The sequence below is a fragment of the Anaerostipes amylophilus genome, from assembly GCF_025567365.1.
Taxonomy (GTDB): domain Bacteria; phylum Bacillota; class Clostridia; order Lachnospirales; family Lachnospiraceae; genus Anaerostipes; species Anaerostipes amylophilus.
Map to the genome: position 1 here is coordinate 115344 of NZ_JAOQJG010000001.1, position 115343 is coordinate 230686.

The window sequence follows — 115343 nt, forward strand, 5'->3', positions numbered from 1 at the left end:
AGATACGATCTAAATATGGAAGAATTTCTTTGATCACTTCCTGCTCTGCATAAAGAGATGTCTCAATCGCAGTGTGGATTCCTTCTTTTTTACATGCTTTTAACAGCTCTTTTGTAAACTTCCACTGTAAAAGTGGTTCCCCACCTGAGATCGTAACCCCGCCGTTTCCGTGGCGGTAAAATGGATTATCTTTGCGGATTTCTTCCATAACCATCTCCACAGTCATCTCTCTGGAATCCATAGCGATCGCTCCCGTTGGACACCACTCAATGATCGTATTCCAGTCTTCATTTTTGTCAGGATGAAGATGAATCTGGTCTTCTTCCAGTGTAACTCCGTGTTCTTTTGATTTAGCAATACAAGTTTTACAATGTATGCATCGATTTTCAAAATAGATTGGTCTTTTGCGAATGGAAATTCCTTCTGGATTCTGACACCACACACATTTTAAAGGACATCCCTTTAAAAAGACTGTAGTACGGATCCCATCTCCGTCGTGCGTTGAAAATCTACGAATATCAAATACTTTTCCTGTCATCTTAAATATCTCCATAACTTGTTCTTGCGATGATCTCATTTTGCAGTTCATCGGCAAGTTCTGTAAAGTAGGCTGTGTAACCTGCAACTCTGACAGTCAATCCACGATATTGTTCTGGATTCTTCTTTGCTGCAAGCAGGTCTTCTTTTCTTACTACATTAAACTGGATATGTGGAATCTCAAGATCAACAAAAGTTCTTAAGAAATTCGCAAACTTATCAATTCCTGTCTCTGTCTTAAAAAATTCTGGAAGGAATTTCATATTCAACAATCCACCATTCGTTGTCAATGTCTTATCTAATTTGGATACAGATTTTAATACGGCTGTTGGTCCTTTGATATCTCTTCCATATACTGGAGACATTCCTCCATCTGCCAGTGGCTCCCCTGCGTATCTTCCATCTGGAGTTGCCCCGACATTTTCACCCATTGGTACATGAGCTGATACGGTATACATACCTGTGTGATATGGACCATTTCGATAATTCTTAAATGTTCTTAATCGATTCTTGAAATAATCTGCCCATTTTGTTCCCTGTTTATCAACTTCATCAATATCATTTCCGTATTTTGGAACTTTATTAACGCACATGGCTCTTAAGATTTCATATCCTTCAAAATTGTTCTTTAATGCATCAAGCATTTCTTTTTGTGTGCATCTTTTTTCATCATACACCAGCTGCTTAATCGCAGCAAGGCTGTCTGCCAGATTGGCAATCTGGATCATCTGAATTCCAGATAAATTATACTTTGCTCCCCCTGCTGTGACATCCATTCCATTTTCCATGCAGTTCTCAATAGAAGCTGATAAGAATGGAGATGGAAGAAGATCAATATGTGCCTTCTCTACTTCTTCACATGCAAGGATCATCTTATCCATAAAATAATTAATCTGTTTCTTGAATGCTGCTTCCAAGTCTTCAAATGTCTCGTATGTTTCAAGATTTCCATAATCTGGTGCGATCTTTTCTCCGGTTAAGAGACATGTTCCACCAGTTAATGTGACTTCCAATGCTTTGTTCAAGTTAAACATTGCAGAGTCACTCCATCCAAGGTTATTTCCCTGTGTTGTTAATTCTACACATCCTACGATCGCGTAGTCTCTGGCATCTTTTTCTTCGATTCCTAATTCTTGAATAGATGGGATCACTGCCTTATCATTAAAGAATTGTGGCATTCCGCTTCCTTTGGCTACGACTCTGACTGCTTCTTTTAATAACTCATCCGATGTTCCTTCGTGAAGTCTGACAGAAAGATTTGGTTGTGGAAGTCCTAAGTGCTTCTGTGATTCTAAGAATAAGAAAGAAAGATCATTATATGTATCATTTCCATTTTCATCCTGCCCACCGATCGCAATATTAAATCCGATTGGGAATCCAGCGAAATATTTAGCTCCGTGAGAATTTCTCATGTATACGATCTCATTAAATTTCAGCCATAAGCATTCAATGATCTCTAATGCCTGCTGTTTATCTAAGATTCCATCTTTGATATCTTTTTCATAATAAGGTGCTAAATGTCTGTCTAATCTTCCTGGTGAAAATGAAGATGCATTGGATTCCATCTGTAAGATAACAAATAAAAACCATGTAGACTGCACTGCTTCGTGGAATGTCTGTACTGGTCTTTCAGAAATATTCTTACAGTTTCTGGCTACTTTGATCATTGTTTGTTTTCTTGTTTCATCTGATTCATTTTCTGCCATATCCATGATCAGATCGTGATAACGGACCATAAAATGTTTGGCACCTTCCATAACGATCTTAACACTCTCATAGAAGTCTTTCTGCCCTTCTTTACATGTCTTTAATTTTTCTTCTGCCTGATCAAGTAGTCCCTGTGGTCCCATCTTTAACCATTTTACACAGTTTGGACAGATATGTCCTTGTGCATGGTCTTTCTGATTGATCTTTACAACTTTAGCGATCTCGTTGATCTCTTTTCCATATCTCTGGTTCAGGACATCTTCTAAGGATTTTCCTTCCCAATATGGTTTGATGTCTTTGCGGAATGTTTCAATATCTTCTTGATGCACATTGAAACGATCCTGCGGTCTTGTTGGAAGTGTTTCAAATTCTTTATCGACCCATGTACTTCCACTCTCCGGAAATACAACTCCATAACGGACTCCGGCTGTACGATTTCCAACGATCAGCTCATCCGGTTCTACACGAATCTCCATCTGTTCTAATGCTGCCTTTAAAGATTTGGCTCTCTGGATGATTCTTGGATCATCTTCATTTTCCTGATATGTTTTTGTGATGATCAGTGCCTGCTCAATTGATGCATATCTTGGCTCTGACAACATTTTATCTTTTAAATCTTTGATTCGTTGTGTCTGATATAATCCATCCATAGTCTTTGTCCTTTCTATTTTTCTATATGATCTTTGTCTGATATTCTTCTAATTTCTTCTTAATTTCCTCTGAAAGTTCCTTCTCACAGATAACTCCTTCTATGTCATTAAAGGTAGCATATACATAGTTCGCTTTAAAATCAAACTTATTACTTTCCATAACAAGATAGCACTGACTGCTTTTTTGTACTGCATCACGTTTCATAATGCCGTCTTCCGGAACATACGTCGTGATCACATTATTGAAAAGATCCGCACCTACAACGCCCATAAAACAAATATCAAATCGGAAATTTTCCATCATCTGTCTCGTTAATTCACCTAAAAATCCATTCTGACTGCGATTAAACTGTCCACCAAGCAAAATAAAATTTACATTTTTTGTTGTTGTAAATAATTCTGCTATATCAAGCATGCAGCTTACCACTGTAATCTGAAGTTCTCTTTTTATAATTTCTTTTGCCAATTCAATATTCGTCGTTGATGTATCAAGAAATATCATATCTCCATTACGAATCAACTCAACTGCTTTTTTTGCAATCTGTTGTTTTTCTTTTATATTCTTATCTTTTCTTGTCGATACAATATTATTATGTCCTGGATGCAATGTATCAGGGCGAACCGCTCCACCATATGTTCTTTTTAAAAGGTTCTTTACCTCCATACTTGCCAGATCTTTACGAATACAATCCTCTGTTACTTCAAAGCGTTTGCTTAGATCCTTTACTTTCACTTTTTCATTTTCTTCTAGCAAACGTAATATTTCCTGATGTCGTTCTTCTACAAACATTCTTTTTTGTTCCTCCTGTTATAAGATCATGTCATTTTTGAAGCATATTTTGACAACATATATAAATTTCCGTTTCTTTATTGATTTTTATTGCTATTTATTATTTTATATTATTTTCATCAATTGTCAAGTCACTACTTTCTCGACTATTTTAAATGACAAATTTTTTATACATAAAATACGGAATTTTACAAATACTAAATTAGAATTTTATTCATTGTTCTAAGGAGGTTTGATTTTATTATGGGAAATAAAGTTCTTGATTGCACAGCTTTGACTCTTACGATCATTGGTGCTATTAACTGGGGACTGATCGGATTCTTTCGGTTTGATCTGGTGGCATTTTTGTTTGGTGATATGAGTTGGTTGTCACGTGTGGTTTATGCACTTGTGGGATTGTGTGGATTGTATATGCTGGCGTTTTACCAACATTGTGGGGATGATGCATAAATAAAGGTTATGATAGAAGATTATCCATATGATTCATATGGATAATCTTCATAACTTTAGTTTATTGGCATCTTGAATTGAAAATTTATCTCCTTGTCAAGAAACATCTTTTGACATAGAATATTGTTTGTAACTGGATTCTTTACTTTTAGAAAGGACGAGATAAATGAAAGTTTTATTATTAAATGGAAGTCCTCGCAAAGCTGGTTGCACTTTTACTGCTTTGACTGAGGTTGCAAATACTTTAAATGCACAGGGAATTGAGACTGAGATTTTTCAGGCTGGAGATCCTTCGATTGAAAATGTGAAGGTTGCAGCTAAGATCATGGAAAAATCTGACGCTTTAGTTATTGGGTCCCCTGTTTACTGGGCTTCTCCTAGTGGTCAGATCATTGAATTTATGGATAAATTCTGTTCTCAGGCTGGTAACTTTATGCTACATAAACCTGCAGCTGCTGTAACTTCCGCACGTCGTGCTGGTACAACTGCAACTTTGGATGTTCTCTTAAAATATCTTGAATATCATCAGATGCCTGTTGTTTCCTCAAACTACTGGAATATGGTTCATGGAAATACTCCTGAAGAAGTAAAACAGGATGAAGAAGGGCTCCAGATCATGCGTACATTAGGAAATAACATGGCTTGGCTGCTTCGCTGTATTGAGGCTGGGGCTGCTGCCGGAGTTGAAGTTCCTGCTACTGAAGAGAAAATTAAAACAAACTTTATTCGATAAAATTTTGAGTTTCTTCTTATTATATAATATCTAAATATAAAAACGGAAAGAAAGGTCAGGCTGCCTTTAAGGCAATCTGACCTTTTATAAATGGTGAATATACATTAAGTATAGAAACAAGCTATTTTATAAAAATAGATTTTTATTTACTGTGCATCCTTGATCTTTTTGATCTCCTCGATCATAACAGGAAGCACTTTCATAACATCTCCAACGATTCCAACATTTGCTACATCAAAGATTGGTGCGTCTTCATCTTTGTTGATCGCTACGATGTATCCTGAATTCATGATTCCTGATACATGCTGTGTTGCTCCGGAAATTCCGCAGGCAATGTATAGTTTTGGTGCAACGATCTTTCCAGACTGTCCTACCTGATGGATCTTTGATACCCATCCATCTTCAATGGCTGGTCTTGTTGCTCCGACAACACCGCCTAAAATGTTTGCAAGTTCTTCAACTAATGCGAAGTTTTCCTTGCTTCCCATTCCACGTCCACCAGAAACGATGACTTCTGCTTCTTCTAGGTTGATCGTTTCTGCGATTTCTTTGACGCTTTCTGTGATCTTAGCTTTGATCACATCTTCTGGTACTTTGACTTCTTTTGCAACGACTTCCCCTTCTGATGGGTTCTCAACTTTCTGGAATGCTCCAGAACGAAGAGTCGCTACCTGTGGAATACTTGTAATCTTTACATCTTCTAACACAGTTCCGCCATATAGTGGGCATGTGTATACAATTTCTCCATCTTCTGCTTTGACAGCTAAGACATCAGATGCACATCCTACACCTAATTTCGCTGCGACTGCTGGTGCGATGTCTTTTCCATCTTGTGTTCCACCGATAAATACTGCTTCTGGATTTTCGTCTTTTACTAACTGTGTTAAAACTGCTGCATATGCATCCAGATTATATTCTTTATAATCTTCGCTATCGACACAGATGACCTGATCGGCACCTGCCTCTGCTACTTTTTTCGCTGCATCTGCTACACCGCTTCCGATAACAACCGCTGTGACTTTCTCAGCATGTTCTTTGGCTGGTGAGAGCATTTCTAATCCAACTTTCACTGGATTTTCTTCTGCAGTTTCTACATATACCATGATATTCTTATATTCTGCCATGTCCTTTGTTCTCCCTTCCTAGAATACTTTGGCATCTGCCATCATAGCGACTGCTTTTAATGCTGAATCTTCTTCTGTTTCTTCCTGAATCTTGATTCCGGCTTCTTTCTTTGCTGGCTCATATAATTTGATCACCTGAACTTTTGCATTGTCTGCACCGACTTTTTCTTTTTCAAGATCCGCAAGATCAGCTTCTTTGATGTCACCGATTGGTTTCTTTCTGGCTGCCATTTTATTCTTGATCGTTGGGTAACGTGGATCATATTCTGGTTTTGTAACAGTAACAACACATGGTGCAGAAGCTTCTACTGTACGATATCCTTCTTCTGTTTCCTGTTTAGCTGTTACTTTGTCACCGTCTAAGGCAATTTCTGTGATATTTGTGATCACTCCGACTCCAAGTTCATCGGCTAACATGATTCCACCTTGTCCAAGTGCGGCATCTGTTGCTTCTTTTCCTGTGAAGATCAAGTCGAATTTCTGACCATTATCTGCTTCTAATTTTGCTACTACATTTTTTAAGATATTTGCGATTCCTGTTGTGTCAGAATCTTTGAAAGCATCATCACTTACTAAAAACGCGTGATCTGCTCCAACTGCAAGGCAGTTCTTTAAGGAGTTTTTCGCTCCTTCTTCTCCAACACATACAATGGTTATTTCTCCTTCTGAGGATTCTTTTAATCGTGCTGCCATTTCAAGAGCATAGGTGTCAAATGCATTTACAACAGGTGTAACATTGGCTAAATCCGGTGCTCCATCTGCATTTAAATGGATTTCTACAGAATCATCCGGAACCTGTTTCATACAAACTAAAATGTTCATTGTCTTACTCCTTCTTATTTTTATCTTCCAATTGTATTGTTAGCGATTACGATTCTCTGGATTTCGTTACTTCCTTCGAAGATCTGGAAGATCTTAGCATCTCTTAATAATTTTTCTACTGGATATTCTCTGCTGTATCCATATCCACCAAACATCTGGATTGCTTCAGAAGCTACTTCCATTGCGATATCTGATGCATAGCATTTTGCGATCGCTGCTTCTTTGGAATGTGGTAATCCCATATCCATCTTTGTTAAGGCATGTGCAACCATCTGACGAGCAGTCTCTGTCTTGATTTCCATATCAGCTACTTTAAACTGCATTGCCTGATTTTTGATAACTGGTTTACCAAACTGTACTCTTTCCTTGGCATATGCGATACCTTCGTTGATACCACGCTGTGCGATACCTGTTGCAACGCATCCCATCCATGCTCTTGCCTGGTCTAATGTCTTCATAGCGATTGGGAATCCTCTTCCTTCTTCTCCGATCAGATTTTCTGCTGGAATACGGCAGTCTTCTAATACAACATCACATGTGTTAGATGTACGGATACCCATTTTATTTTCTTCATTTCCTGTGCTTAATCCTGGAGTTCCAGCATCAACTAAGAACATAGAAATTCCTTTTGTACCTTTTGTTTTATCTGTCATTGCTGTGATGCAATAGAAAGATGCGATACCACCATTTGTGATGAAGCATTTTCTTCCATTTAATACCCATTCATCACCATCTTTGACAGCTGTTGTTGTACCTGCACTTGCATCAGATCCTGCTCCTGGTTCTGTTAAACAGAAAGCTCCAAATCCACCATCAATAATCTTCTGGCATACATGTTTTTTCTGTTCTTCATTTCCTGCGATCAGTACTGGTTTTGTTCCTAATCCACTGGCTGAGATTGTTGTTGCAAATCCTGCATCCGCGATAGCCATTTCTTCGATCAGTGCTGCAACGTCAACTCTTGATAATCCTGGTCCACCATATTCTTCTGGTACTTCTAATGAATGTAACTGCATTTCAATGGCTTTGTCATAAATTTCTTTTGGCCATTCTCCACTAACGTCATATGCTTTACACTGTTCTTTTACTTCGTTTTCACAAAATTCGTGTACATCCTGTAATAAGTCTTTTGCTTCCTCTGAAATTAAATATGCCATCTTGATATCCTCCTAAAATTACCTTAAAAAGCTTTGTCTATGTTTTTTGTTTATGTTTGTCTTATTATTTTTATATAACTTATAATTTGTAACAGATCTTACCTGGATTTAAGATCATATTTGGATCAAATACTTCTTTGACACCTTCCATGATCCTCATCTGAACTGGTCCGAGAGATTCTGCTAGATAATCCATCTTTCCATGTCCGATTCCATGTTCTCCAGAAATCATTCCACCAAATTCTGTTGCTTTTGCATATACTTTATCCATAAAGACTGCAACCTGTTTCTTAAATTCTGCTTCTTCCATGTCATTGCTGCATGCATAGATATGTAAGTTACCATCTCCAGCATGACCAAAGCTCTTAACTCTGAAATCAGCTTCTGCTTCCAATGATTTTGTATATGTTAAGAATTCTGCGATCTTATTTGTTGGAACTACAACGTCGCATTCATCTAACAGTACAGTATCTGCTTCAATCGCCTCAAGTAATGCTCCACGGACAGCCCATGCATCTTTCTTTAAGGCTGGTGTATCAGCAACTAATACATCGATCGCTCCTGCTTCCACTACAACTTCTGCTGCCTGTTCTACGATATCTTCTAACTGTTCTTCAGAATTTCCATCAAATGTTGCCAGTAAATAAGCTCCAACTTCCGTACCTTCCATTTCCTTTGGATAAACCTGTTTTCCAAGGAATTTTTCTGTATCCATTACAACTTCTTTTTCCATGAATTCCAGTGCCTGTGGTGCTAAATGATTCATAAAGAATTTTGGTACTGTTGCGATACAATCTTCCAGATTCTCATAAGGAATGATCAGACTGATCACTGATTTTGGTGCTGGGATCACTTTTAATGTAAGTTCTGTGATAATACCTAATGTACCTTCAGAACCGATCATTAAGTTTAATAAGCTGTATCCTGAACTTGTCTTTGATACAGTAGCTCCAAGTTTCACAATCTCACCTGTTGGAAGTACAACTGTCATAGCTCGTACATAATCTCTTGTACAACCATATTTAACAGCTCTCATACCACCAGCATTTGTTGCTACATTTCCACCAACGGTTGCAAATTTCTCACCTGGATCTGGTGGATATAATAATCCTTGTTTTTCTGCATCCTGAGCAAGATCATTTAAAAGGACTCCTGACTGAATCTTAACTACAAAGTTTTCTTTGTCATATCCAAGAATCTTGTTCATCTTTGTAAGAGAGATCATAACACCGCCACCGATACTTACGGCTCCTCCTACTAATCCTGTTCTTGCACCACTTGGGGTTACAGGAACCTTGTTTTCATTACAAAGTTTTACAACGGCTGCAACTTCTTCTGTCGATGTTGCTTCTACCAAAACTTCTGGTTTTGCTTTTCCGTAGATTGCCATTTCATCATGGGTAAAATCTTCATTGATCTCATCACCCACTAAGACACGTTTCGGAGCGATCTCTTTGAATTTCTCGATCATCTCTGGTGTCACCTTGTTATACTGATACTCACTCATCTATCTTCCTCCTTAAAAGTTAATACCTTTTTTATCTCTTGGAAATGGTGTTCCATTTTCCTAGATCAGTCTTAATCCGAAATAGCAGACAAGACCATAGATTACTGCAAATAGTACGAAATATTTAATAACCTTTGTTAAGATCTCACTTTCTTTTCCAACCGTTGCTGTTGCCGCTGTCGCTACTGCGATACTCTGTGGGGAAATGATCTTTCCTGCGGTACTACCAACTGTATTTGCTGCTACCAGCCAGATCTGGTTGATATTTAATTCTGCTCCTGTACTTGCCTGTAATTTAGAGAACAGAACACTGCTTGATGTAGAACTTCCTGTAACAAATGTTCCAATAGATCCGATCAGTGGTGCAACAAGTGGATAGAAACTTCCTGTTACTCGAACGATAAAATCTGCAATAGACTGTGTCATTCCGCTGTATCCCATGATCTTTGCAGTTGCAAGTACTGCCATAATCGTAATAATTGTTTTTAACATCTGTACGATAGTTTTTCCTAATACACCAAAGATTTCTCCGATCGGACATTTCTGAATGATTCCTCCGATAAATGCTGCTATAAGGATCAAGACTCCTGGTGTTGCAACCCATGTAAATGTATATGGTGCTGCGCCTTCTCCTGTGTAGATCGGTACATTTGATTTGATCGCTGATAATGGATCATGAATCGCTGGTACCAATGTGGATGTCAGTAATAGGAATACCAAGACTAAAATAAATGGACTCCATGCAACCAATGCATCTTTGACTGTCAATGATCTTTCGTCTTCTTTTTCTTCGATCTCAACATCAAATTTACTTGATTTACCCTTAAGCATGACTTTCGCTAAGATAATCGTGACTGCCATACTACATACAGATCCAATGACTGCTGGAAGTTCTGCTCCGATAAATTTTGCTGTCAGATACTGTGGAATCAAAAATGAAACTCCAGACATCAATGTAATAAATAAAATTTCTTTATAATCGCCAAGTCCTTTGGCTCCCTCGTGTTTTCCTGTGATAAAAACAAGGAAGAAAGGAACTAAAATTACCATAATTGCTAATTGAAGTACAACGTAAGATGCTGTCATATGAGGACTGAATCCTGTAACATTTGCTGCGGTAACAGTTGGAATTCCGATGGATCCAAATGCAACTGGTGTGGTATTCGCTACCAGACAGATCATCGCTGCAAAGATTGGATCAAATCCGAGTCCGCAAAGGATTCCTGCTGGAATTGCTACGGCTGTTCCGAATCCTGCCATACCTTCCATAAATCCTCCAAATCCCCATGAGATGATAAGAACAAGGATTCTTTTATCCTTTGATACGGAAGTTAACATCTTTTTGATAAGTTCCATGTTTTTCGTATGTACGACCAAGTTGTAAGTAAACACTGCTGCCACGATAACCAGACAGATTGGCCAGATTGCCATTGCAAATCCTTCTAACCCTCCTGTCAGGACATCAATAATCTTCTGCTTCCACAAAAAAAGTGCTTCAACGGCTGTGATGATCAAAGCGATCGGACATGCTACATGACCTGCCATCTTTAATCCGCTTAATGCAATGATCAGCCAGATGATTGGAAGCATCGCTAATAAAAAGTGAATGAACATTCTAGGTTCTCTCCTTTCTTTTCAAATATGAACGGTTCCCGATATCCTATTTTTAGCGTATACGCGACATAGTAAGATTGGTCCTACCAGTTACTGTACTTATATGGTAGGACTAATTTGATAAAAAGTCAAGTTATTTATTTTACAAACATGTTTATTTTCTTTGAAAATTGGTATTATTTTTAGCTAAATTGCACAAAAAACAGCATTCTTCTCTTTGATGGTCCGACCAATTTAAGCCATTTGTAAGAATGCTGTTTTTTACTTCTTTATTAAATTTTCATCATTTTTTACAAAATTCGATTTTATTCTTATTTTTTGATTTTTCTTAAACTTATATCCTTTTTCTGCACTTGATACATAAAACAATCGATAACAGAATGGAAATCATATCCCTTATATCCGCTTTGTATTGATTGTAAACCGAAAGGTAATTTTTTTGTATAACAACCGACGCGCATAAATAATAAAAGGAATGTTGCTTTAATGCAACATTCCTTGAAATTAACGGGAAAAGTTCTCAAATTTTCCAATCTTACAGTTTGCCAATTATAAAATTAAAATTTCTTCTCTAATTCATTCATCTCAGCTAATATCTGCTCCTGCTGTTCATCAAACAAAAGCCCCTTATTATACTGATAATATTTATCGCATCCATTTTCCTTAATAAACCAAACGCTGTAATAATTCACATTCAGTTCAGTTACAAACACAACCATCTCCTGGCTCTGTCCAAAGGCCTCTTCCATAAAATCAAATGCATTGTCTAATGCCTTAGATGTATCTTCAATCTGCTGTTCTAACCTTTCTGGTTCTTTCTTGAATTCTTCGCGGACACGTTCAAATTCTGCATCAGCTTCTAAGTGTTCTGCCTTGCTGATCTGTTCGTACCTTTCTAGAGTCTTGATCACATCAAGCAGCATATGTTCCTGAGCTTTTCCGAGTTTCTCTGTCTTTTTCTTTTCATTAAAATCTTCGTGGATCTCTTTTACCACCTGACTTAATGTTTTTCCTGTTTTTAACTGTTTTAACCAGCCAAATAATTCTGTGACATAGGCATCCTGACGATAAGATTGGGCAAACATTTCGGATAATTTTCCGTTTAATAAACCTACAACACTTAGTTTTTCATCGAATGCTGCAAATTTCAGTCTTCCGATCGTTTCCTGATTCCATTGTCCTTGCAAGATGCGTTCAATACCATAATCTTCTTTGTATTTCTTGTAAAGTTCGTAGTAGTTAGCAAAATCTTTGGCAATCTTTAAATGCTGCAAATACTGGAAAACAACTTCTCTGTCGATGTCTTTTCCTAATTCTTCGTAGACTTTTAACAGCTGAGAAAGATCTTCCCATCCCCTAGCTGTAACAAACGCTTTCCCGTCTACGGTTGTTTCCATACGATAGAAGTATTCTTTGCGGATTTCAAGATACGCAAGGATTGCTGGATGGATTCCTGCCTGATATGCGTATTCTTTCCATACTTCATAGTCAGCTTCCACATCGATCTTCTTCATACGGTCCAGTGTTACAACGTCAAAATCACGAACAGATTTGTTGTACTCTGGTGGGTTTCCTGCTGCCACGATGATCCATCCATCTGGTACTTTCTGGTTACCAAACATCTTGCACTGTAAAAACTGAAGCATCGTTGGTGCTAATGTTTCGGATACGCAGTTGATCTCATCGATGAACAAAATTCCCTCTTTATTTTCTGTCTGTTCAATTTTTTCATAAACAGATGCGATGATCTCACTCATCGTATATTCTGTAACAGAATATGTCTGTCCGCCATATTCTTTTTCTCTGATAAAAGGCAATCCGATCGCACTTTGTCTTGTATGATGTGTGATCGTGTAAGCTACCAGACCAATCTCACATTCTCTTGCAATCTGTTCCATGATCTGTGTTTTTCCAATTCCCGGAGGTCCCATCAGAAGAATTGGACGCTGTCTTATGGATGGGATTTTGTATTCCCCGTAGTTATCTTTTGTTAAATATGCTTCAATGGAATCTTTAATTTCCTGTTTTGCTCTTTTAATGTTCATGTTCTTCTTCTCCTTCATCAAGATCTTCCGCATCAACGATCAGTTTGACCGCCCATGGCGGTACATCTATATCTTCGTATTCTTCCTGCATAAAGATAAATGCAGTCTCATATGATGGTTTCTTCTTTGGATAGGTTCCTTTTCCATCTGTAAAATAGATAAGTCCTTTCAAATGATAAAATTCACCTTGCTCGATCAGCTGATTGACATACTCAAATGCTGGGCGGAAATCTGTTCCACCTTCTCCGATCAATTCCAAATGTTCCATGTATTCTTTTAATTCTTTTTCATCTGTGATCTTCTGATCATTTTGCACCATCTCATCACACTGAATAATATGAATATTTACTTTATGGAAAAAGCTTTCTGCTTCTGTTAATACATCATAAGTTTCCTCCAGAAATTTCTTTACAAGGTCTCCAGAACACGACATTGACGTATCAATAACAATCGCAAAATCTTCTACCTTTTTTACTTCTTTCCATTCTTGTGGTTCGATCAGCGGCATGTTTCCGTACATCGAAAGTCCATAACTGTAAAATATATAATCAAAAGAATCTGGATCAACACTGACTTCTTCTCTTAAAACAGAAAATTTCCTTAAAAATTCTCGGTAATCATAGCGATCTCTGTTTTCAACCTGTACTTGTCCGATCAAATCTCCCGCCTGCTGTGACTCCTCACTTGAAAATGTTTCCATATCTGTTTCTGTTTTTTCACTGATATTTTTCCATTTATTTTCTACTTCCTGATGCAGATCCTGTTTTGGATCTTCCGGCCAGTATTGATGATCATCTACATGAAATTCCATCTGCAGTTCTTTCTGCTTCTTTTCATCCAGCCCTAAAGAGACAAGGTATTTGTAAATTCCCTCTGCCGTAAATACTTTTAACTTCTTTTCAATCTGCCTGTATGTATCTTTTCTAAGCCTTGTCTGTACCATATGGATACATTTTAAATGCCAATGATCAATAATGGATTCCACTGCAATATCGCAGGAAATATTCCACAATGTTTTGTTCCTTCCTTTTCTTCTTGTTATATGATGAAGAATACAGTGCAAGACCATATGCAGATAAGCTCTGTTCATTCTCACTCTGCTGCTTTTATACATTCCTCCAAGAGCTCCTGGATGATAAAACATACACATTCCATCCGTTCCCACGCCATTTACAGAAGGATCGATCACATAGGCAAAACTGCTCAATGCAACATCTAAAAAACGCATATGGATATATAATTCATTTCTTGTTGTCCCAAGAATCTTTGTCCCAAGTTCACTGAGACGTTCATTGATATTTTCTTCCATTCTCGTCATATCCTTTTATTTTTTATTCTTTTCCTACCTGTTACAATTCAAAAGTTTTCTTTTTCTTTGGAAATCTTTTATGTTGTTCATTCATCAAAAAACTTAAAAGTTCCGTTTTATGTTTTTTTGATACCCAATCAATCGCTGCCTCAATCCCATCTTTTGTAAAATAATTTTTTTCTGCCATAAACTGTACAAATGGCATCTGGTTCTCTTCCGTCAGATAATTCATCATTTCACACTGATGTTGCTTTATATAGCCTTCATATTGCATCCATGCAAAATCAGACATTCCATATGGCATCAACATACGGCCAGATAAGATTTTCCAGATAATATCTGGATCTTCCTGTACTGCGGCCACTGGAAATATGTCATCATATTTTCGATAATCAATTTCTCCTCTCAAAAAGCTCTGACGATACTGATATCCTGTTCCATGAAAATGTGTTTCTATAATTCTTGCTGGTGTATTCTCTACCGCTTCTTCATAATATTCTGGGTAAAACAAACAGCTTTTTGTACCTTCATTCTTATAATTTATATGCACTTGCAATGGGAAACGGGTATCCCTTACAACATCACGCAATGCACTTTTTTTATTTTCATAGACATCATAACATATCTTTTGTAATTTGCATCCTGTAAAAATTCCCGCCCCGGTTCTTAAAAGAGAATCTGAAAATCCAAGAGTTGTTAAATTTACACATCCGTAAAACGCATATTTTCCAATCTCAACTGCTGTATGCGGAAGATAAACTTCTTTGACGTTTTCTCCACAAAACATCGGTTCTTCTTCATTTTCAAAAAAATCTTCTCCGATTTTAATTTCCTTTGCTTCATCTTCTTTTCTTTTGTGCGAAGAAAATGCATAATCACCAATCTTTGTAACTGCCTTTCCTTCAATCTGTGCTGGAATCGTTACCTGTTGCTCCTGGCTGAAACATCGAAGTACTTCAATTCCACCATCTTTTGCATTTCTGTATTGTATCTTGAGCATCGTCTTTTCCTCTGCCTTTCTTTACCTCTGTATACACTATCCTTATTATAGCTGACTGACAAGAAATAGCAAGAATAGCAAAAAGTAATTTTCATAATATAAATAAAACAGTGGAGAAGGGATGAAAACTTTCGCCTTCATCCCTTCTCCGGAAAATTATATGAGTGTAAATGTTTTAGATTGGCATCTTCCCCTGTCAATCTTCACCAGACGGAAAATGCCAAGAATGTTTGATTTTGATCATCTCCTAGTCAGAACCCTTCAGAAGATATTCTCCTGGATATAATAGTCCAAACTTCTCTGTTGCAGTCTTCTCAATAAATTCTTTTGTCTTAATATATTCTTTCTTCTTCTTTAGTTCATCTTTCTTTTCTTTCTCTTTCTTGATCTGAGCTTCTACCTGTTGCTGCTCTTTCTCAAGTTTCTTTGACTTCTGATGAAGATTCATATAAGCAAATGCCAAGATGACCACAAATACAACCACAATAACCAGAATGACCTTCGTTCTCTGGTCCATATTATTTTGTTTTCTCCTTCGTGCCACTTTGACCACCTCTTTTAGTTTGTTTCTTTAGTGCCATTGTAACGTTTTTTTTCTCTTTTTTCAATCTCCATTTTATATTTCTTTGAATAGAAATCATAGGTTTTGTAATTATCTCATATATAATTTTAAAAATGTTGGTTATCCTTGAAAAAAAATATATAAGCCATGATATGACATATGAACTTATTTTTATATAATATAGAAACATTCCTATAAATATCCCTATAAAAAAAAATCCTCTTAATTCCCCATGATTATATGTACAAAGGAACCAGAAACTTATGACTGCCACAAACATAAAATACAAAATGTCCTCAACTGCTGTAAAAAATAATCCATGTTGAATTACTGCTCGAAATGCCCGCAAAATATCATAGATACCAAGAAGTCCTATCCCAAACAAAATGGAAGATAAAAAGAACATAAGCGGTGCCGTCACAACCTCTTGCATTATTTTAACAACCTTCCTAAAAATCCTTCTTTCTTTCCATGTTCTTCATCCATATTAGAATATAAAAAGCTGTCGATCTTACCTGTAATCTCCACTTCGCCTTTCTCCACCAACAATTTCTTTACATGAAGATTGATCCCTTTGATCATCAATAATCCCTGATCCGTATCAAGAATGATCTCGTTAAGGTCAAATGAAACAACATCCTTTACTCCTGTGATCACTCCAAGATTTCGGTTTAACAAACTGATCTTATGTGCTCTTACAGGTTGTCTTTCCTCTATCATAAATTAGCTCCTTTCCAAAATGTTTTATACATCTTATGAAAGGAGCCAAAAAAACATACCTATAAAAATTTGTACAGATCTGCCGCTTCATCCTTCTTTACAGTTTCTGCAACAGAAACAACTTCTACGGCTGTCTCTCGATTTCCAAACTGGATATCAATACGATCTCCAGGTTTTACATTCGTTCCGGCTTTGGCCGCTTTGCCATTTACTAACACTCTCCCTGCACTGCAGGCTTCATTCGCGACAGTTCTTCTCTTGATCAATCTTGATACTTTTAAAAATTTGTCCAAACGCATAATATTCTCCTCCCAACTCATCATAGAAAATCATATAGAAAAAACTGCCGGATCTATGAGAACCGGCAGTTTATAATATTAAATGAACATTCTATTCGTTTACAATATCTTTTAAAGCTTTTCCTGCTTTGAATTTAGGTGCTTTAGAAGCAGCAATACTCATCATCTCTCCTGTACGAGGGTTTCTTCCTTCTCGTGCAGCTCTTTCTGTTACTTCAAAAGTTCCAAATCCTACTAACTGGATTTTCTCACCTTTCTTTAATTCTTCAGCTACTACATCTGTGAAAGCTTTTAATGCCTTTTCTGCATCTTTTTTAGACAATTCTGTTTTCTTTGCAATTGCTGCAACTAATTCTGTCTTGTTCATTAAATTTTCCTCCTAATCTCAAATCAAACATATTCGTTTATGTCTGTGAATTTGCATAAGATAATTCTATAGTCTTTCCTCATCTAAGTCAAGTAAAAACTTCAAATAAAGCACGATTTTATGCTGTCTTCTGGCTTTTTCTTTCGCTTTTTTATAGAACTGTGTTATAATGTGTGAAAACGACAAAAATCAATGATTAAGTGTCTGACAAATCTAAAAATTAAGAAAGAGGATAACTATGATTCAATTAGGTAAATTTCAAGATTTATACATTGTAAAAAGAAAGGATTTTGGCGTATACGTTAATGACCAAAAAGATGTGACAGAAGGAAGTATTCTTCTTCCTGCCAAACAGGTTCCAGAACATGCAAAAATCGGAGATAAAATTTCTTGTTTTGTATACAAAGATTCTGAAGACCGTCCGATTGCAACCGTTCATATTCCAAAGATCACTTTAGGTGCGATCCGTCCACTCCGCGTCAAAGAAGTCAGCAAGATCGGTGCCTTTCTGGACTGGGGTTTAGAAAAAGATCTGTTTCTTCCTTTTAAAGAACAGTTAGGTCATATCCGTCCAAACAAAGAATATCTTGTATCTCTTTATATCGATAAAAGTGATCGTCTTTGTGCAACAATGAAGATTGGTAAATTACTATCTACTGAGCATAATTTTAAAGTGAATGACTGGGTACACGCTACAGTGTATAATATCAATCCTGACCATGGCGCTTTTGTTGCTGTTGAAGATCAGTTCCTTGGTCGTATTCCAAAACGTGAGATTCACAATAAGATTTCTATTGGTGAGCAGCTACGCCTTCGTGTCACAAAAGTTGCTGATGACGGTAAATTATCTTTAAGCCCTCATGAGAAAGCTTATCTGCAGATTGACCGTGATGCAAAATTAGTCATGGAAACGATTGAAAGCTATGATGGACGTCTTCCATTTAATGATAAAGCAAGACCTGCTACGATCGAACGTGAACTTGGTCTTAGCAAAGCCGCCTTCAAGCGTGCTGTTGGCCGCCTGTTAAAAGATGGTATGATCACGATCACTGATAATGGCATTTTAAAAAAATAATGAGGTAACTCTATGAACTATATAAAATCAGCTGGTTTTTTCAGCATTTTTTATGTAATCCTGTATTTCGGTCTTTCCATAGGATTGAGATTTTTTATTACAGACAGTGATCTGTTTACTGGATTATTTTATGTTGTTTTACTGGCTGCTACCTTGATCTATCTTAAGATCTGTGGCGATGATATTAAAACAACTTTACGGATTCATCCGATTCATATTGGATCGTTTTTTCTTATCATACTTCTAGCATTTACGATCCGTCCGGTTGCCGGATTCATTACACTGATCGCAAATTTATTTTTTAAAGATATGACAACAACAACGATGACTCAAAAGGTAATGCAAAATCTTTCATTATCTATCCTTACGACAGCATTTCTTCCAGGACTTGTAGAAGAGACGATCTTTCGTGGCGTTGTTTATTCCAGAGTCCGCAAGGCTAATCCGATCAAAGGAATTTTGCTAAGTGCTTTGTTCTTTGGAATTGCCCATATGAACTTTCAACAGTTTTGTTATGCTTTTTTTCTTGGAATCGTCTTTGGCTTCCTGATCGAAGCCTCTGATTCCATCCTATCTTCTATGACTGCTCATATGGTTTTTAATGGATCATCACTATTATTGACTTATCTGCTATCAAAAACCGATATCTTTAATACAGCTGCCAACACGGCTTCTGGCAATGTCTCAAGCACAGATCTTACAACGATCATTGCCTCCATTCCAATGGCTCTGATCGGACTTGTATTAAGTATTCTGCTGATCATTGCAATCGCTTATTTAAATGGCCGCCTTGGATATATGAAAACATGGTTTTATAAACAATACCGTGCTTCATGGCCAAAAGAGAAATCCGCTGGTTTTTCTTTTTTTGCCGCAGTTGGTGTTTGTTTTCTATTTTCTATTTTAATGGAAATTTCTGCTCATATTATATGACATCAAAAAAGAACTCCTTTAGCTAAAAGGGGTTCTTTATTTTTTTACATTCTTAACCAGATAATAATTAAGATCACAATATCCAGCACTCGTATTTGCTCCTGAAACAGAGGCTTTACTTGTATACTGCCACATATCATATCGGAAAGGTACAGACGGTCTGTTTGCCTTTGTATAATGTGCTACCCATATTTTATACGACTTGATCTTATGATATTCAAAAAATCTTTTTAACGCTGAGGCTCCTGAATATACCATTGGTTCATATCCTGCATCTTTCAGTGCATCACAAAATGTTGTTGTGATTGCCGTGACATTACTTCTACCTGTCTGAAATGTTGCCTCTTCTTCAATATCGAATGCAACTGGAAGATCCAGATCTTCTGGAGTAATTCCCTGCTCTTTTAAAAGGCTTAGACAATGCTTTGCTTCTTTCTTCGCATCCTGTGTTGTCTTCGCATAAGAATAATAATAAATACCTCTGTGGATTGATGCATACCCTGCATTGCGAAAATTAGTACTGAATCTACTGTCCTTGCTTCCTTTTTTATTCTGATCGATTCCAGATCCAATCTTTAACATTGCATGATTGATCTTCTGATCCTTTACTTTCTTCCAATTTACTGTTCCGTTATAAGATGAGACATCGATCACCTTGATCTTTCCACGATCTATATATGTTTCTATTGGTAATCCGATCGTCTGAACAATCCATAGGAACACAATTGCAAATAATATCAGAACAGCTGAAATAGCTTTTAATTCTCTTTTATTCTTCTTGGTTAGTTTCATTTTCTTCATCTTATGCCTGACACTTTCTAAATATATTTACTATTCTTCTGCAGCATGTACATAAGTCCTGTTGTCTTCCCCCTCATAGCTGCATGTCACAAATGTATAAATATGGCTGTCATTGATCCTGAATGTCTTGATCGTTTGTTCGCTCATACTTTCAATCTTCTTTATATATGCTTTCTTTTGTTTGTCATTTGCAAATGTAACCGGAATCTTATTCTGGGCTTTCTGTGCATACGCACTGATTACCTTCAAATGTATTGTCCTGTCTGGCGTAAATATCATGATCTCATTATGTTTTTTCAAAAAAGATTTCTCTCTGAATTTGAGAAGCTGTGCAAACATCGTCCCATTCTTCATATGATGTCCATAGATAATATTATTGTCTGAAGTAAAATCTTTCTTGCAGTTGTTATCTAAAAAAATAGTTCCTGAACTGCTTTTCTTCTTATTAAAATCCTGATGTAGATATTCCTCATTATCCTTTCCCTGAACGATCGGATAATCAATCGTCGTGCCCCTGATATAAATCCAGCCTGCAATATCCTGATTTTGTGATTTCAGCTTCTTAAAATCAATCTTTCGCTCATTCTTTGATATCTTAACATTTTCCTTTGCAATCTTGCTGTATGTATCTTTTGCTTTCTTATACGATCTGTAATATCCATACAGTTTCCATGCACTGATGCAAAATATAAAAATACATATGATAAGAAGTATATTATTTATCATTCTTTTCATAATACTTTTCTCCTCTTTGTTTTTTCATACTCTTACTATAACAGAAAAAGTATTTGATTTCATTGAATGAAACCAAATACTTTCTTAATTTTTCTATAAATTATTAAATTTTAATTAAAGCTCTATTTCATCTTTAACACGAAATACACATCTTCTCTCGATGACTCCAATCTCTTCTAATGTTGTCATCATGCGGTATACGGTTGCCATTCCAATGGAGGGATCTCGTTTGACTGCTTCGTAATAAATCTCTTTACAGCACTCCCAGTCTCCATTCAGGATGACATCTAAAAGAATCTTTCGCTGTTGTGTGATTCTCTTACCACTTTGTTGTAGTGCTCTTTCTACTTGCTCTTGACACATCCTGTTTTCCACCTTGTCTTACTATTGTATGCATAAATGCGGGATAAAGTCTATGGCATGACACTTTATCTCGCATTCATACTACATAAATGATTATACTATATAAAGGTCGTCTTGATGAGTTAGTCTCATCTAATTACATATATAAGGTTAGCATTGTCTAACTATTTTGTCAATACTTTTTATCAACTTTTCTTGTTTTTTTGCGGTATTTTTTTCTCATGTGCTTCCATTGAAAAGCCATCTTGTTTATGTTAGAATAATAACTAAAATAAACATATCTTCTTAATCAGAGATATAATATTAGTAAGGAGGAATCTTTTTGAAAATACAAGAATCCGCTGAAAATTATTTGGAAGCAATTTTAATTTTGAAACAAAACAAAGGGTCTGTAAGATCCATTGATATTGCTCATTATTTAAACTTCTCTAAACCGAGTGTCAGCATTGCCATGAAGAATCTTCGTAATTCTGAACTGATCACTGTTGATTCTGATGGATTTATTTCTTTGACTGATGCCGGACATGAGATCGCTGAAACTATTTTTGAGCGTCATACCGTTTTATCTAACATGCTTATAAACCTTGGGGTTCCTGCTGATATTGCAGCAGAAGATGCCTGTCGTATGGAACATGTGATCAGTCCTGAAAGTTTTCGTGCAATTAAAGATCATCTAAATTCTCAGGCCCACATTGATGCACTAAGCAGTCAGGATAAATAATTTAAAATGAAAGCACTTTTTATTTCTTCACAGATTTCAAAAGTGCTTTTTTACTGTCTATGAAAGTGATACGACTTTATATCCAGCTTCTTCTACTGCATTTCTAAGCTCAATATTACTTAATTCACGATCGTATGAAATGATTGCTTCGTTATCTTTTAAAGATACTTTTGCAGAAGCTCCAGGAACTTTATTGATCGCATTTGTCACATTGTTAACACAATGCTCACAAGTCATGCCTTTGATCTTCATGATCTTTGTTCCCATCACAGGACCATCTAAATGTTTCTCTTTTGCTTTCTTTATACTGCCTGATCCACCGCCACAGCAAGGACTTTCTCCCTGCATATGTTTCTTTGTCTGTTTGAGTGCAAAAACTGCAATGACAATAAGGATCAGTACAATAATAATATCTGCCATTTTATGTTATCCCCTTTTTATTATTTATTCAGTAACTTTCGGATCAGTTTATAAAGCTGATATCCGATCACTCCGATAAGATATAATCCAATGAAAATTGCAAATACATAAAACATAGAACCTGTTGAATTTCCCATTGTTAACTACCTTCCCTTTTTCTTGGCTGATGGATCATTTACCTGAAAACTGCTGCATCCAGAGCAGCCTGCACAGTTGCCTCCACATCCACCTTGTTTCTTCTTCTGCACCTGTTTATAAATAATAAATACACAATATGCGATAATGAGTAACAATAAGATAATACTTACTGGATTCATAACTATCCCTCCTTTATATCATATCTTTTTTATATGAAATTCTATAAGCAAGAAGCCGGATGCTTATACATCCAGCCCCTTTTATTATATACCATCCAGACTATGCCTGAACAGATCTCTTTGAATATACTTTCTGATCTTTGTATGGATCTGGTCTAAATAACAGGAATAACATGATCAGTAAAAATACGATACCAACTGCTGTTCCTACTGTAAATGCACCACCCATTGCGAATGATCCGATCTGATATACGATCAGTGTAACCACGTAAGCAAATACATTCTGGAAAAGGATTGCAAACCAGAACCATTTTCTAGACTGCAGTTCTTTTGCCATTGTTGCGATCGCTGCTAAACATGGAGAGTCTAACAAGTTGAACAGTAAGAATGAGAATGCTGCTGCTGCTGTAGGGAACCATGTTCTTACTGCCTGTGCTACTGTAACAGCATCTTCAGATGCATCTCCAGATACATTTGCAAGGACACCCATTGTTGTAACGATAGATTCTTTTGCTGAGAATCCAGATAAAGAAGCTGCTACTGCTTTCCAGTTACCAAATCCAAGTGGTTTAAAGATTGGTGCGATTGCTCCACCGATCACTGCTAATAAGCTGTTTGCTGGGTCTTCAACTGCTCCAAAGGAACCTTTCACAAATCCATATCCACTTAAGAACCACATAACAACACAAGCTAAGAATAAGATTGTTCCAGCTTTGATGATAAATCCTTTTAATCTTTCCCATACATGAAGTAATACTGTCTTAACAGATGGGATATGATACTGTGGAAGTTCCATTACGAATGGAGCTGGTTTTCCTGAAAATGGTTTTGTCTTCTTTAAGATGATCGCTGCAATCAATACAGCTACGATACCAACAAAGTACATACATGGTGCAACTAATCCACCAGCTTCATAGCTTCCTGTTGCATAACTTGTCATAACACCACCCATCATAGCGATAACTGGAAGTTTTGCTCCACATGGGATGAATGTTGCAGTCATGATCGTCAGTCGTCTGTCATTATCCTGTTCAATTGTCTTAGATGCCATGATACCAGGAATTCCACATCCTGAAGAAATTAATAATGGAATGAAAGATTTACCTGATAATCCAAAGTGTCTAAATACACGGTCCATTACGAATGCAATACGTACCATATATCCACAATCTTCTAGGATAGATAAACATAAGAATAATACAGCCATCTGTGGTACGAATCCAAGGACAGCTCCTAAACCACCAATAATACCATTAACGATCAGATCCTGAATTACCGCACTAGCACCAACTCCTGCCAATAAGTTCTCTGCACCTTTCTGAAGCATTTCAGGTACAAATACATCATTTACCCAGTCAGTCATCATAGTACCAATTGTTGATATAGATAAATAATATACTGCAAACATAATTGCAACGAAGATTGGAATACCTAAGATACGGTTTGTAACGATCTGGTCAATCTTATCAGAGATTGTTAATTTCTCTCCGCTCTTCTTCACTGTTGTAGATACGATCTTCTGAATGAACTGGTAACGTCCATCTGTTACGATACTTTCCATATCGTCATCTTCCGCTTTTTCGATCTTTGTTCTGTTGTCTTCTACAACTTTTGCATCATTTCCTGAAAGTGCTACGCTCTCTGCGACTTTGCTGTCATTTTCCAGGAATTTTACTGCATACCATCTTCTCTTGTCTTCAGAGATAGAATATGGAAGTACATTCTTAACTTCAGCAATTGCTGCTTCTAAGTCTTTTGAGAAAATCTCTTTTGGAAGATCTACTGTATTCTTCTTAGCAACTTTGATTGCTTCATCTACAACTTCATCAAGACCATTTCCTTTTAATGCGGATGTCTCAACGATCGGACAGTTTAATAACATAGAAAGACGTTCTGTATCAATTTTGATTCCACGTTTCTCTAATAAGTCTGCCATATTTAAAGCGATGACAACTGGTACGCCAGTTTCGATCAGCTGTGTTGTCAGATATAAGTTTCTCTCGATGTTTGTTGCATCCACTAAGTCGATGATAACATCTGGATTTTCATTTAATAAGAAGTCTCGACTGACTACTTCTTCTAGTGTGTATGGTGAAAGAGAATAGATACCTGGAAGGTCAGTGATCGTAACGTCTTCCCCTTTTCTCTTTCCTTTTAATTTACCTTCTTTTTTTTCTACGGTAACACCTGGCCAGTTACCAACATACTGGTTAGCTCCTGTCAGGGCATTGAACATGGTAGTTTTACCACAGTTCGGGTTACCCGCGAGTGCGATATTAATAGCCATTTCTTTTTACCTCCCTGGGGAATTACTTTCCTCTTAAATAATAGCTTTTCTAGATATTAGATATTACTAACTTTTATTAGATGCTACTAACTCTTATGTATTAGGCTTCTCTAACCAATACACACTGAGCATCGTTCTTTCTTACAGATAATTCGTATCCTCTGACTGTAATTTCAACAGGATCTCCAAGTGGTGCTACTTTACGAATAAAGATTTCGCTTCCTTTTGTGATTCCCATATCCATAATACGACGTTTGTAAGCACTGTCTCCGTCAATCTTAGCAACTACAACTGTGCTTCCAACTGTTGCGTCTCCTAAAGTCATGGTCATATCTCCTTTCTTCTCATTATCATTGTTTAAAAATCTATTCTGCATTTATGACTATTTGTAACTCATAAACACAATATAACAGGCATATTAAACCATAATATGTCTAGCCATATCCTTATTAATTGCAACTCTGGAGTCTTTGATGTTCACAATCACATTTCCTCCGATTGCTGATAAAACAGTTACTTCTGCTCCCTGTACAAAACCAAGATTTGCAAGAAATCTTCTTGTTTCCTCATTTCCACCGATTCTCTGAATCGTACATGTTTCTCCAATTCCAACCATAATTAAAGGCATGATATTATCCCCTTTTCTATGTTTTATCTTATTACCGTTAGTTCTAACTATCTTTTGTTAGTTCAGACTAATTATCTTTTACAGTTTGTTAGTATATGCTAACTTTCATGTGCTGTCAAGGGGTTTTTGCATTTTTTTCTCATTTATGCAATTTCACAATGCTGTTCTAAGATTTCTGTAAGTGCTGCCTGACTGCTTGAGTGGCTTCTGACAACTTCGATATTTTTGTTCTTTGCTTCACTGACTGCACAACGTACCATTTTGTGTGATACCGTATTTGTAAATAATACAACAAGATCTGGATTTCCAATTTTTTTATTTAAGCATGATGGCATCTGAGTAAATATTTTTGCCTTGCAGTTATGTTCTTTACAAATTGTACGATACTGACGTACCATACGATCATGTCCTCCAATGATCACAATACTCATTTTTATATTCCCTCCTTCTAAATAATCTGCTGTTTTTAATACAGCCGGACATATACTCCATACGTCCGGCCGTGTATTTTTATTCTTTATTTGTAAAATTAAATTGCTGCCAGCTGTTTACCCATGGCTTTTAATTCGTCCTGAGCATCAGCATCTGGAGCTTCCTGGCAGATCGTATCTTCTCCACCGACAACTGTTGCTCCGGCTCCTTCCATCTGCTCTACCCAGTTTCTCATCCATTCTCCGTCTCCCCATCCGTAAGATCCGAATAATCCGATTGTTTTTCCTGAAGCGAATCCACAAACTTCTTCAACAAATGGTTCCATTGTTGATTCTTCTAACTGTTCAACTCCCATAGATGGGCATCCAAGTGCAAATGCGGCTGCATCTTTTAAATCTGCTGCACTAATATCGTCTACAGAAACAACTTTTGCTTCAGCTCCACCTTCTCTGATTCCTTCTGCAACATATTCTGCCATCTCTGCTGTATTTCCTGTTCCTGTCCAAAATGCAACGATTACTTCGCTCATGACTTATCCTCCTAATGATCATCTTTCTTTTTGTTCTTGTTTGAGTGTTTTGGTTTTTATTTTAGTTAAGCATACTTCGGTGTCCGATAATCTGTGTACATGTCAACAAGTTCTTTGAAACTTTTTCCGTATTCCACAAGTTTTACCATTTGGAAACGAACTTTATCATAAACCTCAAAGACCCTCTTTGTCTGGGAAAGGTTATCATAGACTTTCCAGTAACTACAATATAAACAATTTTGTCCGTGATTTTTGATAAATCCGATCACATCACATAATGGATATCCGAGAATCAAGCCAAGCTCATGTGGAAAATCCGCCTGCCCTGCTTTATAAAGCCTGTAACGATTCTTAAGTGTATAAAGGATATTTTGAATCTGAAAGGATGAATAGCCGCAGTGTTTTAAAAATCTTTGATTTTCTGGATCCATCAGATACTGGTTGACCTGCTGTTCACGATACAGCAGCCAGAGACATTTTCCATTCCCTGAATAGATCAGTCCACATTTGATCTCACTTCCCGCAAGTGACTGAATCAATTCTTTTGAATCAATATAGTCGAGAGTTACTGCATTGGATGGCTTTAATCCCGCAAGCACAGGTGCACAGTGCATCGCCATCTGCATCTGCATACATTTTTTCCATTTTACCTGACTTAATTCTACTTGATATCTCATCGGTTCCTCCTTGGGTTAGTCTTAACTAACTATCTGCATCATACACCCTTATGATGCATTTGTCTATAGTAAAAAATGAGAAGATTTATCACTACATTCCTTTGTAGTAATTAATCTTCCCATCTTTATATTTTTTATTCTGTTTATTTTTTATTCTGTTTTGAATTATCCGATCAGTTGATCTAAACGATCATATGCTTCTTTGATCGCTCTTCCTTGTTCTTCTGTAATATTCTGTGGTTTGATCCGCTTCATAGAATGTTTCAAGTCGCTGATCGCTGATTTTAATTCTGATTTCTGTTCTCTTGATAATTCTTTTTTATGCTGGGCTAAATATGCTTCTCCTTTGTACAACATATTTTGCCCTTCATTATAACTTTCGATCGCGTCACGTTTTTCCTGGTCTTCTGATTCATACGCTTTTGCATCTTCCATAGCTCGTTCAATATCTTTATTAGACATATTAGAACTTGCTGTGATCGTGATCGATTGTTCTTTACCTGTTGCAAGATCTTTCGCTGATACATTCAGAATTCCGTTTACGTCAATATCAAATGTTACTTCAATCTGTGGAACTCCTCGCATGGCTCTCTTGATTCCTTTTAATTTAAAGGTTCCAAGTACCTGATTATCTCTTGCCATGGCACGTTCTCCCTGCAAAACCTTAATTTCTACAGTTGTCTGAAAGTTCATTGCTGTTGTAAATATCTGGCTGTATCTTGTCGGGATCGTAGAATTTCGCTCGATCAGTCTTGTAGCAACTCCACCTGCTGTCTCTATGGATAAAGAAAGTGGTGTGACATCCATTAATAAGATTTCATTTAATCCAGCTTCTCCTGCGATCTTTCCACCCTGGATCGCTGCTCCTAAGGCTACGCACTCATCTGGATTCATGTTCTTGCTCGGCTCTTTTCCAGTTAGCTGTCTGACTTTCTCAGATACTGCTGGCATTCTTGTTGAGCCACCAACTAAAAGCACCATATGCAGCTCATTTGTACTGATTCCTGCATCCGATAATGCCTGATGAACTGGCCCTGCTGTCTGTTCGATCAGATCTGCTGTCAACTCTTCAAATTTAGCACGTGTTAACGTAATATCCATATGTTTTGGGCCATCATTGCCTACAGCGATAAATGGAAGGTTTACCTGTACTGTCATAGAAGATGAAAGTTCTTTTTTGGCCTTCTCTGCTTCTTCTTTGACTCTTTGCATTGCTGTCTGATCTTTGGACAGATCGATTCCTTCTGTTTTCTTAAATTCCCCGATCAGATAATTCATCACTCTCTGGTCAAAATCATCTCCACCCAGATGATTATTTCCTGCGGTTGCCAATACTTCAACTACACCGTCTCCGATTTCGATCACTGATACGTCAAACGTTCCTCCACCCAGGTCATAAACCATGATCTTTTGGGATACAGATTTATCAAGGCCATAGGCTAATGCTGCAGATGTTGGTTCATTAATAATACGTTCTACCTGAAGTCCCGCGATCTTTCCAGCATTCTTAGTTGCCTGTCTTTGTGCATCACTAAAATAAGCCGGAACTGTGATCACAGCTTTTGTTACTTCTTCCCCTAAATAGCTTTCTGCATCTTTCTTAAGCTTTGTTAATATCATTGCTGAAATCTCTTCTGGCGTATATTTCTTTCCATCGATCTTCACCTTTCGGTCAGTTCCCATCTGACGTTTTACAGATGCTACCGTGCGGCTTACATTGGTTACTGCCTGGCGTTTAGCTGGATCTCCGACTAAACGTTCTCCATTCTTTGAAAATGCAACGATCGATGGAGTTGTTCTTCCACCTTCTGCATTCGGAATAACAACTGGTACGCCGCCTTCCATTACGGCAACACAGGAGTTTGTTGTTCCTAAATCTATTCCGATAATCTTACTCATTGTTTCTTTCCTCCTAATTTATGCTGATCTATTTATCGGTCTATAAGGATCAGCACCAGTATCTGCCACCAAAACAACAGTTACACATCAGATTCAGCATACAGATCTTCATACACCAGTCTCCACCTGTAGAGTATGGATTCTGATAGGTGCTTTGTCGCTGCTGATACCAGGAACCATTTCCTTCTAACTGATTTAATAACATCTGATATTCATAGTTGTTTGGTTCCATGGAGACTGCCTGTCTGGCATGTTCCATGGCAGTCACGTTATTTCCAAGCCCTTGGTTTGCTGCTGCACTGTAATAATACCATCTGGCATTTCTTCTTGCTGGTTCCATTCCATCTAAGACATTTCTTGCCTCTTGATAATATCCATTCCTTACATAGTTACCTGCTGCTCTTAAATGAGTATCTTTTTCATATCCGGTTGTTGACTGTTGCTGCTGCCCACCGCCATTTGTATAATATCCACCAAAATTGCCAAAAATATCTTCAAATGGGTTCCATTCTCCATAAGGATTTCCCTGTTGGTTTCCATATGGATTTCCCTGACTTTGATAGCCACCACTCTGACCTTGATAACCTCCATAAGAACTCTGGCTGTATCCGCTTGTTTTTTCTTTCATTACCTGCTGATACGCCTGCTGGATCTGTTTAAATTTCTCTTCTGCCGCTTTGGGATTATCAAGATTTGCATCTGGATGATATTTCCTACTCAGCCTTTTATATGCTTTTTTTATTTCTTCTTCCGAAGCACCTCTTTGCACTCCTAGAATTTCATATGGATCAGACATTGTTTTCTTCCTTTTCTTTTTCTCTTTTCTCTCGCACCTGTTCGTATCGGTACCATACTCCGGAATATAAGACATTTCTTAAAATATCAATATCATCGATCAATGGTAGTTGTTCAAATGTCTTAGAACATTCTGCCATCATCATTGTCAGAATCTTATGGATGATATCTTCAAATTCCGGTTTCTTATATAATTGTTTCAGTGGATTGTAATTGTGATTCTTAAGATCATCTTCAATATCTTCGTATGCATCCATCAGATAAATAAATTTGCCAAGGAAAAATCCAAATCTTGACAATAATTCTTTCCATTCATCATCTTGATACAGCATGATCTCTGCCATGATCTGTCCAAACATTCCAGACATCTGATCGATATCCTGATTATCTTTTTGTTCCTCTTTTGAAAGTTCATCTAACAAATGACTGATCTTTTTCCACTTTTCTCTATAAAAATTTCTGGAAAATCCACTCTTGTGATATAAGATCTTCTCTAGTACAAGTTGTTTTAACTTACGGTCATCATTCCAATCATCTTTACATTTGTAATAAGTCAGAAGAATATTCATATGTGCAACATAATCAGTAATATCATTGACTCTTGTATCATGTTTCTGAAATGGATGTGTGATGCAACGTTCCTTGCTTCTTGTCGTTTCTGGTTCATAAAGACTTGTTAATACCATCAAAACAAAAGTCATATCATAAGATAATGTGATCTGGCCAAACTTTCCATAATGTTGTTTTAGTTTCTTGCACAAACCACAGTAATATCCGTGATAAACATCAAATTCACGAAATTTCATCTCTGGTTTATTGACAATGATATAGCCAAACATCTTAACTCCTCTTTATAAATGTTGTACGACACTTTGGACAACGCACTTCAATCTTTCCTTTTCCTCTAGGAATCCTGATCTTCTGTCCACATCCTGGGCACTTGTAGATATGATAATTCTTCATCTGCTGTGCATTATATTTTCTGTTACTCCAGAAACCACGCATATTAGATGTCTTGTTTAAAAACCATCGATTTTCTTCAGATCGCTTATAAATATTTCTGGAAAACATTCTGATATAGCAATAGATCAATAATGCTAATGCGATCCAATAAAAAATACGGCTTAATGAAACAACGCCGCCAAATACGATTCTTCCTGTAAATAGTGATAGTACGAATGCTGCTAAAATGATCTTCATCAAAAAGCGGTTCAGATCGTCATTTCCGTATCTTCCCTGCATAAACTGATTTAATTTATCTCTCATAGACGTTCTCCTTCTTTGATATCTGTTCTATTATAGATATCACATTTAAGTATAATGGTAATTATACGCAAACCACGTGAGAATAGCAATGAAATAGTTGTAAAGAAATTATAAAATAAAATTTATAATTGGAGTGAATGCCTGCAGTGATCTCACTGCAGGTATTCTTCTAGGATCTTCTTTGTTTTATTGACCACATATCCACTTCCGCCTCGTTTTTTTACATCTTCTGTCATGGATACCAGTTCCAGGGATTCTTTATATTCTGTCTTTGGCATGATCGTTACAAACCATCCAAGTTCTGTTCCCTTCGTGTCTGTCTGCGACTGCTTGATCTCTGCAGTTCCGGTCTTACCTTTTAGATCAATACCATCGATCTGTGCAGCATGTCCCGTTCCATTTGGATTGCTGATCACTTGTTTCATTGCATCATTGACTGTTTTTACTGCATCATTTGAAAATACATGTTCTCTTAATACTTGCTTTTTACTGCCTTTTTGTTTGATCAGATATGGATTTAGCATATTTCCTTTATTTGAAAATGCTGTATAGATCGTTGCCATATGTACTGGATTGACCATCATCTCTCCCTGCCCATATCCACTGTCTGCCAGCTGGATCTCTGACGTAAATCCTTCACTTCCATAAGATGATGCTGTTAGTCCGAATGTAAAATCCAAGTTTTTTCCAAACAAAAGATTATCAAACTGGTCTTTTAAAGTGTCTTTTCCAATCTTTAATGCTGCTTTCGCAAAATAAATATTGTCTGAATAGATCAACGCATTCCTTACATTGTGCCCACTATAGTCGTGCAAAGTCGTCACATAATATCCACCCCAGCTTTTATTCTTCTGCCAGCGTTTTCCACTATTGCCAAAGTCATCGGATGCACTGAATTTATTCTGGCTTAATCCTATCGCTGCAATGATCGGTTTTAAAGATGACCCTGGGGCAAAGATTCCTTTGAAACGATTCTGCATAGGGTGTCTTGGATCATTATTGATCTTATTCCATTTCTCCGGTGTCATTCCAAGGATAAATGCCTGCGCATCATAAGAAGGCGTGCTTACCAATGCTTTCACTTCTCCCGTTGTCGGATTCATTGCTACATGTGCACTCTTATCCTTTTTATATTGTTCATAAATGGATTTCTGAAGCTTACTGTCGATCGTTGTATTTAAACTTTGTCCATCAATCTGAGCTTTCACTGCCAGTAACTGCTTTTTCTGTCCATTGGCATCTACTATATATATCTCTAAACCATCTGTTCCACTGAGCTGCTTATTATAAAGCTTTTCAAGTCCTGCTTTTCCTTCCCCATTCTGCAGATATCCTACCAGATGGGCTGCGGATTCACCTAATGGATAGATTCTTCCTGTCTCTGTCGATATAATGATTCCTTTGACATCTAACAGATCACTGGAATATTCTTTTAATTTTACCAATGGAACAAAAGAATCTTTTGTTACCCATTTTTGTTCCAGCTTTTTTTGAATTTCTTCTTTGGAAATTCCAAGTTTCTTCGAAGCAAGTTTTACAGAATCAGAATCCATTTTTTTTGGCACAAACCCTACTGAATAGATCTTTCCCTGTATAGCAAGTGCATTCCCACTAGCATCTTTTATCGTTCCTCGTTTCGCATGTAGCGTCTTGACCCTTACTTTATCTTCCGCACCAAGTTGTGGAAAGATGACAGAATCATCCCATTCCATACGGTATCTTCTTCTTTCTTTTACAAAGATTGTTTTGTTATTATAAGATATAACTCCCGCATTTGTCCTCATTTTGACACGATAAGTAACGGTTGTTTCTCTCTTCTTGGACGTTACCACTGCTTCAAGTGTTTTCATTCCAATACCCTGATATATATTTTTATTCCTTTTTATAAATTCTTTCTTTGAAATTCCTTTTTGACTGTCTTTATCCAGAAGATCATACATCTTATCATATTCTCCATCTTCTGCATACGACATATATTTTAATAAAGTTTCTCCTGGATTCATTGCGATATTATTCTTATAAAATAATACAGCCCCCGCCCCAGCGAGCACTAGTGCAAATCCAATTGCTATATTTTTTACTATATTTTTACCATTCATATAGGTCCCGTCTCCTGTTTTCAAATACAGGATTTGCCTTTCTTACTATCTTGATCTGTTCTAGATCAATTGCAGCAAAAAGAAGTTCTTCTCGTTCCACTCCTTGATACAACCGATCACCATCTGGCCCAAATCCGGTGCTTCTTCCCATATAATGTTTTTCACTGTAATGGCAGCATCCAAGTACATACATTTCATTTTCAATAGCTCTTGCACGAAGAAGACTTTCCCATTGTATAAATTTATTCTCTCCCTTTACCCATGCTGATGGATAGATCATGACCTGTGTTCCTTTTAGTGCTTCATATCTTGCTGCTTCTGGAAATCTAAGATCATAACAGATTCCAAGTCCGAGCATGCCAATTGGTGTCTGTACTGGTTCAAAGAATCGATCTCCTTCTATTGTATCTCTCGATTCTTGCCACTTATATGCATTAAACAAATGTGTCTTATGATAATGTGCGATCAATTGTCCATTCTCATTGATCACTGCCATCGTATTATAATTCTTTGTTTCATCCACAGTTTTTTCATTCATTCCAAAAATGATCCACATCTTATATTCTTTCGCGAAAACTTTCATCTGTGATACAAAATCTCCGTGGAGTGTCTGTGCCTTTTCTATATATTTATGGTCCGCATCCGGATAATAATTCATAAAATATTCTGGAAATACGATCATTTTTGCTTTTTCTGCTTTGGCTCTCTTTATAAATTGTTCTGCTTTTCGAAGATTTTCACTCCAGTTTCCTGAAGATGTTGTCTGTGCGATTGCAATTTTCTCCATAATGATCGATCCCCTTTCCAGTCTTTAGGATACCATATTTCGTGCTTTTTTTGTACTTTTAATCACTTTGTTTAAATTACTTTAAAGATTTTATAAAATTTTTTTAAAAAAAATGAAAATAATGCTTGCATTTCTTAAAACATTCGTATATAATAAATCTTGCGTTAAGGAAGCGCAGTAAAAACTTCATAAGATATGCGTGATTAGCTCAGTTGGTAGAGCACCTGACTCTTAATCAGGGTGTCGAGGGTTCGAACCCCTCATCGCGTACTAAAGCACTGTTTTTGGTTGATATAGGTAGCCGGGGATGGTGTTTTTCTTTATGTAAATCTTTTCTTGTAACTATTCTAAGAAACGTCTATAATAAATACTACTACCCTATAAATATTACAACGCACATTTTGAATATATTGTATTTTACAATCTTAAGGAGCAGCTAATGGCAAATAATCACAAATTTGAATCAAATAAAAAATATTTTACAATTTCCATTTATACGACTGTCGTAATTCTGATCGGATGTATCATCTTCCGTTTTGTGACACAATGGTCTACAACTAGTAAACTTATTTCCCAACTATGGGGAATCTTATTTCCATTTTTTATGGGGTTTCTGATCGCCTATATTCTAAACCCAGTTGTTTCATTCTTTCAGAGAAATGTATCTGCAAGAATTTTAAAAAGCAAACCTGACAAACAACGTGGACTTGCTATTTTGATCAGTTATCTTGTTATGGTCGGTTGTATCATTATCTGCCTTCGATTTATCATTCCACAGTTATATGACAGTATCCGTGAATTATCTTTGATGATCCCTGATATTTATAACTCCATCATGTCGATGTTTGAGCAATATCGTGAAAACAGTACCGATATATTTCCTGACCAGATTGCTGATATGATCGAGACGAAAACTTTACCAAAGCTGTTTGAACTGACGAATAATCTTTTAACAAATATTGTTCCTATGCTTTATGAAGCTTCCATGTCATTTGCAAAGGGATTATTTAATTTATTTATTGCATTTATTGTTTCTATTTATATGACCATTGATAAATTTATTTTAAAATATGCTGGTAAAAGAATTGTTCTTGCAATCTTTAATGAAAACTTCTCTTATCGTGTATTACGCACTTTAAAAGATTGTCACAAAATTTTTTCTGGATTTATTATTGGAAAATCCATTGATTCTCTGATCATTGGTTTGCTTGCTTTTGTTGCAATGACAATATTAAAACTCCCATATACAGTGCTGATCAGTGTTATTATCGGAATTACAAATATGATTCCTTATTTTGGTCCGATCATTGGTGCTGTTCCAGGGGCATTTATTTTATTTATCGTAAGTCCGATGAAATGTCTGATCTTTATCATTATGGTCTTTGTTTTACAGCAGTTTGACGGATTGATCCTTGGACCTAAGATTCTTGGAGAATCCACGGGCGTACGTCCATTGTTGATCTTATTTTCTATTACAGTTGGCGGTGCTTATTTTGGTCCTTTGGGAATGTTCCTTGGAGTTCCGTTCTTTGCGACGGTTCAATTCTTGATCAAGAACTGGGTAGATTATCGATTGTATAAAAAGAAGATCAAAATAAAAAAAGAAGAGTAAAAGAAGAGGATTGCCTTATCTGATATTTTGTAAGTCAATCCTCTTTTATTTGTCATTGATTTGCTATCTGTTCTGCCAGATCATTTAAATATACCCAACGATCCATTTTCTCATCTAATTCCGCTTGTGCAGATTCTTTCTGCTCCGTCAGTTCTGCTAACTTTCCAGAATTCGTTGCATTTTCCATGATCTCTTCGTCTAACTGCTCTAACTTCTCTTCCAGTTTGGCGATATCATCATCGATCGTTTCAAATTCTTTTTGTTCTTTGTATGTAAATTTAAGCTTCTTTTGATGTTCTTTCTGGAATTTCTTTCCGTTGTTTTCTTTTTTCGCTGGTTTGCTTTTTTCTGGTTTGGCTGCAGGTTTTACTTTTTCAAGATAATCTGTATATCCACCTTCGTATTGTTTTAAATGTCCGCCTTCTTCAAATGCAAAGATACGGTTTACAATACGATCAAGGAAATAGCGGTCATGGGATACCGTGATCACGATTCCTGCGAAGGTATCCAGATAATCCTCAAGGATCGTTAATGTCTGGATATCAAGATCATTGGTCGGCTCATCAAGGATCAGAACATTCGGTGCTTCCATCAGTACTTTTAACAAGTAGAGTCGTCTCTGTTCTCCACCTGAAAGTTTATCCAGCGGTGTGTACTGAAGTTCTGGTGGAAACAGGAAGCGATCTAACATCTGGGATGCACTTGCCTGCCCTTTTGTTGTCTGGATGTATTCTGCAACATTTTTAATATAATCAATGACACGGATATCTCCAGTCATATCTTCATTCTCCTGTGCAAAATATCCAATCTTTACAGTGTCTCCGATCGTGATATTTCCTTCATCTGGCTTTAAAATCCCCATGATCATCTTCATTAACGTTGATTTTCCACATCCATTTGGTCCGATAAATCCGATTCGATCATCTCTTAGGAAAATATAAGAGAAATCGTTGATCAGATGTTTATCACCGAATCCTTTGGAAATGTGTTCTAACTCGATCGTTGTCTTTCCAAGACGGCTGCTTATGGAATCCATTTCGACATTTTGCTGCATAGATGGACCTTTGGCATTCTTAAGTTCCTCAAAACGTTCGGTTCTTGCTCTCTGTCTTGTTCCTCTTGCCTTGATTCCCTGCTTCATCCATTCCATTTCCACACGGAGTAAACTCTGACGTTTGCGTTCTGTCGCTAATTCCATCTCTTCACGCTGGACTTTTAATTCTACAAATCCTGAATAGTTTGTGTCATATTCGTAAAGCTTTCCTTTATCAATCTCTACAATCTTATTTGTGACGCGGTCTAAGAAATAGCGGTCATGAGTTACCATGATCAATACGCCGCGGAAGCTGTTTAAGAATTCTTCCAACCACAAAACCATATCGTTATCCAAGTGGTTGGTCGGCTCATCAAGGATCAGGACTTCTGTCGGATCTACTAAAGTTCTTGCAAGTGCAACTCTCTTCTTCTGACCTCCGGATAAATGATCGCATCCTTCGTCAAAATCATAGATTCCCAGCTTTGTAAGAATTGTCTTTGCTTCACTCTCTGTCTTCCAGTCCTGATGTTCTTTTCCATCCATCACATATTCCAAAATACTTTGTTTCTTCGGGAATTCTGGATTCTGCGGAAGATAGGATACACGGATTCCATTTCCACAGATGATCTGGCCTTTGTCTGGCTCATTGATCTTGGCGATAATTTTTAATAATGTAGTCTTTCCTGTACCATTGACCCCGATCACACCAATCTTATCACCGCTGTGGATTCCAAGAGATACGTCATCAAAAATAACTTTCTCTCCATAAATTTTGCTGATATGTTCAATATTTAATATATTCATCGTACTACTTTGCCTGACCGATCGCTTCAACTAATTCTTCTTTAGATACTGCACCGATCAGTTTTTTAACTACCTCTCCATCTTTGATCACTAAAAATGTTGGAACTGACATGATCTTGTACTGTGCCACGATATCCACATTCTGATCGATATCAAGCTTTCCAACCTTTACAGATCCTTTATATTCTTCGGCAAGCTGTGCAACGACTGGAGCCATCATCTTGCAAGGTCCACACCATGTTGCAAACATATCAACTAAGACTGGTACATCACTTTTTAATACTTCTTCTTCGAAATTTTCACTTGTAAATGTATATTCCATAATCATTCACCTATCCTTTGCTATTTATTTAAACATCGTTTTGCTTCTTCTAATGATTCATAAAATCTGCAGATCCATCGGTTTATACATGGATGCAAATATAAAAATAACTGGATCTTGCATCGAAACTTTCCTTGTTTCATGATTATATTACCACTTTTTGTTTATTTTATGCAATCCTTTTACTTTGCATGACGATATGCTACTAAACGGCAGATTGGATTTCCTTTGGCGGAGAATTTCTCTTCATATTCTGTCATGACATTTCCTTCATTATATTCACTATGATGAAGATCATATGTGTGATTTTCTAAGATCCATCCTGCTTCTTCTACCTGTTCTAAGGAGAAGTCAAACAAATCTTTATTGTCTGTCTTAAACATGACTCTTCCTTCTGGTGTCAAAATGTTATTGTATCGTTCTAAAAATCTTGTGGATGTCAGTCTTCTCTTTGCATGTCGGTCTTTTGGCCATGGATCGGAGAAGTTTAAGTAGATTCTGTCTACTTCATCTTTATCAAAAACTTCTTCAATATTCTCTGCATCCATACGGATCAGGCGAAGATTGTTCTGTTCAAAGTCTTCTAATTTCTCTACGGCTCTTACTAGCACGCTAGAATATTTCTCAATTCCGATATAGTTGATCTCTGGATTTCTTTTTGCCATTTCTATGATAAACTGTCCTTTTCCCATTCCTACTTCGATGTGGATCGGATGATCATTTCCAAATACCTCTGCCCATTTTCCTTTCTTCTGTTCTGGCTCTTGGATGGAAAACTGGTTTTCAATAATTGTTTCTCTCGCTCCTGGTACATTTCTTAAACGCATTTATATTCATCTCCTTTGTCTTTTTTCTCGAATCTTTGTTGATTATATCATAGACGATGGGTATAATAAAGAAAAAGTATGAGGCCTTAAGAGGCTTAGGATCTGCACTTCAAGGAGGAAATGCTCATGGAAATCGAAAGAAAATTTATCGTCCACAACTTACCTGATAATCTGGATTCTTATCCACACTCTGAGATTGAGCAGGGCTATCTTTGCATGGAACCTGTCATTCGTATCCGCAGGATGAATAAGCAGTATTTCTTAACTTTTAAGAGTAAGGGATTGATGGCTAGAACCGAACATGAATTTCCACTTGATAAGGCAGCTTATGAACACCTGCTTCCAAAGGTGGATGGGATTTTAATTTCCAAGACTCGTTATAAGATTCCGGATGAACATGGATTTATTATTGAACTGGATGTCTTTCATGGAGAGTATGAGGGACTTGTAATGGCCGAGGTGGAATTCCCTAGTGAGGAAGTTGCTGTGGAATATGAGGGGCCTGAATGGTTTGATGATGAGGTTACGTTTGATTCTCGGTATCAGAATAATAATTTGGCGAATAAATAATTGTTAGCCATAGGCTGTCGATGTATGTAGATAAACAATAAAATAACACCTTCCGTGAAACACGAATTTTATGACGGATTTTTTACAAGCCGCTGATTCGCCGGCTTTCCTTGCAAAACTCGCTTCGCTCAAACATTGCACCAAGCACGGCTGCGAGCTTGTAAAAAATCCTATAAAATTCTATCGTTTCACGGAAGGTGTTATTTTATTGTTTATCTACATACACTGAAGGGTATTGGTGGAAACTGTGTATTATTCACTATATTTGTTATTATAATATTTATTGTCATGTAAAATTCATGATAAAATTTACTTACAAAATTTTTCGAAAAATGATAAAATAGTCATATAAACCGAGTACGATTTACATGAAAAAAAGACTGTTTCATTCGAATGTTACCGAGTGAAGCAGTCTTTTTTCTGTCAGATTTACTTTAGTTTCTTTAGAATTATAAATTGGAGGTAAAGTGATATGAAACGAATTCAGAAAGCATGTCTTACACAAACGGTTATTTTCTCTAATCATAATGGGGAGACTACTGCTTATGCGCGTAAATTGATCGAGGAGGAATATAAGGCCGTAATATTAAGCGGTGATAATGAAAAGATTGCAAGTATTCTAAAATTAATATATAGCCGCAAGCAGGAACGTGCCGAACAGGGTAAAAAGCTTTCTTCTACTGATGAGAGGTATTTTAAATTAGCTGAATATATGCTTTTTTCCGAACTTTCGTTTGTGCTGAATGTTCCGAGAGAACATATAGAGCAGTACATTGCGGATATGATTGAGGCATAAATAATTTTATTATAAAAAGGACACTTTTGATTAAATTTCAAAAGTGTCCTTTTTTATCATTTATCTACCATGACTTTACATCGTTTCTTATAGCAGGCAATTCCGTAGTTTAATATTGTTTCATATCCTTCTTCTTCTAATTTCTGATCGTAGTGTTTTTCTTTGATCTGTTTTAGTGCCTTTTTGCATGCTTTGCAGAAATCTTTTAAGCGGTTTTCGTCTTTTCTTGTGGTTTTCCCTGTTTGGTAAGGTAGCCTGTTGCGAAAAGTACACTCCAGAGATTTTCGATCGTGCTGTCTAGTTCGTTGTATGTTAGTTCTAATCTGATTTCTTTCTGGATTGCTTTTCCTTCGATCAATTGCTCGATTTCTCTTCTTGTTTGTTGGTTTGCTTTTTCTATAAATCGTTTTACGATATAGTTTCCGCTTGTATTGATCCAGTATGGCTGTGGTGTTGCATCTGGTTCTATTTTTAATGCTCGGCAGTGATTGATCACATCCCATGGGCAGTAGATATCTGTATTTCCGAAGCGGTAACCGTCATACCATTTCTTTGTTTGTTCGAAAATTTCAAAGAAATATTTTAACATACTCATATTTAAGGATTTTCCGAATCTTCTTGTTCTTGTGAATAGATTGACTAAACCATGTTCATTTAGTAATTGTTTTATCAATCCTGTTTTATCTACATAGTAATAGTTTTCTTTTATCATATCTTCGAAGTTTTCAATTCCGATTGGAAGTTTCTTTTGCATGAGGTTCCTTCCTTTCCGCATTTAATCTTACCTTTTGTTCATATTTTACTATCTGGTTATTTTATATGCAACGCAAAATAACACTTATCTTTAGAAATCAAATAAGAAGATATACCCATATTCCCATGACTATATCTTCTCAAAATTTTCTTTTATTCCATTGTATCTACAATTTCTCTTCGTCATGGCGAATGTGCTTGCCTACTTCATTTACAAATAGTTGGACGGAGACGAGTAAAAGACAATCAGCCTAAGGAATAAGCTACCTTTGCCAAAACGGAATAGAAAAGCACCAGAGGGCCTAATCTCTGGTGCTTTTCGTTTGCCCTTACGGACTATTCATTTCATTCTGCCTACTGGCATTATAGCATACGCATTATGTAATACATTTGGAATATGTTTCCAAATGTATTACATAACACACTTGTTAATTTCTTGTTAATAAATACAAAATACAATTGACAAGAAATTAAATATTTCATACGATATAGTTAGTTATAAATAACTAATACTTAAGTGGAGGTAGGAATTAATGAAACAAATAATTAAAAAAGTGTTATATATATATATATGATATCTACATTGGTTTTATCTATGTTATTATCATCACTACAACGTGTATCTGCAGACGAATCAGAAAACATACCTAATTCACCTATTAAAGTTTTAGAAGAAAATATTTCTGATCAATCACTATATATAAAATATTATATGACGATTGATAATCAAAAATTTTTATACATTGAAAATTCAAAAATAGTCAATGGAGATTGGGTTACTAATACTTTAAAAACAAAAGTAGATGAAAATAATAATTTGATCAAATCTACTAAAGAAGAATATCAAACAAACTATCATATTTCTGATGAATCCATAGACAATATAGATAATAAAACTTTAACTTGGTCAAAACGTTGGGGGCATTAGTAATGAAAAATTTATTTCACAATAAAAGAATAAGGCATTTTTTTATTGTTGATGGAAGTTACTTATTATTTAATTTAATATATTGTTTAGTATTCAAATATAACTTTATCACTACACACACAATTATAATGTTTATTTTTATGAATATTTGTTTGTTTATTGGAACTCAAGATGAAGAATAATAAAAAGATTCTAAGCAACCAATCTGCCTAGAATCTTTTTACACATATTCAAATTTACTTTATGCTTTCAATCCCTTACGAACTAACGCTCTCTTAAGTGCCAACTCTGCCCTTGCAATATCAATATCTGCGCTCTTAGCTTCGAGTCTCTTTCTTGCTCTCTCTTCCGCTTTCTTTGCACGTTCAACATTGATATCTTCCGGCCATTCTGCGACTTCTGCCAGGATACTCATGGTTGTTTCTGTGACTTCCACGAATCCTTTTAGTAATGCCGCTTTCTTCTTGGTTCCGTCTTCTTCTGTGATCGTTAAGACTCCAGGTGCGATGATCATCGTCATCGGAATGTGTCTTGCGTAGATTCCGACTTCTCCTTCGGTTGTATTTAACTCAACGAATGTGACATCTCCTGTATAAAATGAGCGTTCTGGTGTAATGACTTCTAATTTCATTGTGTTTTCAGCCATAGGATCACCTACTTATTTCTTGCTGCAAAACGTTCTACAACTTCTTCGATGGTTCCTGCATTTAAGAACATTCCTTCTGGAATCTCATCGTGTTTTCCTTCTAAGATTTCCTTAAATCCCTGGATCGTATCGCTTAAGGATACATACTGCCCTGGTTTTCCTGTAAACTGTTCGGCTACGAAGAATGGCTGAGACAGGAATCTTTGTACCTTTCTTGCGCGGTCTACGACCAGTTTCTCGTCTTCAGAAAGTTCATCCATTCCTAAGATTGCGATGATATCCTGTAATTCTTTATATTTTTGCAGAATCTCCTGTACGCCTCGTGCGACTTTGTAGTGTTCTTCTCCAACAACTTTTGGATCTAGGATTCTTGATGTGGATTCCAATGGATCTACTGCTGGATAGATTCCCATTTCTGAGATTGCACGGGATAGTACGGTTGTCGCATCCAGATGGGCAAATGTTGTTGCTGGTGCCGGGTCGGTTAAGTCATCGGCTGGCACATAGACTGCCTGTACGGATGTGATCGATCCATTCTTTGTGGATGTGATACGTTCCTGTAAAGCACCCATCTCTGTCTGCAGTGTTGGCTGGTAACCTACCGCACTTGGCACTCGTCCAAGTAAGGCGGATACCTCGGATCCTGCCTGTGTGAAACGGAAAATGTTGTCGATAAATAATAAGACGTCTTTTCCTCCACGGTCACGGAAATCTTCTGCGATCGTAAGTCCAGTAAGCCCTACTCTCATACGGGCTCCAGGTGGTTCGTTCATCTGTCCGAAGACCATGGCGGTCTTGTCGATAACACCTGATTCACTCATCTCTGTGTAAAGGTCATTTCCTTCACGAGTACGTTCTCCTACTCCAGTAAATACGGAATATCCTCCATGCTCTGTGGCGATATTTCGGATCAGTTCCTGGATCAGTACAGTTTTTCCTACTCCCGCACCACCAAACAGACCGATCTTTCCACCCTTCTGGTATGGGCAGAGAAGGTCAACGACCTTGATCCCTGTTTCCAGAACTTCTGTCTCTGTAGATTGTTCTGAAAATTCCGGTGCTTTTCTGTGGATTGGTAAACGGTCGGCTCCTTCTGGTGCCGGTTTATTATCAATAGGATCTCCCAGCACGTTAAAGATTCGTCCTAAGGTTGCTTCTCCTACAGGAACGGAGATCGGTCCGCCTGTAGCCTGTGCTTCCATTCCACGGACTAATCCGTCGGTTGGTCCCATTGCGATACATCTTACGGTGTCATCACCCAGGTGCTGTGCAACTTCAACGACAAGTTTTCCGCCGTCTCTTGTCTGGATATCGATCGCATCGTTGATCTCTGGCAGGTTATCACTGCTAAACTTGATATCCAGAACCGCACCGATGACCTGTGTAATCTTTCCTGTACGATTATCTGCCATGTTATTTCCTCCTGCTTCTTATATCGAGTCCATCACTTCAGGGCCTCGGCTCCTGAAATGATCTCTGTTAATTCTTGTGTGATCGCTCCCTGTCTTGCTCGGTTGTATGCAAGTTCTAAGCTTGAGATCATCTCTTCTGCATTACTTGTTGCTGAATCCATTGCCTGCATTCTGGCTCCATTCTCACTCGCTACGGATGTGACTAAGGCTCCATAGATCATGCTGCAGATATACTTTGGAATCAGTAAGGATAAAGCTTCTTCCGGCTCCGGCTCAAAATTCATTGGAGCCTTGCTTTCTTTTTCTTCTTCCTTACTTTCTATATTGCTCTCAATCGGAAGTAATTTTACAAGTTTTGGTTCATGAACCACGGTATTTTTAAAATCTGTGTATGCCAGATAGATCTCACCGATCTCTCCATCTTCAAAAGCTTTTAGAAGTTTCTCTCCTAAGATTCTGGCATCATCATAGACTGGCTCGTTGATCATCTCTGAATCATCGGAAACGATCTCATACCCACGATGTTTTAACGTATCCATCGCTTTGTGTCCTACCGCATAGATCATGATATCTTCTTTGTTCATACCGCTGTCCCGGATCAGTTTCACGATATTGTTATTATATCCTCCTGCTAATCCACGGTTGGATGAAATGGTAATGATCCCTTTCTTTGTGGAACCATTTTCCTGTAAATACGGATGATTGATATTACCTGCCTTGGCAAGGATCGAGCTTACTGTCTCATACATCTTATTAAAGTATGCTTTGGACTCGTCTGCTCTCTGCTTTGCTCTCTGCAGTTTTACCGTGGATACCAGTTTCATCGCTTTTGTGATCTGTCCGGTACTTTCGACGCTGGCTTTTCGTCTTTTAATATCAATTATTGATGCCATGACAGATCACCTTACTTTCTAAATGATTCTTTTGCTTCATTGATCGCTTTGATCAGTTTCTCTTCGGTCGCATCATCCATGACTTTCGTCTCGGCAATGCTTGTAAAGATCTCTGGATATTTCGTATCGATCAAGTCAAATAATTCTTTCTGGAAATCAAGGATCTGATCTACTGCCAAGTCTAAGAGATATTTCTTGACTGCTGCGTAGATGATCACAACCTGCTTCTCAACCGCTAATGGCTGATACTGTGGCTGTTTTAAAACTTCCCTGATTCTCTCACCCTGATCTAATCGCTCTTTTGTATCATCATCAAGTTCTGATCCAAACTGAGCAAATGCTGCCAGCTCACGATACTGTGCAAGGTCTGTACGGATTGGTCCTGCGATCTTCTTCATCGCTTTGATCTGTGCAGATCCTCCAACTCGTGATACTGAAAGTCCGGCATTGATCGCTGGTCTGAAACCTGCGTTAAACATCTCTGTTTCCAGATAGATCTGTCCATCTGTGATGGAAATAACGTTCGTTGGGATGTATGCAGATACATCACCTGCCTGTGTCTCGATGATCGGAAGGGCTGTTAGAGATCCTCCACCTAATTCATCGGATAATCTGGCTGCACGCTCTAATAATCTGGAATGTAAATAGAAGACATCTCCAGGATAAGCTTCACGTCCAGGTGGTCTACGAAGAAGTAAGGAAAGTGTACGGTATGCAGTTGCATGTTTGCTTAAGTCATCATATACAACTAATACATCTTCTCCTCTCTCCATCCATTCTTCACCGATCGCACATCCTGCATATGGTGCGATATACTGAAGTGGTGCTAATTCACTGGCTGTAGACGCTACAACCGTTGTATAATCCATTGCGCCAAATTCTTCTAAAGTCTTTACAATATTGGCAACTGTGGATGCTTTCTGGCCGATCGCTACATAAATACAGTGAACACCCTGTCCTTTCTGATTAATGATCGTATCGATCGCGATCGCTGTCTTACCGGTCTGTCTGTCACCGATGATCAACTCACGCTGTCCTCTTCCGATCGGTACCATCGCATCGATCGCTTTGATTCCTGTCTGAATCGGAGTATCTACGGATTTTCTTGAGATAACTCCTGACGCAACTCTTTCAATTGGACGATATTTATCTGTCTCGATCGGACCTTTATTGTCAATTGGCTGTCCTAAGGAGTTTACGACACGTCCTGTCAGTTGATCTCCAACCGGCACTTCTACCACGCGGCCCGTTGTCTTGACAATATCGCCTTCGTTAATATTTCTACGGTCACCTAAGAGAACTGCACCTACGTTGTCCTCTTCTAAGTTTAATACCATTCCATAGACTTCTCCCGGAAATTCGAGCAGTTCTCCCTGCATCGCTTTCTCAAGTCCATGGATTCTGGCGATTCCGTCAGCAACCTGTATTACCGTTCCAATATCAGAGGTTTCAAGCTTTGTTGAATATTGTTTGATCTGTTCTTTGATAACTGAACTGATCTCTTCTGGTCTTAAATTCATGGGGCTTATCTTCCTCCTGTTCTATAGTTGTATTTGTGACAGATATCTTCCCATCGAATCAAGCTTTGTACGGATAGAATTATCCACAATCCGATCATCCATACAAAGGATCAATCCACCAATGATATCTTTATCTGTCTCATAAGTCACCTCTAACTTCTTGTATTCTGAAGAATTGATGACTTTCTTTAAGATCTTGTCTTTTTGTTCTTGTGACAGCGGCGTCGCTGACGTTACATGTAAGGCTCCGATTCCTAACTGACGTTTGATATTAGAAATGATGTAAGTAAAAATTCCATCAAATTCTTTAAAACGCCCTTTCTTGATGATGATCATTAAAAATCCTGTCATATCATCAGAAACCCGGCCGTTAAAAACGTTCTTTGCTGCCTCCATCTTCTCTTCCTTTGTGATCTGGGGATGATTTAAGAAGTTTACGAAATCTGTGTTGGAATCTAAGATTTCTTTCACTGCTTTCGCTTCTTCTAAAGCTTCGATAAGAGCGTCCTCATCTGTTTTCACAGAAATATAGGCATCCCCGTAAATTTTATCTACTCTTGAAGCCATGTCTTATCACCCATTTCCTGTAAGGTCTGATCAACTAAAGCATTCTGGTCTGCTTCGTCCATCTGATTCTGGATGAATTTGCCAGCCATTAAAACTGCCATCTTAACCATCTCTTGCTTCATCTGATCTCTTGCACCTATCTTAGCAAGCTCTGCCTCATGATTCGCACTTTCTATGATCCTTGCGGCCTCTTCTTTGGCTCCTGCAACAATCTCTTCCTCTCTCTTCAGTGCTTTCTTTCTGGCCTGTGCCATCAAGGCATCTGCTTCTTTTTCAACATTTTTTAGTTTATGATCGTATTCGGCTTTTAACTTTGCAGCTTCTGCCTGATCGGCTGCTGCCTGATCGATCTCATTTGCAATTCTGTTCTTACGGTCTTCTAAGATCTTACGAACCGGTTCAAACAAAATATAGGAAAGCAGTGCAAACATGATGAACACTGCGATTCCCTGCATAATCACATCAAAGCCAAGCTGAATATCTAATCCAAATATTCTTCCGTCCACGCCTTGGCCTCCCTTCGGCTTGTTTTATTAAAGTTTTGCAAACAGTGGATTTGCATATAATAAGATCAAACCAATAACCAGACCATAAAGACCTGTTGTCTCTGCTACCGCCTGTCCAAGAAGCATGGTAGATGTGATATCACCTTTGGCTCCTGGATTACGTCCTACTGCTGCTGCACCCTGTCCTGCTGCGTATCCCTGTCCAATACCAGGTCCGATACCTGCGATCAGTGCCAGTCCTGCTCCGATTGCAGAACACCCTAATACAAATGCTTCACTTGAAATATTCATAGTTTTTTCCTCCTGAACTACATATTAAAGTTTCCTATCTTGATCGTTGATAGATTGTCTTAAGCTTCCCGCTTATCTGTAATAAATGTCATCGTAAGCATCGCAAATACAAATGTCTGGATCGCTCCGGAGAACAGATCAAAGTACATATGCAAGAATGCCGGAATACCTAGCTGCGCAAGCCATGGCAGCAATCCGTACCACAATGCCATCATGATCGTACCCGCCATAATATTTCCAAACAAACGAAGAGACATAGAAAGCGGTGTCGCAAACTCTCCGATCAGGTTAATTGGAAATAAGATTGGGATTGGTTTGAAAAGATCGGTAAATACATGTAATTTACTCGTCTTAAATGCACTGTACTGGATCAGTACAAATGTGATCAACGCTAATGCAAGCGTCGTTCCATAGTCCGCTGTCGGTGGTCTTAAGCCAAATAATCCCGATGTATTGGAGAAAAAGATAAAGACCATGATCGTTCCAATGTAATTTACAAATGGACGCCAATGTCTTCCCATATTTCCCTTGACCAGATTATCAAGCATCTCTACGACCATCTCCACAAAATTCTGAAGTCCTGATGGCTTCTCATCTCCGTGAAGAACTGCATGTCTTGCGATCAGTGCTAATACAATGATAAATACCATAACGATCAGCGTCGTCACATGCGTTGTCGTGATCCAGACTTTATGCCCGAAAAATTTCAGCGGAATCAGCCCGTGCACCATAAAGTCAACGTCATCACCGGATGATGCTGCCAACATCATGGGGGCATTCATAATTCCCATCGCACAACCTCCTTTTCTGCTTATTATCATCACTTTATTCCTGCAAGATCTTCTTCGTGATATGCTCGTGAACCGGCTTTTGTAAAAATGCTGCAAACTTGCTGCTTAAGAAACCAACAAGTGCTGCGATAAATGCACTCATACTAAGCTTGATCATCACATACAAAACAACCAGTGTCACCACATAACGGATCAATGCACTTACGATCATATGTCTGCTTGCCTGATGTGTATCCATCTGTACAGACTTCTGAATACTTACCATCATCGTCGTGATCATGATCCACGCTGCGATCAGACCAACAACTGCTCCGATCAGATACCTTAGATCACCTCTGGTTATTATCATACCCAAAATTGCAGATAACACTCCGCCTAGAAGAATTCCGATCATCAGATCCAGGTATGTCTCGTCTAGCTGTCTTAATTTATCTCTCATCTTTCTCCTCCATATCTTCCTGTTCTAGTATATTGTGGATCAGAGAATATACTCCTCTGATTCCTCCCATAATACCAAGAATCAGAAAAAGAAGAAACAGATTTGTGGAAAAATGTTTATCAATCCACAGTCCGATCGCCATGCATAAAAAAACAGAAGTCAACATCGTGATCCCAATCTGTGTTACCAGCGACAACATCTTGATCACTGGTCCATACTTATGCATAGACATTTCCTCCTTTTAGCGAAATCTTTATAAAGTTTATTATAACATTTTTCCCAAACACAAGCCACCTTATTTTTTATTCTTTATCTATTTTTACCAAAAGTAACCAGAAAAATAAGATTTTTCGTCATTTTTACCCTGGTTTCTTCTTATTAAAAAGATGTTTAATTTTTTAGATAAATTTTTTCAATTTTCTCTGATTATTTTTGCTTTTATTTCTCTAATAATTCTTTGATCACAGATTCATAAATATCAAATCCAGCTTCTAACTGTTCATCTGTCATAACGAGTGGTGCAAGGAATCGGATAACATTTCCATATGTACCTGCTCCCTCGATCATCAATCCTTTCTGAGCACATCCTTTGATGACTGCTGCAGAAAATTCTGGATATGGTTCTTTTGTTTTCTGATCTTTGACAAACTCAAGACCGATCATTCCTCCAAGTCCACGAACATCTCCGATCACTGGATATTTTTCTTTCCACTCATTGAATCTCTTAGATACCTTTTCACCAATCTCACAAGAACGTCCTGCAATGTCATCTCGTTCCATGATCTCGATCGTCTTTAAGGCTGCTGCACATGCTAATGCGTTGCCACAGAATGTACCACCGATCGTTCCTGGTGCTGAAGCTTCCATGATCTCTTCTCTTGCAACGATCGCTGATAATGGAACACCGGCTGCAATAGATTTGGCTGTTGCTAAGATATCAGGCTGTACCCCTGATTCTTCCCAATAGTTTGTAGCAAACATTCTACCTGTACGGCAGAATCCTGTCTGAACTTCGTCCGCTACTAATAAAATTCCATTTTCATCACAGATCTTTCTGACCGCTTTGACCCATTCAATTGGTGCTGGGATAAATCCACCTTCACCCTGTAATGGTTCTACAACGATCGCTGCGATCGTATCTGCTGGTCCGCACTGTTCAAAGACTGCTTTGATAGAATCTAAATAGTAATCTAGGGCTGCTTCCTGAGGCATTCCTGCTGGATTTCTATAGTAGTATGGGAACTGTGCACGATAAACACCATCCGGGAAAGGTCCCATTCCAACGGCATATGCTTTCTTAGATGTCATGGACATTGTCATTAAAGTTCTTCCATGGAACGCTCCGGAAAATACGATGATATTTGGTCGTTTTGTAAATGCTTTCGCGATCTTGACTGCATTTTCATCTGCTTCAGCACCACTATTTGCGAAGAATACTTTTTTCTTATTACCTTTGACCGGTGCGATCTGTGTTAATTTTTCAGATAATGCAACATAGCCTTCATGAGTCACTACATTGTACATTCCGTGAAAATATTTCTCTGCCTGTACTTTGACTGCTTCTACAACTTCCGGCTGTGAAAAACCGATATTTAAAACTCCAACTCCACCGATCCAGTCTAAAAATTTATTTCCATCAACATCCTGAATCATAGCTCCTTCACCCTTTTCGATCACAACGGGATAAACGCATTTGATCGCGGATGGATTGACTGCTTCTCTTCGGTCGATGATTGCCTGTGCTTTTGGTCCTGGTAATGTTTCAGTGATGATCTCTGGTAAATCTGTTCTTAGCATATTCATATCCTCCTCTATTTTAAAAACTTATCTTCTGATTTGTCTTTGTTTTTGTAGTGATGATTATTTGTACATTCATTTGCAAATAAAAAAAGTACAACAAGGATGCTTTGTTCAACACCTTTGTTGTACCTTTTGATTGTATTTTTACATATTTTTCTGAAGTTTCCTATATTCTTTTATCACAATTTTCCTTTGATTCTTTGTGTTCGTTGCACAAATGGTATCAAATGTGTTAGACTATTTTTACATGACTTCAAATGAATAGGACACAAATAAAGGAGGGCAAATCTTATGCCTCTTACATTAAATGAATTATATACACAAACAAAACATCAATATCACCTTTCCATGATTGCAGGTAAAACTGGGATCGATCATATCATGAACTGGGTTTATGTCTCCGAAGACAGCTCAACTCATGATTTTTTGAAGGGCGGAGAACTTATTATCACAACCGGGATCAACTATCAGGATGAGACTTCTCTTTATGAGTTTATTGAAACAATGATCCAAAGCCATACTTGCGGAATGATCTTAAATACAGGGAAATATATTCTTTCAGATCATATCACAGATTCGATCAAAGAATTGTGCGACAAACACAACTATCCATTGATCAACATGCCTTGGGAAGTTCATATTTATGATATTACAAGAGATTATTATAATCGGATCTTTATGGATACACAGAAAGATACTTCGATCACAGATGCATTTTTGTCTTTTATTGAAAATGATTCTCTGCATCATTATGATGCTTTGCGGATTCTGGAAGATAATCATTTTGAGAAGGACAATTGCTATGAGATTGCTTTAATGAAGTGTAATAAGAAAGTGATTTCTGATGACCTGAAATTGCGTCTGCTTTTTTTGATGGAAAGTTTTGTGAAGTTAAATGATCTGGATATCCATATTGCTTTTTATAAAAATCATTTTTTATTTGTTTTTCATGATATGGATGAAATACAGATTTATGATGAAATGTCTTCTTTGGTTTCTTCGCTTAAAAATTCTTTTAAAAAGCTTCATATTTATGTAGGGATCGGAAGTTCTGTCCACATGCTTCGTGAGATTGGTGCAAGTTATCAACGTTCTCTGGCTGCTCTTGTTTATGCTGTGAATAAAGGTCAGGAAATTGCCCGATTTGAGGAAATGGGATTTTTTAAAATTCTTCATTCTGTAAATGATCGGAATCTTTTGGTTGCTTATCATGATGAGTATTTGAAAGATATTGAGGAGTATGATCAGATTCATGATACGAATTATCTGGAAACTTTGCATCAGTACCTGCTTTGTAACGGGAGTATTCAGCATGTGGCTTCGAATATGTTCTGTCATCGAAATACCATTACTTATCGGATGCGAGTGATCGAGGATCATTGGGAGTTGAAGTTGGATGATACGGTGGAGAAGTTTCATTTGATGGTGGCGTTTTTTATTCGGGATTATCTGGAGGTAAGTAAATTCTGATTTGTAGTTTGAAGGCGGAAATTATTGGTGGAATATTATAAAAAAGGAACCATATACACTGGTGTACAAAAAATATCCTGATCTTTACTTACATCTTTTGTATTTGACATACTTAGTTTAAGCTACATAGATCAAATTTAAAGATTCATGGCACAGTTTCTGATTTAGATACTGTTTCTTGAATAATGCAATTAAAATAAGGTTTTATAAATCCCATAAATCGTATCCCGATCCAATTTCACATAATTATTCGCCATTAATCTTCCCTGTTTCGTCATAACAACTTCTGTGAATTCTTCCAACTCTTCTTCTTTCACACCATACTCATGTAACGCTTTCTTAGGAATCAGATGATTTAACAGCACTTCTATCTCTTCATAAACTTCCTCAGGTTTACATTCAAGAATTCCTGCCAGATATTCATTTAATTCCTTAATGCTTCCATCTGGATCGATCTCCTGATATTTCTTATTTTATTATAGTCTTTCTCAGAAAATATAAAAGAGCAATGAAAATCTTGGTCTTCATTGCCCTTCTTGTGTTATTTTAGCATATTTATTGTTTGATCACCTTGGGTTGTCAGCACAAATAATTTTATAATTTTTGTGATTCTTCTCGTTTTTGTTGCAATAATATTTTATTTTCATTGGTAGAAATCATTTCTTTCTTCGGTTATAATTATATAAGCAAAACAGAAAAGGAGATTTTTATGGAACAGCTAATTGTTTTAGGAACTGGAAATGCACAAGCAATTCATTGTTATAACACTTGCTATGCTATGAAAAAAGGCGAAGAATATTTTCTTGTTGATGCTGGAGGTGGAAATGGTATTTTATCTCAACTTGATAAAGCTTCAATTCCACTTGAAAAGATTCATCATATTTTTGTGACACATGCCCACAATGATCATATCTTAGGAATGGTATGGATGATCCGTATGATCGCTACTTCTATGAACAAAGGTACTTACGATGGAACATTAACTATCTATTGTCATGAAGAACTGGTTGATACGATCAAAACGCTTACAAAACTTACGGTTGGGAAGAAATTTTACAAACACTTTGATGAGCGTATTCTATTCCATGTTGTTGCACATAGCGATACTGTCACGATTCTTGAAGATTCTTTTACCTTCTTTGATATTGGTTCTACAAAGGAAAAACAGTTTGGTTTTACTTGCCTTATGGACCATGGAACAAAAGTATCTTTTCCTGGAGATGAGCCATATCGTGAATCATTATACGAGTTTGTAAAAGGATCTGACTGGTTACTTCATGAAGCATTTTGTGTATATGATGAAAGGGATATTTTTAAACCTTATGAAAAACATCACAGTACTGTCAAAGATGCCTGTGAATTAGCGCAAACGCTTCATATCCCGAATCTTGTTTTGTGGCATACAGAAGATAAAGATATGAAACACCGTCAGGGAAAATATCTGGCAGAGGGTAAACAATATTATGATGGGAAGCTTTATATTCCTGAGGATTTCGATGTTTTAAAATTTTAATTTTCATGAATCAATTCATCTCCATTGTATGGCTGATCTTAGAACTTAAGATTGCAAAGAATAATGTTGTGGCATTGTGTATGATTTTGTTTTCATTATAACATAACATTAAAAAAAGTCAGTCATTTGGACTCGATTTTTACAAACTTTGTCCAAATGACTGACTTGAGTTTTATTAGCTATATTTGTAGATTATTTCTTTACATACTTTGATGTAACTTTCAGTCGTGCCATCGCACGAGACAATGCAGCCTGCGTATGATAATACTGCAAACGACTCTGTTTCTGTTTCATTCGTTCTTCGGCTCTTGTTTTGGCTTCTCTTGCACGGATGATGTCGATATCTTCTGGACGTTCCACGGTATCAACCACGATAACCACGAAATCTCTGGTAACATCTGCGAATCCTTCTCCGACAACACAGACTCTCCATTCTCCATCAACTTTAAAACGAAGTTCTCCTGCGACTACAGCTGTTACTGTGTCTTCATGGTTTGCTAATACTCCGTAAAGTCCATCGACTGCTGGGAAAATGACATGTTCACAGGCTCCACTGTAGAACTTTTTGTCACTGGCAATGATCTCAAAATAAAAGGTTTCTGCCATTTACATCACCTCTTTTGCCTTTTCCTTTACATCATCAATTGTTCCGACCATTAAGAAGGCCTGTTCTGGATATTCATCCATTTCTCCATCAAGGATTGCCTTAAATCCTCGGATCGTTTCTTTGACAGGAACGTATTTACCAGGAATTCCTGTAAATGTTTCTGCTACACTAAATGGCTGTGATAAGAATTTCTGAATCTTTCTTGCACGATATACTGTAATCTTGTCTTCTTCGTCTAATTCTTCCATACCAAGGATTGCAATGATATCCTGTAATTCTTTGTATCTCTGAAGTGCTTCTTCTACACGTCTTGCTACTTCGTAATGTTCTTCTCCAACAACATCTGGCTCTAGAATACGTGAGCTTGATTCCAGTGGATCTACAGCTGGATAGATACCCTGTTCAGAAATTGATCTTGATAATACAGTTGTTGCATCCAGATGGGCAAATGTTGTTGCTGGTGCTGGGTCTGTTAAGTCATCGGCTGGCACATAAACTGCCTGTACGGATGTAATAGATCCGTTCTTTGTGGATGTGATACGTTCCTGTAAAGCACCGACTTCATTTGCCAGTGTTGGCTGATAACCTACAGCAGATGGCATACGTCCTAACAGAGCAGATACCTCTGATCCTGCCTGTACATAACGGAAAATGTTATCGATGAATAATAACACGTTCTGTTTTTCCTGATCACGGAAATATTCTGCCATGGTAAGTCCTGTCTGGGCAACTCTCATACGAGATCCAGGTGGCTCGTTCATCTGTCCAAACACTAAGGCTGTATTTTTGATAACTCCAGATTCTGTCATTTCATTCCAGAGGTCATTTCCTTCTCTTGAACGTTCTCCTACACCTGTGAAGATGGAGTATCCTCCATGTTCTGTTGCAATATTATGAATCAGTTCCTGAATTAAGACTGTCTTACCGACTCCGGCACCTCCGAACAGACCGATCTTACCACCTTTCGCATATGGTGCTAAAAGGTCGATGACTTTGATACCTGTTTCAAACATTTCTACAACAGGACTCTGGTCTTCAAATTTTGGTGGTTCACGATGGATCGCCCATTTTTCTTCTGTCTCAACAGGCTCTCCTTTATCGATAGCTTCTCCAAGTACGTTAAACATACGTCCTAATGTCTGTTTTCCGACTGGAACTTTGATTGGTCCACCAGTTGCTGTGACTTCCATTCCTTTGTGAAGTCCTTCACTGGCTGCTAATAAGATACAGCGTACAGTACGATTACCCATATGCTGTTCTACTTCCATAACAACTTCTTTTCCTTTATTAACAACGGTCAAGGCGTCATGAATCAAAGGGAGCTGTTCAGTTTCAAATTCTACGTCGATTACTGGACCAAGAATCTGTACGATTTTTCCTTTTTCCATTTTATTTCCCTTCCTTCACTGTTACTCTTTCTTTAATGATTTAGCTCCGGCACACACCTCAGTGATCTCCTGAGTGATCGATGCCTGACGAGCACGGTTATACATAAGTCCCAGTGATCTTATCATTTCTCTCGCACTCTTGCTTGCACCTTCCATCGCCATCATTCTGGCGTTTAATTCACTGGAAAATGATTCTACCATCGCACCATAGACAAGTCCTTTGATATAGTTTGGTGCCAGGCGGTCAAGTACCGCCTTTACAGATGGCTGAAATTCTGTCATATGTGATCTCTTTCCTTTGCCTGCAAACTCATACTGATCTGGGTTTAACGGTAACACACGGATCATCGTTGGTTCTGAGGTAATGGATGTGATCATCTTTGTGTAAATAATATAGACTTCATCAAGTTCTCCTGATACATATTCCTCGATCAGTTTCTCGGCAATTCTTCTTGCTCTATAAATCGTAGGATCCTGTGTTGTATAGAAGAAATCTTCGTCCATCTGGGCTGCATTTCTTCGTCCGAAATAGTTACGTCCCATATATCCAATCACGAACAGTTTATCATCTTCATTAATATTCTCTTCTGCCATTTTTGTAATGTTATGATTATAGGCCCCGGCAAGTCCACGGTCTGCAGTCATCACAAGATATCCTTTTTTTGGATGTTCTTTCTTTCTTTTGTTTAAGAAAATGTGCTGAAGATCTGGCGTATGTGCCATGATATCAAGCAGAGATGCCTGAAGCATTTCAAAGTATGGAGTTGTGGCATCTAACTGCTTTCTTGCTTTCTTTAATTTGGAAGATGAGATCAGATACATCGCATTTGTGATCTTTAATGTATCTTCGATACTGTTCATCCTTGTTTTAATTTCTCTGATATTTGCCATAGTGATCACCTACTTTAAATAGGCTTCTATCGCCTCTTGGATCTCTTTTGCAATGTCATCTGTTAAGACTTTGCCTTCGTCGATCTTCTTCACTGTCTCTGGATATTTCTGTTCAAAGAATGCTGTCATTTCTTCTGTCTCTGCCTTTAATTCTTTGACTGGAACATCATTTAACATCTTATGACCTGCTGCAAACAGAAGTAAAATCTGTTTATGTAATGCCATTGGATGGTACAATGGCTGTTTTAACAGTTCGATCAGATGAGATCCATAATTTAATGTTGCTTTTGTTCCATCGTCAAGGTCTGAACTAAACTGTGTAAATACCTCAAGTTCTCGATACTGAGCTAAGTCAATACGAAGGTTTCCGGCTACTTTCTTCATGATCTTTGTCTGTGCTGCTCCACCTACACGAGATACAGAAAGTCCAACATTGACCGCTGGTCTTACACCGGAGAAGAATAACTCACTTTCAAGGAAGATCTGTCCGTCTGTGATAGAGATTACGTTTGTAGGAATGTACGCGGATACGTCTCCTGCCTGTGTCTCGATGATCGGTAATGCTGTGATAGATCCACCACCAAGTTCATCGCTTAATCGGCAAGAACGTTCTAGTAATCTTGAATGTAAGTAGAATACATCTCCAGGGTAAGCTTCACGTCCAGGTGGACGATCCAGCAGTAAGGAAATTGCACGATAAGCAACGGCGTGCTTAGACAGATCATCATATACGATCAAAACGTCTTTTCCCTGATGCATAAAGTGCTCTGCGATTGCTGTTCCTGCATATGGTGCAATGTACTGTAAAGATGCAAGGTCACTTGCAGATGCGGATACTACAATAGAGTAATCCATAGCACCATGTTTACTTAATGTTGTTACGATCTGTGATACTGTTGATGCTTTCTGTCCGATCGCTACATAAATACAGATAACATCCTGTCCTTTTTGATTTAAGATCGTATCAACTGCGATCGATGTTTTACCTGTCTGACGGTCACCGATGATCAGCTCACGCTGTCCACGTCCGATCGGGAACATAGAGTCGATCGCTAAGATACCTGTCTGTAATGGCTGGTCAACAGATTTTCTGTCGATAACTCCTGCTGCCTCATGTTCGATTGGTCTTCTCTCGTCAGTTTTAATTTCACCTTTTCCATCGATTGGTTCTCCGATCGCATTAACGACACGTCCGATCATAGCATCTCCAACCGGGATATCTGCCTGTACTCCGGTTCTTGCTACTTTAGATCCTTCCATTAATCCATGATCGGAACCAAGTAAAACACAACCGATACAGTTTCTTTCAACATTCAATACAAGTCCATGGACACCTGTTTCAAATACAACAAGCTCTCCATACATTGCCTGGTCCATTCCATAGACTGTTGCAATACCATCTGCGATCTGAATGATTCTTCCTTCTTCTTTGACCTCAGTTTTCTGGTCATAATTTTCAATTTGATCTTTTAATACAGAAACGACTGTTTCTGGATTGATACTGCTCACCTGATTCTCACCTCCATGTAAGTTTCTGCTGTAATTTTCTCATTTTACCACTCAGGCTGTTATCATAAACATGGTCTCCAACTTTCAGCATGAAACCACCGATTAAATCTTTGTCTTCTTTTAAAGTAAGATCTACTTCATCTGCCTGATACTGTTTCATAAGATACTGTTTGATTCTCTCTAACTGTTCGTCTTTTGGCATTGTCACATAGTCAAACTCTGCCTTGATGATCTTGTCTGTCTTACGTTTTAATTCATCGTAATACTCAACTGCCTCGTCAAAACAATCAATATCATCATTGTCACATACTATTTTCAAGGAACTCCTAAGATCATCGGAAAATAACTTATCAACCACATTTTCTTTTTCTTTTTTTGTGATCATTGGATTTTCCAGTGCCCTTAAAAGTTCCTTATTTTCATGAAGCATGTCCTGTGCTTTTTGTAAGCTTTCCTTTTTCATTCCAAGTTCAAACAATACCTGTCCATACGTCATGGAAATTCTCTTCATATGCTAGACACCTGCCTCTTTCAGGAAATCATCTAAAAGCTTTTCATTGCCTTTGTCATCTGCTTCTTTTTCCACAACTTTGGAAGCTGCCATAAGTGCGATCCCTGCGATTTCTGTCTGAAGACCTGCGATCGTCTTTTGTTTCTCAGCTTCAATATCTTTACGGGCATTTTCTTTCATAAGAGCAATCTCTTCTTTTGTCTGATCCATCTTATTCTGGTATTCATTCTTGGCTCTTGCTCTTGCGTCGGAAACGATCTGTCCTGCCTCATCCTTTGCCTGTGCAAGGTTTTTCTCATATTCCTGCTTGATCTCTTCTGCTTCAGCTTTCGTCTGTGCTGCATCATCTAAGTCACTTGAGATCATTTTTTTTCTTTTCTCCATGACCTCACTGACTGGACCAAATAAGAATTTTCTAAGCAAGAGATAAAATACGACAATGTTGACGATCGGCCAGATAATGCCCCAATCTAATTTCAGAAACATATCTTCCGCCTCCTACTTCTATTTCATTACAATTAACAGAATCGCAACAACTAATCCATAAATTGATGTAGCTTCGGCTAATGCACAACCAAGTAATAATGTCTTATTGATATTTCCAGCTTCTTCTGGCTGTCTTGCGATTGCTCCAAGTGCTCCGTTTGTTGCAACACCGATACCAATACCTGCTCCTAAACCTGTTAATACTGCAATTCCTGCTCCAATAGCTGCTAATCCCATGATTCTAATCTCCTTTTAAATAAAAATTAAATTTGTAATTTGTGTATCTGTCCAGATACCTTTTACTCAATTGATTCACTGATAAACAGTGATGTTAATAATACAAATACATATGCCTGTAATAATCCATCGAAAAAGTCAAAGTAACAACTAAATGGCAATGGCACGATCGCTGGTGCGATATGTGTGATCAGTTCCATTAAAACGAATGCTCCTAAGACATTTCCGAAAAGTCGCATACACAGTGATAACGGTCTTGTAAATAATTCAAGGATGTTAATGGCCGCCATCATTGGCATAGGTTCCACATAACTGTGGATATATCCTTTCAATCCTTTCTCGTGGATTCCAGAATATATGATCAAAAACAAACTGATGATCGCTAATCCTGCGGTAACGTTCAGATCTTTCGTTGGCGGCTTCGCTCTGAAAAATCCCGAAATATTTGCACACGCAAGATAAATCAGAATTGTTCCAAGAAACGGTATGTAACGTTTCCCTTTTTTGCCGACCAGACCACCGATGAAGTTATAGATGAAACCGACTAAGGCTTCCACATAAACTTGCGGTCCTTCTGGTATGACTTTCAGGTTCCGTACGAATATGATGCAGAGCAACACTACGATCGCCATGATCACCCACGTCGTTACGGCTGACTGTGGTACTGGAATACCTCCGCCGATGGGGATCGTAAAGCTTGTCTTAAGTGAGAGCTCTTCCATCAGATAATCTCCCAATGAACCCATTTTCTCCTCACCTTCTTTAATTTTATTCTTTTGAAGAAATCCAAGGGGTAATTTCTTCAAAAGTAAAAGAGTGCCTACACAATACATCGTAAACACCCTTGTTCTGCATGCTATTTTATGCCTCTAATTTTTATTTGTCAATTCTTTTTGCGTTAAGATTGTGTTTGTTTTTTGTTTAATACTTACAAATAAGTACGTTAAATTTTAGTAAAAAACACCAAAACACAAGGATTTGCGGTATTTATAAATGACAGTTAGTCATTTTTAGTTGTGTTAAGATATGATAAATTTTTCCTGTTATTTTTGCTTACTCTTAATTAAAATTGTATGCAAAAAAAGACATTCAGGTAACAAATTTTATCATTTGCTTTCCTGAATGTCTTCTATATTTATATATCGTCTATATGATCTTTGTATGACTCTTAGTCTTCAATCTGGTTGATTCGACGAATATGTCTTTCATCATTTGAGAATTCTGTCTCAAGGAATGTATCAACAATATCAAGTGCTAATCCTTCTCCAACAACACGTGCTCCCATTGCAAGGATATTTGCATCATTGTGTTCTCTTGTTGCATGAGCGCTGAATGTGTCACTGCAAAGTGCTGCACGGATTCCTTTGATCTTATTTGCTGTGATAGAAATTCCGATTCCTGTTCCACAAATTAAAATTCCTTTTTCTACTTTTCCGTCTTTAACTGCATTTGCAACTGCTTTTGCATACACAGGATAATCACAAGATTCTTCAGAATAGCATCCATAATCCTTTACTGCATATCCTTTGTCTTCCAGATGCTTGATGACTGCCTGTTTTAATGCATATCCACCGTGATCACTACCAATACCTATCATTTCGTTTCCTCCTAATCTTTCTTCCCATATTTTCTTAACTAAACGAGCAATCTGTTCAAAACAGCGCTCGTAGTCGTCATCTTCCATACCATATGGATCAATGATCGCACCTTCCACACTGGCATATTCATTCAATGTCGCAATCTCTTTATAACCATGATATTCTTCTAAGATCTTCTCTTTCTGTTCTTCCGTCATGGTTAAGATCAGATCGCTTTGTTCTACTTCTTCCTGTGTAAGCTGTGCCGATTGAAAATCAAGACTTTCAATTCCACACTTCTGTATTACCATGTCCGCTGCCTTAACATGGACCGGTTCTGGAAATAATACGACTAAGCCTCTTGAGATTACTTCAATATTCTTCTGGTGTGCATCCAGAAGAAGCTGTCGAAGAAGCGACTCAGCAATGAAACTTCGGCACGTATTATTCGTACTTACCATTATTATTTTCTTCAAAATATTCTCCTTCTTTAAATACGGAGGATTTCATGTCCTGCTGCTTTCACCATACGATTCATGATCGCTTCACTTAAAGGTTCTCCCTCAAAACCTTCGGAATAGATCATATCTACATCCTTATGGTCAAATTCTCTTAATACATCATATAAATGTGCTGTCACTGTCTCAAGATGTGCTCTCTGTCCTACAGAAACAACTTCATCTGCCTCATAGAGATCTTTTGTCTCATCCGATGCAATGATTCCTATCTTTTTTCCCTTTTCCTTTTGTTCTCTGGCTAGTTTGTTGATATAATTTACAACCTTCTCCTGGTCCTCACCTAGTACAAGCACCATTTCTGCCTTTGGCGCATAATGTTTGTACTTCATTCCTGGAGCTCTTGGCACTCCGTGGTCACTTGCTTTTAGGGATGTATTCATCAGTACTTCACATCCAAGAAAATCTTCCATGGTCTCCTTCGTGATCCATCCTGGTCTTAAAATTACTGGCACTGTATCTGTAAAATCAATGATCGTTGATTCTACTCCTACTAAAACAGCTCCCCCATCTAAGATCATCGGAATCTTTCCATGAAGATCTTCCATCACATGTTCTGCTTTTGTCGGACTTGGACGACCAGATGTATTCGCACTTGGTGCTGCAATTGGCACTCCTGATTTCTTGATCAGTTCAAGAGCTATGGGATGATCCGGCATACGGATCGCTACGGTATCAAGTCCACCTGTGACACAATCTGGTACCTGGTCTGCTTTCGGTAAAATTACCGTCATAGGTCCCGGCCAGAAATGTTCCATCGCACGTCTTGCATTATCTGGAATCTCCTTAACCAGAGATTCTACCATCTGCATATCACATACATGAAGGATCAATGGATTATCGGAAGGTCTTCCTTTTGCTGCATAAATCTTTCTTGCCGCATCAGGAAACAATCCATTACCTCCAAGGCCATAGACAGTCTCTGTTGGAAATGCTACAAGTTCGCCTTCTTTAATCAGTCTTCCGGCTTCTTCCATGTCCTTTTTGCAATCTTCCATATTATTAATTTTTACAAGTTTTGTTTCCATTTTTTTATCTCCTGACTTTGATTCAATGTTATGGATGAAACATAGCCATTTGGATTTATTATATCATTAAATGGTAAAAAAAGAAAGGGCTGTATTATATGGCTCACTATCAGAATATAATAAGAAGAAAAGGAATGATTTCTCATGAGCAAAGAACATCGTTTTGTTTTTTGGGGTGTTTTGCTGATCGTTGTTTTATTATCTGTTTCTTCTATTACATTTCCTATTTTTGTTGCTCAAACTATCAAAAATCAAAATATCATATGCATTGATGCAGGTCATGGTGGTTCGGATCCTGGGAAAGTCGGAAATCCCAATATTTTAGAAAAGGACATCAATCTTTCCATTTCACTTAAACTGCAAAAACTTCTGGAAAAGAAAAATTTTAAAGTATATATGACTAGAAATGGGGATTATAATCTTTCAGATTCAAAAGAAAATCAAAAAAGAAGTGATCTTGCAAATCGAAAACGAATTATTTTTGAAAATGATCCTTTGGCTGTGATCAGTATTCATCAGAATAGTTATCCAAGCAGTGATGTCCATGGGGCACAGGTTTTCTATCCGCAAGGGTCTGAGAAATCAAAACAGTTAGCAGATTCCATCCAGTCAGCTTTGATCAAGGGACTTGATCCTACCAATCACCGGGAAGTAAAAGCAAATGACCAGTATTATCTGTTTCAGGATAATCCTTATCCGATCGTTATTGTAGAATGTGGCTTTTTATCAAATCCAGAGGAATTAAAAGCACTTCAAAATAATAAATATCAACAAAAGGCTGTGAAATGTATCGTTGATGGAATTATAACTTATATAAATAACAAATAAATATATTTTTATAATTAGTAATCATATACTATTATCAGAATATAATAAGAATGAGCTGGGAAATTAATCTCCCAGCTCGCTATACTCTTTGCATATTATTCTTTGATTTTCTGATATTCTATGGCGTAGATCTCTCCTTCCTGATCGTTGACATACTCTTTCATGTAAGAATCATCTTCATTGAGTATTAGATTTAGATGTTCCAGATTTGCATCACTTATTGTAATGCCGTCTACACGGATTGCCAGTCCCTGTGACAGGTAATAAGATAATTCATCATGACTTGTCATTCCTGCCCTCCAATCATCATAAACAGATGTTAATTGTTACTTGCATATTAGATCATCTTCCTGAATTCTAAAAAAGTGATCTCTTACATCGTTCAGTGTTACTTGTGGTATATAAAAATTCCGCACTGTTTCCAAATGTAAGTCTTGTCGCGACATAATGTAATTATATACATAATTGGAAATTATTTCAAGGCATTTATGGATAAAATTGTAAATTTCTTGAAAAAGCTTTACACGTCGCAAAAGTAATACTATAATAACATCAAAGTAGTAAAGGAGTGATGATTATGAAAATAGAACGTATCAGTGATAATCAAATCCGATGTACTTTAAATAAAGAAGACTTAGAAGGAAAGGAAACTCTGTTAAGTGAACTTGCCTTTGGCTCTGAAAAGGCGAAAGGATTGTTCCGGGAATTAATGAACAAAGCTGCTACTGAACTTGGTTTTGAGACGAATGAAGATAATCCTTTGATGGTAGAAGCAATTCCTGTATCCAAAGAATGTCTGATCCTTGTGATCACAAGAGTGGATAACCCAGAAGATTTCCGTGAACATTATAAAAAGTTACCAAAAGGTCTGCTTGGCGGATCAATAACAGATTCTGACGATGATGTCTTAGCTGATCTTCCAGATTTTCTTTCTGGACTCGGCAAAACTGCAATGTCATCAAATATCAATAATGATATGAAACATGCTCTTGCTGATACAGGAGTTGGTATTTTTGCCTTTACCTCTCTTGATGACGTTGCTTTTGCAGCAAAACTGTTAAGTGATTATAATGTTGCAAGTACTTTATATAAAGATCCTGACAATCAATGTTATTATCTTTCATTAACGGCACTTGATGATTCACCAAACAATGACAGTATGGATGAGATTCATCTCGTTCTTTCTGAATATTGCAAACGTCTGCCAAATACTTATGCAACGAAGGCTTTATTTAATGAACATCTGATAACGATTATCGAAAAACAAGCTATCGAAGAGATGGCTGCATATTAAAACAACAAAAGGAATTCCCGATTACAAGAGAAAGTAATCAGGAATTCCTTTTTCGTAATACATATATAATTTTTGTAAATTATATATGCGTTTCTATAGATACATGGTTTTCTTTTGTTTGGTACATGATTTTATTTTGCTGCTGTATAAATTTCTACCAGATCTTTTGCTGATAATTTCTTAAATGCTCCCAGCTGCTGTGTATCATTGTTAGTTGCTTTCATTGCCATATCTTTGATCTGCTCGTCGGTTGGATCAATTCCTAGTTCTTTTAAATTTGTTGGCATCTCAATCTCTCTATAGAAATCTTCCACAGCTTCGATTCCTTTGATTGCTGTAGCCTTGATATCTTCACATTCTTCAACGCCCATAACATTGACTGCAAACTGTGCAAATCGTTCTGGTTTCTCATCCATGACATATCTTGCCCAGCTTCCCCAGACTGCTGCAAGTCCTGCTCCATGAGCTACATCAAACATTCCACCTAATTCATGTTCGATCAGATGTGTTGCCCAGTCTCCTCCACAGGTTCCACATCCTGTCAGTCCATTATGTGACAGAGAACCACACCACATGATCTCAGCTCTCGCTTCATAATTCTTCGGATCTTTTTTAAGAATCTTTGCATATTTCATAACATTTTTCATAACGTCCTGTGCAATCTTGTCTGTGATCTCCATTGTATCTTCTAATACAAAATAACGTTCCATTGTATGCATCATAATATCAGCACATCCACATTGTGTCTGGTAATCTGGTAATGTATATGTGATCTCTGGATTCATGATCGCAAATTTAGGTCTTGCAAGATCTGTATCCAGTGCCTTCTTGTACCAGCCTTCTTCATTTGTGATAACGCAAGAATTACTCATCTCGCTTCCTGCTGCTGCGATCGTTAAGACACTTCCTAATGGATAACATGTCTTAGGTGTTGCCTTTCCCGTAAACAGATCCCATACATCAACATCTGGATTTCCAAGTCCATAGGCAATTGCTTTACAAGAGTCAATAACACTTCCTCCACCTACCGCGAGAATGAAGTCTACACCTTCTTTTTTACACAATTCGATTCCTTCATATACTTTTGATAAATGTGGATTCGGCACAACACCACCAAGTGTTACATAATCAATATCAAAATCCTTTAATGCTTCACAGACTCTGTCTAAAAGCCCAGATCTTTTTGCGCTCTGTCCTCCGTAATGGACAAGGACTTTCTTACATTCCTCTGCCTTCACTAATGGTCCAACTTTAAGTTCTGCATCTTTCCCAAAGACTACTTTTGTTGGTGTGTAATACTGAAAATTTAACATGCTATATCCTCCTGTATCAGCTTTTATTTTTGTATTTATACAATAAAACATTGTAAAAATTCAGCACATCATAATATTTCTATTACAATGTGCTGTTTTTCTTACTTATATATTTTATAAGTGATTATAAACTTTTTGCAAATGCCTGCATGATCAGAGATGCTACTTTAGCTCCTGGATCTTCCAGACTTCTGGATGCTTCTCCTCTTGTTGCAGCACGTCCGTGAACTGCTAACATAGTTGTAGTAGCTTTGAATCCTTCTTCTGCTGCATCAGCGGCTTTCCCTGCCATATCTGCCAAAGATTCTCCTGCTGCTAAAGAAGCCTGTAAGCTTTCTACTGCTGGATGAAGGCCATCAAGGAATGTCTTATCTCCAACCTTTGCTCCACCTAATTTCGCAACTCCCGCTTCGTAAGAAGCAAAGATCTGTACTACATCAGCATCTTCTAATGTTTCTTTTCCTTTCAAATCTTTTCCAGCCTGTTTTAAACCAGTTGCCATTAAAGATCCCATTGTTGAAGGAACTTTATTCGCCATTGCTTTTCCTGCTGCAAATAACAGTTTTCCTGCATCAGCGATTGCTCCGTCAGATACTGCATCGTATGCTGCTTTAAATCCATCGGACATTGTAAGACCTAAGTCTCCATCACCAACGATTCCGTCCATCTCGATCAGCTTATCTTTATTCTCAGCCATAATGTTACTGATCTCTTTTAATAATTTGATTAAGTAAGATGTTTCCATACTAAAACGCCTCCTAAACCTGTTTGAAGAATGGTGTATCAACTGGATGGTCGATATATTCTTTTAATTCATCATCAAGTTTTAATAATGAGATTGAGAATCCAGCCATTTCAATCGCTGTTGCATATTCTCCCACATAGTATTTGTATACGCTGATTCCTTTTTCTTCAAGAACCTGATTGATGCGACGTGTTACAATATACTGTTCATCTAATGGAGTAGCTCCAAGACCATTTACAAGTACTGCAACTTCATCACCTTTTTCATATGGAAGGTCTGCTACGATCTTCTCTAACATTTCATCAACGATCTGATCAGCTGGCTCTAATTTACCACGGCGGATTCCTGGTTCTCCATGGATTCCCATTCCAATTTCCATTTCGTCATCTTCGATTTCGAAACTTGGTTTACCAACTCTTGGCACTGTACATGGTGTTAAAGCTACACCCATTGTACGAACGTTGTTGTTTGCTTTATCTGCAACACGTTTTACTTCTTCTAAAGAAAGCATCTTGTCTGCTGCAGCTCCTGCACATTTGTATACGAAGAAGATTCCTGCAACACCACGACGTGTACTCTTTTCTCCTGGTGCAGATGGTCCTGCTGAAGCAACATCGTCTGCTCCTAAAACTTCTGCTGTTTCGATATCGTCTTCCATCTCAACTTCATCAGCTGCTGGACGGAATGTGAAGATATCTCCATTATAATTACCGTAGATATATAATACTCCGGCACCCTGGTCTGCATCTCTTGTTAAAGCGATTGCCTGATCTACACTTGGAGACTGGAATACATCACCAACTGCACATCCATCGATCATACCTTTTCCTACATATCCCAAGAATAATGGAAGATGTCCTGATCCACCACCTGTGACGATACCTACTTTTCCTTCTTTTTTATGTTTAGATACAAGAACCTGTAAGTCACCATCTACACATGTAAGATCATCTTTATGTGCGATGTAGATTCCTTCTAACATTTCTTTGATATAATTATCTGGCTGGTTGATAATTTTCTTCATTGCATACTCTCCTTCTTCTATGTAAGCGATTATTTGTTAGGGAATTTGATCTGAGATGGATATTCCCATTTCTGTAATTCTTCTGGTGGGAAGAAGTATGGTTCTTCACCCTGTCCTGCACAAAGTGCATTGTAGTATAACTGAGCTAATTCTTCGATATAAGCAGCTCTTAAGTATGCATCATAGATATTACCCTGAGATACAGCTACTGCTCCATGTCCCTGTAATAAGAATACGTCTGCTTCCTGAACTGGTTCGATAACACTGTCAGACAGATCTGTTGTTCCTGGACGTCCATAAGGAGCAACTGGAATTCTTGATTTTGTTACACCTAAGTTAGCGATTTCATATACAACAGCTGGAATTGGTTTATTTAATACAGCGAATGTTGTTGCATACATAGAATGTGTATGACATACAGCATTTACGTCTGGTCTTGTTTTATAGATCTGAAGATGCATTAAAGATTCACTTGTTGGGCGAAGTCCTGATTCGTTTTCGATAACGTTTGCATCAAGATCAAGAACAACCATATCTCTTGCTGTTAATAATTCTCTATCTACCTGTGTTGGTGTGATTACTACATATCCTGTTTCTGGATCTCTTGCACTTAAGTTTCCAGATAAATGTTTACATAATCCTTCTTTCTGAGCACGTTTTGCCATAGCTACAACGTCTTTTTTTAATGATTCTAACATCTCTACTTCTCCTTTTCCTGTTTTTGAATTAATTTAATGATATCTTTTGGCTCTTTTGCCTTCTTTAAAAGCTGCAAGCTTTTTTTATCTTCTATTATGTGATTTAACTGCTCTAACATCTCCAGATGTTTTGTAGGATCTGGTGTCCCGATCATAATGACAACATCTGCCTGCATATATCCACACACGTCTGTTCTCTCTGGCATGGTAAGTAATGATAAACATACTCTGTTTGCTCCATCATCGACTCCAGCGTGTGCAATGATCACTCCGTCTGCGATCATAATAAATGGTTTATCTGCCTTGATATTATCAATTGCTTTCTGTACATACCCTTCTGTGACATCACCGCGTGTTACAAGTGGTCTGCCCACTGTACGGATCGCATCTTCCCAAAGAAGTGTATGATCTAATACCTGAATCGTTTCTTCTACTAAAACATCTTTTAATCCAATTTGAAATCTTGTCCTTACATTGTTTAATTTCTCATCTTCAATCTCCGGATTCAATGCTGCTGCAAATTCTCTCTTTAATGCTTCCTCATCTATAATATCTGCATATTTGCGAACAATATTTAACAAGGTAGAAACATCTAATTTGTGAGGTACGATTCCGACTAATTCTCCCATGACTTTTTCTCTGAATTTAGTCTTAGATACTTCATCCAGAAATGGCTTCACAACAAACTGTGTCTTTGTCGTCTCAAGTCTTACCATCGTAAATACGAGGTCAAACTTTGTTTCATCATAGGATGCAAAATCTCTCATTGACAGACATGCAATGAACTCAATCTCTGGAAATAATTCCTTCAATGTAAAATATAAGAAATTAGATACTGAGATCCCATTCGCACATACTACAACTGCTCGTTTCCTTTGGTCCGGTGTAATTTCAAGAATACCTTCTCTTCGAAGCCATGCTCCAAATAATGCCGTAATATATACAAGCTCTTCGTCTGGAACTTCAACTCCTAATAATCTTTCTACCGGTCCGATGGATTTCCGCACGACTGCATGAAGTGATGCATATTGTGGGAGGACCATATCCAAAATACTTTGTTCGATATGATAATGATACTTCATGCGATAAAATGCTGGCTTGATGTGCTGAAACAATGCTTCTAGCAAGGTTTCTCTTTCATTGATCGTTACACAGATCAGATTCTCAAAATTAACGATCACTTCTTCTGAAGCTCTCATCAATTCTTCTTCCTGTGCAGAATCTCTTGTCTGCAGTGTATGGAAATTAGAAATCTGAATCTGAGCTGTCAAAAATAATTTTTCTGTCTGCCAGGTAATTCCGTATTCTTTTGCAAACTCAAGCATCACAGAATACTCTTTTGTACCGGCAATATGTTGAAATGTCTCTGGAAGCTCCCGAAGAATCCTTCCCTTCTGTGTTCTGATAATGATCAAACACATGATCAAAGGAAGTTCTTTCAGTCTCTCATCTGTAAAACGAACTTGCAGACGTTCCTCAATCATTGAAATCTGTTTTTCCACCTGCTCCATCATCTCTTCACTGATCTGACAGATATCCATGATCGTCTCTTTTCCTCTTGGAATCTTTAAGATTCCACGAATTGATGTGACCATCATCTCACGTTTTGCATATTCACTGCCGACTAAGTGATATCCTTCCTGCCGGCTGTATAATACTTCCAAATGATATTCTTCTAATCTTTGTTCCAGTTTCTTAAGATCTGTTAGAAATGTATTTTTACTGATTTCTAATTTTGATGTGAAATGATAAATTGATAGTTCTTCGCGTACACAAAGAAGCATCAGAAAAATTAAAAGTCCACGTTCTTTATCCGTATAAATATACGTTGTTCCATCTCCAGTGATCTCTTCTGTCTGATATTGTTCAATGACAGCAACTGGTATGATAAATTTTCCAGTCCTTAACCGCTCGATCTTTGGCATTCCATTGTCCTGCAGATAATCATTAATCTTCTCGATCGTATAGCTTAGCTGCTTTCTGGATAGCTGTAAAGACGCTTCCACTTCCTTACCCGTGATCGCGGGATTATTCACAATCGTTTTAAGAACTGTATAACCTCTTTCATCTAAATACAATGGTGCACCTCTTTCATCAAGTCTATTACTTTAATAAGTTTACACTTCAATTCCTGGAGATTTTGCCTCGTAATCAAGCAATTCTTTTAATTCATCATCTAATTTAAGGACAGTCAATGCTGCTCCGTTCATATCAAGAGATGTTACATAATCTCCAATAAATACTTTGTAAACTGATAATCCCTGTTCTTTCAGGTATTCTTCTACTTCATCATATAGAACGTAAAGTTCCATAACTGGAGTAGCTCCTAATCCAGACATTAAGACTGCAACTTCGGAACCTTCTTCTGGTTCCATATCATCAATGACTGCCTTAGCCATCTGTCTTGCAATATCTTTGGCTGGTTTTAAATCCTGTACATTGATACCAGGTTCTCCATGATGTCCGATTCCAAATTCCATCTTTCCATCTTCAATCTGGAAATTTGGATGTCCAACTGCTGGAATTGCACATGGACTTAATCCGACACAAATACTTCTCGTATTATCTACAGTTTTCTGTGCTACGTCAATGACTTCATCCAGTGTTCCACCTAAAGCAGCTTTCGCTCCTCCGATCTTCCACATGAACACACCACCTGCAATACCATGACGTTTCTCTTTTGTCTCTTTTGGAGAAGACGCAACGTCATCAGTTGCTACTACATATTTTACAGTTACACCCTGTTTCTTTGCTTTGCGGATCGCCATCTTTACATTCATATTATCCCCGGCATAGTTACCAAATAAACATGCAACTCCCTGCCCGGAATCTACTGACATAAAAGCGTCATAAAATGCTTGAGCAGAAGGTGAGGAGAAAATCTCACCTACTGCTACTGCATCCATCATATTCTTTCCGACATAGCCAAGAAACGCAGGTTCATGTCCTGATCCACCACCTGTTACAAGACCAACTTTGCCTTCTACAGGAGCGTTTACATACTGGACAACGCGATCATTTGCTTCTGAACGTTTGATCAGATCTTTGTGTGCTTTTACATATCCTTTTACCATATCTTCTACGATATAATCTGGATCATTAACAAATCTCTGCATATTGAAACCTCATTTCTTTTTTGCTGTCTGATTATTATGTATAATTGTGAATCAATCTTAGTTGATTTCTCTTCCTTCTGCTTCTTCTTTTCCAAGGTATTTGTAAAGTGCAATAAAGCATACAACAAAGATTACACATAATACTAATGGGAAGAAGTTTCCATCCATGATCTTAAATACATGAGAGAATGCATATGTCTGGATAGGTCCATCGATAGATGAGCAAGAAATTAATTCTCCAGCTTTTAATGCAACTGCTCCTGTTGAACGAGCAAGATCAGAGATGAATGGTGCCATGATTGTTCCTACCCAAAGGTAAGCTGGTGCAAATAATGTAACTAAGATTAACATACGGATGATGTTACCACCTGTTACAAGGAATGCTGCTACTGCGATCGCATTGTTTACGATACCAGCGAATGGAAGGATTTCATTTCCTGGTAAGAACATTGAGAATACTAATGTTACAGGGATAGCCCAGAATACTGCTAACCAGATTTCGTTTGCACCACCCATGAATGGCCAGTCAAGACCTACAACTAATGTTCTGTCATCGAATTTCTTGTTCATGAAAGCACTGATTGCTGATGAAATTGGCTCTAATGCCATCATGAAGTATTTAGAGATTACAGGGAACAGTGTTAATGCACATGAAGCCTGAATACCTAATGTTAATGTAGCTGCTACACTGTAACGAGCTAAGATACCGAAGATAATACCAAGGATGAATCCTAATACGTGAGATTCAGCGAAGATACCGATCTTATCTTTTAATGCTGCTGCATCGAAACGTTTGTTTAATGCAGGGATTTTCTTTAAAATACAGTCAATTGGGAACATGAAGATTGATGTGAATCCCATTTTATGTGTACATGTTACTCCTGGAATTCCAGAAAGTTTTTCAATACGATACTGATACATATCTGCCATCTTTAACTCGAAGATGATCTGAATACCAGCTACGATAAATGCTAATGCGATAGAAGCTGCTGTTCCAAAGTATGGTTTAGATACGGCTGCTACTGCTACACCAGTAAAGATTTTTCCCCAAACATTCCATAAGTCAGCGTTGAATGTTTTTGTCTTGTTAATGATCAACATAAGAATGTTTAATCCGATCATCAGTGGGAACATTAAAAATGCATATGGCCAAGACCATGCGATTGCTGATAATGTTGTCCAACCACCATCAACGATTGGTAAGTTGATTCCTGTGTGTGTTAACATTGCCTTTGCAGCAGGTCCGATAGCATCAGACATAAATCCGATCAGCATTGACATACCAGTGAAGGCTACACCTAATGTGATACCAGCTGAAATGGCATCTTTAAGTTTCATTCCTACGACTAATCCTGCGATGATAATGATGATAGGTACGAAGATTGCAGCACCTAATCCCAGGATCCAGTTAATTACATTTCCTAAAACACTCATATAATTCTCCTTTTCTCTCTTTCAAAAATCAGTTAAAACTGTTTTGCCTCTTATGCGTTTACAGCGTCAACTAATTTTTTGAATTCAGCATCCTGTCCAACACCTGTTAAAAATGCGATACCATTGATAACTGGGATAGGATATTCTTTTGTTACCTTTGTGATTGCGATGTAAGCACAGCTTCCTGCAATGTAACGGTCTACAGATTTGATATCTACTGCTAATACTTCAGCAGGGATATTGTTCTCTTTTAAAAGACGATTAACTTTACTTGCTACTGTCTGAGAAGTTGCTACTCCACTTCCACATGCTACTACGATCTGTTTCATTTTAAGACCTTCCTTTCTAAAAAACTTTATTAGTTTTGTTTATTAATTTTAAAGACCTTCCATGGAAAGTACTGCTTCCATGTACTCATCTTCAGTTTTGGCGTTTACTAATTTGTCCATAACTTCTGGTTTCTGGAAGTTTGTTACCAGTACCTGAAGTAATTCAACATGTTCATTTCCAGCATTTGGATCATCATGTCCACCAAGGAATCCAAGCATAAAGATGAATTTCACATCATGCTGAACATCGTTGTTTGCCATCTCGCACCATTTGATTGGATTCTTTAATCTTGTACATGCGATAAATGGTTTGATGATATTTTCTGGATCTGCATGAGGGATCGCTACCGGATATGGTTCAACCGGAAGAGCTGTTGGATAATTTGCTTCTCTTGTTTTGATTGCATCTTTAAATGTATCTTTTACATATCCAAGCTCTAAAAGCTTATCTGCCATCTTGTCAAAAAATTCATCCTGATCTTTGACTTCCCAGTCAAGCTGAATCAGTTCTCTGTAAATTGTGTCACGATTTGCCACGACTTATCACTCTCCTTTTATTATTCTGGTCAGGTTGTTTGCCGTCTCTTGTAAGCTTCGTTCCTTACCTGTTGATTTCATTATAGGACAGTATTTCTATCAATACAATTCTCATTGGGTTCAAAAAATGGAGCATTGGTTGCTCATTCCTGTGATGAGCAACCTTTTTGCTCAACGTTGCACAATTATAAAAATTTTATAAACTAATGATAAATATGGCATAAAATCAAGGTTTTTCATGGGTATTTTTTAGGTGTTTTTACAATTGTCTAACAATTCTTTTCTATTTTTTTAAGTTTCATTTGTTACTTTTGCTACTTTGTACATTCTATAAAAAAAAGAGAGCGTTATACTTTTTAGTACTTGTAATATACTGAAAAGTATAACGCTCTCTTGATTTCTGATCTAGCTTTGATCTATAGATTATGCTTCTTTTGTCTGAGCATATTCGTTTAATCTTCCAAGCAGTTCATCTAAATCCATTCCGTGAACATAAGCTGCCTGCTCTAAGCTTTCACCCTGAGATGATGGGCATCCAACACATCCCATTCCAGATGCCATAAGGATTGCTGCATAATTAGGATCTAATGCGATTAAATCTGCGATGATCATATCTTTTGAAATTGCCATTTCGTTTATTCCTCCATAAATATTAATAGTATTTTTAGAAAACGATAGTCTTCTAACAATGTTCTCTAAAATAGTTTAGACTAACATTCATAGTATAATACATTATGTTCAAAGTGTCAAAATAACTTTCCATATTTTTATTACATTATTGTTAAAAATACAACAAAATCACTTGATATTCTTTCCCAAGTATATTAAAATAAACATGGTCAAGCGGGTGATGCCCGCTACTAATGATTATACTATTTATATAAGGAGGATATAACTATGGCATATGTAATTTCAGACGCTTGTATTTCTTGTGGAGCTTGCGAAGGAACTTGCCCAGCAGGAGCTATCAGCGAAGGAGATGGACAGTACGTAATCGATGCAGATACATGCATGGAATGTGGAGCTTGTGCAGACGGATGTCCAGCAGGAGCTATCAGCCAGGAATAATTTCCAGGTAACGTATATTGTTCAAACATCAAAAAAGAGATGCATTTTTATGCATCTCTTTTTTGTTCCATATATTCTCTTACTTTCTTCGATGTCGGAAGTGATTCTATAGCCCCTGGTGTAGAGATCGACAAAGCTGCTGTATAATTGGCTATGGACAATACTTTACCTACTGAATCATCCGTACAGATTCTTGTACAAAATGCTCCGATAAATGCATCCCCTGCTGCTCTTGGATCAATCAGTTCTACATCTTCGACTGCTTTCTTATAATAAAATCTCTCTGGTGTGTTCATGATCACACCTTTCTCCCCCAGTGTCACAAGAACGGTTGGAACTCCTCGTCCTCGGATCACTGCAGATGCAACCCTTGCTTCATCCAGATTAAATCGTGTCCAGTCCCTCTTCCAATCACTGTGAATCTTAACTCCTGTCATCGATTTAGCCGCCTGTTCATTGACGATCAGATATGTAATATGCTGCATAAATTCCTTTGATAGTTTCTTTACCGGTGTTGGATTAAGCACAACATCTACCTGATGTTCATAAGCATATCTCGCAACTTCTTCATTAACTTCCATCGGTACTGCATTCTGTAAAACTACCAGATCATATTTCTCAATCTCGTCTTCCAGATAACAGATCTCATCTACTGTAATTGCCATACATGCTCCTGGTACGATGATGGATCTTTTCTTTACTTTCCGTCCAGGAACCTTCTCTAATAATACGATAGAAGAACCTGTCGGCAATGTATCATCATATAAGATCTGTTCTGTGTGTACACCTGCTTCTTTGCATACCTTGATCAGTTCTTTTCCATCCTGATCTCTTCCGATCTTCCCGATCAGTGTGACATCTGCCCCTAATCTTGCCATCTGAACCGCCTGGTTTGCGCCCTTGCCACCAGGTGATTTCTGGATGTCTTCTCCCATGACAGTCTGTCCTTCTTCTGGTATCACGCTTGTTTCAATCCCATGGTTCATCATAAGACTTCCGACTACCAGAATCTTTGGTCGTTTGTTCATATTTGAATTCCTCACTCTATATATTAACTCTCAATCTGTTGAAATCGGAGCTCACAAATTTATTATAATATTGTCTGAATCCAAATACAATCGCAACTTATTTTTCTTTTCGTTTTCTTTTAAAGAAATGTCTTCTTTCTCTGGATGCTGCAATTTCTTCCCTTGCTTTTTGCTGCTTTCTGATCATTTCATCAAGTTTCTTAAAGCGTTGTTCTTCTTCTGATTCCCGCAGCCGAAACTGATAATCAACTTCTTTTGCCACCCTGTCTGATACTTTGGAGCTGATCTGATCTGCAATGTAATCTTTCTGCTCAAGGATTGCCTGTCCCATGATCTTTACAAGTACTTTCTGAAACTCTTTCATTTTCTCTGACGTATTGATCTGTTTGCCCGCTGGAAATGGAATGATATTTCCAGAAAGTTTCCGCTTGATCTCCTCACTGTCTAATCCTGCATTTTTTAAATCCCTGATCTGCTCAAATGTGCGGATTTCTTTTTCGCCATAATAACGGTATCCTTTTTCATTTCTCGGTATTGTTAGTGAAAATTCTTCCTCCCATGTTCTAAGGTTATATGTTTCAAGACCTAACTGTCTGGCCGCTTCTGATATCATACGTCTTTTTTCTTTCATATTTCCCTTCCTTTCCTCCCCTTCATTATAAGGTTTCAAAAGATTCGGAAACAAGAGAAACCGTCCTCTAAAAGATGACGGTTTCTTACATTATTTTCTTTATTTTTCGTACATTTACAGACCAAATTCATCCATCCCATCTTCATTTGATTCGTTTGCGATCTGATTTAGCCTATATGCAAGTGTTGTGTATCTTCGCTGCTCATTTACATTCTGTATCATTGAAAACAACATATTCCTGTCCCCAACGATCGTTAAGCAGTTCCTTGCCCTTGTAACTCCTGTATACAAGAGATTCCTGTGAAACAATACCCTTGGACCGCTTAAGATTGGCATAACAACGGCCGGATACTCACTTCCCTGTGATTTATGAATCGTTACAGCATATGCAAGTTCTAATTCATCCAGATTTGCATATGCATACTGTACTTCTTTTGTCTCATCAAATAATACTGTGATTTTTTCTGTATAATCATTAATTTCTGTGATGATTCCCATATCACCATTAAAGACTCCAACACCTTTATCTACAGTAAATCCTTTGCTGTTTCGCATCTCCCATTCCAATTGGTAGTTATTCTTGATCTGCATGACCTTGTCGCCTTCTCTAAACAATCCAAAAGCAACATCTTTTTCTTTCTTCTCGTCAGATGGGGGATTTAAATACTGCTGCATTACCTGATTTAATCTTTCTACTCCAAGTTCACCCTTACGCATTGGTGTTAATACCTGAATATCGTAAGGTTTCGCATGGACATATCCCGGCAGTTTATCCCTGACTAAATAGACTAATACTCCAAGGACATCCTGAATATTATTTCTCTGAAGAAAAAAGAAATCTCTGCTCTTATTATCTAATTCCACAGGTCTTCCCTGATGGATCAGATGGGCATTTCTTACAATGTGGCTTCCTTCTTCCTGACGGAAGATCTGATTTAATTCTACAACTTTAAATTGTTCGGATGCAATCATATCTTTTAAAACATTTCCTGCACCAATTGATGGAAGCTGGTTAGAATCTCCCACGATCACAAGCCTTGTTCCAGGTACCATTGCCTGTAACAATGCATTCATTAGATACAGATCTACCATAGACATTTCATCAATGATGATAACATCTGTTTCTAGTGGATTACCTGCGTTACGTTCAAACATCGTGGCTCCTTTTCGCAAATCACGTTCTTTGTCAGCCTCTCCATTGATCTCAAGCAGACGATGAATCGTCATAGCCTGATATCCTGTTGCTTCTGTCATACGCTTCGCTGCTCGTCCTGTTGGCGCAGCAAGCCTGATATCCAGTCCTTCATGTTCAAAATACTGGATCATTCCATTAATCGTTGTTGTTTTACCAGTTCCAGGTCCTCCTGTTAAAATAACAATACTATCCTCTGCGACCGCATGAATCGCTTCTTTTTGTTTCTCCGCAAATGTAATCTGTTCGTTTTCTTCGATCATCGCGATCATCGTCTCCACTTCCGAAACAGAAATATCATAATGAATATTCAGATCAAGAAGCATCCTTGCCGTATTGACTTCCATGTGATACTGGCTTGCTGCATAAACTCTCGTTTCTTTATCTTCCTCAATGACAATCTTACGGTCGATCATCATTTCCAATAAATGTTCTTCGATATCCTCTGGCGTTACTCCTAAAATATGTGCTGCATTTCTGCATAAAATATGCTTTGGAAGAAATACATGACCTTCATTCAAAGCTCTCATTAACGTGTAGAAAATTCCAGAAATAATACGATAATCTGAGTTACTTCCGATTCCAACTTTCTTTGCGATCTCATCTGCGATCTTAAATCCAACTCCTGCGATATCATCGGTCATCTTATAAGGATTTTCCTGTATGATCGTATATAAATGATCTCCATATTCTTTATAGATCTTAACTGCTAGATTATTATTGATCCCATAGCCGGACAAGAACATCATTGCCTGACGCATCTCCTGCTTCTCACTGAATTCTACGGCGATCGCTCTCGCCTTCTTCTCACTGATCCCTTTAACTTCGGCAAGCCGTTCTGGTTCTTCTTCAATGACACGGAATGTATCCATTTTAAACTTCTTAGTAATACGTTTTGCAAGAGCTGGTCCAATCCCCTTGATCGCACCGGAACCTAAATAACGTTCCATGCTGTCAATATCATCTGGTGCTACGATCTCATATGTCCTCATCTGAAACTGCGGTCCATGAACCGGATGATCCACATAATCTCCCTCCATGGAAATGTATTCACCTTCATTTAAGAATGGAAACAACCCAACAACAGTTTCTTCATCGCCATCCACGTCGAGACTCAATACTGTGTATCCATTATCTTCATTTCGAAAACGTATATGATCCACGTATCCTTTCAAATATGTCATTGTTTTTTCTCTCCTTTCTTAAATAACGTGAATTAAGGCCAGGATGTATTGCCATCCTGGCCTTTTGAATCTTTCGTGATTATTTTTTCTTTGTTTTTTTCTTGTCATCTTCTGCAAGATATTCGATATATTTTCCTGTACCGATCGCTACAGCTGTTAAAGGATCCTCTGCTGTCATTGTGTTGATTCCAGTCTTTTCTTCGATCAGTTCTTCTAATCCCTGAATTAAAGATCCACCACCTGTTAAGACGATTCCACGATCAGAAATATCTGCTGCTAATTCTGGTGGAGTTCTCTCCAGTACATTGTGTACTGCGTCTACGATCTGGTACGCAGGTTCTCTTAAGGCTTCTTCTGTTTCTTCAGATGTAACAGTTACTGTCTTAGGAAGTCCTGTTACAAGGTTACGTCCACGAACGTCCATTGTAAGATTTTCTGGACGTTTGTATACTGTACCTACATTAATCTTGATATCTTCTGCTGTACGTTCTCCGATCAATAAGTTATGTTTCTTACGCATAAAACGAACGATAGCTTCATCAAAATCGTCTCCAGCTACTTTGATAGAATTGCTTACTACAACTCCACCTAAAGAAATAACAGCGATATCTGCTGTACCTCCACCGATATCAACGATCATATTTCCACATGGTTTTGCAATGTCGATTCCTGCCCCGATTGCTGCTGCAACTGGTTCTTCAATGATAGAAACGTCTCTTGCTCCTGCCTGATATGTTGCATCTTCTACTGCTTTCTTCTCAACTTCTGTAGCACCACTTGGTACACAGACACTGATGCGAGGCTTTCTTCCAAATAAAGATTTACCAACTGTTCTGTCGATAAAATAGCTTAACATCTTCTCTGTTACTGTATAATCAGAGATAACTCCCTGACGTAATGGACGAACTGCCACGATATTTCCTGGTGTTCTTCCTAACATTAAACGTGCTTCTTCTCCAATTGCTTTGATCTTATTTGTATTTCTGTCAAATGCCACTACGGATGGCTCTTTTAATACAACTCCCTTACCTTTAACGTAAACTAAAACGCTGGCGGTTCCTAAATCAATTCCAATATCTGTTCCTGCTGCCATGGCAAAAAATTCCCCTTTCGCTTTCTCTTATCTATCATTATTATGTTATATCTTCTTCATCAGTATACACATGTACACATACTTCTCTTATTATATACATTTCTGCAGAAAATTCAACGTTTTTTTACATATTCCGCTAAAATTCAGTAAATCTTAAGAACTTACTTTTCCCAGCGTCCAGAAGCCCCGCACGGAAGTACCAATCCGTTTGATGAAACCGGTAATCCGATCTCATCTGAAATGACTTTTCCACCGAATTTTGCTGCTACCTGAGTTTCTAACATATAAGTTAAAACTGCAGGTTGTAAACCTGTTGTATAAGAGTTTACAAGGAAAAATAATGGATCATCTGATAGAATCTTTGTACATAGTTCAATGAATGGATAAATCTTCTCTTCGATCTTCCAGATCTCACCTTTTGGTCCTCTTCCATAAGATGGGGGATCCATGATGATTCCATCGTAGTGATTGCCTCTTCGGATCTCACGTTCTACAAACTTCACACAGTCATCAACTAACCATCGGATTGGTTTTTCTCTTAATCCGGAAAGCTGTGCGTTTTCTTTTGCCCAGTTTACCATACCTTTGGATGCGTCAACGTGTGTGACTGATGCTCCTGCTGCTGCAGCTGCAAGTGTTGCTCCTCCTGTGTAAGCAAATAAGTTTAATACTTTAACAGGTCGTCCTGCTTTTCTGATCTTTTCAGAGAACCAGTCCCAGTTCACTGCCTGTTCTGGGAATAATCCTGTGTGTTTGAAACTGAATGGCTGCAAGTGAAACTTCAATTCCTTGTAGTGAATATCCCATGTCTTAGGGAGATCAAAAAATTCCCACTGTCCACCGCCTTTATGACTTCTGTGATAATGGCCGTTTGGCTTCTTCCACTGTCTTAATTTCTTTGGTGTATTCCATAGTACCTGTGGGTCTGGTCTTACCAGAAAATAGTCTCCCCAGCGTTCTAATTTCTCACCGTTTGATGTATCTAAGACTTCATAGTCTTTCCATTGGTCTGCTAACCACATATTGTATATTCTCACTTTCTGTTTCTTCTATAAAAATATCATCATTGAAATATCTTCTTTCGTATGTATCTACATACTTATGTTTATTATAGCCTAAAGACAATTTCTTTCGCAAGGGTTCTATATAGAAAAAAAGAACTTTCTGCATCTTTACCATACAGAAAGTTCTTAAATTAAGTAATAGCTATAATTTTACGCCTGAAGTCCCATCAAATGATTAATAAACTGCTGTGCTGTACGTCCAGAAATTCCTCCATGGCTTAATTCCCATTTGTTTGCTTCGAGTTTCAGTTCGTCTTCTCCCATTTTAATTCCTGCTTTACGAGCAAGTTCGAATACGATCTCGAAGTATTCTTTCTGGCTTGGTTTTGAGTAGTTGATCGTAACACCAAAACGATTTACCAGAGATAATTTTTCTTCCATTGTATCGGATCTGTGCATTCCATTGCTATTTTCAACATCATTTCTATCGTTCCATGTCTCTTTGATCAGATGACGACGGTTGGATGTTGCATAAATTAAGATATTCTCAGGTTTTGTCTCGACACCACCTTCGATAACTGCTTTTAAGAATTTGTATTCAATCTCAAATTCTTCGAAAGAAAGGTCATCCATGTAAATGATGAATCTGTAGTTTCTGTTCTTGATCTGAGCAATTACATTAGAAAGATCTTTAAACTGATGTTTATAAATCTCGATCATACGCAATCCCTGATCATAGTATTCATTTACAATAGCTTTGATACTTGTAGACTTACCTGTACCGCTATCACCAAATAGCAGAACGTTGTTTGCTTTTCTTCCTTCAACAAATGCTTCTGTATTCTCAACAAGTTTCTGTTTCTGAATCTCATATCCGACAAGATCAGACAATACAACTTTGTCCATGTTATTGATCGCGCGGAAGCGGATGTTATTATCTCCACATTCTTCGATACGGAATGCTTTATTAAGGCCAAACATACCAACTCCATATGCTTTGTAGAAGTCTGTGACCATATCAAAGAACTCGTTCTCGTCTTTGGCTGTCTCTAATCTCTCACTTAATGCCTGAACTTTTTCACTGACATTCTTATTGTACATTAATTCGGGTTTACCGATCGCTTTATAATCAGAGATTCTGCTAAAGCAGTCAACTCCTAATTCATCTTCGATTCTGCTAAAATCAAAATCAAATAATTCTTTGAATGCTTTGAAATCACTCTTTGCAAAGTGGTTAACACTTCCTTCGCTGGCACCAACTTTCTCACATGTGATACTGAATGGATTTTCATTTGTGATCAGTAAGTATGTTAAATAATTGTGCCACAGATTCTTATCAAATGCGTAATCTGTTGCAACTTCTAAGATTCTTTTTACCTGTTTAAATACTCTTGTTCTTAAAACATCTTTTGTTTGTGATCCTTCGTCCATGCAGCGGAAAATATCACTTAACTGCATTAAGATGGATTCTTCGTCCATGTCACCATAGATCAATAATTTTGATACGATATTATACATCTCTTGTCTTCCCCCAAACTTTCTCTTAAAATCATTCTTTTGTAACTGTTAGCAATCGTTACGTTTATTTTGGTCTTAGGTACGATTTTATACCTTTTGATTTGTATTTTTCAATAGTTTTGAAATATTTTCATGTAAAAGTTTATGTTTTTAGAAATCTTTCGTACATCGTTTTACAATATCACATGGCACCTTAAGATTCTGGCCGATTTCTTATTCTGTTTTTCCAATCAGCCAGTCAAGTGCATTAATTCTTCTAATTCCTTCATAATCCGCTTCTGGATCTTCATCCAATGTTAGCAAAATCTTTTGATAATGATCATGAATCTTTTGAAGTGGCAACAATTCTCTCTTTAATGTTTTTTCGTCTCGAACTGTTGCAGCTACCTGATAATAGATGATCCTTTTTTGATCCATACAAACAAAATCGACTTCCAAATCATCAAGCTTTCCTACATATACTTCATATCCTCTTCGGATCAACTCTAAATATATGACATTTTCCAATATATGTCCAACATCTGTTGATCTGCTTCCTAATAACATATATCTTAATCCAATATCAGCAACATAATATTTTTCTAATGTTTTCAGATATTGTTTTCCCTTGATATTATATCTTTTCGCCTGATATATAACATAGCTTTCCATAAATGCTGTCAAATATTTTTCAACTGCTCTTACATCTATTTTCCTTCCAGCTGATGTCATGGTGTCTGCAATCTTCTTTGTAGATAATTGATTCCCAATATTATCAAAAATAAATCTTGTAATACTTTCTAACATCATCGTATCTGTAATCTTATGTCTTTGAGCAATATCTTTTACTATAATTGTATTATAAATTCCATCCAGATAATCTCGGATTTCTTTCGGATGTCCAGCTAATTCCAATGCATATGGAAAAGAGCTGTTTTCCAGATATGTTGTATATTTTCTTTGAAGATTATCCTCATCTCCAGTACTTTCTACATATTCTTTAAAGGACAATGGCAGCATTTTAATTTCTACATATCTTCCAGATAATAATGTTGCAATTTCAGATGATAGCATGTTGGCATTTGAACCTGTCACATATAGGTCAACATTATTTTTTATATATAAACTGTCTACAACTCTTGGAAAATCTTCACATTGCTGAATTTCATCCAAGAATATATAATTCATCTGGTCTGGCAATAGTCGTTCTTTGATATATGCATAAAGTTTTTTAGGATCTCTCATATCATAAAAATCATAATCTTCAAGATTTATTGCTATGATCTGCTCATTTGTTACTTTCATTTCTTTCTGCAAATAATCTTGATAAATTTCCATGATCGTAGATTTTCCGCATCTTCGGATTCCTGTAATAACTTTAATTAACTGTTTATCTTTAAATGCGATTAACTTATTTAAATAGTCGTCACGACTTATTATCTTACTTACCATTTTATTATCCTCCTTTTATAAATTTTATTATATTTTAGCTTTTTATTTCATTATTTTCAATAGTTTTATACAATTGATGTATAAAACTATTGCATTTTGTATATTTTTTGTAATTTTTATACTATTTTTTTATAATCAACAAACTTTTTATAATATATTTTTTGTAAAAGACAATAAATTCATACAAAAATAGTGAGACCGGAATTTCTATTTGTTCTTGTCTCACTATTTTTACTTACAATATTCTTATTTTAATACTTTTACCATTCGAAACACCTGCTCTACTGTATCCATCAGATTCTCATTGGCATTTTTCTTCTTCATTGCATCTTCCAATGATACAGCTGATCTTACAATTGGAAAATATGCATCAATTCCTGCTTCGTTGCATGCAGCTGCACCTTTGGTCACTGCTCCTGAGAATCCTAATACTAATTTTCCATATTTCTTCGCAAGTTTTGCTACTCCGATCGGTGCTTTTCCCATCGCTGTCTGAGCATCTAAGCATCCTTCTCCTGTGATCACGATGTCCGCATCTTTGATCTCTTCTTCTAGTTTTGTTTCATGTAAGATCAAGTCAACACCTGACTTTAGGGTTGCATTTGTAAACGTTAAAAATGCAAATCCTAAACCACCTGCTGCTCCTGTTCCTGGTTTATTAGCATCTGCTTTTGTAAAGCTTTGTTTTGCAATCTTTGCATAATCTGCTAACCACTGATCCATGTCTTTTACCATCTGCTTCGTGGCACCTTTTTGTGGACCAAAGATCGCACTGCAGCCTTCTTCTCCACATAATGGATTTGTCACATCGCAGGCAATATGAAATTCACAGTCTTTTAATTCTGAGATTACATGGTCATCTTTGATCTTTGCTAAATCTTTTAATCCGATTGCTCCGTGTTTGATCTGATTTCCATCTTTGTCGAGAAAATCGTATCCCAACGCCTGTAACATTCCAGCCCCACCATCATTCGTTGCACTTCCACCAATTCCCATGATGAAACGTCTGCAGCCTTTATGAATCGCATCAGTGATCATCTGTCCAACTCCATAAGTTGTTGTGTATAATGGATTCCTTTTTCAATTGCATGTGCTGCTTGGATTGATGTCAGACTTCCCTTCAATGAATCAATCGCAATTACTACTTTCATCCGAAAACCTCCGCTTTCTTTTGTATCTTATCAACTTATTTTCCACATTTGAATACTAATTTTCTCAGACAATCCACAGGAATCATCGTCATTGACAACAAGACTGTGACAATCCAGCCTTTTGCCCCAAATGGAATGCAGCTAAACATATTTCCGATCCATGTAAATAGTGGAAACGGAATCAGTGCTGCATTTACGATAATGATCTGTACTAACATGATGATAAAGAATACCTTTAAGAAATCTGGATTTTCATTTAATCGTTTAAAGATTCCAAACCTGTCATCTCTAACATTGAATCCATTAAATAATGCACTAAAGATAAATAATACAAAATACGCTGTCAAATGTTCGGCTTCATTGTCAAATATATGACTGATCACTGGAAGTTTTAAGAATAGAAAACTTAAAATAACCAACCATACTCCTGACCATCCGATCTGTATTGCCATATCTTTACTGATAATACTCTCATCACGTTTTCTTGGTGCCTCTTTCATATATTTATGAAGTGCTGGTTCATTTCCAAGCATCATAGCTCCAAGACCATCCATGACTAGATTTACAAATAGTAAATGTGTAACCTTCAATGGTTCTTCCACACCAAAAAATGGTGCAACCGCGCTGACAACAACGGCTGCCACGTTGATCACTAGCTGAAATCTACAGAACTTCAAGATATTATGATAGATCGTTCTTCCATACCAGATGGCATCTTTGATCGATGAGAAATTATCATCCAAAATGACGATCTTACCAGCTTCTTTCGCAGCTTCCGTTCCACTTCCCATCGCAAATCCGACATCTGCTCGTTTCAATGCTGGAGAGTCATTGACACCATCACCTGTCATACCTACGACAAGATTCATTTCCTGGCACAGACGTACCATTCTTGACTTATCTGTCGGCAATGCCCTTGCAATAACACGGATCTCTGGAAGGATCGCTTTGACTTCATCATCACTCATCTGATTTAACTGTGCAGAAGATAATGCTCTGTCTGATTCATTCTTTAATAATCCTGCATCCTTTGCGATCGCTACTGCCGTCTCCAAGCGGTCACCTGTGATCATTACAACTTGAATTCCAGCTTCCTGAACTTCTCTGATCGCATCTTTTGCGGATGGTCGGACATCATCCCTGATCGCAACTAACCCTATGAGTACAAGATCATCATTGATCTGATTCTTTACAAGTTCTTTCTCTGAATAGCCAAATGCAAGAACACGCATTGCTTTTGCTGCCAATGCATCGATTTTCGCATTTAATGCCTTATGATCGATCTCTTTGATCTCCCCATCTGCGTTTATATATTTTACTGCCTTTGTAAGTAAACGTTCTGGCGCACCTTTATAAAATGTTTTTCCTAACACTTCAATTCTTGCCTGACTGAATTTATTGGATGAGTTAAATCCCTGATGTGTTGTAACTTTACATTCTTTGTTCTCATCTAACATATAAAATGTCTCTTCTCCAATAAATTTTAATAACGCCTGATCCGTCGCATTCCCACCAATAACTTTATGGTATACATCAAACATCGCCTGCGTGTTTTTCCCGATCGCAAGATCTAATAATCCCTTTACTTTTCCATGCTGTTTTAATTCTTTTGGCGGAATGGAAGTTCCATCTGCTGTAAAAAAGTCAACAACTTCCAACTCCCCTTTTGTGATCGTTCCTGTCTTATCACTAAATAAGATATTCAGGGAACCTGCAGTCTCAATTCCTTCCGCTTTACGGACCAATACATTATGATCTAACATCTTACTCGTATTCTGCATCAAAACAAGCGAGATCATCAAAGGAAGCCCCTCTGGAACCGCACAGACGATAATTACAACCGCCAGTGAAACTGCATTGATCAAATCCTCAACAACCTTCGCAACACCCATAGCAAAATATGCCTGAATACCACCAGCCATTAAAATAAAATATCCAAAATATAACGCTGCGATCACGATCGCACCAATATATCCAAACTTAGAAATCTGATCAGCAAGCTTAGAAAGTTTGACCTTCAATGGAGAATCTGGTTCTTCTTCCTGCATCTCCTCAGCCATCTTTCCCATCATTGTATGGAGTCCAACTCTCTGGACATCCATCACACCTTCCCCATCAAAGATCACAGCCCCACGGAACAAAGAATACGAATCTACAAATGTATCTCCCGTAATCTCCTCCGCTAGATAAACATTCTCTCCGGCTGCCTTCTTCTCACACTCCTCTGCTTCTCCATTTAAAGCAGAATTATTCACTCTTAAACTTCCTTCATGCAAAATACCATCCGCAGGAATCTTATCCCCCGACTGCAATAGCACCTGATCACCGACAACCACATCATCGACATCAATGACTGCCACGACACCATTTCTGTGGACCTTACACTGATCTTTCTTCGCACTTTCCTTCAATTCTCGATACTTCGTATCACTGGCAACCCCAGTCTTCGCCGTAACAAACGCCACGATCAAAACCGCTACGATCGTACCTGTTGGCTCATAAATCTCTGCATACCCAAAGAAAAACATTACGATCATCAGACCCGCGATCACAAGCAGCACCCGGATCATCGGATCCTGAAACGTCTCCTTAAACTCCTGCCAAAATGTTGTCGGCTCAGAGTCCGGAATCTCATTGGAGCCATATTTGGCTCTAGATTCCTTTACTTCTTTATCTGTAAGACCTTTTATGTTCATAAATAACTACCTCCTAACCAAATAACTAGTAAAATTTATTTCTGATTTTCTTTAGTATAACAGAAAACAGTTAAAGCAAAACACCTTTGTAATATTTTAGCTGTTTTTTAGCATAAAAAAGTGGGCTGCAACCATGCAGCCCACTATAATGAAAAGAGAGGATTAAAATATATATGAAAAACTATGTCTTAAGTATACCAAAATCTCCACTTCATTCAATATTCTAAATCTAAACAATTCTAAAGAAATTATAAACTTGTATAAAGAGAAAATTATCCACAATTATATTTATGTTACAAAATAACTATCAACAATCGGTCACCAGCTGCCGCCTCCGCCGCCTCCGAATCCACCTCCGGAGAATCCTCCGCCACCAGAAAATCCACCAGAGCCTCCGCTGTCTTTGGATGGTTCCACGATCGTCAGATTCTCGGACACCACATGATCCATATAATGTCCCATCATGTAATAATGGAAGTAAGGATCACTGCCACCATAGACATACCAATCTGGTGCAGGGAGTTTTAATGCATCCAGTTTCTTTGCATATAGATCAAATAATCCAAATACCATAGAATAAGGTAGAATATGATAAAACATACCTGGTTGGTCTTTTGCCAGTACTTTCATTCGATCTAACTCTGCTGTCTCAATGAAATCACGAAGTCCTGCTAAATACCCCATCCATTCCACACACTGATGGGTTCTCCTCTTCATAAATACCGTTAAAATCACTCCGATAAATAATACCACAACAATGACAAGATACACACCAAAGAAATCAAATAATTCACCTCTCTGTATCTTCACATAATAATACAATCCATAGAAAATAAATCCTAAAATAGAAAGTAATGCAGACGCAATCGGCAGGCCAGTTCTTGCTCCTTTTGAAATAGCATACCATTTATCTACACTGTGACATGCAAGGAACATTCCGATAAAGTATAAAATCCATGCCATCAATGGAAGGATAAGATTTAAGATTCCATCTGGACTGTACAGCATCATAACAAATGCAAATAAACAGATTGGAAGCTGCATTAGTACAAATGATATAATTCTTGCAGATTTTGAGGATGTTGTATAAATCTTTTTCCTATACTCATACTTAATATCATCTTTTACAATAGCAACTGTATCTGCAAATTTATATTGCAGTGAAGAAGCGTTCACTTGATCTTTCTTCTTAAATAACTCTTTAAACATCGTTTGCTGGTATCTTGGCTCTGATTCAGGAATATCTTTAAGTTTGATAAACTCCATATCTTCTTTGCCTTTTTCTTTCATCTTCAGATATCCCTTATCTGCCCAGTAAAGGATCAATGAAATAACGTCTTTGTCATCTACAGATCCATCTATTACATATCCAACAACCGCACTGTCCATTCCTTCTGGTGGCTGATATTGGATAGATGGGATGATCTTTTCATCGCGTCCAAACCTGGCAAATAGCACAGCTGTGATCAGAAGAATTCCAATCGTGACCACAAAAATAAATCCACCCGCTCCGATTTCATTTCTTTCTGTAAAATACCCATCTCCTAGATCACTGTAACATGTCAATCCATTTTTAAATGGTAAAGTCTTCTTCAATGTTCCTGTGATCTGCGCATTTTTCTCATTATATTTTAAAGTCAGCACATCCTTTGCATTCTTTGATTCACCATAACGCCCATAGAAAAAATTCACACTTTTAAGATCTGTTTTCTTTGGAAAATGAATCGTAAATGTACTTCCTTTTGGTATGTTATTTCTCCAGAGAGTTGGAAAAATATTGTAATACAAATAATCAAATGTATCTCCCTGATATTGTGGTGTCAGCTGATACGTGAATTTATAATTTCCTTCGTTTACCGTATAATCCTCGGAACCAAACTGCAATACCTCACTGTTACCATCAGAATCTTCTTGTAAATCTGTATTGCTGTCATTTTTTAGCAGATCAAAATCTGCATAATAAAGTAGTTTTTTCTGACCTCCATTCTTGTCGATCGTTACCACATTCCCTTTGTATGGAATATAGCGGTAAATTCCATGTCTTGGATTAACAAATTTTACTTTGATATTCTCCGTTACTGTATAACTTCCGTCTTTCCCAATCTTGACATTAACATCAAATTTCTTTGTCTGCATATTCGAATCATATGTAACTTCATCATTTGCAAACACATTGTTTCCTGTCCCCATAAAAATCATGGCAGCCATCATGACTGCCATTATGGTACAGGTAATCCACTTTCTCATAGTGCTTTCCCCCTGTCCGTTCCTTAGAATTTTACTTGTACATTCTCACGCTCAGATTCATTCGAAACCTCAAATAATGGTTTTCTCTTAAATCCAAAGATTCCTGCTATGATATTGCCAGGGAATAATTCTGTCTTTGTATTGTAGCGGTTTACAACCCCGTTATAATATCTTCTGGAGCCTGCGATTTCTTCTTCTAGTCTCTGAAGCTGATCTTGCAGTTTATTAAAGTTCTCATTTGCCTTTAATTCCGGATAACTTTCAGATACTGCAAATAAAGATTTCAGTGCTCCTGACAGTACATTTTCCTGTTTGATCTTATCATCGATATTCGTTGCTGTCATCGCCTGATTTCTTGCGGCTACGACTTTCTCTAATGTCTCTGATTCGTGTTTCGCATAACCTTTGACGGTTTCTACATAGTTTGGAATCAAGTCATAACGCTTCTTTAATGACACATCGATTGCTGAAAATGCCTCTTCTGTCTTGTTTCTTAATGTTACAAATCCATTGTATGAACTGATCAGCCATATCACGATGATAAGCACGATCACTCCGATTACGATCCCTGGTATCATGAGCTCTACCCCTTTCTTTGTTTGGTCAGTTTTCTTTATCATACGTTATTCGTATCAAAACTTCAACACTAAAATAAGCTGATCAACTCTCCCTTATATTTATCATAATAATAGATATTTTCTGACAGAAATTCTTCTTTGCTTAATTGCTGATCAGACTTCTCTAATATGTGCAATAGATCCTCTTCCTGATCTTCTCCGTCATCAAACAGTAATAACATTTCATGAATACTGGTTGGCAGGAGATACAAACTCTTGTTATATTTTCTAGAAATATCATCCAGAAAATATTCATAACAAATAACAGCTGCTCCATATCTCTGTATTTTGTTTGACACCATAAATACCGGTCTGTCTTCGGTATGTCCTCGGAAATCTTTATATACAGGCTCAAATTTAGCAGGCAGAAGCTGTTTTGTATTCTTCTTTGCACTCTCCCATAAAAACTGATCCGACCATTGTTCTTTGTTTGCCTTTTTATGATCGATTCTTTGTATGGATCGATCATCCAGATCAAGAATATCAAAAACAATTGCCATATCTTCCAAGAGTAAATATGGTCTCTCACTCCACTCCTTATCCTTCTTATTAAAATGCATCAAATGATAGATAATACGCTCGTTTTCTCTCTGCATGACTCCTTCTTTCTCGTTTTTTCTCATTTTCCTATCTATCATAACATTCAATGTTGCTGTCAGCAATATTTATAGTCGTCACTGTCACTGTTGGATAGTGGTTTTTCATAACTCCTGGTAATACTATTTTTTATGGAGGTATTTTATGAAAATCGATTTAAAAGAATTAGGAAAACGCATCAAACTTACCCGAAAAGGGCAAGATCTGACACAGGAAATGCTTGCTGAAAAAGCTGGTGTCAGTCAGCATTATATCTATGAAATCGAAGCTGGACGCAAAGCCATGTCTATTCATAGTTTTGCTTCTCTTACTACTGCATTGGATGTATCTGCTGATTATCTTTTATTTGGTGATGGGCAAAGAATATTTGATGTTGATACCCCGGCTCATCACAATAATCAATTGATGGAAATTGCAGCTGAACTTAATCCATCACAGAGAGATCATGTGCTTGAGATTCTGGAAGTGATGGTTCCTTATATTAAAAATTGATTGATTGCAAAATACGATAGATTTTTCTAACGTAAAATAGTGCCAAGATTTTTATTGATCTTGACACTATTTTTATTTGATCTGATATTTATTTTTTGATCTTTACTTTTTTCACACTGCTCCATTCAGAGTAGTATGTCTTTCCAGAAACTTTCTTGTATGTACGGATACGTACATAATATGTCTTTTTCTTTTTCAGCTTCTTAATTGTGTAACTTGTCGTTTTGTTCTTGCTGATTGTCTCTGTTTTGTTTCCTTTGGCAAATTTCTTGCTTGTGGAATACTGAATCTGATATCCGTTTCCAGCTGTGTTCTTTTTCCATTTTACAACTAGTTTTTTGCCTTTGGCATTTTTAGCACTTTTTAGAGTTGTTTTCTTGACTGTTACTTTGGCTGGGGTTGTTGTCGCTGGTGCAGCTGTTGTTGGCTGGCTTGGTGTAGGATTGCTTGGGTTTGGTGTTGGGTCTGGCTTCGTTGATTCACTTGGAGTATTATCGCTTTCCACTGTAAATGTTTTGGTTTCTGTTTTAAATTCTTTATTTTCACGATAAATAGTTCCAGTGACCGTTAATTTTCCAGCTTTCTTTGGAGTAATCATTCTATTTGGCTCTCCACCAAATACACCGACTGAAATTGTAGCAAAATTATTATCTACAAGATCTTCTTTATTCTCATCAAGAACTACAGAGTCTCCATCTTGTTCAAATTTAAGAATATAGAATGTATGGTCTGTGTTTCCAATACCAAAACCAGGAAGTGCACCATTCAGTCTAATCCTGTAAGCTTGTCCTGCTTTCAATGTATCACCTGTCTGTACTACATAACCTCTATCTGTCATAAGTTCATGTATTACTGATAAATTACAATCTTGTACTATAAAATATTCTTCTGCTGTATCAAGCTCATCCTGACCATTATTAATATAAGCTTTGACACTAACTACATTATTTGCTTCACTACTCAATGTTGTTGATGGTGCAATAATTTTGCATGTTTGCTGATCTGCATTTTCCAGTGTACCTTGTGTTGTTTTCCATTTATATGTGACTTCATTTTCATCAATGCCATTGATTTTAGCACTTAACTGTCTGCTTTCATTTGGCAATAAACATAATCCCCCATCAGTTCCTGCATCGATTGACAAGTCATACACATTACATGGAATTGTTCCTTCAAAAATTGTATTATCATCATCACTTACAGATTCTGTTTGTACTTTGTATTTTAAATCTGATGTTCCTATACCATCTGTTAGAATTCTGAAATCTCCGTCTTCGTCTTCATTTATTGTCAAAATGTCTTTGTTTTGACTTTCAATTCTAACTTTTAAAGACTGATCCCCAAAATTGTCTTCGTTAAATATATGATTTTCTTCGCCATCTTTGATATTTATATACAATGATAAATTATAGTGATCATCATTGGGAAGAAATGCTTTTTTACCTTTATTATAATCTTTTAAATAAGATACTTTCACAGGTTCTTCTTCATCATCGCTATATTGATATCTATAAATATCAACATCAACAGACACATCTTCTGATTTAATCTCACGATATGCTTTTATTTGACCGTTATCTTTAACATCTAACGCAATATAATATGGTTCCTCACTTGGCACTGCAAGATCCTTCCATTTTCCATACTTGACGTTTCCAAAATTCACTTCATTTTGTCCTATAAACGTACAGATTAATCCGCTGCCAGCGCCACCTCCTGGGATGATAATTTTATGATTTTCCTGATCATATGTATACATTCCAAGTGGATTTATTTTTGCTAAATCTGCTTCTGTGAAGGATTTGATTCCTGTAAAATTATCTTTTACTTTCTTGCAAAAATCTTCTGCTTTTATTTCCTCGTTTGTATTTGGTTTTATTCCATACTGCAATTCTGTATAAAACACTGCTGTCTGCAGATCAGGAGTACCATCAGCATCAAAATAATTTGTTGTTTTATCTGCTATCTGTGCAGCCATTGTCCAATTATCAAATATTTTCTGGCTTTTTACATTTTCTGTGTTTTCTTCATCTGCTGATACACTTTTCGTTGTAAACATAGATGGTGTAACTACCATAGTCAATGCTAATACCAACGAAAGCATCACAGCTCCAATTTTCCCTTTTAAATTTTTACTTTTCTTCATACGTTTCTCCCTTCTTACAATTGATAGTTTCAGTATAACATAGAAAAAAACTCAAAAAGCCTAAACTTTCTGAGTCTTTGAAAATTATCATATTCAATCGTAGAAGTAAGAATTACTCGATGATTGTAGCAACTCTTCCCAATCCAACCGTACATTCATCATCACGAATGATAAAAGGTTCTTCTTCTGTTATCTTAATTGGTTGAATTAATTCAATTGTTATATCCAGTGTTTCCCCTGGCATAGCCATATCTATTTCTATTGGCAATTGAATCTCTCCTGTTACATCTGTCGTTTTGAAATAAAACTGCAGACGGTCACCATCAAAGTATCCTGTGTCTCGTCCACCTTCATTGATATCTAACATGTATACTTCTGCTGTAAACTTTGTATGTATAGAGGAAGCTTGATCCATTTCAGGCTGTGAATCTGGAATGTATTTATCCACCGCATCCATCAATTCCATGATCTTATCTCCCCATTCTCCATCTGGATCTTCAAGGGCTTTTAAAGCAGATCCATAGATAAACGGAATATCAGATCCAACAAATCCGCACTGATATAGCTGGTCACGAATCCCCATTTCTACCAATTCCAGCATTTCCATATCATCTACCATATCACATTTATTCATAAATACTACGATATGTTGCATTCCCATATGATGAGCAATCATGATCTGTTCTGCTGTTTGTGACATGATTCCATCTATTGCAGATACTACTAGGATAGCTCCATATTCAATGCTAGATGTCAAGCTTATATTTCTCTCTTCTCTTGTTGTAAGAGTTTTTTTAATTGCATCTGTTAAAGTCGTTTTTCCATGACCTCGATGTCCAATTATTCCTATCGTGCAATGAGTTTTCTTTCCTTCAAATGTTTCTTTCCCCATATTTATATCTCCCATCATCAGTTGTTTTTTATTCTTCATAAATCATGACTTTACAGTCTTTCTTATAACAAGCAACACCATATTTAATGAAATTTCGCATTCCATCTTGCTTCAATTTAGCAATATAGTCTTTATCTTCAATCTGTTTTAAAGCCTGCTTGCACGCTGCATCCATATTTCCATCTTCGGCATACTTTAATTCAATGACGATTCCCGTTCGATTCTCCGGAGCCTCTATCAGAATATCACTGTATCCGATTCCTGATTCTGCATTTGACTTTATCAGCCAGCTTGACTTATATCCAAGAAGACCGAGTAAAATTCCGTGATAAAAATTTTCTTTCTTCTCTTTTGCGATTGCTGTATCTCTTATACTGATCGTATTCCATAGATAATCTCCAAAAAGCTGTTCAATTTTTTCTGTTTTTTTCTCTATAAATGAATTACAAAATATTTCTAGTGTTTTTCCATCATTTTTTGAAACATCACTAAACCATTCTTTGATCTTTTTTGTAAATAGATTTCTTATCTCTGTATTTGGTATCGACAAAAGATATTTACCATTTTGAGTTCGTCCCTGTTGTGTTAGATATCCTGTTGTAAAAAGCACACTCCACAAATTTTCTATACTCTTATCCAACTCATTATAGGTAAGCTCCTCTACAATTTCCTTTTCAATACACTCTCCACTGATCAAACGCTCAATCTCATTCTTTGTCTGAATATCTGCCTTATCTATAAATCTGCGAACAATTTCATTTCCGCTAGAATTAGACCAAAAATCTTCTGGTAATGCATCGGGATCTGCACATAGACTTTTACAATAACGAATCACATCCCATGGGTAATAGATATCTGTATTTCCGAAACGATAACCATCATACCACTCCCTAATCTGAAGGTAATGATCTGATAAATTATAATCGCTAAGAATCTTTTTCACTTCTGTATCGGTAAATCCAAAACATTCATCATACTGAACATTGAGAATAGATAAAACTTCAAAATTATTAAGTCCGGTGAAAATGCTTTCTTTCGAAATTCTAAGACATCCTGTCAAAACTGCAAATTGTAGAAAATCATTTGTTTTTAGTACTTGCCCCAAAAGACCTCTCATGAGTTCAACCATTTCATCATAATAGCCTTTCTGAAAAGCTTTATCTAGCGGAACATCATATTCATCAATAAGAATAATCGTCTTCTTCCCATAATGTTTGCACAAAAGTTCTGATAATAGTCTGATACTATCTGTTATATCATCAGCTTTTCCATCTAAAAGGCTCTGAAATTGCTTAATCTCTTCTTCTATTAATTTATCACTATTTTTTAGATAATGGTGTCTTCGTGCTTCATTTTTAATAATCGTTGTAATCCGAATAATCGCTTCTTCAAAAGTTAATCCATCGATTCCCTTCAATGACAGAAAGATTACTGGATACTTACCCATATATTCATCACATAATTCTTTATTTTTAGAAATATATAGGCCTTCAAAAAGTGATTTATCCATACCAATTTCAAAAAAAGTACGTAACATACTCATATTGAGTGTCTTTCCAAAACGACGTGGTCGTGTAAACAGATTTACTTTTCCCCAATTTTGTAAGAGCTGTTCAATTAATTTTGTCTTATCTATATAATAAAATCCTAGCTTGCGAATATCTTCAAAATTCTCAATTCCAACTGGCAGCTTTAATGTTTGATTCATTCGGATCCTCCTATTAATTTTGCCTTACGACCAATGTTTCCTTTTTATTATAACTTGTTTTATATTTACTCACAACAAAGAATCCATTATAGAGAGATTAAATGAAGCAAAAAACAGGAGAATTAAAATTCCCCTGTTTTTTCACACTCTGTCTTCTAACCACTGTAGTATCTTTGGATATTCAATTTTCTCATAATCACTGACATCTACTTCTATCGTATCTCCCAACTCAAATTCGCCATAACCTCTTTGCGTACATCTTTTATAAAATTCTGTATAATCTAAAAGGTTGTCCGCATTTTTACGTTCTATTTTACTATCTGATCTATGGTAACTTGTTAAAATATGCCCTAAATGTCTGGAATCATCCAAATCTCTTTGTTTTTGTCTTTCAAATAAAACTTCAATCTGTCCAATAAGACGAATCGTACATACCTGATATCCATATTGTTTTGTCAACTTTTCCAATGTTGGTTTTTGTTTTAAGCTAAAAGGATAATCAGAAATCAAACTTTTCCCATGTAAAAAATCTTGTTCCATTTCATCATAGTATGTGTTCCATGCTCTCACAATTAATTCTTCTTTTTGTTCTAAAGTATCAAACCCATATTTATCCCAAAATTTTTCTTTTATATCATCTGGTGACAATAATCTTAATTCTGGAAAGTTTTTAATAATGATATTTGCCATATAACTTTTTCCAGTTCCTGGATATCCAGCTAAAAGAATCAATGTCTTTTTCATTAATCCATCCACTCTCCACCAACTAAATTAATAGATTGACCTGTTAAATAAGAAGAACAATCTGTCAGTAAAAAGATGGCTGCCTGAATCACATCTTGAAGATCTACCAATTTATGCATTGGAATGTTTTTCTTAAAATAAGGTAGTACTTCCTCTGGATCTAAATCACGTTTTTTCGCATATTCATATTTCAATCGATCCCACATTTCCGTATGTACAATTCCTGGACAAATAGAATTTACACGAATATTCTTGTCCGCAAATTCTTTTGCGATAGACTGTGTTAATCCCTGTACTCCAAATTTACTTGCACAATAGATTGTCTGCCATGAGCTCGCTTTTTTTCCTGACAGAGAAGACATATTAAGGATTGTTCCTCCACCATTTTTTAACATTTTATCAATTGCTACCTGACAACATAAAAATGTTCCTTTTAAATTAACATTCATCGTAAGATCCCAAAGTTCTTCATCACAATCAAGAAATGGTAACATCTTTGAAACTCCTGCAGAATTTACCCAAGATGTGATTGGTCCAAATTTTTCTTCTACATCTGAAGCTGCCGTCTCAATCTGTGTTTTGTTTGTGATATCTGTCTTATAAAATGTTGCAACACCACCTGCTGCCTCAATTTCTTTTATAACTTCCTGCGCTTTTTCTTCATTCATATCAAGAATCGCTACTTTGGCTTCTCTTGCTGAAAAGTCTTTTGCCATTGCTGCTCCCATTCCACTTGCTGCTCCTGTAATGACAATAACCTTTCCTGTTAATTTTTCTGTATTCATATGATCACTCCTTATTTTAAATAGCTACTGATATCTACTGGTTTGTTGTTTGGCATTACCTGAATAAAAACATTGACATTTTTACCTAATAATGCTCTGAACTGATCATTTTCTTCTGAACTAGTAGAGATATTTTTGTATAATACACTTCTATCATTTCCAGCTCCCATTCCTCCAACATCAACTTCTTCAATGTTGATTCCATGGTCTACCAGATAATTTAATACTTCCGGTCCTTTCACAAGAAGTATCGTTGGTTCATCTAATCCTTGTGAAAAGAATGTAACACCATCTTCTTTGTTGAAGATTCCGATGGCAATTTCTTCTGGAATTGCCATCTCTAAAACTTCGATCATGTAATCATCTTCTGCTACAAGATCATCTACGATCACCACCTGTGTTGCTTTTTTATTTTTGATCCATGCTGTCATTACCTGTCCATGAATCAAACGATCATCAATCCTTGTTAATACTAAGTTTTCCACGACGCTTTGTTTCTCCTTTCTCAAATAAAGTTCCTTGAATTCCATGATAATCCGGATTTGTTGCAATCTCAATTAAGTCTTTTAGTGTACTGCTTTCAGTTCTTTCGGAGGCAACTGCAACCAGCATTGGCATATTCATTCCTGATACCAGACCGATCTTATGTGTTTTTGACATATATGCTGCACTCTGAAATGGTGTTCCAAAAACAATATCTGCTAAGATCAGTGTTCCTTCTGAATTCTCATTTTCTAAAATTATCTGATCTAGTTTTTCCCTATATGTATCTGCCGTCATTCCAGGATACAACGCTAATGTTTTGATTCCATAATCGTCTCCTGTTACCATGATCAGTGATTTTAATAGTCCCTCACAAAACTCTCCATGACTGATCAAAATTATGTTTACCATATTTCTTGCCTCCTATTTTTGCATTATCTCCTTTTTATTATCCTACATATCCTAAAATTCCTGTATAGTATCCAATGATACCAACAACAAAGATCGCTACGATGATCCATAATGTATTTACTTTCTTTCGAAGCATCCACCATACAAGCATTGTAATTCCAAGTGGGATTAATCCCGGTGCTAATGAATTTAAAACTGTCTGGATTTTTGTAACTCCCTCACCAACTTTAATTGCTAATGGTGTATCTACTGCTACACGAGTTGCTGCCATAGAACCTACTACCATTAATCCAACAATACTGAAAGAATTAATAATTTTATCTACTGTTCCATCTTTTAAAATCTTTAACAGTGAAGTTTTTCCTTGTTTATATCCTGTCATAAACATAAAATATCCACATGCAAAAATCAATACTTCAAATACAACTGTCGCGAAAATTGGTCCAAGATAACTTCCATCTAATGCCATTGAGCATCCAATTCCAAATAAGATTGGGAAAAGGATTCCCTGCATTACTGTATCTCCAATACCTGCTACTGGTCCCATCAATCCTGTTCTTACTGAGTTGATATCTTTTGCTGTAACATTTTCTCCGTTCGCTCTTGCCTCTTCCATTGAACATGTAATACCATTAATGATCGGTCCAATTGTAAATACTTCTGAATTATAAAATACAAGGTATTTCTTTAATTCTGCTACCTGATCTTCTACTTTGTCATATAATGCTCTGATCGGTGTGATCATTAAGTTCGCAATTCCTAGTGCCTGTAATCTTTCATAATTGTAACATGCTTCTGTACTTGTAGTTAAAAGCCAAGTCTTGATCAATGTTTTCTTTGATAATTTCTTTTTCGGTCCATCAATTGTTTTTGTAATTTCCTCAGCTTCTTCTGTACTCTGACCTACCTCTTTTACTTCTACTTTCTTATTTACAGACAAACGTCTAACTTTCTTCTTTTCTCCCTGCTGCGCTGTTGTAGTTTTCTTATCATTAAAATATAAAATGATCGCTATGACCGCTGCAAAGATTGAAACTGCTGTCAAATCAAGTTTGCTATATTCTGTCAAGAAAAATCCTGCGAAAAACCATGGCATTAATGTTTTTTTACCAAGATAATTTAATAACATTGCAATACCTAAGGCAGGCATGATTCCTCCAACAACCTCTAATGCATTGATGATGCTTCCTGGAATCGCATTTAACATAGACTGTGACCAATCACTTCCAAACATGATCATTGCAAAAACTGGTACTCCATATAAGAGTAATGCCATACAAAATGATGGCAGGTAGTTCATGATCCTTACACCTTTAATGTTTCCTTTTTCCAATAACTTGTCTGCTTGATGAATCCATGCTGCATTTACTGTCATATATACCTGATTTAATAATAATCCAAGCATACTAAATGGGATAGCAAATGTTACAGCCATTTTAGGGTCTGCTCCAGACATGATCGTAAGTGCTGTACCAAAAATTCCAGCTACGATCGTATTACTTGGCATGGTACCTCCTGCTGAGATCCATCCAAGATATATTAACTGAATGGTCGCTCCTGCGATCATACCAGTCATAGGTTCTCCCATAAATACACCAACCAATGTACCAGTTGTTAATGGATAAACTAAACATTTTGTGATTGGTCCAAAGAACCACCATTGTCCACATGTTGCTAATAAACCTACTAAAATTGCAGATATAACCATATATTATCCTCCTTAATGTTTCCCACTAAGAGAAACCATTACTTTTCCTTTCCTTGAGTACTTCTTTGTTTTGAGTTCTTCCCCCATCTCCTCTAATGATAATCTTGCACTAATGATTTTCTTTGTATCGATTACTCCACTTTCAAGCAATGAAATTGCTTTTCTGCTCGTATGTGGATTTAAATAAGATGTATAAATGCTCAATTCTTTTGTATATGCTTCAAATTGATTAAATGATACATTTTCTTCTGGATCACCTAATCCAAATAACAACACCTTTGCTCGTTTTCCCGCAATATGAATCGCCTGTTCCATTGTATTTTTTAAGCCTATACACTCTATCACATAATCGACATTTAATTTGTCAGCAATTTCTTCTATCTCTTGATCTGTACATGCCTTCGTTGCACCCAATTCTATTGCTAACTCTTGTTTATTCTCTTCTCGTTCAACAACGATCAGATTTTTTGGAGCTGTTAATTTTAGCAGTTGTAACATTAAACTTCCAATAGATCCCATACCATACATAACAATGTTAGAACCACTTTCTATATTCAGAAGATCCATCCCATGTAATACACATGATAAAGGTTCTGTAAATGCCGCATCTTCTAAATCCAGAGAATGATCAATTTTATATACATTTTCTTCTGGCGGATAAACATATTCTGCAAAACCTTTTGCTACACCATGTCTATGAATACAGAAATTTTGATATCCTTTTTTACACCACTCGCACCTTCCACAGCCCCAGCTTGGATCACAAGCTACCCTGTCTCCAGGTTTAAAATTTTCACAATTTTCTCCGACTTCTGTGACAATTCCTGAACATTCATGTCCTAAAATAATTGGCGGTACGACAACACTCGCTCCATTTTTTCCTTCAAACTTATGAATATCTGTTCCACAAAGTCCACACCACGCAACTTCAATCTTTACTTCATGATCTACTGGCTTGCGGTCTTTTATTTCTTTCACTTCATAAGTATGATTTCCTAGATAAAATCCAGCTTTCATTGTTGCCCTCCTTATTCTTTTATATTTTTAAATAAGTTAATCTTTCGTTCAACAATTTCATCTATCGTATTTAAACATGGAACAACATTTTCTCTGTTTGAAATATTTTCTTTATTTTTATCATAACATTCCTTTGCTTTTTTGTTCCATCCAACAAGAAGTTCTGTTCCTACATTAAATTTACGAATTCCTAAATTAATGACTTTCTTAACGTCTTCTTCTTTGACTCCAGTACCCCCATGAATGACAAGTGGAATATCAATAACTTCTTTAATTTCTTTCAGTCTTTCAAAATTAATATTTGTTTTTGATTTATACTGTCCATGATTTGTACCAATTGCTACTGCTAATGCATCTATTCCTGTCTGTTTCACAAATTCTACAGCATCTTGTGGATCTGTATAACAAACATCTTTTTGATCAACAACAACTCCATCTTCTGTTCCACCAACAGTTCCTAATTCAGCTTCTACACTAACACCATTTTTCTTTGCATACTCAACCACTCTTTTTGTTCCAAGAATGTTATCTTTTAGTGGCAAGGATGATCCATCAAACATAACAGAACTATATCCGGCATCAATTGCTTTTCTAATCTCATCATAGTCTTTTGCATGATCTAGATGAAGAACTACATCAATTCCATATTGTTCTGCCATAGATTTGCAGACACTGACCAAATTTTTATGTCCAATATAATTTGCTGTTCCGCAACTTGTCTGAATGATCACGGGTGTTCTCTGATTAACTGCTGCCTTAATAATTGATGGTAACATTTCTAAATTATGTGTATTAAATGCTCCAATAGCCATATTAAGATCTTCTGCTTCATTGAGTACTTCCTTTAATGTTGTATACATATTTCCTCCTTATTCTTTTTCATTGACTTTTCTTATCACGTTGTCACATCAAGTTATTCATGGCCATTGAATTTCTCATTTGTTTTACCTGATGTAATTATTTTAATCAATTTTGAAAAAGAAATAAATAAATTTTGACCGAAAACACTTTCATCCTTAAGCCTTCATGCAATTAATTATGAAACGATTTTCATCCATAGATTGAAATTATTTTCGTGTACATGGTACAATTATTATAAATATTTAAACTCACTATTTATGGAGGTCCTATCATGATTTTTCAAATTGATAAAACTATATATGAACAGTTATCAGAAACCGAACGATATATTGTTGATTTTATTAGCCAAAATGAAGACAAAATTTCTTATCTCTCCATTACAAATATTGCCAATAAAACATTTTCATCCCCAGCCACAGTATCTAGAACAATTCAAAAATGTGGTTTTAAGGGAATCGCAGAATTGCGTTATCTAATTTCAAAAGAGGATAAGGATAAAAGTAAAAATGTATCTCCTTATGCCATCAATAAATTATTAGATAAGGTCTATCAGGAATCTACACAAACAATTGAAAATATTCCAATCCCTGCAATTTTAAAAGCCATAGATCATATTAATAATGCTGAAAAAATTTTCATCTATGCCCGAGGTTTTACAGCGATGTTTGCAGAACATTTTCAGATGTATCTCCAATTAATGGGATATAATGCTGTCGTTGTCAAAGACGTAAAATGGATGGAACAAACAAAAAATTTAGTTACTTCTGCAGACACTGTGTTTGTCTTATCTGTGAGAAATACGACTCCAGAACTTGCTCAAGCTCTCCGTGTTGCTCGTCACATTGGTGCAAGAACTGTTGTATGTTGCTGCAAATCTATGACTGAATTAGAAAAATATGCAGATGTTGTTTTAATTGGACATTCCAATGTTATCATGGAGGAAAAGAGTCTTACTGTGTATTCTCATCTTCCTCTATTGATCATTACAGAAACCCTTATTAATTATCTTAGTACAGATGCTGAAGCTTTGTAAAATTCCATTTTCTTATCAAAAAAAGGGATACAACAGGTCTAAGCCTTCTGTATCCTTCCTAATTATCTTATTTCGCTGTAACGACAAAACTTTATATTGTACTTCAAATTCTTTTCTTTAATCTTTCTTTGTCTTCTTCTGAAATATCTAGTGCTTCCATTGCTTTACGCATTTGCCTTCTCTCTCCTTCCGTTTCCTTAAAATACTTCACTGTATTTTTCAATTCATCATAAAACATATCTATAGAACTTGTACATCGAAAATCATGCATCAATTTTCCAACAGGATCATCATCATTCTTATAACTTCCATTCACATAAATTATATGTGAGCCATCTTCAAATCTTTCCTTCGTTTCTTGTATAATTCGTTCTACATGATATAATGGCAAACCTTTGTCCATATAATCATTCTATGTAATGAAAATTACATATGAATCATGAAGTTCCTTAAACTTCTGTTTTGCTTTTAACATCTTTGTATCTAACATGCTACTATGAAATCTTGCTCTATGAGCATCTGCTCCCACATCGGCTCTTTGAACTTCAATATTTCGATCATGTTATTGTTGTAATATTAATTATGTTATAATCATTTTAAAAGTATATGCATTTATCTAAAAAAGACCCAGAAAGCCTAAACTTTCTGAGTCTCATAAATATTATCCTAAATTCAATCGTAGAAGTAAGAATTACTCGATGATTGTAGCAACACGTCCTGATCCTACAGTACGTCCACCTTCACGGATAGCGAAAGATAATCCCTGAGCCATAGCGATTGGGTGAATTAATTCGATAGTCATTTCTACGTTGTCACCAGGCATGCACATTTCTGTTCCTTCTGGTAATTCGATAACACCTGTAACGTCTGTTGTTCTGAAGTAGAACTGTGGACGATAGTTGTTGAAGAATGGAGTATGACGTCCACCTTCATCTTTTGTTAAAACGTATACCTGAGCTGTGAATTTTGTATGGCATGTGATTGAACCTGGCTGGCAAAGAACCTGTCCTCTTTCGATTTCGTCTCTCTGAACACCACGTAATAATGCACCAATGTTATCTCCAGCCTGAGCTTCGTCTAACAGTTTACGGAACATTTCTACACCAGTTACAACAACTTTTCTTGTTTCTTCTTTGATACCAACGATTTCAACTTCGTCAGATACGTGAAGAACACCACTTTCTACTCTACCAGTTGCTACTGTACCACGTCCTGTGATAGAGAATACGTCTTCGACTGGCATTAAGAAAGGTTTGTCTGTATCACGCTGTGGATCTGGAATGTAGCTGTCAACAGCATCCATTAATTCCATGATCTTATCTCCCCATGGTCCAGCTGGATCTTCGATAGCTTTTAAAGCAGATCCCTGGATGATAGGAATGTCATCTCCTGGGAATTCGTATTCATTTAATAATTCACGAATTTCCATTTCTACTAATTCTAATAATTCTTCATCGTCTACCATATCACATTTGTTCATGAATACTACGATGTAAGGAACACCTACCTGACGAGATAACAGGATATGTTCTTTTGTCTGAGCCATTACACCATCAGTAGCAGCTACTACTAAGATAGCTCCGTCCATCTGAGCTGCACCAGTGATCATGTTCTTTACATAATCGGCATGGCCTGGGCAGTCAACGTGAGCGTAGTGACGTTTTTCTGTTTCATACTCAACATGAGCTGTAGAGATTGTGATACCACGTTCTCTTTCTTCTGGAGCTTTATCGATATCTTCAAAGTTCTCAGCTGTGTTTCCTTCTACTCTTTCAGCTAAAACTTTAGTGATTGCTGCTGTTAAAGTTGTTTTACCATGGTCAACGTGTCCAATAGTACCAATGTTGCAATGAGGTTTAGTTCTCTCAAACTTTTCTTTTGCCATTTTAATTGTCCTCCTTATTCGCCCTATGGGCAATTACAATAATGTTTCAAACTTCAATATAGTTGCCCAGCAAAGGGCCGTCCTAAATTTGATTATATTTCATTTAAACAAATATTTCAAGACTATTTTGACAAAATAGCCTCGAAATATTTATATATTAATTTTCTTACTTGTCAGCAAGTACTTTTTCCTGTACGTTCTTTGGTACTGGTTCGTATTTTTCAAAGAACATAGAGTAGTTACCACGTCCCTGAGTTCTAGAACGTAAGTCTGTAGAATATCCGAACATTTCAGATAATGGAACGAATGCACGAACCATCTTACCGCTTGCGATATCATCCATACCTTCGATACGTCCACGACGAGAGTTGATATCTCCGATAACGTCTCCCATGTATTCTTCAGGCATTGTAACTTCGACTCTCATGATTGGCTCAAGCAGGATAGCTCCAGCTTTCTGCATAGCCTCTTTAAATGCCATAGATCCGGCAATGTGGAAGGCCATTTCACTAGAATCGACATCATGGTAAGATCCATCATATACTGTAGCTTTAACACCAAGTACTGGGAATCCTCCTAAGATACCAGACTGAGCTGCTTCTTCGATACCTTCTCCAACTGCTGGGATATATTCTTTAGGAATAGATCCACCAACAACTGTAGATTCGAATTTGAACAGTTCTTCTCCATTGGCATCCATTGGCTCAAAGTGAACTTTACAGTGACCATACTGACCACGACCACCAGACTGTTTAGCATATTTGCTGTCAACGTCAACGGCTTTTGTAAATGTTTCTTTGTATGCTACCTGAGGAGCACCAACGTTAGCTTCTACTTTGAATTCACGAAGCAGACGGTCAACGATGATTTCCAGATGAAGTTCACCCATTCCGGAAATGATTGTCTGTCCTGTTTCATGATCTGTATGAGCTCTGAATGTAGGATCTTCTTCAGCAAGCTTAGCAAGTGCTTCAGCCATTTTACCCTGATCACCTTTAGTTTTAGGTTCGATCGCTACGTCGATAACTGGTTCTGGGAATTCCATGGATTCCAGAATTACAGGATGCTGTTCATCACAGATTGTATCACCAGTTGTTGTAGATTTGAAACCTACTGCAGCTGCGATATCTCCTGAATATACAACATCTAACTCTTCACGCTTGTTAGCATGCATCTGTAAGATACGTCCAACACGCTCTTTTTTGTTCTTTGTTGCATTTAATACATAAGATCCAGATTTGCATGTTCCAGAGTAAACACGGAAGAATGCAAGTTTTCCTACGAATGGGTCTGTCATGATCTTAAATGCTAAAGCTGAGAATGGTTCATCATCAGATGAATGTCTTTCAACTTCGTTACCATCTTCATCGACACCTTTGATAGCTGGGATGTCTGTTGGAGCTGGCATAAATTCGATAATAGCATCCAGTAATTTCTGAACACCTTTATTTCTATATGCTGTACCACAGCATACTGGAACTGCTTTACATTCGCATGTTCCTTTTCTTAATGCAGCTTTTAAATCATCAACACTTGGTTCTTCACCTTCAAGATACTGCATCATCAGATCGTCGTCTAATTCACAGATCTTTTCGATCAATTCTGTGTGATAAAGTTCTGCTTCTTCTTTCATATCTTCTGGGATTTCAACGATAGAGATGTCTTCACCTTTCTCATCATTGTAGATGTAGGCTTCCATCTCGAATAAGTCGATGATTCCTTTGAAGTCGTCTTCTTTACCGATAGGTAACTGAAGTACTGCTACGTTAGCTCCCAGACGATCTTTCATCTGATCAACTGCTCCGTAGAAGTTAGCACCTAAGATATCCATCTTATTGATGAATGCCATTCTAGGTACGTTATAAGTATCAGCCTGTCTCCATACGTTTTCAGACTGAGGCTCTACTCCACCTTTTGCACAGAAGACTGCTACTGCACCATCAAGTACACGCAGAGAACGTTCTACTTCAACTGTGAAGTCAACGTGCCCTGGAGTATCAATGATATTGATACGATGCTCTAAAGCACCTTTTTTAGGCTTGCAATGATCCTGCAGTGTCCAATGACATGTTGTAGCCGCAGAAGTGATTGTGATACCTCTTTCCTGTTCCTGCTCCATCCAGTCCATAGTAGCAGTACCATCATGAGTATCACCGATTTTATAGTTTACACCAGTGTAATAAAGGATACGCTCTGTTGTTGTTGTTTTACCAGCATCAATATGAGCCATGATTCCGATATTTCTGGTTCTCTCTAATGGATATTCTCTTCCAGCCAAGATTTTTTCCTCCTATAAGTTTTAACATAGAAGCATGTCTGGCAAGACGCCAGAACAGATTCTTGAAATTAGAATCTGTAATGTGCGAATGCTTTGTTTGCTTCTGCCATCTTGTGCATATCTTCTTTTTTCTTTACAGATGCTCCTGTATTGTTGGAAGCGTCAAGAAGTTCTTTTGCAAGACGTTCTTCCATTGTTCTTTCTCCTCTTTTACGTGAGAAAGTTGTGATCCAACGAAGCGCTAATGCCTGTCTTCTGTCTGGTCTAACGTCGATAGGCACCTGATATGTTGCTCCACCGATACGTCTAGCTTTTACTTCAAGAACTGGCATGATGTTGTTCATAGCTTCTTCGAATACTTCTAAAGCTGGTTTTCCAGCTTCTTCTTCGATACGGGCAAATGCTCCGTATACGATTTTCTGAGCAACTCCTTTTTTACCATCTAACATAATGTTGTTGATTAATTTTGTCACAACCTTATTGTTGTAAATAGGATCTGCTAATACGTCTCTTTTCGCAATATGTCCTTTACGTGGCACGGTTCTTCCCTCCTTAATAATCATTAATTCATCGGTACTCATACTTAATTATTGCATGTTCGTGCAGGACTTTTATATCTCCTGTAACCTTTGTAGGAAACAATAAAGTTCCGGCACAACTATACAAGGTAGCGTTTATATCACGCTGCTTTGTACCAATTTAGTTTTGTTTTATTTTTTCTTAGGTCTTTTAGCTCCATATTTGGAACGAGCCTGCATTCTGTTAGCTACACCTGCTGTATCAAGTGTACCTCTAACGATATGGTAACGAGTACCTGGTAAGTCCTTAACACGACCACCACGAATCAGAACAACACTATGTTCCTGTAAGTTATGTCCTTCACCTGGGATATAACTTGTTACTTCGATTCCGTTAGAAAGACGAACTCTGGCGATTTTACGTAAAGCAGAGTTAGGCTTTTTAGGAGTTGCAGTTTTAACAGCTGTACATACACCTCTCTTCTGTGGTGAGCTTGTGTCTGTAGCTTTCTTCTTTAAAGAGTTAAATCCTTTCTGAAGTGCTGGTGCTGTAGATTTCTTTACAGATGTTTTTCTCCCTTTTCTAACTAATTGGTTAAAAGTTGGCATTGATTTCACCTCCATACATGTTTTCTACTGTGGTTACTTAAATTCACCTTGTGACTATACATGCACTTCTTGGTTTTGCTCCCCAAAAAGGCATGCTAGGCTATTATAAAATGCCTGCATGCCTTTGTCAAGACCTTTTCCCAAGATTTTTATTAATTTCTATATATTTTTATCTTTTTGGAAATCTCATTCTATGGATCTTATTCGAAATCTTTCTTTATCTGGCTGTCTCAGAAATGCTTTCTCGTCACATCTCTGATATCGATTCTGACAGCTTTTCTTGTGATTTCTTTTCTTGATCTCAACGTTTTGATTCTCTTATCTTATGGCTTCTTTACGCCATTTTTCAATATATAAAAATCAATTCTTTATTCTTGAAAAAATATTCAGTTGATAAGTTCCTTTTCTTTGTTAATAAGTTACATCTTGTTTCAATCCACAATTAATAATTTCTTGAATACGTTATTAGTTACAAATTGTTTTTAAATGCTCCACCGGTCAGCTGATTGAATGTTGATCTCCTTTTTTGAATCTTTCTTGTTTGGATTTCTCTTCTCTGGAAATCTTTCTTGTTTGGATTCTTTTTCTTTGATCATTCTTTTAATCTTATTTTAAATAATAAGATCTTTTCCATTCTCTCTATCCTTTGTATTGCTTTATGAGGTTGACTCCTTTACCGTTCTATCCGCTTCTAGGACTCTTAGGTTCTCTCCCGAGATCATAATATCCTGTTGAGTCAGTCTCATGTTTCCCAATTATCTTAATACTTCCGATCCATCAGCTGCCGGTTTTAAAGGTCTTTCCGTTAGCCTTATGGAGCAACTTGGGCGATTCTCCTTTCTTTTAAAACTTATCTTTCATTTGTTGATTTTATTATATCAATATCTGCTTATTTTGTCAATTAAATAGTTTTTTCAGATTTCTTAAGAACTTTACATACAATAAACAGATTATATTTCGCTATATTATATTCTAAATTTTCCCAAAAGAAAAGCCAACAGATAAAGTTCTAAACTTATACCTGTCGGCCTTATTTCTTATTTTATAAAATCAGATTACTCTTCGATCTCGAAATCTGCATCATCAAAATCAATCTCATCACCGATTGTGAAATCGTCTTCGTCTGTGCTGATCTTGACATCTCTGTAACGTCTCATACCCGTTCCGGCTGGGATCAGTTTACCAAGGATTACGTTTTCTTTTAATCCTACTAATGGATCGACTTTACCTTTGATCGCTGCATCTGTCAGAACTTTTGTTGTTTCCTGGAAAGAAGCTGCTGATAAGAAGGAATCTGTTGCCAGAGATGCTTTTGTGATACCAAGCATGATCTGTTCTGCTGTTGCAGTCTGAAGACCCTGTTCTTCCATCTCTTTGTTCTTCTTCTCAAGTTCTAATACATCAACCATTGCTCCTGGTAAGTATCCTGTATCTCCACCGTCTTCGATACGAACTTTCTTAAGCATCTGACGTACGATAACCTCAACGTGCTTGTCGTTGATATCTACACCCTGTAAGCGGTATACTCTCTGTACTTCACGGATCATGTAATCCTGTACTGCACGGATTCCCTTGATTCTTAATAAATCGTGAGGGTTGATAGAACCTTCTGTAAGTTCATCTCCGGCTTCAAGGATCTGTCCTTCCTGTACTTTCAGACGAGATCCGTAAGGGATCAGATATGTCTTCACATCACCAGTTTCTCTGTTTGTGATGATGACTTCACGTTTCTTCTTCGTATCTTTTAACTGCACTTCTCCACCAAATTCTGCGATGATCGCAAGTCCTTTTGGTTTACGTGCTTCAAATAACTCTTCGACACGAGGAAGACCCTGTGTGATATCATCACCGGCTACTCCACCAGCATGGAATGTTCTCATTGTAAGCTGTGTACCTGGCTCACCGATTGACTGTGCTGCGATGATTCCGACAGCTTCACCAACCTGTACAGCCTGACCAGTTGCCATGTTGGATCCGTAACATTTTGCACAAGCTCCAACTCCGGATTTACATGTTAACATCGTACGGATCTTAACTTTTGTGTATCCTGCATCACAAACGGCTTTCGCACGTTTTGGTGTGATCATGTGGTTTGCTTTTACAAGAACTTCTCCTGTTTCTGGGTGTACAAGCTCTTCTGCTGCATATCTTCCTGTGATACGTTCTTCTAAGCTTTCAATAACTTCCTGTCCATCCATGAATGCTTCTACATACATTCCTGGAATTTCTTCTCCAGTACCTTCACAGCAATCCTGTTCACGGATGATCAGATCCTGTGATACGTCTACCAGACGACGTGTTAAGTATCCTGAATCGGCTGTACGAAGGGCTGTATCAGACAGACCTTTACGAGCACCATGTGCTGAAATAAAGTATTCCAGTACGTCAAGACCTTCACGGAAGTTAGACTTGATTGGTAATTCAATTGTACGTCCTGATGTATCGGCCATCAGTCCACGCATACCTGCTAACTGTTTGATCTGCTGGTTAGAACCACGGGCTCCGGAATCGGCCATCATGAAGATGTTGTTTAATCGGTCTAATCCGCTGATCAGTTTATCTGTTAAAACGTCATCGGCATCGAACCATGTCTTAACAACAGCTTTATAACGCTCTTCTTCAGTCATCAGACCACGTTTATACTGTTCTGTGATAAATTCTACCTGTTTCTGTGCATCTCCTAAGATCTGAGGTTTCTCAGGTGGCACTGTCATATCAGAAATGGATACTGTTAAAGCTCCTCTTGTAGAGAATTTGTATCCGATTGCTTTAATATCATCTAAGACTTCTGCAGTCTTTGTTGCTCCATGAATATTGATACATCTGTCAAGGATCTGTTTTAACTGTTTCTTTCCTACATGGAAATCAATCTCATATGCTAAGGCATTTTCTGGTTTGCTTCTGTCTACAAATCCTAAATCCTGTAAGATGATCTCATTAAACAGGATACGTCCAAGTGTACAATCTACGATCTGGGAAATAGGATTTCCATCTTTGTCCACACCTGTACGTCTTACTTTGATCTTAGAATGAAGTGTGATTACTTTATTTTCATAAGCTAAGTATGCTTCGTTCTCAGATTTGAAGTATTTACCTTCACCTTTGTCTCCATCTTTCTCTAATGTCAGATAGTAGATACCAAGTACCATATCCTGAGAAGGAACAGCTACTGGACCACCATCAGATGGTTTTAACAGGTTGTTTGGTGATAACAGAAGGAATCTACACTCTGCCTGTGCTTCCACAGATAATGGAAGATGGACAGCCATCTGGTCACCGTCGAAGTCGGCATTATACGCTGTACATACCAATGGGTGCAGACGAATCGCTTTACCCTCTACCAGGATAGGCTCGAATGCCTGAATTCCCAGTCTATGCAGTGTCGGTGCACGGTTTAACATAACAGGATGTTCTTTAATGACGTCTTCTAAGACATCCCATACTTCTGGCTGAAGTTTTTCAACCATTTTCTTAGCTGATTTAATGTTGTGAGCTAATTTACGCTCTACTAATTCTTTCATAACGAATGGCTTGAATAATTCGATCGCCATTTCTTTTGGAAGACCACACTGATAAATCTTTAAGTCTGGTCCTACTACGATAACGGAACGTCCAGAATAGTCTACACGTTTTCCTAACAGGTTCTGACGGAAACGTCCCTGTTTACCTTTTAACATATCTGATAATGATTTTAATGCACGGTTTCCTGGTCCTGTGACTGGACGTCCACGTCTACCATTATCGATCAGGGCATCAACTGCTTCCTGTAACATTCTCTTTTCGTTTCTTACGATGATATCTGGAGCTCCAAGCTCTAATAATCTCTTCAGACGGTTATTTCTGTTAATGATACGTCTGTAAAGGTCATTTAAGTCAGATGTGGCAAAACGTCCACCATCTAACTGCACCATTGGACGGATATCTGGTGGAATAACTGGAACTGCATCCAGGATCATCCATTCTGGTTTGTTGTCTGAGTTTAAAAATGCCTCTACAACTTCCAGTCTCTTAACGATTCTGGCTCTCTTCTGACCTGTAGCAGTTTTGAATTCATCCTGTAAGGATTTTGCTTCTGCCTCAAGATCAATGGCCTGAAGCAGTTCTTTCACTGCTTCAGCACCCATTCCTACGCGGAATGTATCTCCGTATTTTTCATACGCTTCTCTATATTCTTTTTCTGTTAATACTTGTTTATATGCAAGATCTGTATCTCCAGCATCTAAAACGATATAGCATGCGAAATATAAAACCTTTTCCAGTGTTCTTGGTGAAATATCAAGAATCAGACCCATACGGCTAGGAATTCCTTTGAAATACCAGATATGGGATACTGGAGCTGCTAATTCGATATGTCCCATTCTCTCACGACGGACACTTGCTTTTGTTACTTCAACACCGCATCGGTCGCAGACAACACCTTTATAGCGAACTTTTTTGTACTTTCCGCAGTGACACTCCCAGTCCTTTGTAGGCCCGAAGATCTTCTCGCAGAAAAGCCCATCTTTTTCAGGTTTTAATGTTCGATAGTTGATCGTCTCAGGTTTCTTTACTTCTCCTCTAGACCACTCACGGATCTTTTCTGGGGAAGCCAACCCGATTTTAATTGCATCAAATGAAATTTTATTGCTTTGATATTCATTGCTTGATTCCATCATTTAAGGCTGCTCCTTCCTAAATTGCTCGCCAATCTACATGATTGTGTTATCTTCACCTTCTGATAAGTCTCCGTGTTTATATCCTAAAGCACCGAGTTCAGATTCGCTTTCTTCATAATTATTGAAGACTCCGTCTCCTTCGATCATTGGTGCAAGATCCTGATCAGCATCTCCACCATCAATATCTTCTCTTAACTCAACTTCCTGTGCATTTTCATCAAGGATCTTAACATCTAGGGCAAGTGACTGGAATTCTTTTAATAATACTTTGAAAGATTCCGGAACACCTGGTTCAGGGATGTTATCACCTTTGATGATCGCTTCATAAGCTTTCACACGTCCAACAACGTCATCAGATTTGAATGTCAGGATTTCCTGAAGTGTATATGCTGCACCATAAGCTTCCAGTGCCCATACCTCCATCTCTCCAAAACGCTGTCCACCGAACTGAGCTTTACCACCCAGTGGCTGCTGAGTTACTAATGAGTAAGGACCAGTAGAACGTGCATGGATCTTATCGTCTACCAGATGATGCAGTTTTAGGTAATGCATGAATCCGATTGTTACAGGGCTGTCAAATTCTTCTCCTGTACGACCGTCTCTTAATCTTACTTTACCAGTTGTATCGATTGGTACGCCTTTCCATTCTTTTCTGTGGTCTCTGTTTTCGTATAAATAATCCATTACATCATCGTTAACTTTATCACGCCATTTTGCGTCAAATTCTTCCCATGATGTATTGGCATAATCATTTGCCATTCTTAATGTATCTGCGATATCGTTCTCATCTGCACCGTTGAATACTGGTGTAGCAACATTAAATCCAAGAACTTTTGCTGCTAAGGACAGATGGATCTCTAACACCTGTCCGATATTCATACGTGAAGGCACACCTAATGGGTTCAGCACGATATCTAACGGACGTCCGTTTGGTAAGTATGGCATATCTTCTACTGGCAGAATACGGGAAATTACACCCTTATTACCATGTCGACCAGCCATCTTATCTCCTACAGAAATCTTTCTCTTCTGAGCAATGTATACACGAACGCTCTTGTTTACTCCAGGAGGAAGTTCGTCTCCATTCTCTCTTGTGAAGATCTTAGTATCCATAACAACTCCGTAAGCACCATGTGGAACTCTTAAGGATGTATCACGGACTTCTCTAGCTTTCTCACCGAAGATCGCACGTAACAGTCTTTCTTCAGCTGTTAATTCTGTTTCTCCCTTAGGAGTAACTTTTCCTACCAGGATATCACCGGCACGTACTTCTGCACCAATACGGATGATACCATTGTCATCTAAGTCTTTTAATACATCTTCACTTAATCCAGCAAGATCTCTTGTGATCTCTTCCTGACCAAGTTTTGTATCTCTTGCTTCTGCTTCATATTCTTCGATATGAACAGATGTATAAACATCATCCTGTACAAGACGTTCACTTAACAGTACCGCATCCTCGTAGTTATATCCTTCCCATGTCATGAAACCGATCAATGGGTTCTTACCAAGAGCCATCTCTCCATTGCATGTTGAAGCACCATCTGCTAAGATGTCTCCTTTTTCTACTCTGTCCCCTACAAATACGATTGGGCGCTGGTTCATACAGTTACCCTGGTTGCTTCGTGCAAACTTGATAACATTGTATTCATCTCTCTGTCCGTCATCATTACGAACTACGATCTTTGTACTTGTAGATCTTTCTACAACTCCGCCATTTCTTGCTGTAATGCAGACTCCAGAGTCATATGCTGCCTTGGCTTCCATACCTGTTCCGACAACTGGTGCTTCTGTAGAAAGAAGTGGTACCGCCTGACGCTGCATGTTAGATCCCATCAGCGCACGGTTGGCATCATCGTTCTCCAGGAAAGGAATCATGGATGTAGCTACTGAGAATACCATCTTTGGAGATACGTCCATTAAGTCAAGGTTTACTTTATC

Annotated in this window: 114 protein-coding genes, 1 tRNA gene and 2 pseudogenes (2 of these 117 cut by a window edge); 17 read left to right on the top strand and 100 right to left on the bottom strand. The window is 37.3% G+C overall.

Annotation, left to right across the window (positions count from 1 at the left end; all coding sequences use genetic code 11):
- The 3 genes in view from OCV53_RS00570 to OCV53_RS00580 are tightly spaced (at most 22 nt apart) and all read right to left on the bottom strand, a layout consistent with a single transcriptional unit that may run on beyond the window.
- Nucleotides 1-553, bottom strand: partial view of a glycyl-radical enzyme activating protein gene (locus tag OCV53_RS00570; protein WP_055196259.1) — the 5' portion only. The gene continues 380 nt to the left of window position 1, outside the view; only the first 553 of its 933 coding nucleotides appear in the window; the start codon lies at nt 551-553; its stop codon lies off the left edge, out of view.
- Nucleotides 540-2894: a glycyl radical protein gene (locus OCV53_RS00575; protein WP_055196260.1), complete on the bottom strand. Its 2355-nt coding sequence runs from the start codon at nt 2892-2894 to the stop codon at nt 540-542. Before OCV53_RS00575 ends, OCV53_RS00570 begins: the two co-directional genes overlap by 14 nt.
- A gap of 22 nt (nt 2895-2916) precedes the next feature.
- Nucleotides 2917-3684 (bottom strand): DeoR/GlpR family DNA-binding transcription regulator, encoded by a 768-nt coding sequence (locus OCV53_RS00580; RefSeq protein ID WP_055196261.1) that lies wholly within the window; start codon nt 3682-3684, stop codon nt 2917-2919.
- A 243-nt stretch (nt 3685-3927) separates the two neighbouring features.
- On the opposite strand from OCV53_RS00580, the gene OCV53_RS00585 reads away from it, so the two are divergent.
- Nucleotides 3928-4134, top strand: a complete 207-nt coding sequence (locus OCV53_RS00585; RefSeq protein ID WP_055196262.1) for a DUF378 domain-containing protein — start codon at nt 3928-3930, stop codon at nt 4132-4134.
- A gap of 166 nt (nt 4135-4300) precedes the next feature.
- Nucleotides 4301-4867 carry a flavodoxin family protein gene (locus tag OCV53_RS00590; protein WP_022375190.1) on the top strand — a complete coding sequence of 189 codons (567 nt, stop codon included), beginning with the start codon at nt 4301-4303 and terminating at the stop codon, nt 4865-4867.
- Nucleotides 4868-5013: 146 nt separating this feature from the next.
- On the opposite strand, the gene OCV53_RS00595 is transcribed toward OCV53_RS00590, so the two are convergent.
- From OCV53_RS00595 to OCV53_RS00655, 13 genes are all read right to left on the bottom strand, one after another.
- A complete protein-coding gene (locus OCV53_RS00595; RefSeq protein ID WP_055196263.1) occupies nt 5014-5991 on the bottom strand; it encodes an electron transfer flavoprotein subunit alpha/FixB family protein in 978 nt (325 codons plus the stop codon).
- Between the two features lie 18 nt (nt 5992-6009).
- Nucleotides 6010-6813, bottom strand: coding sequence for an electron transfer flavoprotein subunit beta/FixA family protein (locus OCV53_RS00600; RefSeq protein ID WP_022375192.1), 804 nt, complete (start codon nt 6811-6813; stop codon nt 6010-6012).
- A gap of 20 nt (nt 6814-6833) precedes the next feature.
- Nucleotides 6834-7970, bottom strand: a complete 1137-nt coding sequence (locus OCV53_RS00605) for an acyl-CoA dehydrogenase family protein (protein ID WP_055196264.1) — start codon at nt 7968-7970, stop codon at nt 6834-6836.
- Nucleotides 7971-8049: 79 nt separating this feature from the next.
- On the bottom strand, nt 8050-9477 hold the full coding sequence (locus tag OCV53_RS00610; RefSeq protein ID WP_022374598.1) for an FAD-binding oxidoreductase: 1428 nt from the start codon (nt 9475-9477) through the stop codon (nt 8050-8052).
- Between the two features lie 60 nt (nt 9478-9537).
- A complete protein-coding gene (locus OCV53_RS00615) occupies nt 9538-11091 on the bottom strand; it encodes an L-lactate permease (protein WP_022374597.1) in 1554 nt (517 codons plus the stop codon).
- Nucleotides 11092-11648: 557 nt separating this feature from the next.
- Nucleotides 11649-13136, bottom strand: coding sequence for an ATP-binding protein (locus tag OCV53_RS00620; RefSeq protein WP_055196265.1), 1488 nt, complete (start codon nt 13134-13136; stop codon nt 11649-11651).
- The gene (locus OCV53_RS00625; protein WP_055196266.1) at nt 13126-14445 is read right to left on the bottom strand and encodes a vWA domain-containing protein; all 1320 of its coding nucleotides are present in this window, start codon (nt 14443-14445) and stop codon (nt 13126-13128) included. The genes OCV53_RS00620 and OCV53_RS00625 overlap by 11 nt, the downstream gene beginning before the upstream one ends.
- 40 nt (nt 14446-14485) lie before the next feature.
- Nucleotides 14486-15445, bottom strand: coding sequence for a leucine-rich repeat protein (locus OCV53_RS00630; protein ID WP_070097198.1), 960 nt, complete (start codon nt 15443-15445; stop codon nt 14486-14488).
- Nucleotides 15446-15692: 247 nt separating this feature from the next.
- Nucleotides 15693-15962 carry a septum formation initiator family protein gene (locus OCV53_RS00635; RefSeq protein ID WP_022374593.1) on the bottom strand — a complete coding sequence of 90 codons (270 nt, stop codon included), beginning with the start codon at nt 15960-15962 and terminating at the stop codon, nt 15693-15695.
- Nucleotide 15963: 1 nt separating this feature from the next.
- The gene (gene yabQ, locus OCV53_RS00640; RefSeq protein ID WP_055196267.1) at nt 15964-16440 is read right to left on the bottom strand and encodes a spore cortex biosynthesis protein YabQ; all 477 of its coding nucleotides are present in this window, start codon (nt 16438-16440) and stop codon (nt 15964-15966) included.
- A complete protein-coding gene (gene yabP, locus OCV53_RS00645; RefSeq protein ID WP_022374591.1) occupies nt 16440-16727 on the bottom strand; it encodes a sporulation protein YabP in 288 nt (95 codons plus the stop codon). The genes yabQ and yabP overlap by 1 nt, the downstream gene beginning before the upstream one ends.
- 59 nt (nt 16728-16786) lie before the next feature.
- The gene (locus OCV53_RS00650) at nt 16787-17026 is read right to left on the bottom strand and encodes an RNA-binding S4 domain-containing protein (RefSeq protein WP_022374590.1); all 240 of its coding nucleotides are present in this window, start codon (nt 17024-17026) and stop codon (nt 16787-16789) included.
- A 91-nt stretch (nt 17027-17117) separates the two neighbouring features.
- Nucleotides 17118-17393 (bottom strand): HU family DNA-binding protein, encoded by a 276-nt coding sequence (locus tag OCV53_RS00655; protein ID WP_055196268.1) that lies wholly within the window; start codon nt 17391-17393, stop codon nt 17118-17120.
- A gap of 238 nt (nt 17394-17631) precedes the next feature.
- Here OCV53_RS00655 and OCV53_RS00660 point away from each other — a divergent pair, with 238 nt between their 5' ends.
- Together OCV53_RS00660 and OCV53_RS00665 are read left to right on the top strand one after the other, a co-directional pair.
- Nucleotides 17632-18468, top strand: a complete 837-nt coding sequence (locus OCV53_RS00660) for a CvfB family protein (RefSeq protein WP_022374379.1) — start codon at nt 17632-17634, stop codon at nt 18466-18468.
- 12 nt (nt 18469-18480) lie between these two features.
- Complete coding sequence (locus OCV53_RS00665) at nt 18481-19401, top strand: CPBP family intramembrane glutamic endopeptidase (protein ID WP_070097199.1); 921 nt, start codon at nt 18481-18483, stop codon at nt 19399-19401.
- Nucleotides 19402-19437: 36 nt separating this feature from the next.
- Here the strand turns inward: OCV53_RS00665 and OCV53_RS00670 are convergent, their stop codons facing one another.
- The 3 genes from OCV53_RS00670 to OCV53_RS00680 form a co-directional block, all read right to left on the bottom strand.
- Complete coding sequence (locus OCV53_RS00670; RefSeq protein WP_022374381.1) at nt 19438-20202, bottom strand: glycoside hydrolase family 25 protein; 765 nt, start codon at nt 20200-20202, stop codon at nt 19438-19440.
- 30 nt (nt 20203-20232) lie between these two features.
- Complete coding sequence (gene srtB, locus OCV53_RS00675; protein ID WP_055196269.1) at nt 20233-20937, bottom strand: class B sortase; 705 nt, start codon at nt 20935-20937, stop codon at nt 20233-20235.
- 114 nt (nt 20938-21051) lie between these two features.
- Complete coding sequence (locus tag OCV53_RS00680; RefSeq protein ID WP_022374383.1) at nt 21052-21300, bottom strand: transcriptional repressor; 249 nt, start codon at nt 21298-21300, stop codon at nt 21052-21054.
- A gap of 322 nt (nt 21301-21622) precedes the next feature.
- Between OCV53_RS00680 and OCV53_RS00685 the strand changes: the two genes are divergently transcribed.
- Nucleotides 21623-22021: a metal-dependent transcriptional regulator gene (locus OCV53_RS00685; protein WP_055196270.1), complete on the top strand. Its 399-nt coding sequence runs from the start codon at nt 21623-21625 to the stop codon at nt 22019-22021.
- Between the two features lie 57 nt (nt 22022-22078).
- On the opposite strand, the gene OCV53_RS00690 is transcribed toward OCV53_RS00685, so the two are convergent.
- From OCV53_RS00690 to OCV53_RS00755, 14 genes are all read right to left on the bottom strand, one after another.
- Nucleotides 22079-22441: a heavy-metal-associated domain-containing protein gene (locus tag OCV53_RS00690; RefSeq protein WP_055196271.1), complete on the bottom strand. Its 363-nt coding sequence runs from the start codon at nt 22439-22441 to the stop codon at nt 22079-22081.
- Between the two features lie 143 nt (nt 22442-22584).
- On the bottom strand, nt 22585-22758 hold the full coding sequence (locus tag OCV53_RS00695) for a FeoB-associated Cys-rich membrane protein (RefSeq protein ID WP_081019858.1): 174 nt from the start codon (nt 22756-22758) through the stop codon (nt 22585-22587).
- 100 nt (nt 22759-22858) lie between these two features.
- The gene (feoB, locus tag OCV53_RS00700; RefSeq protein ID WP_055196272.1) at nt 22859-25045 is read right to left on the bottom strand and encodes a ferrous iron transport protein B; all 2187 of its coding nucleotides are present in this window, start codon (nt 25043-25045) and stop codon (nt 22859-22861) included.
- A 100-nt stretch (nt 25046-25145) separates the two neighbouring features.
- Nucleotides 25146-25370 (bottom strand): FeoA family protein, encoded by a 225-nt coding sequence (locus tag OCV53_RS00705; RefSeq protein WP_055196273.1) that lies wholly within the window; start codon nt 25368-25370, stop codon nt 25146-25148.
- A gap of 93 nt (nt 25371-25463) precedes the next feature.
- Nucleotides 25464-25673 carry a FeoA family protein gene (locus OCV53_RS00710; RefSeq protein WP_022374088.1) on the bottom strand — a complete coding sequence of 70 codons (210 nt, stop codon included), beginning with the start codon at nt 25671-25673 and terminating at the stop codon, nt 25464-25466.
- 143 nt (nt 25674-25816) lie between these two features.
- Nucleotides 25817-26104 carry a DUF2325 domain-containing protein gene (locus OCV53_RS00715; protein WP_022374089.1) on the bottom strand — a complete coding sequence of 96 codons (288 nt, stop codon included), beginning with the start codon at nt 26102-26104 and terminating at the stop codon, nt 25817-25819.
- A gap of 98 nt (nt 26105-26202) precedes the next feature.
- Nucleotides 26203-26634, bottom strand: coding sequence for a flavodoxin (locus OCV53_RS00720; protein WP_055196274.1), 432 nt, complete (start codon nt 26632-26634; stop codon nt 26203-26205).
- A gap of 65 nt (nt 26635-26699) precedes the next feature.
- Complete coding sequence (locus OCV53_RS00725; protein ID WP_055196275.1) at nt 26700-27311, bottom strand: DUF3793 family protein; 612 nt, start codon at nt 27309-27311, stop codon at nt 26700-26702.
- A gap of 165 nt (nt 27312-27476) precedes the next feature.
- A complete protein-coding gene (gene dnaK, locus OCV53_RS00730) occupies nt 27477-29210 on the bottom strand; it encodes a molecular chaperone DnaK (RefSeq protein WP_055196276.1) in 1734 nt (577 codons plus the stop codon).
- Between the two features lie 49 nt (nt 29211-29259).
- On the bottom strand, nt 29260-30006 hold the full coding sequence (locus OCV53_RS00735) for a J domain-containing protein (protein WP_022374935.1): 747 nt from the start codon (nt 30004-30006) through the stop codon (nt 29260-29262).
- Nucleotides 29999-30844, bottom strand: coding sequence for a DUF5685 family protein (locus tag OCV53_RS00740; RefSeq protein WP_022374936.1), 846 nt, complete (start codon nt 30842-30844; stop codon nt 29999-30001). Before OCV53_RS00740 ends, OCV53_RS00735 begins: the two co-directional genes overlap by 8 nt.
- A gap of 1 nt (nt 30845) precedes the next feature.
- Nucleotides 30846-31271, bottom strand: a complete 426-nt coding sequence (locus OCV53_RS00745) for a zinc ribbon domain-containing protein (RefSeq protein WP_022374937.1) — start codon at nt 31269-31271, stop codon at nt 30846-30848.
- A 152-nt stretch (nt 31272-31423) separates the two neighbouring features.
- Nucleotides 31424-33370 (bottom strand): penicillin-binding transpeptidase domain-containing protein, encoded by a 1947-nt coding sequence (locus OCV53_RS00750; protein WP_055196277.1) that lies wholly within the window; start codon nt 33368-33370, stop codon nt 31424-31426.
- Entirely contained in the window at nt 33360-34157 is a 798-nt protein-coding gene (locus OCV53_RS00755; RefSeq protein WP_055196278.1) for a carbon-nitrogen hydrolase family protein, read from the bottom strand. Before OCV53_RS00755 ends, OCV53_RS00750 begins: the two co-directional genes overlap by 11 nt.
- Before the next feature lie 197 nt (nt 34158-34354).
- Here OCV53_RS00755 and OCV53_RS00760 point away from each other — a divergent pair.
- Both OCV53_RS00760 and OCV53_RS00765 read left to right on the top strand, forming a co-directional pair.
- Nucleotides 34355-34427, top strand: a tRNA-Lys gene (locus OCV53_RS00760).
- A gap of 169 nt (nt 34428-34596) precedes the next feature.
- On the top strand, nt 34597-35769 hold the full coding sequence (locus tag OCV53_RS00765; protein WP_022374940.1) for an AI-2E family transporter: 1173 nt from the start codon (nt 34597-34599) through the stop codon (nt 35767-35769).
- 52 nt (nt 35770-35821) lie between these two features.
- Here OCV53_RS00765 and OCV53_RS00770 read toward each other — a convergent pair whose 3' ends face one another.
- From OCV53_RS00770 to trmB, 3 genes are all read right to left on the bottom strand, one after another.
- Nucleotides 35822-37609, bottom strand: coding sequence for an ABC-F family ATP-binding cassette domain-containing protein (locus OCV53_RS00770; protein ID WP_055196279.1), 1788 nt, complete (start codon nt 37607-37609; stop codon nt 35822-35824).
- A 4-nt stretch (nt 37610-37613) separates the two neighbouring features.
- Nucleotides 37614-37931: a thioredoxin gene (gene trxA, locus OCV53_RS00775; RefSeq protein WP_055196456.1), complete on the bottom strand. Its 318-nt coding sequence runs from the start codon at nt 37929-37931 to the stop codon at nt 37614-37616.
- Nucleotides 37932-38113: 182 nt separating this feature from the next.
- Nucleotides 38114-38758, bottom strand: coding sequence for a tRNA (guanosine(46)-N7)-methyltransferase TrmB (gene trmB / locus OCV53_RS00780; protein ID WP_055196280.1), 645 nt, complete (start codon nt 38756-38758; stop codon nt 38114-38116).
- Between the two features lie 120 nt (nt 38759-38878).
- Between trmB and OCV53_RS00785 the strand changes: the two genes are divergently transcribed.
- Complete coding sequence (locus OCV53_RS00785; protein WP_081019860.1) at nt 38879-39328, top strand: CYTH domain-containing protein; 450 nt, start codon at nt 38879-38881, stop codon at nt 39326-39328.
- A gap of 472 nt (nt 39329-39800) precedes the next feature.
- Nucleotides 39801-40124 (top strand): hypothetical protein, encoded by a 324-nt coding sequence (locus OCV53_RS00790; RefSeq protein ID WP_055196281.1) that lies wholly within the window; start codon nt 39801-39803, stop codon nt 40122-40124.
- Between the two features lie 232 nt (nt 40125-40356).
- Here the strand turns inward: OCV53_RS00790 and OCV53_RS00795 are convergent.
- A pseudogene (locus tag OCV53_RS00795) lies at nt 40357-40899 on the bottom strand (AAA family ATPase); the annotation flags it as partial.
- 573 nt (nt 40900-41472) lie between these two features.
- On the opposite strand from OCV53_RS00795, the gene OCV53_RS00800 reads away from it, so the two are divergent.
- Nucleotides 41473-41805 (top strand): hypothetical protein, encoded by a 333-nt coding sequence (locus OCV53_RS00800; RefSeq protein ID WP_242852076.1) that lies wholly within the window; start codon nt 41473-41475, stop codon nt 41803-41805.
- 241 nt (nt 41806-42046) lie between these two features.
- Here the strand turns inward: OCV53_RS00800 and atpC (OCV53_RS00805) are convergent, their stop codons facing one another.
- The 11 genes from atpC (OCV53_RS00805) to OCV53_RS00855 all read right to left on the bottom strand — a co-directional run bounded on the left by atpC (OCV53_RS00805) (nt 42047) and on the right by OCV53_RS00855 (nt 50667).
- Nucleotides 42047-42451: an ATP synthase F1 subunit epsilon gene (atpC, locus tag OCV53_RS00805; RefSeq protein ID WP_055196283.1), complete on the bottom strand. Its 405-nt coding sequence runs from the start codon at nt 42449-42451 to the stop codon at nt 42047-42049.
- 8 nt (nt 42452-42459) lie between these two features.
- Complete coding sequence (gene atpD / locus OCV53_RS00810; RefSeq protein ID WP_055196284.1) at nt 42460-43863, bottom strand: F0F1 ATP synthase subunit beta; 1404 nt, start codon at nt 43861-43863, stop codon at nt 42460-42462.
- 32 nt (nt 43864-43895) lie between these two features.
- On the bottom strand, nt 43896-44756 hold the full coding sequence (gene atpG / locus OCV53_RS00815; protein WP_055196285.1) for an ATP synthase F1 subunit gamma: 861 nt from the start codon (nt 44754-44756) through the stop codon (nt 43896-43898).
- 11 nt (nt 44757-44767) lie between these two features.
- Nucleotides 44768-46276 (bottom strand): F0F1 ATP synthase subunit alpha, encoded by a 1509-nt coding sequence (atpA, locus tag OCV53_RS00820; RefSeq protein ID WP_055196286.1) that lies wholly within the window; start codon nt 46274-46276, stop codon nt 44768-44770.
- 21 nt (nt 46277-46297) lie between these two features.
- Nucleotides 46298-46843 carry an ATP synthase F1 subunit delta gene (gene atpH, locus OCV53_RS00825; protein WP_055196287.1) on the bottom strand — a complete coding sequence of 182 codons (546 nt, stop codon included), beginning with the start codon at nt 46841-46843 and terminating at the stop codon, nt 46298-46300.
- Nucleotides 46828-47349 (bottom strand): F0F1 ATP synthase subunit B, encoded by a 522-nt coding sequence (gene atpF, locus OCV53_RS00830; RefSeq protein WP_081019862.1) that lies wholly within the window; start codon nt 47347-47349, stop codon nt 46828-46830. Before atpF (OCV53_RS00830) ends, atpH (OCV53_RS00825) begins: the two co-directional genes overlap by 16 nt.
- A gap of 27 nt (nt 47350-47376) precedes the next feature.
- The gene (gene atpE, locus OCV53_RS00835; protein WP_055196288.1) at nt 47377-47640 is read right to left on the bottom strand and encodes an ATP synthase F0 subunit C; all 264 of its coding nucleotides are present in this window, start codon (nt 47638-47640) and stop codon (nt 47377-47379) included.
- Between the two features lie 59 nt (nt 47641-47699).
- A complete protein-coding gene (gene atpB / locus OCV53_RS00840; RefSeq protein WP_055196289.1) occupies nt 47700-48431 on the bottom strand; it encodes a F0F1 ATP synthase subunit A in 732 nt (243 codons plus the stop codon).
- Nucleotides 48432-48465: 34 nt separating this feature from the next.
- Nucleotides 48466-48870: an ATP synthase subunit I gene (locus tag OCV53_RS00845; protein WP_022374472.1), complete on the bottom strand. Its 405-nt coding sequence runs from the start codon at nt 48868-48870 to the stop codon at nt 48466-48468.
- Nucleotides 48860-49096, bottom strand: a complete 237-nt coding sequence (locus tag OCV53_RS00850; protein ID WP_022374471.1) for an AtpZ/AtpI family protein — start codon at nt 49094-49096, stop codon at nt 48860-48862. The genes OCV53_RS00845 and OCV53_RS00850 overlap by 11 nt, the downstream gene beginning before the upstream one ends.
- Before the next feature lie 212 nt (nt 49097-49308).
- Complete coding sequence (locus OCV53_RS00855; protein ID WP_055196291.1) at nt 49309-50667, bottom strand: aspartate aminotransferase family protein; 1359 nt, start codon at nt 50665-50667, stop codon at nt 49309-49311.
- A 294-nt stretch (nt 50668-50961) separates the two neighbouring features.
- On the opposite strand from OCV53_RS00855, the gene OCV53_RS00860 reads away from it, so the two are divergent.
- Complete coding sequence (locus OCV53_RS00860; RefSeq protein ID WP_055196292.1) at nt 50962-52140, top strand: PucR family transcriptional regulator ligand-binding domain-containing protein; 1179 nt, start codon at nt 50962-50964, stop codon at nt 52138-52140.
- Between the two features lie 191 nt (nt 52141-52331).
- Here the strand turns inward: OCV53_RS00860 and OCV53_RS12225 are convergent, their stop codons facing one another.
- Nucleotides 52332-52595 carry a dehydroquinate synthase/iron-containing alcohol dehydrogenase family protein gene (locus OCV53_RS12225; protein WP_442876872.1) on the bottom strand — a complete coding sequence of 88 codons (264 nt, stop codon included), beginning with the start codon at nt 52593-52595 and terminating at the stop codon, nt 52332-52334.
- A 254-nt stretch (nt 52596-52849) separates the two neighbouring features.
- Between OCV53_RS12225 and OCV53_RS00870 the strand changes: the two genes are divergently transcribed.
- Nucleotides 52850-53653, top strand: coding sequence for an MBL fold metallo-hydrolase (locus tag OCV53_RS00870; RefSeq protein ID WP_022374467.1), 804 nt, complete (start codon nt 52850-52852; stop codon nt 53651-53653).
- Between the two features lie 192 nt (nt 53654-53845).
- Here OCV53_RS00870 and atpC (OCV53_RS00875) read toward each other — a convergent pair whose 3' ends face one another.
- From atpC (OCV53_RS00875) to OCV53_RS00925, 10 genes are all read right to left on the bottom strand, one after another.
- The gene (atpC, locus tag OCV53_RS00875) at nt 53846-54259 is read right to left on the bottom strand and encodes an ATP synthase F1 subunit epsilon (RefSeq protein ID WP_055196293.1); all 414 of its coding nucleotides are present in this window, start codon (nt 54257-54259) and stop codon (nt 53846-53848) included.
- A complete protein-coding gene (atpD, locus tag OCV53_RS00880) occupies nt 54260-55648 on the bottom strand; it encodes a F0F1 ATP synthase subunit beta (protein ID WP_055196294.1) in 1389 nt (462 codons plus the stop codon). It abuts the gene before it with no gap.
- A gap of 21 nt (nt 55649-55669) precedes the next feature.
- The gene (atpG, locus tag OCV53_RS00885; RefSeq protein ID WP_055196295.1) at nt 55670-56539 is read right to left on the bottom strand and encodes an ATP synthase F1 subunit gamma; all 870 of its coding nucleotides are present in this window, start codon (nt 56537-56539) and stop codon (nt 55670-55672) included.
- Nucleotides 56540-56548: 9 nt separating this feature from the next.
- Nucleotides 56549-58048 (bottom strand): F0F1 ATP synthase subunit alpha, encoded by a 1500-nt coding sequence (atpA, locus tag OCV53_RS00890; RefSeq protein ID WP_055196296.1) that lies wholly within the window; start codon nt 58046-58048, stop codon nt 56549-56551.
- A gap of 7 nt (nt 58049-58055) precedes the next feature.
- Nucleotides 58056-58559, bottom strand: coding sequence for an ATP synthase F1 subunit delta (atpH, locus tag OCV53_RS00895; protein WP_070097200.1), 504 nt, complete (start codon nt 58557-58559; stop codon nt 58056-58058).
- Nucleotides 58560-58562: 3 nt separating this feature from the next.
- Entirely contained in the window at nt 58563-59045 is a 483-nt protein-coding gene (gene atpF, locus OCV53_RS00900; protein ID WP_055196298.1) for a F0F1 ATP synthase subunit B, read from the bottom strand.
- Nucleotides 59046-59063: 18 nt separating this feature from the next.
- The gene (gene atpE, locus OCV53_RS00905; RefSeq protein WP_008393988.1) at nt 59064-59282 is read right to left on the bottom strand and encodes an ATP synthase F0 subunit C; all 219 of its coding nucleotides are present in this window, start codon (nt 59280-59282) and stop codon (nt 59064-59066) included.
- A gap of 62 nt (nt 59283-59344) precedes the next feature.
- On the bottom strand, nt 59345-60028 hold the full coding sequence (locus tag OCV53_RS00910) for a F0F1 ATP synthase subunit A (protein ID WP_055196299.1): 684 nt from the start codon (nt 60026-60028) through the stop codon (nt 59345-59347).
- A gap of 422 nt (nt 60029-60450) precedes the next feature.
- The gene (gene rpiB, locus OCV53_RS12230) at nt 60451-61335 is read right to left on the bottom strand and encodes a ribose 5-phosphate isomerase B (protein ID WP_276571700.1); all 885 of its coding nucleotides are present in this window, start codon (nt 61333-61335) and stop codon (nt 60451-60453) included.
- Between the two features lie 14 nt (nt 61336-61349).
- Nucleotides 61350-62402 carry an L-threonylcarbamoyladenylate synthase gene (locus OCV53_RS00925; protein ID WP_055196300.1) on the bottom strand — a complete coding sequence of 351 codons (1053 nt, stop codon included), beginning with the start codon at nt 62400-62402 and terminating at the stop codon, nt 61350-61352.
- Nucleotides 62403-62546: 144 nt separating this feature from the next.
- Here OCV53_RS00925 and OCV53_RS00930 point away from each other — a divergent pair, with 144 nt between their 5' ends.
- Nucleotides 62547-63230, top strand: a complete 684-nt coding sequence (locus OCV53_RS00930; RefSeq protein ID WP_055196301.1) for an N-acetylmuramoyl-L-alanine amidase — start codon at nt 62547-62549, stop codon at nt 63228-63230.
- Between the two features lie 95 nt (nt 63231-63325).
- On the opposite strand, the gene OCV53_RS00935 is transcribed toward OCV53_RS00930, so the two are convergent.
- Nucleotides 63326-63520 carry a hypothetical protein gene (locus tag OCV53_RS00935; protein WP_008393951.1) on the bottom strand — a complete coding sequence of 65 codons (195 nt, stop codon included), beginning with the start codon at nt 63518-63520 and terminating at the stop codon, nt 63326-63328.
- 287 nt (nt 63521-63807) lie between these two features.
- On the opposite strand from OCV53_RS00935, the gene OCV53_RS00940 reads away from it, so the two are divergent.
- Nucleotides 63808-64524, top strand: a complete 717-nt coding sequence (locus OCV53_RS00940) for an adaptor protein MecA (protein WP_242852077.1) — start codon at nt 63808-63810, stop codon at nt 64522-64524.
- A 131-nt stretch (nt 64525-64655) separates the two neighbouring features.
- Here the strand turns inward: OCV53_RS00940 and OCV53_RS00945 are convergent, their stop codons facing one another.
- The 10 genes from OCV53_RS00945 to OCV53_RS00990 all read right to left on the bottom strand — a co-directional run bounded on the left by OCV53_RS00945 (nt 64656) and on the right by OCV53_RS00990 (nt 74350).
- The gene (locus tag OCV53_RS00945) at nt 64656-65837 is read right to left on the bottom strand and encodes an iron-containing alcohol dehydrogenase (RefSeq protein WP_055196303.1); all 1182 of its coding nucleotides are present in this window, start codon (nt 65835-65837) and stop codon (nt 64656-64658) included.
- Nucleotides 65838-65961: 124 nt separating this feature from the next.
- Nucleotides 65962-66582 (bottom strand): DAK2 domain-containing protein, encoded by a 621-nt coding sequence (locus tag OCV53_RS00950; RefSeq protein WP_055196304.1) that lies wholly within the window; start codon nt 66580-66582, stop codon nt 65962-65964.
- 13 nt (nt 66583-66595) lie between these two features.
- Complete coding sequence (locus OCV53_RS00955) at nt 66596-67606, bottom strand: dihydroxyacetone kinase subunit DhaK (protein ID WP_055196305.1); 1011 nt, start codon at nt 67604-67606, stop codon at nt 66596-66598.
- A gap of 29 nt (nt 67607-67635) precedes the next feature.
- Complete coding sequence (locus tag OCV53_RS00960) at nt 67636-68304, bottom strand: class II aldolase/adducin family protein (protein WP_055196306.1); 669 nt, start codon at nt 68302-68304, stop codon at nt 67636-67638.
- A 2-nt stretch (nt 68305-68306) separates the two neighbouring features.
- Nucleotides 68307-70382 (bottom strand): BglG family transcription antiterminator, encoded by a 2076-nt coding sequence (locus OCV53_RS00965; protein WP_055196307.1) that lies wholly within the window; start codon nt 70380-70382, stop codon nt 68307-68309.
- A gap of 39 nt (nt 70383-70421) precedes the next feature.
- A complete protein-coding gene (locus OCV53_RS00970; protein WP_055073130.1) occupies nt 70422-71420 on the bottom strand; it encodes a dihydroxyacetone kinase subunit DhaK in 999 nt (332 codons plus the stop codon).
- Nucleotides 71421-71477: 57 nt separating this feature from the next.
- The gene (locus OCV53_RS00975) at nt 71478-72854 is read right to left on the bottom strand and encodes a PTS galactitol transporter subunit IIC (RefSeq protein WP_055196308.1); all 1377 of its coding nucleotides are present in this window, start codon (nt 72852-72854) and stop codon (nt 71478-71480) included.
- A 50-nt stretch (nt 72855-72904) separates the two neighbouring features.
- On the bottom strand, nt 72905-73183 hold the full coding sequence (locus OCV53_RS00980; protein WP_009264585.1) for a PTS sugar transporter subunit IIB: 279 nt from the start codon (nt 73181-73183) through the stop codon (nt 72905-72907).
- 48 nt (nt 73184-73231) lie between these two features.
- Nucleotides 73232-73720 (bottom strand): PTS sugar transporter subunit IIA, encoded by a 489-nt coding sequence (locus OCV53_RS00985; RefSeq protein WP_081019868.1) that lies wholly within the window; start codon nt 73718-73720, stop codon nt 73232-73234.
- Between the two features lie 423 nt (nt 73721-74143).
- Nucleotides 74144-74350, bottom strand: a complete 207-nt coding sequence (locus tag OCV53_RS00990; RefSeq protein WP_055196309.1) for a DUF1858 domain-containing protein — start codon at nt 74348-74350, stop codon at nt 74144-74146.
- A 267-nt stretch (nt 74351-74617) separates the two neighbouring features.
- Here OCV53_RS00990 and OCV53_RS00995 point away from each other — a divergent pair, with 267 nt between their 5' ends.
- Nucleotides 74618-74788, top strand: coding sequence for a DUF362 domain-containing protein (locus OCV53_RS00995; protein WP_008393929.1), 171 nt, complete (start codon nt 74618-74620; stop codon nt 74786-74788).
- Between the two features lie 47 nt (nt 74789-74835).
- On the opposite strand, the gene OCV53_RS01000 is transcribed toward OCV53_RS00995, so the two are convergent.
- The 13 genes and pseudogenes from OCV53_RS01000 to OCV53_RS01055 all read right to left on the bottom strand — a co-directional run bounded on the left by OCV53_RS01000 (nt 74836) and on the right by OCV53_RS01055 (nt 91203).
- Complete coding sequence (locus OCV53_RS01000) at nt 74836-75816, bottom strand: ribokinase (protein WP_055196310.1); 981 nt, start codon at nt 75814-75816, stop codon at nt 74836-74838.
- Between the two features lie 97 nt (nt 75817-75913).
- The gene (locus OCV53_RS01005; RefSeq protein WP_055196311.1) at nt 75914-76447 is read right to left on the bottom strand and encodes a MerR family transcriptional regulator; all 534 of its coding nucleotides are present in this window, start codon (nt 76445-76447) and stop codon (nt 75914-75916) included.
- Nucleotides 76448-76561: 114 nt separating this feature from the next.
- The gene (gene recD2, locus OCV53_RS01010) at nt 76562-78823 is read right to left on the bottom strand and encodes an SF1B family DNA helicase RecD2 (RefSeq protein ID WP_055196312.1); all 2262 of its coding nucleotides are present in this window, start codon (nt 78821-78823) and stop codon (nt 76562-76564) included.
- Between the two features lie 79 nt (nt 78824-78902).
- A complete protein-coding gene (gene mreB / locus OCV53_RS01015) occupies nt 78903-79916 on the bottom strand; it encodes a rod shape-determining protein (RefSeq protein ID WP_055196313.1) in 1014 nt (337 codons plus the stop codon).
- A 161-nt stretch (nt 79917-80077) separates the two neighbouring features.
- Nucleotides 80078-80938 (bottom strand): class I SAM-dependent methyltransferase, encoded by an 861-nt coding sequence (locus OCV53_RS01020; protein ID WP_055196314.1) that lies wholly within the window; start codon nt 80936-80938, stop codon nt 80078-80080.
- Between the two features lie 192 nt (nt 80939-81130).
- Nucleotides 81131-82438, bottom strand: coding sequence for an ATP-binding protein (locus OCV53_RS01025; RefSeq protein ID WP_055196315.1), 1308 nt, complete (start codon nt 82436-82438; stop codon nt 81131-81133).
- A gap of 213 nt (nt 82439-82651) precedes the next feature.
- Nucleotides 82652-83869: an ATP-binding protein gene (locus tag OCV53_RS01030; RefSeq protein ID WP_055196316.1), complete on the bottom strand. Its 1218-nt coding sequence runs from the start codon at nt 83867-83869 to the stop codon at nt 82652-82654.
- Between the two features lie 246 nt (nt 83870-84115).
- Nucleotides 84116-84949: pseudogene (locus OCV53_RS01035) on the bottom strand (glycerate kinase family protein); the annotation flags it as partial.
- A complete protein-coding gene (locus OCV53_RS12265; protein ID WP_022374899.1) occupies nt 84904-85020 on the bottom strand; it encodes a glycerate kinase in 117 nt (38 codons plus the stop codon). The pseudogene OCV53_RS01035 and the gene OCV53_RS12265, both read right to left, overlap by 46 nt.
- A 35-nt stretch (nt 85021-85055) precedes the next feature.
- Nucleotides 85056-87716 carry a calcium-translocating P-type ATPase, PMCA-type gene (locus OCV53_RS01040; RefSeq protein WP_055196317.1) on the bottom strand — a complete coding sequence of 887 codons (2661 nt, stop codon included), beginning with the start codon at nt 87714-87716 and terminating at the stop codon, nt 85056-85058.
- A 318-nt stretch (nt 87717-88034) separates the two neighbouring features.
- A complete protein-coding gene (locus OCV53_RS01045) occupies nt 88035-89963 on the bottom strand; it encodes a DUF2207 domain-containing protein (protein ID WP_242852078.1) in 1929 nt (642 codons plus the stop codon).
- A 23-nt stretch (nt 89964-89986) separates the two neighbouring features.
- Nucleotides 89987-90541, bottom strand: coding sequence for a LemA family protein (locus OCV53_RS01050; protein ID WP_015530654.1), 555 nt, complete (start codon nt 90539-90541; stop codon nt 89987-89989).
- 68 nt (nt 90542-90609) lie between these two features.
- Nucleotides 90610-91203, bottom strand: coding sequence for a DUF5688 family protein (locus tag OCV53_RS01055; RefSeq protein WP_242852079.1), 594 nt, complete (start codon nt 91201-91203; stop codon nt 90610-90612).
- A 118-nt stretch (nt 91204-91321) separates the two neighbouring features.
- Here OCV53_RS01055 and OCV53_RS01060 point away from each other — a divergent pair, with 118 nt between their 5' ends.
- Entirely contained in the window at nt 91322-91669 is a 348-nt protein-coding gene (locus OCV53_RS01060; protein WP_008393914.1) for a helix-turn-helix domain-containing protein, read from the top strand.
- Nucleotides 91670-91757: 88 nt separating this feature from the next.
- Here OCV53_RS01060 and OCV53_RS01065 read toward each other — a convergent pair whose 3' ends face one another.
- The 10 genes from OCV53_RS01065 to OCV53_RS01110 all read right to left on the bottom strand — a co-directional run bounded on the left by OCV53_RS01065 (nt 91758) and on the right by OCV53_RS01110 (nt 102423).
- The gene (locus OCV53_RS01065) at nt 91758-93815 is read right to left on the bottom strand and encodes a fibronectin type III domain-containing protein (RefSeq protein ID WP_055196319.1); all 2058 of its coding nucleotides are present in this window, start codon (nt 93813-93815) and stop codon (nt 91758-91760) included.
- Nucleotides 93816-93927: 112 nt separating this feature from the next.
- Nucleotides 93928-94707: a GTP-binding protein gene (locus OCV53_RS01070; protein WP_081019901.1), complete on the bottom strand. Its 780-nt coding sequence runs from the start codon at nt 94705-94707 to the stop codon at nt 93928-93930.
- Nucleotides 94708-94735: 28 nt separating this feature from the next.
- Nucleotides 94736-96415: an AAA family ATPase gene (locus OCV53_RS01075; RefSeq protein WP_055196320.1), complete on the bottom strand. Its 1680-nt coding sequence runs from the start codon at nt 96413-96415 to the stop codon at nt 94736-94738.
- A 141-nt stretch (nt 96416-96556) separates the two neighbouring features.
- Nucleotides 96557-97159, bottom strand: a complete 603-nt coding sequence (locus OCV53_RS01080) for a P-loop nucleotide/nucleoside kinase family protein (protein ID WP_055196321.1) — start codon at nt 97157-97159, stop codon at nt 96557-96559.
- Entirely contained in the window at nt 97159-97944 is a 786-nt protein-coding gene (locus OCV53_RS01085; RefSeq protein WP_009204258.1) for an SDR family NAD(P)-dependent oxidoreductase, read from the bottom strand. The genes OCV53_RS01080 and OCV53_RS01085 overlap by 1 nt, the downstream gene beginning before the upstream one ends.
- A gap of 11 nt (nt 97945-97955) precedes the next feature.
- Nucleotides 97956-98429: a PTS sugar transporter subunit IIB gene (locus OCV53_RS01090; protein ID WP_009204257.1), complete on the bottom strand. Its 474-nt coding sequence runs from the start codon at nt 98427-98429 to the stop codon at nt 97956-97958.
- Entirely contained in the window at nt 98401-98838 is a 438-nt protein-coding gene (locus OCV53_RS01095) for a PTS sugar transporter subunit IIA (protein WP_009204256.1), read from the bottom strand. The genes OCV53_RS01090 and OCV53_RS01095 overlap by 29 nt, the downstream gene beginning before the upstream one ends.
- 37 nt (nt 98839-98875) lie before the next feature.
- Nucleotides 98876-100546, bottom strand: coding sequence for a PTS system mannose/fructose/sorbose family transporter subunit IID (locus OCV53_RS01100; RefSeq protein WP_044921748.1), 1671 nt, complete (start codon nt 100544-100546; stop codon nt 98876-98878).
- 12 nt (nt 100547-100558) lie between these two features.
- On the bottom strand, nt 100559-101563 hold the full coding sequence (locus tag OCV53_RS01105) for a zinc-dependent alcohol dehydrogenase family protein (RefSeq protein WP_009204254.1): 1005 nt from the start codon (nt 101561-101563) through the stop codon (nt 100559-100561).
- A gap of 11 nt (nt 101564-101574) precedes the next feature.
- Nucleotides 101575-102423, bottom strand: a complete 849-nt coding sequence (locus tag OCV53_RS01110; RefSeq protein WP_055196322.1) for a class II fructose-bisphosphate aldolase — start codon at nt 102421-102423, stop codon at nt 101575-101577.
- A 272-nt stretch (nt 102424-102695) separates the two neighbouring features.
- On the opposite strand from OCV53_RS01110, the gene OCV53_RS01115 reads away from it, so the two are divergent.
- The gene (locus OCV53_RS01115; RefSeq protein WP_055196323.1) at nt 102696-103457 is read left to right on the top strand and encodes a MurR/RpiR family transcriptional regulator; all 762 of its coding nucleotides are present in this window, start codon (nt 102696-102698) and stop codon (nt 103455-103457) included.
- Between the two features lie 103 nt (nt 103458-103560).
- Here OCV53_RS01115 and OCV53_RS01120 read toward each other — a convergent pair whose 3' ends face one another.
- From OCV53_RS01120 to rpoB, 7 genes are all read right to left on the bottom strand, one after another.
- Nucleotides 103561-103860 (bottom strand): hypothetical protein, encoded by a 300-nt coding sequence (locus OCV53_RS01120; protein ID WP_055196324.1) that lies wholly within the window; start codon nt 103858-103860, stop codon nt 103561-103563.
- Nucleotides 103861-104148: 288 nt separating this feature from the next.
- A complete protein-coding gene (gene tuf, locus OCV53_RS01125; protein WP_008393909.1) occupies nt 104149-105342 on the bottom strand; it encodes an elongation factor Tu in 1194 nt (397 codons plus the stop codon).
- Nucleotides 105343-105508: 166 nt separating this feature from the next.
- The gene (gene fusA, locus OCV53_RS01130) at nt 105509-107620 is read right to left on the bottom strand and encodes an elongation factor G (protein WP_081019872.1); all 2112 of its coding nucleotides are present in this window, start codon (nt 107618-107620) and stop codon (nt 105509-105511) included.
- Nucleotides 107621-107688: 68 nt separating this feature from the next.
- Nucleotides 107689-108159: a 30S ribosomal protein S7 gene (rpsG, locus tag OCV53_RS01135; RefSeq protein WP_022092081.1), complete on the bottom strand. Its 471-nt coding sequence runs from the start codon at nt 108157-108159 to the stop codon at nt 107689-107691.
- Between the two features lie 171 nt (nt 108160-108330).
- Complete coding sequence (rpsL, locus tag OCV53_RS01140) at nt 108331-108747, bottom strand: 30S ribosomal protein S12 (RefSeq protein WP_015530650.1); 417 nt, start codon at nt 108745-108747, stop codon at nt 108331-108333.
- A 1055-nt stretch (nt 108748-109802) separates the two neighbouring features.
- The gene (rpoC, locus tag OCV53_RS01145) at nt 109803-113402 is read right to left on the bottom strand and encodes a DNA-directed RNA polymerase subunit beta' (RefSeq protein ID WP_055196325.1); all 3600 of its coding nucleotides are present in this window, start codon (nt 113400-113402) and stop codon (nt 109803-109805) included.
- Nucleotides 113403-113435: 33 nt separating this feature from the next.
- Nucleotides 113436-115343: the 3' portion of a DNA-directed RNA polymerase subunit beta gene (gene rpoB, locus OCV53_RS01150; RefSeq protein ID WP_055196326.1), read on the bottom strand. The gene runs 1890 nt beyond the window's last position; only the last 1908 of its 3798 coding nucleotides appear in the window; the start codon falls outside the window, past its right edge; it ends in the stop codon at nt 113436-113438.

Excerpts from the sequence above, each read along its gene's own strand:
- OCV53_RS00630 (WP_070097198.1), bottom strand. The coding sequence starts at position 15,445 with ATGCTCAAGATACAATACAGAAATGCAAAAGATGGTGGAATTGAAGTA.
- OCV53_RS00580 (WP_055196261.1), bottom strand. The coding sequence starts at position 3,684 with ATGTTTGTAGAAGAACGACATCAGGAAATATTACGTTTGCTAGAAGAA.
- OCV53_RS01020 (WP_055196314.1), bottom strand. The coding sequence starts at position 80,938 with ATGTGGTTAGCAGACCAATGGAAAGACTATGAAGTCTTAGATACATCA.
- OCV53_RS01100 (WP_044921748.1), bottom strand. The coding sequence starts at position 100,546 with ATGGTTATATCTGCAATTTTAGTAGGTTTATTAGCAACATGTGGACAA.
- OCV53_RS01005 (WP_055196311.1), bottom strand. The coding sequence starts at position 76,447 with ATGAAAGAAAAAAGACGTATGATATCAGAAGCGGCCAGACAGTTAGGT.
- OCV53_RS00785 (WP_081019860.1), top strand. The coding sequence starts at position 38,879 with ATGCTCATGGAAATCGAAAGAAAATTTATCGTCCACAACTTACCTGAT.
- OCV53_RS00990 (WP_055196309.1), bottom strand. The coding sequence starts at position 74,350 with ATGGCAATTTCAAAAGATATGATCATCGCAGATTTAATCGCATTAGAT.
- OCV53_RS00585 (WP_055196262.1), top strand. The coding sequence starts at position 3,928 with ATGGGAAATAAAGTTCTTGATTGCACAGCTTTGACTCTTACGATCATT.
- OCV53_RS00910 (WP_055196299.1), bottom strand. The coding sequence starts at position 60,028 with ATGGGTTCATTGGGAGATTATCTGATGGAAGAGCTCTCACTTAAGACA.
- OCV53_RS00590 (WP_022375190.1), top strand. The coding sequence starts at position 4,301 with ATGAAAGTTTTATTATTAAATGGAAGTCCTCGCAAAGCTGGTTGCACT.
- OCV53_RS00745 (WP_022374937.1), bottom strand. The coding sequence starts at position 31,271 with ATGAGAGATAAATTAAATCAGTTTATGCAGGGAAGATACGGAAATGAC.
- OCV53_RS01055 (WP_242852079.1), bottom strand. The coding sequence starts at position 91,203 with ATGAGAAAAAACGAGAAAGAAGGAGTCATGCAGAGAGAAAACGAGCGT.
- OCV53_RS00650 (WP_022374590.1), bottom strand. The coding sequence starts at position 17,026 with ATGCGTTTGGACAAATTTTTAAAAGTATCAAGATTGATCAAGAGAAGA.
- OCV53_RS00750 (WP_055196277.1), bottom strand. The coding sequence starts at position 33,370 with ATGAATGGTAAAAATATAGTAAAAAATATAGCAATTGGATTTGCACTA.
- mreB (WP_055196313.1), bottom strand. The coding sequence starts at position 79,916 with ATGGCAGCAGGAACAGATATTGGAATTGATTTAGGAACCGCCAGCGTT.
- OCV53_RS00765 (WP_022374940.1), top strand. The coding sequence starts at position 34,597 with ATGGCAAATAATCACAAATTTGAATCAAATAAAAAATATTTTACAATT.
- trxA (WP_055196456.1), bottom strand. The coding sequence starts at position 37,931 with ATGGAATATACATTTACAAGTGAAAATTTCGAAGAAGAAGTATTAAAA.
- OCV53_RS00855 (WP_055196291.1), bottom strand. The coding sequence starts at position 50,667 with ATGCTAAGAACAGATTTACCAGAGATCATCACTGAAACATTACCAGGA.
- OCV53_RS01045 (WP_242852078.1), bottom strand. The coding sequence starts at position 89,963 with ATGAGAAAGTGGATTACCTGTACCATAATGGCAGTCATGATGGCTGCC.
- OCV53_RS00945 (WP_055196303.1), bottom strand. The coding sequence starts at position 65,837 with ATGTTAAATTTTCAGTATTACACACCAACAAAAGTAGTCTTTGGGAAA.
- atpE (WP_055196288.1), bottom strand. The coding sequence starts at position 47,640 with ATGAATATTTCAAGTGAAGCATTTGTATTAGGGTGTTCTGCAATCGGA.
- OCV53_RS01095 (WP_009204256.1), bottom strand. The coding sequence starts at position 98,838 with ATGGTAAACATAATTTTGATCAGTCATGGAGAGTTTTGTGAGGGACTA.
- OCV53_RS00960 (WP_055196306.1), bottom strand. The coding sequence starts at position 68,304 with ATGTTAGAATCATTAAAAAAAGACGTTGTAGCTATGGCAAAACGTGCT.
- atpC (WP_055196293.1), bottom strand. The coding sequence starts at position 54,259 with ATGGCAGAAACCTTTTATTTTGAGATCATTGCCAGTGACAAAAAGTTC.
- atpG (WP_055196285.1), bottom strand. The coding sequence starts at position 44,756 with ATGGCATCAATAATTGATATTAAAAGACGAAAAGCCAGCGTCGAAAGT.
- OCV53_RS00680 (WP_022374383.1), bottom strand. The coding sequence starts at position 21,300 with ATGTGTCAAGAGCAAGTAGAAAGAGCACTACAACAAAGTGGTAAGAGA.
- atpD (WP_055196284.1), bottom strand. The coding sequence starts at position 43,863 with ATGGCAGATAATCGTACAGGAAAGATTACACAGGTCATCGGTGCGGTT.
- OCV53_RS00665 (WP_070097199.1), top strand. The coding sequence starts at position 18,481 with ATGAACTATATAAAATCAGCTGGTTTTTTCAGCATTTTTTATGTAATC.
- OCV53_RS00710 (WP_022374088.1), bottom strand. The coding sequence starts at position 25,673 with ATGCCTTTAATTATGGTTGGAATTGGAGAAACATGTACGATTCAGAGA.
- OCV53_RS01105 (WP_009204254.1), bottom strand. The coding sequence starts at position 101,563 with ATGAAAGCTGGATTTTATCTAGGAAATCATACTTATGAAGTGAAAGAA.
- rpoC (WP_055196325.1), bottom strand. The coding sequence starts at position 113,402 with ATGATGGAATCAAGCAATGAATATCAAAGCAATAAAATTTCATTTGAT.
- srtB (WP_055196269.1), bottom strand. The coding sequence starts at position 20,937 with ATGAAAAGAATGATAAATAATATACTTCTTATCATATGTATTTTTATA.
- OCV53_RS12265 (WP_022374899.1), bottom strand. The coding sequence starts at position 85,020 with ATGAAAGTAGTAATTGCGATTGATTCATTGAAGGGAAGTCTGACATCA.
- dnaK (WP_055196276.1), bottom strand. The coding sequence starts at position 29,210 with ATGAGTAAGATTATCGGAATAGATTTAGGAACAACAAACTCCTGTGTT.
- atpA (WP_055196286.1), bottom strand. The coding sequence starts at position 46,276 with ATGAATTTAAGACCAGAAGAGATCAGTTCAGTTATCAAAGAACAGATC.
- OCV53_RS00705 (WP_055196273.1), bottom strand. The coding sequence starts at position 25,370 with ATGACTTTAGGAGACGCAACAGTTGGAAGCACAGTTGTAGTTGCTAAG.
- OCV53_RS00605 (WP_055196264.1), bottom strand. The coding sequence starts at position 7,970 with ATGGCATATTTAATTTCAGAGGAAGCAAAAGACTTATTACAGGATGTA.
- OCV53_RS00690 (WP_055196271.1), bottom strand. The coding sequence starts at position 22,441 with ATGGCAGATATTATTATTGTACTGATCCTTATTGTCATTGCAGTTTTT.
- OCV53_RS01060 (WP_008393914.1), top strand. The coding sequence starts at position 91,322 with ATGAAAATCGATTTAAAAGAATTAGGAAAACGCATCAAACTTACCCGA.
- OCV53_RS01030 (WP_055196316.1), bottom strand. The coding sequence starts at position 83,869 with ATGGTAAGTAAGATAATAAGTCGTGACGACTATTTAAATAAGTTAATC.
- atpH (WP_055196287.1), bottom strand. The coding sequence starts at position 46,843 with ATGGCTTCAAGAGTAGATAAAATTTACGGGGATGCCTATATTTCTGTG.
- OCV53_RS01065 (WP_055196319.1), bottom strand. The coding sequence starts at position 93,815 with ATGAAGAAAAGTAAAAATTTAAAAGGGAAAATTGGAGCTGTGATGCTT.
- tuf (WP_008393909.1), bottom strand. The coding sequence starts at position 105,342 with ATGGCAAAAGAAAAGTTTGAGAGAACTAAACCTCATTGCAACATTGGT.
- atpF (WP_055196298.1), bottom strand. The coding sequence starts at position 59,045 with ATGTTTCTGAAATTAGATTGGGGCATTATCTGGCCGATCGTCAACATT.
- OCV53_RS01120 (WP_055196324.1), bottom strand. The coding sequence starts at position 103,860 with ATGGACAAAGGTTTGCCATTATATCATGTAGAACGAATTATACAAGAA.
- OCV53_RS00625 (WP_055196266.1), bottom strand. The coding sequence starts at position 14,445 with ATGGAAGAAAATATCAATGAACGTCTCAGTGAACTTGGGACAAAGATT.
- atpC (WP_055196283.1), bottom strand. The coding sequence starts at position 42,451 with ATGGCTGAAAACACAATGAAATTAGAAGTCATTACACCAGAACGCTCA.
- rpsL (WP_015530650.1), bottom strand. The coding sequence starts at position 108,747 with ATGCCAACTTTTAACCAATTAGTTAGAAAAGGGAGAAAAACATCTGTA.
- OCV53_RS01075 (WP_055196320.1), bottom strand. The coding sequence starts at position 96,415 with ATGAATCAAACATTAAAGCTGCCAGTTGGAATTGAGAATTTTGAAGAT.
- OCV53_RS00755 (WP_055196278.1), bottom strand. The coding sequence starts at position 34,157 with ATGGAGAAAATTGCAATCGCACAGACAACATCTTCAGGAAACTGGAGT.
- OCV53_RS00655 (WP_055196268.1), bottom strand. The coding sequence starts at position 17,393 with ATGAACAAGACAGAATTAGTTGCAGCAATTGCAAAGAAAACAGAATTG.
- OCV53_RS00720 (WP_055196274.1), bottom strand. The coding sequence starts at position 26,634 with ATGAGCGAAGTAATCGTTGCATTTTGGACAGGAACAGGAAATACAGCA.
- OCV53_RS01080 (WP_055196321.1), bottom strand. The coding sequence starts at position 97,159 with ATGAAAAAGACATTGATTCTTTTAGCTGGATATCCAGGAACTGGAAAA.
- OCV53_RS00800 (WP_242852076.1), top strand. The coding sequence starts at position 41,473 with ATGTTATTATCATCACTACAACGTGTATCTGCAGACGAATCAGAAAAC.
- OCV53_RS00845 (WP_022374472.1), bottom strand. The coding sequence starts at position 48,870 with ATGAGAGATAAATTAAGACAGCTAGACGAGACATACCTGGATCTGATG.
- OCV53_RS00600 (WP_022375192.1), bottom strand. The coding sequence starts at position 6,813 with ATGAACATTTTAGTTTGTATGAAACAGGTTCCGGATGATTCTGTAGAA.
- atpB (WP_055196289.1), bottom strand. The coding sequence starts at position 48,431 with ATGGGAATTATGAATGCCCCCATGATGTTGGCAGCATCATCCGGTGAT.
- OCV53_RS00860 (WP_055196292.1), top strand. The coding sequence starts at position 50,962 with ATGCCTCTTACATTAAATGAATTATATACACAAACAAAACATCAATAT.
- OCV53_RS00930 (WP_055196301.1), top strand. The coding sequence starts at position 62,547 with ATGAGCAAAGAACATCGTTTTGTTTTTTGGGGTGTTTTGCTGATCGTT.
- OCV53_RS01085 (WP_009204258.1), bottom strand. The coding sequence starts at position 97,944 with ATGAATACAGAAAAATTAACAGGAAAGGTTATTGTCATTACAGGAGCA.
- atpE (WP_008393988.1), bottom strand. The coding sequence starts at position 59,282 with ATGGGATTAGCAGCTATTGGAGCAGGAATTGCAGTATTAACAGGTTTA.
- yabP (WP_022374591.1), bottom strand. The coding sequence starts at position 16,727 with ATGATAGAGGAAAGACAACCTGTAAGAGCACATAAGATCAGTTTGTTA.
- OCV53_RS00925 (WP_055196300.1), bottom strand. The coding sequence starts at position 62,402 with ATGGAAACAAAACTTGTAAAAATTAATAATATGGAAGATTGCAAAAAG.
- OCV53_RS00980 (WP_009264585.1), bottom strand. The coding sequence starts at position 73,183 with ATGAAACAGATCGTAGTAGCATGTGGAAGTGGAGTAGCAACTTCTCAG.
- OCV53_RS01070 (WP_081019901.1), bottom strand. The coding sequence starts at position 94,707 with ATGGGGAAAGAAACATTTGAAGGAAAGAAAACTCATTGCACGATAGGA.
- OCV53_RS00635 (WP_022374593.1), bottom strand. The coding sequence starts at position 15,962 with ATGGACCAGAGAACGAAGGTCATTCTGGTTATTGTGGTTGTATTTGTG.
- OCV53_RS00955 (WP_055196305.1), bottom strand. The coding sequence starts at position 67,606 with ATGAAGAAAATTATCAACCAGCCAGATAATTATATCAAAGAAATGTTA.
- OCV53_RS00695 (WP_081019858.1), bottom strand. The coding sequence starts at position 22,758 with ATGAATCCAGTAAGTATTATCTTATTGTTACTCATTATCGCATATTGT.
- OCV53_RS00740 (WP_022374936.1), bottom strand. The coding sequence starts at position 30,844 with ATGTTTGGCTATATCATTGTCAATAAACCAGAGATGAAATTTCGTGAA.
- OCV53_RS01040 (WP_055196317.1), bottom strand. The coding sequence starts at position 87,716 with ATGAACATAAAAGGTCTTACAGATAAAGAAGTAAAGGAATCTAGAGCC.
- OCV53_RS00970 (WP_055073130.1), bottom strand. The coding sequence starts at position 71,420 with ATGCAGAGATTTGTTAATGATCCAGATTATATCGTAGAAGATATGGTA.
- OCV53_RS00935 (WP_008393951.1), bottom strand. The coding sequence starts at position 63,520 with ATGACAAGTCATGATGAATTATCTTATTACCTGTCACAGGGACTGGCA.
- OCV53_RS01115 (WP_055196323.1), top strand. The coding sequence starts at position 102,696 with ATGATTTTTCAAATTGATAAAACTATATATGAACAGTTATCAGAAACC.
- OCV53_RS01110 (WP_055196322.1), bottom strand. The coding sequence starts at position 102,423 with ATGTATACAACATTAAAGGAAGTACTCAATGAAGCAGAAGATCTTAAT.
- OCV53_RS00950 (WP_055196304.1), bottom strand. The coding sequence starts at position 66,582 with ATGGAAACATCTTACTTAATCAAATTATTAAAAGAGATCAGTAACATT.
- OCV53_RS01050 (WP_015530654.1), bottom strand. The coding sequence starts at position 90,541 with ATGATACCAGGGATCGTAATCGGAGTGATCGTGCTTATCATCGTGATA.
- OCV53_RS00995 (WP_008393929.1), top strand. The coding sequence starts at position 74,618 with ATGGCATATGTAATTTCAGACGCTTGTATTTCTTGTGGAGCTTGCGAA.
- OCV53_RS00850 (WP_022374471.1), bottom strand. The coding sequence starts at position 49,096 with ATGCATAAGTATGGACCAGTGATCAAGATGTTGTCGCTGGTAACACAG.
- OCV53_RS00790 (WP_055196281.1), top strand. The coding sequence starts at position 39,801 with ATGAAACGAATTCAGAAAGCATGTCTTACACAAACGGTTATTTTCTCT.
- OCV53_RS00670 (WP_022374381.1), bottom strand. The coding sequence starts at position 20,202 with ATGAAGAAAATGAAACTAACCAAGAAGAATAAAAGAGAATTAAAAGCT.
- OCV53_RS00660 (WP_022374379.1), top strand. The coding sequence starts at position 17,632 with ATGATTCAATTAGGTAAATTTCAAGATTTATACATTGTAAAAAGAAAG.
- OCV53_RS01000 (WP_055196310.1), bottom strand. The coding sequence starts at position 75,816 with ATGAACAAACGACCAAAGATTCTGGTAGTCGGAAGTCTTATGATGAAC.
- OCV53_RS00725 (WP_055196275.1), bottom strand. The coding sequence starts at position 27,311 with ATGAGATATCAAGTAGAATTAAGTCAGGTAAAATGGAAAAAATGTATG.
- OCV53_RS00610 (WP_022374598.1), bottom strand. The coding sequence starts at position 9,477 with ATGAGTGAGTATCAGTATAACAAGGTGACACCAGAGATGATCGAGAAA.
- OCV53_RS00770 (WP_055196279.1), bottom strand. The coding sequence starts at position 37,609 with ATGAATATATTAAATATTGAACATATCAGCAAAATTTATGGAGAGAAA.
- atpG (WP_055196295.1), bottom strand. The coding sequence starts at position 56,539 with ATGGCAAATATCAGAGAAATTAAAACAAGGATGAACAGTATCGAAGAT.
- atpH (WP_070097200.1), bottom strand. The coding sequence starts at position 58,559 with ATGAAGAGAATTTCCATGACGTATGGACAGGTATTGTTTGAACTTGGA.
- recD2 (WP_055196312.1), bottom strand. The coding sequence starts at position 78,823 with ATGACATATTTGAAAGGATACGTGGATCATATACGTTTTCGAAATGAA.
- OCV53_RS00940 (WP_242852077.1), top strand. The coding sequence starts at position 63,808 with ATGAAAATAGAACGTATCAGTGATAATCAAATCCGATGTACTTTAAAT.
- OCV53_RS00595 (WP_055196263.1), bottom strand. The coding sequence starts at position 5,991 with ATGGCAGAATATAAGAATATCATGGTATATGTAGAAACTGCAGAAGAA.
- feoB (WP_055196272.1), bottom strand. The coding sequence starts at position 25,045 with ATGGCTATTAATATCGCACTCGCGGGTAACCCGAACTGTGGTAAAACT.
- yabQ (WP_055196267.1), bottom strand. The coding sequence starts at position 16,440 with ATGCAAGAGGTTGTGACGGCACCGCTTATGTTCTTTTTATCTTCCATT.
- OCV53_RS01025 (WP_055196315.1), bottom strand. The coding sequence starts at position 82,438 with ATGTATAATATCGTATCAAAATTATTGATCTATGGTGACATGGACGAA.
- OCV53_RS00975 (WP_055196308.1), bottom strand. The coding sequence starts at position 72,854 with ATGAGTGTTTTAGGAAATGTAATTAACTGGATCCTGGGATTAGGTGCT.
- OCV53_RS00735 (WP_022374935.1), bottom strand. The coding sequence starts at position 30,006 with ATGTCTGATCCATATGAAATTCTAGGAGTGCAAAGAGGTGCTTCGGAA.
- OCV53_RS00870 (WP_022374467.1), top strand. The coding sequence starts at position 52,850 with ATGGAACAGCTAATTGTTTTAGGAACTGGAAATGCACAAGCAATTCAT.
- OCV53_RS00575 (WP_055196260.1), bottom strand. The coding sequence starts at position 2,894 with ATGGATGGATTATATCAGACACAACGAATCAAAGATTTAAAAGATAAA.
- trmB (WP_055196280.1), bottom strand. The coding sequence starts at position 38,758 with ATGCGTTTAAGAAATGTACCAGGAGCGAGAGAAACAATTATTGAAAAC.
- OCV53_RS00615 (WP_022374597.1), bottom strand. The coding sequence starts at position 11,091 with ATGTTCATTCACTTTTTATTAGCGATGCTTCCAATCATCTGGCTGATC.
- OCV53_RS00620 (WP_055196265.1), bottom strand. The coding sequence starts at position 13,136 with ATGAACATTAAAAGAGCAAAACAGGAAATTAAAGATTCCATTGAAGCA.
- atpD (WP_055196294.1), bottom strand. The coding sequence starts at position 55,648 with ATGGAAAAAGGAAAAATCGTACAGATTCTTGGTCCAGTAATCGACGTA.
- OCV53_RS00715 (WP_022374089.1), bottom strand. The coding sequence starts at position 26,104 with ATGAGTATTGTGATCATTGGAGGACATGATCGTATGGTACGTCAGTAT.